The organism is Hylemonella sp. GW821-FHT10B10 (assembly GCF_059415585.1).
Map to the genome: position 1 here is coordinate 1 of NZ_JBWKNN010000001.1, position 115,343 is coordinate 115,343.

Genomic DNA, 115,343 nt, shown 5'->3' on the forward strand with positions numbered 1-115,343 from the left:
GCAACAACCAGGCCATCAACTCGGTAGCCGCCATGAGCATGGCCGCCACCGGCGCGGCCTGGGGCGCCAACGGCATCACGGCCGAGACGGTCACCATCAACGGTGCGGCCGGCAGCGCAGCAATTGCCATCGCAGCCAATGACACGGCCAAGACGGTCGTGACCGCCATCAACCAGCAAGCCACCGTCACGGGCGTGACCGCCGATGCCCAGACCGATGTGCAGCTGACTTTCAGCGCCACCGGCGCCTACACCCTGAACCTGCGCTCGGACAACAGCACGGCCGAAGCCATCACCTTCAGCCTGACCTCGGCCAACACCCCCGGTGGCCTTTCCAGCGCGATCTCGGCCTTCAACGACAAGGCGGCCAAGACCGGTGTGGTGGCCAGCATGAACTCCGCGGGCACGGGCGTGATCCTGACCAACAGCTCGGGCGAGGACATCCTGGTGTCCGACACGGCGGTGCAGAACGGCGGTAACGTGACGGTGAACAAGATGAAGGCGGACAGCGCCGGTGCGCTGGCTTCGGTGGGCGCAGTCACGCTGACGGCCAACACCACGGCAGAAAATGCCCTGATGAGCGGTTACATCACCTTGGATTCGAACAAGTCCTTCGTGCTGAGCCACGCCACCACCGTGGCGGCTTCGTCCGCGTACTTCGGTATCGACACCTCCTCGACCCTGCACAAGGTGGCGGACCTGGACGTGACGACGGTGATCAAGGCCAACGATGCGATCAAGACGGTGGACTCGGCACTGGCCTTTGTCAGCGGCGAACGCGCCAAGCTGGGTGCCCTGCAGTCGCGGTTTGAGTCGACCATCAACAACCTGAACATCTCGTCCGAGAACCTGACCTCTTCGCGCAGCCGCATCATGGATGCCGACTTCGCGGCCGAAACCGCCGCCCTGTCGCGCGCCCAGATCCTGCAGCAGGCCGGCACCGCGATGATCGCCCAGGCCAACCAGCTGCCCCAGGGTGTGCTGCGTCTGTTGCAGTAATAAAAGAAGAGCAAGGGCTCACGTAGGAACAGACGCAAGAGCCCCGCCCTTCCAGGCTGGCGCCGAATTCGGCGCCAGCCTTTTCTTTTGGGCGATAGGTCTCAAGTTCCACCATTTCCCGCCGATAACCGAGAGAAGCGGAAATATGGTCTTTTCTCCCCCTTGATCAAGCTGACAGGGAGGGGGTAGAGGCCGATAATTCCGGAGTACTGCCGGTCAAACCGGCTAGGAGTCAATATGGCTACGATTTCATCGCTTGGCATCGGCACCAATGGACTGGATGTCCGAAGCATTGTCTCGCAGCTCGTCGAGCTGGAGAAGAAGCCGCTTGACAAGCTCAAGGTCGACGCCGCGGCCACCCAGACCAAGATCACCACCTTTGGCCAGATCAAGTCCATGGTCTCGTCCCTGCAGGACGCGGTGGGCAAGCTCACCAGCGTGACGGGCTGGAATGCGGTGACCGCAACCTCTTCGGCCAAGGATTACGTGAGCGCCAGCGCGATCGGGGGCACCCAGTCCACGAGCTTCAGCGTGGAAGTGCAGAGTCTGGCCCAGGCGCGGGCCACGGCCTCCCAGTCCCTGACCGCCGGCGCGGCGCTGGGGGAAGGCACGCTGACCCTGACGGTGGACGGTACGGCCGTGGACATCGAGGTCAGCGCAACCGACACGATGTCGGACATCGCCAGCAAGATCAATGGTTCCAGCGCGGGCGTGACGGCCACCATCCTGACCGATAGCACGGGTGAGCGCCTGCTGCTGAGCAGCAAGGCGACCGGCCTGGACGGTGCCTTCACACTGGGCGTGAGCGATATCGATGGCAATGATGCCGATGACCTGGGTCTGTCGCGTCTGCTCTTCGGCACCACGGAAACCAAGGCGGCGGCCGATGCGGAGGCCACGATCAACGGCATACCGGTGACCTCTTCGACCAACACCTTCGCCAATGTGGTCTCGGGTGTGACGCTCACCGTGAGCAAGGAGACGGAGGTGGGCAAGCCGGTGACGATCACCGTGGCCCCTGACAACTCGGCGGTTGAAACCAATATCAAAGCCTTTGTGAAGGCTTACAACGACATCAACGGCGTGCTCAACGAGGCGACCAAGTACGACGAGGCCAAGGGCGTGGGCGCCCTGTTGCAAGGCGACAGCACCACGCTGTCCTTGCAAAGTGCCCTGCGCGCGGCGGTGCAGTCATTGACCAGCGGCGGGACCTACAGCCGCCTGAGCGACATCGGCATCAGCGCGCAGCGCGGGGGTGATCTGGAGATCAATTCGACCAAGCTTTCCGCCGCCCTGGCGAAGCCGGACGCCCTCAAGACCCTGTTCAGCAGCACGGGCACGGGAGACGCCCAGGGCATAGCCGTGCGCATCAAGAGCCTGACGACGGCCCTGCTGGCGAGTGATGGCTTCTTCTCGCGCAAGGACGACAGCCTGAACCGCATGCTGGACGAAAACGCCAAGGACCAGGACCGCGTGAACGACAAGGCCAGCCGTATCGAGACGCAGCTGAACCGCAAGTACAGCGCCCTGGATACGCAGATGGCCAGCCTGAATGCGCTGAACACCTACATCACGCAGCAAATTAGCCAGTGGAACAAGTCTTCCAATTGAGATCGGTGGACTTCACTTTTCACCCCATCGGGCCGATATAGAGTCAGGACGAAAAAAACTGACCGAGGACGGATACCCCATGTACCAGACTGCCAGCCGCCCCCGTGCCGATGCCTACCGCCGCATTGGTGTCGAGACCAGCATGCATACCATCGATCAGCACCAGATCATCGTGCTGCTGTACGAAGGGCTGCTACAGGAAATCACACGCGCACGTGGCGCCCTGGCGCGCCAGGACGTGCCGGGCAAATGCGATGCCATCACGCGCTCGCTGCGCATCCTGGAGGAAGGCCTGATGACCGGGCTGAATCTGGAGGAAGGCGGCGAGATTGCCCAGAATCTGAATGCGCTCTACGACTACTGCGTGCACCAGCTGGTGCTGGCCAATGCCAAGAACGATGACGCTTTGCTGCAAGAGGTACACACGCTGATCGAGTCTGTGGCCGAGGGCTGGAAGGCCATCAAGCAGCAGAGCGGCGGAGCCGGGAGCTGACCATGCCACAGATGCTGATCGACTACTACAAGGCCATCGAGGACAGCAGCTCCAAGATGCTGGAGGCGGCCCGGGTCAAGGACCTGGAATCCGTGATGCGCTACGAAGGTGTGTGCGCCGTGCTGATCGAGCAGCTGCGCTACCGCTCACGCGAGGAAGAGCTGCGACCCGAAGAGCGCAGCGAGAAGACGCGCATCATGCAGCGCATCCTGCGCAACGACGCCGAGATCCGCAACCTGACCGAACCCTGGCTCACCCATCTGGAGGAGATCCTGGACGGCGGCGGCAAGCGCGTGCTGCACTGAGGGCGTGCCAGACCAGGACGGCAAGTCTTCAGACTTGCATGTTCATGATGTCCGTATAGGCCTGAACCATGCGGTTGCGCACGTGTAGCGTGGCCTGGAAGCCGATCTGGGCTTTCTGGATGGCCACCATGGTCTCTTCCAGGCTGACCTTGGGGTTTTCCATCTGGACTTGCTTCTGCAGGGTGGTGGCGAAGTTCTGCGCTTCGCTGACGGATTTCAGCGCCGACTGCATCTCGGCCTGAAAGCCCTTGGCGGCCACACCGGCTTGCGCGGCGCCGGCTTTGGCGGCCATGCCGGGGCGCACCGTGACCGGCATGGTGGTTGGGGTCAGACGTAAATCCATAAGGCAGTCCCGAAGGAATGATGTTGGGACTGATGCTAGTCCTGCTGCCGACCGCCATTATTTTGAAATGGCGGGCAAATCAGTGCCTTTTCCCCCTAATGTTTTGGGGGGCAGCCAGAATAATCCGATGCACAGGCGCTGAAAACCGCGCCAGGATGCACCGGAAAACACCATGGCTGAAGTTGCTGCGATCCCCCTGAACCCCTCCCTGGGCCAACGCTTTGCGGCGCTGGACCAGGGGCAGATCATCCGTCTGGCCATGGGCGTGGTCCTGTTCGTGGTCATCGCCATCGTCGGCCTCATGATGGGGCGCCAGGCCGAATGGCGGGTGCTCTACGCCAATCTGTCGGACAAGGACGGCGGCGCCATCATTGCCCAGCTCTCGCAGCTGAACATTCCCTACAAGCATGCCGAGGGCGGTCACGCCATCCTGGTGCCGGCCGATAAGGTGCACGATACCCGTCTGCGCCTGGCCTCCCAGGGCCTGCCCAAGGGTTCGGTGGCCGGCTTCGAACTGATGGAGGCCAACCGTTTCGGTGTCACCCAGTTCCAGGAGCGCGTCAGTTTCCAGCGCGGGCTCGAGGGCGAGCTCACGCGCTCCATCCAGGCCCTGTCCTCGGTGCAGTCAGCGCGTGTGCACCTGGCCCTGCCCAACCAGAACGGCTTCTTCCGCGAGCAGCAGAAGCCTTCGGCCTCCGTGCTGCTCAGCCTGAATCCCGGCCGCCCGCTGGACCGCAGCCAGATCGCCGGCATCGTGCACCTCGTGTCGTCCAGCGTGCCCGAGATGAAACCCGAGGCGGTCAGCGTGCTGGACGATACTGGCAAGTTGCTGTCCCAGCCGACCAATGGCCCCGATGGCGCCGCCGGCGGCGTCGACGCGCAGCAACTGCAATATGTGCAGCAGCTCGAAACCCTCTATCGTCAGCGCATCCTCGATATCCTGGAGCCCGTGGTGGGCCGCCAGAACGTCAAGGCCCAGGTCACGGCCGAGGTGGATTTCTCGCAGACCGAGCAGACCTCGGAGACGCACAAGCCCAACCAGACCCCCGATTCCGGCAGCATCCGCAGCCAGCAGTTGCTGGAGAGCAGCAGCCCCGGCCCGGCCGGCCCGGCCGGTGTGCCCGGTGCCACCAGCAACCAGCCCCCGGCGCCTTCCACTGCGCCCATCAACGGGCCGGCACAGGCGCTCGCGCCTGGCGCCCCGGGTGCCGCTGCGGCCGCGACGCCGCCCGCCACACGGCGTGAATCCATCATCAACTACGAGGTCGACAAGACCGTGCGCGTGGTGCGAGCCGGCAGCGGCATGGTCAAGCGCCTGAGCGCCGCGGTCGTGGTCAACCACAAGACCGAGACCGATGCCAAGGGCAAGACGACGACAACGCCCCTGACCGAGCAGCAGATCGAAAGAATGACGGCGCTGGTGCGTGAGACAATCGGTTTCAGCCAGGAAAGAGGTGACTCCGTGAACCTCATGAACGCCCCGTTTGCCCAGGAAAAGATCGCCATTCCGGATCTGCCCCTGTGGAAGCAGCCTGAACTGCAGGAGCTGGCGCGCAGCTTTGCGTGGCCGCTGGGCACCCTGTTGCTGGCCGTGCTGGTGCTCTTTGGTGTCATCCGTCCCGCCCTCAAGTCCCTGAGCAAACCCTCCGAGCAGCGCCGTCCGCAGCTCGACGCCATGCTGTCGGAAGAGCCGGACCGTCCGCAACTTGCTGCGCCGACCCGGGAAGAAGTGGGCCCCACACCGGGCGAACTGGCCCTGGAGGATGCACGCAAGCTCACCCGCGACAACCCGGCCGCCGTGGCCGGCATCGTCAAGGGGTGGATCAACGGTGAAGGTCAGGGCGGCGCCCTGACGGCGGGATAACCATGGCGACACCGGACGACGGTCTGCAGGACGCCGCGGTCCTCCTCATGTCCCTGGGGGAGGAGGAGGCGGCCGAGGTCTTCAAGCATCTGTCACCGAAAGAGGTGCAGAAGCTGGGTGAGGCCATTGCCAAGACCAAGTCCATCACGCGCGAGCGCGTCGACGATGTGGTGACCAAGTTCACCAACATCGCAGCTGCGCAAAGCCTGCTGGTGTCCGATTCCGGTGACTATGTGCGCTCGGTGCTCAAGCGCGCTCTGGGCGACGACAAGGCGGCCCTGCTGATCGATCGCATCCTGCAGGGCGGCGACGTCTCGGGCATCGAAAGCCTGAAGTGGATGGACCCGATGTCGGTGGCCGAGCTGCTGCGCAACGAACACCCGCAGATCGTGGCGGCCATCCTGGTGCACCTGGACTACGACCAGTCGGCGGACATCCTCAAGCACCTGACCGAACGCCAGCGCAACGAGGTCATGCTGCGCATCGCCACCATGGAGGGCATCCAGCCCAACGCGCTCAAGGACCTCAACGAGGTGCTGTTCAAGGTGCTGGCCGGCGGCGACAAGATCCGCAAGGCCTCGCTGGGCGGCATCAAGACCGCAGCCGAGATGATCAACCTGATGGGCACGGTCATCGAAGGCACGGTGCTCGAATCGATCCGCGGCCACGACCCGGAACTGGCGCAGAAGATCATGGACAAGATGTTCGTGTTCGACGACGTGATGAAACTCGACGACAAGGCCATCCAGATGCTGCTCAAAGAAGTGGCGTCCGAGTCGCTCATCGTCGCGCTCAAGGGGGCCCAGCCCGAGCTCAAGGAGAAGTTCCTCTCCAACATGTCCTCGCGTGCAGCCGAAACGCTGCGCGAAGACCTGGAGTCGCGCGGGCCGATGCGCCTGTCCGAGGTGGAGGGACAGCAGAAGGAAATCCTCAAGATCGTGCGGCGCCTGGCCGACGAAGGCCAGATCGTCATCGGCGGCGGCGCCGACGATGCCATGGTCTGAAACCGCCCATCCGAGACCGAGCCATGCGCCCCATCACCCGTTTCATCCCCGGCGAAGACATCGATGCCGTGTCGCGCTGGAATTTCAACGATATCGATGCCGCTGCCATGCTGCTGGAGCAGCAGAGCCGCGAGCGGGAGCTCAACGAACAGATCGCCTCCGTGCGCCAGCAGTTCCACGCCGAAGGTTATGCCGACGGTTTCAAGCAGGGCCGTGCGCAGACCCTGTTGGAAGCGCAGAAACAGATCAGCGACTACATCGCCCAGCAGGGCCGCGAGACCGCCGAGCAGTTTGGCAGCCTGATCGAGTCCGCCAGGACCCAGCTGGAGGGCGCCGAGCAGATGGCCGGCCAGGCCGTGCTGGAGCTGGCGTGTGAGTTGGCGCGCCAGGTGTTGCGCCACGAGATTGCGAGCAACCCCAATGTGTTGCTGCCGGTGATCCGCGAGGCGCTGGGCATGCTGTTCTCCGACAGCCGGGCGGTGCAGATCAAGCTCCATCCGCTAGACCTGGACGTGCTGCAGGACATCCTGAGCGAGGAATACCCTAACCTGCCGCTGACGCTGCAGCCCGATGCGTCCATCACACGCGGCGGCTGCCTGGTCGAATCCGGCGGTACCGTGATCGATGGCCGACTGGAAAAACGCTGGGCCCGCGCTGTTGGCCGGCTGGGACAGAACCTGGTCTGGGAGGAGGTTCCCGGTGACGATGCCTGAACCCGGCGCACGCTGGCAACAATTTCTGGACAGTGCCCGCCAGCAAGCCGCTGCGCCACAGAGCACGCTGGAAGCCGGCGGTACGCTCACGCGCCTGGCCGGGCTTGTGCTGGAAGCTGTGGGCATACGCGCGCCGGTGGGTTCGCAGTGCTTGATCAGCCAGGGGGCACAGCCGCCCGTGCTGGCCGAGGTGGTGGGTTTTTCCGGCGACCGCGCCTTCCTGATGCCCGCGGGTGATGTACAGGGGTTGTCCAGCGGGGCCAGCGTGGTGCCCACGGCGCCTTATGTGGCCACGCCCCGCCTGGGCGATGCCACGCAGGTGCAGGTCGCGAGTTATGCCCAGGGCCAGCTGCGCCTGCCGTTGGGCCCGGGCCTGCTGGGCCGTGTGGTTGACGCCCACGGCGAACCGCTGGACCGGCGCGGGCCTGTCGTGAACGTGGTGTCACGTCCGTTGGACCGTACACCCATCAACGCCATGGACCGCGCACCGATACGCGAATCGCTGGATACCGGGGTGCGTTCCATCAACGCCCTGCTCAGCGTGGGCCGTGGCCAGCGCCTGGGCCTGTTCGCTGGCGCAGGTGTGGGCAAGAGTGTGTTGCTGGGCATGATGGCCCGCTATACCAAGGCCGACGTCATCGTGGTCGGCCTGATCGGCGAACGGGGCCGCGAAGTCAAGGAATTCATCGAGGACATCCTGGGCGAAGAGGGGCGTGCCCGCTCCGTCGTGGTGGCCGCACCGGCCGATTCGCCGCCCTTGCTGCGCATGCAGGCGGCCTCCTATGCCACCGGTGTGGCCGAATACTTCCGCGACCAGGGGCAGCACGTGCTGCTTCTCATGGATTCCCTCACGCGGTACGCCATGGCGCAGCGCGAGATCGCGCTGGCCGTGGGCGAGCCGCCCGCGACCAAAGGCTATCCGCCGTCCTGTTTCGCTCGCCTGCCGCAGCTGGTGGAGCGCAGCGGCAATGGTCTCAACGGCGTGGGCTCGATCACCGCTTTTTATACCGTGCTGACCGAAGGCGACGACCAGCAGGATCCGATCGCCGACGCGGCGCGCGCCATCCTGGACGGCCACATCGTGCTGACCCGTGCACTGGCCGAGGCAGGTCATTACCCGGCCATCGACATCGCGCAGTCGGCCTCGCGCGTGATGCACAACGTGGTCTCGCGCGAACATTTCGAACTGGCGCGCCAGTTCCGCGCTATCGCCTCGCGTTACGAGCGCGGTCGCGACCTGGTGCAGATCGGTGCCTATGTGCACGGTTCCGATCCGGCGCTGGACGAGGCCATCCGCCTGCATGAGCCCATGAGCGACTTCCTGCGTCAGGACATGTATGCCGGCGCCGGCTTCGAGGAAAGCCTCAAAGCCATGGCATCCACCATCCAGCGTGAAGAGGCCTTCCCATGAAGGCCCGCACTGAAGCATACGGGAGCCAGCCATGTCAGCGCTGAAGAGTCTGGCCCTGGCCATCGAAGTGGCCACGCGTGCGCGTGACCAGGCCGACCAAGCCCTGATGCAGATACGCCGCGCCGCGCAGCAGGCGCAGGCCCAGATGGACCAGCTCGAGAGCTACGCCGCCGATACCGAATCACGCTGGGCGACCGCGAATGCGGTCACCGTGAGCGCCGAATTGATGCAGCACCAGCAGCATTTTCTGCAGCGCTTGCACCAGGCCATGGGTCTGCAGAGTGGTGTGATGGCCGATCTGCAGCTCCAGGTCGAGTCCGCCCGGCAGCGCCGTGTGAAGGAAGAGGTGCGCCTGGCTGCCCTGCAGCAACTGGTGAAGAAAAAGCTCAGCGCGCGCGCGCAGCTCGAAGCCAAGCGCGAGCAGAAGCAGATGGATGAACTGGCCATCCTCAAATACGCCCGCGGCGCCGGCGGTGCCGGTGGCCTCTTGAATGGAGAACGATCATGAGCATAGAACACGGTGTGACGGCTGGCGCCCCCAAGTCGGCGGCCAAGACGACCCAGACCGGGGCCCACGGGCATGGTGCCGGCAAGGCCCAGGCCTCGACCCCGGGGGACTTCGCCTCGCTGCTGCTGAGTCTGGGTGCCGAAGAACTGGTGTTGCAGGAGCCGGGGTCCGATGCGACGATCGTCGCGACCGAGCTGGCCGTCGATCCGGCGGCGCTGCCGGTGGATGCGAGCCTGGCGGTTCCGGTCCCGCTGCCGACGGTGCCTGCCGTCGTGGCGGAAGCGCCGTCCCAGGAGCCCACCAGTCCGGACCTCAAGCTTCCCATGGTTGGCGAAGCGACCGCGACCCTGCCGTCCGTAGCGGCGGCGCGTACCGAACCGCGCACGTCTCAGACAGAGGAGCAGCCGGCGGTGGCCGAGGTGCTCTCTCGGCCCGCCGACGCGGCCGCCATTGCAGCTGTGCCGGCCGATGAGGTGCAGCCCCTGTTGCATCAGGCTGCATTGGCTCAGCGCATGGCGCAGCACAGGAGCCACGCGGCGGAGCTGGCAGTGCAAACCGGCAAGAAACAAGGTGGTGAAGACCTGGCGGCACGGCTCGGCTGGCGCATCAGCGAGCAGCTCGCGCCCGTGAGCGCCCCGCTGCTGGCCGCAGGGCTGGGCGAATCGGGCCTGCGACCTTTCGAGCGTCGGGGTGAGAAAAATGGCCCGCGCATTGGGGGTGGGGGCGAGGCTGGGAGCTGGAGCGGCGTCGCCCAGCCGGATGGCGCTCGTCTGGACGTTCCGGCCGTGGCGCCTGATGGCGGGCTGACGACGGAGATGCGTGTGGCCGAACAGGTCAGCTACTGGATAGGCCGTGGGGCACAGAACGCCGAGCTCGAGGTGGAGGGGCTGGGCGAAGGCCCGGTCAAGGTCAGCATCGAGATGCAAGGCCAGGAGGCGCGAGTCGAATTCCGCGCCGACCAGGCGCAGACACGTCAGGTGCTGCAGGATTCCATGCCGCATCTGCGTGAACTGCTGGAGCGAGAAGGTTTGGTGCTCTCGGGCATGTCGATTGGAAGTTCGGGTGCCGGTGGTGGCCAGGGCCAGTCCTCCGAGGACCGGCCGGGCCAACGCCAGGGCCGGGCCGCCCTGTCTGAATTGCCGGTGGCAGCGCGGGCGTCAGCCAATCGCGCGGCGCCGCTGTCGGGTCGGTCCGTGGACCTGTTTGTGTAGTGTGTTCCGCCATCGAGCCCAGCCGGCCGGATTGGCATGGTTTTTTACCCTTAATCGGGGTATCGTAGACAGAGATGTCGAGAATAATTTGACGAACGTGCGGGTCCATGTGCCCGCGCGGTGTGCGGTGTCATGCCGTTATGAAACAAGCAATGTTGTAGAGGACTAGATCGTGGCCACGAAAACCCCCGATGCCGAAGCCGAAGCCGCACCGCCGTCCAAGAGCAAGAAGACGCTCTTGCTGGTGGTGGTGGCCTTGGTTGTGCTGGCGCTGGCCGGGGCAGGGGGCTGGATGTTCCTCAGCAAGAAGCACGCCGCCGAGCTGGACGACGAGGAGGAGGAAGAGGTTGTCGCGGTGGTCGAATCCACCGGGCCTCCGACCTATCTGCCCCTGGACAACATGGTGGTCAACCTGGCCGACCCCGGTGGCGAGCGCGTGGCACAGATCGGTATCACCCTGGAGTTGACGGGTGTCCTGGAAGTTGAAAAGGTCAAGGCCTACCTGCCCACCATCCGCAGCGATGTGCTTCTGCTGGTGTCGCAGCGCACGGCGGACGAGCTGCTGAGCCGCGAAGGCAAGGAAAAGCTGGCAGAGGATGTCCTGGCCGCGTCCTCCCGGCACTTCAACAAGGCCGCCACGCCGGCAGCCAAGAAGGACAAGAAAGCGGCCAAGGGCAGTGGTAATGGCAACCCCGTGCGGGGCGTGCTGTTCTCGAGTTTTATCGTGCAATGAGCAGGCAAGGATGCGAACGCCATGAGTGAATCGTTTCTTTCGCAGGAAGAAGTCGATGCCCTTCTGGAAGGGGTCACCGGCGAGAGCCAGAAGGCGGTTGAGGAAGTTGCCGAGGCCGGGGAGATCCGCTCGTACAACATGTCGAGCCAGGAGCGGATCGTCCGCGGCCGCATGCCGACGATGGAAATCGTCAACGAGCGTTTCGCCCGCAATCTGCGCATCGGCTTGTTCAACTTCATCCGCCGCAGCCCCGAGATCTCGGTGGGCCCGGTGCAGGTGCAGCGTTACAGTGCCTTCCTGCGCGAGCTGGCCGTGCCGACCAACTTCAACATCATGGCCATCCGCCCGCTGCGCGGCAGCGGCCTGATCGTCTGCGAGCCGGCGCTGGTGTTCGGCGTGATCGACACCCTTTACGGCGGCATTGGCAAGTTCCAGACCCGCATCGAGGGGCGCGATTTCTCCGCCACCGAGCAGCGTGTGATCAACCGCCTGATCGACGTGATCAGCGAGGAGTACAAGAAGGCCTGGCGGGGCATCTACCCGCTGGAGCTGGAGTACCAGCGCAGCGAGATGCAGCCGCAGTTCGCCAACATCGCCACACCCAGCGAGATCGTGATTTCCACCTCTTTCCAGCTGGAAATCGCCGAGATCACCGGCTCCATCCATTTCTGCATGCCGTACGCGACGATGGAGCCCATCCGCGACGTGCTGTATTCATCCACCCAGGGCGACTCGATCGAAGTCGACCGTCGCTGGGTCACTGTGCTGACGCGCGAAATCCAGGCCGCCGAGGTGACCCTGGTGGCCGAGCTGGCCCGGGCTGACGCGACGGTGGAGGAGCTGCTGGCCATGAAGCCCGGCGACTTCATCGAGCTGGAGCGCCAGCCCAGGATCGAGGCCTCGGTCGACGGTGTACCAGTGTTCGAATGCCAGTACGGCACGCACAATGCCAAGTACGCCATCCGCGTTGACAAATGCCTGCGCGGCAATGACACCAATTGGTTAGGGGAACGCTATGGCAGTTGACGACAAACCGGATCAGAAGCCCGAAGACGACGGCATGGCCGATTGGGCCGAGGCTCTGCAGGAACAGAAGAGCACCGACAAGGGCCCGGAAGTCGAGCCTGGCGGTGTGCTCAGCGGTGGGGCCGCGCGCCCCTTCTCCGCTGGCGATGCCCCGGCGTCCGACATCAACATGGTCCTGGACATCCCGGTCCAGCTGTCGGTGGAACTCGGTCGTACCAAGGTGCCAATCAAACACATCCTGCAACTGGGCCAGGGTTCGGTGGTCGAGCTCGACGCCATGGCGGGCGAGCCGATGGATGTGCTGGTCAACGGCTACCTGATTGCCCAGGGCGAGGTGGTGGTGGTCAACGACAAGTTCGGTATCCGCCTCACTGACGTGGTCACTCCTTCCGAGCGTTTGCGCCGTATCAGCCGGGGTTGAGAGGCCGCGAGCAGGCTCTGAGGCTCGGCAGCAACTGTTCCGGGTTCAGGCCGCTTTTTTCCGCGATCATCCGGCGGCCTTGACTTAAACTGCGGGCATGACGCAAACCATCGTCTCGGTCGTTCTTTTCCTGATCGTTCTGGCCTTGCTGCCTCTGGCCATACGCTGGTACCAGCAACGCGCTGCCGGCATCACTTCCCCCGCCACCGCGTCCCGCATCGTCTCGACCCTGGTCGTCGGCCCACAGCAAAGGGTGCTCACGGTCGAGGTCGGCCCTGAAGGCGCGCGCGTCTGGCTGGTGCTGGGTGTGACGGCGCAGAACATCAGCTGCCTGCACAGCATGCCGGTGGGTACGGCTGCACCGCGCGCCGCCGCTTTCGCCTCTGCTGGCGGCAAGCCCGATACCGGGGGATCGCCCTGATGCGCTGGACCGCCTTCAGCGGCTCACTGCGCACAGTGACCAGCCTGATTGCCCCGCTGCTCCTGCTCCTGGCGCTACCGGTGCTGGCCCAGGAGAACGCGCCCCTGGCAGCGGCCCAGGTCAACACCACCCAGCTGCCCCTGATCGTGGGCAGTGATGCGTCGGGCACGAGTTACTCCGTGCCGATCCAGACCCTGCTGTTTTTCACGGCCCTGTCCTTCCTGCCGGCCATCCTGCTGATGATGACGGGTTTCACACGCATCGTGATCGTGCTGTCCCTGCTGCGCCAGGCCCTGGGCACACAATCGGCACCACCCAACCAGGTTGTGGTCGGCCTGTCGCTGTTCCTGACCTTTTTTGTCATGGGGCCGACCTTCGACCGCATCTATGCGGACGCCTACCAGCCCTATGTGCAGAACGTCATCAGCTTCGATCAGGCCCTGCAGCGAGGGGAGGCGCCGATACGTCAGTTCATGTCCAAGCAGACACGCCAGTCCGACTTCGCGCTGTTCGTCAAGCTGGGCAAGCTCGATCCCTCGACCAAGATCGAGACGGCGCCCATGCGTGTGCTGATCCCGGCCTTCGTCACCAGCGAGCTCAAAACCGCCTTCCAGATCGGCTTCCTGATCTTCATTCCCTTCCTGGTGATCGACCTCGTGGTGGCCAGTGTGCTGATGTCGCTGGGCATGATGATGCTGTCGCCCGTATTGGTGGCCCTGCCGTTCAAGCTCATGCTGTTCGTGCTGGCTGACGGCTGGAACCTGTTGATCGGCTCGCTGGCGGCCAGTTTTGTTCCCTAGGAGGCGCCCATGAATGCACAAATGGTCTTGACCATCGGGCAGGAAGCGCTCATCACCATGCTGATGGTGTCAGCGCCTCTGCTGGGGGTCGTGTTGCTGGTGGGCCTGCTGGTCAGCCTGTTCCAGGCCATCACGCAAATCCACGAGGCCACGCTGGCCTTCGTGCCCAAGCTGATCGCGGCCATGGCCGTGTTCGCCTGGGCTGGCCCCTGGATGCTCAACATCCTTGTCGAGTACATCCGACGCACCATCGAGGCGATACCCAGCATCGCGCTCTGAGTGGATCTGGGCTGCGCGACATGATCACCTTCAGCGAAGCCCAGATCATGGCCTGGCTCTCGCCGTTCCTGTGGCCTTTTCTGCGCGTGCTGGCGGTCTTCACCTCGGCCCCGATCTTCTCTACGCGAGCCTTCCCGGTACGCGCCCGTATCGGCCTGGCCCTGCTGGTCACCCTGGCCTGCCAGGCCTCCCTGCCGCCTATGCCGGTGATCGACCTCAACAGCCCGGTGGCCCTGGGGGTGGTGATCCAGCAGGTGGGCATCGGCCTGGCCATCGGCTTCGTCGTGCGCCTGGTGTTTGCCGCCTTCGAATTGGCTGGCGAGGTGGTGGGTTTCCAGATGGGCCTGAACTTCGCAGCCTTTTTCGACCCGGCACTCAACACCCAGGCCAGTGCCGTGGCACGCTTTTTCGGCTACATGGCCTCGCTGCTCTTCGTGGTGCTCAACGGCCACCTGATGGTGCTGATGGCCGTGACGCGCAGTTTCGAGGTGTTCCCGGTGACGCAGAACTTCCTGGAGGCCCTGCGCCTGATGCAGCTGTACACCCTGGGCGGCGAATTGTTTGCCAATGCCCTGTGGATCGCGCTGCCCATGCTGGCCCTGCTGCTGTTCACCAATCTGGCGTTGGGCATCATCTCGCGCGTAGCGCCGCAGATGAACATCTATGCGGTCGGTTTTCCGATCACGCTGAGCGTGGGGCTGGTAGGCATGGCGGCCACCCTGCCCATGCTGGACCGGCCCTTTCAGTCCCTGCTGGAGCGGGCCATCGAGATTTTCACCGGGCGCTAGCGCACTGTCTCATACCAGTCCGTTGCGGATGGCGTAGACGGTGAGTTCGGCGTTGTTCGAGAGCTTGAGTTTTTCCAGTACGCGCGAACGGTAGACACTCACCGTCTTGGGGCTGAGCATCAGTTCCTCGGCAATATCGGACAGGCGCTTGCCCGAGGCGATCTTGAGCAGGGTCTGCAACTCGCGTTCAGAGAGCGCATCATGCAGCGCCTCGCTGGTTGGCGTGGACAGGTTGTCCACCAGCATCTGCGCCACGCTGGGGGTAACGTACTTGCGGCCCTGGGCGATGGTGCGCACCGCCTCGATCAGCTCGGCCGGATTGCCGGCCTTGTTCAGATAACCCTGGGCGCCGGCGCGCAGGCAGCGTATGGCGTACTGGTCTTCGGGGAACATGGACACCACCAGCACCTTGGTGGGAGAGTCCGCTTCGCGCAGCGAAGCCAGCACTTCCAGACCGCCGCGGCCTGGCAGGTTCAGATCCAGGACCAGGATGTCACAGGGGGTCGAGCGCAGCAGCTCGCGCACTTCCGAATAGCTGCCCGCTTCACCGACGACCTTGATGTCGACCGCTTCGGACAGGGTGTCGCGGATGCCACGCCTCACGACAGCATGGTCATCACAAAGTATCACTCGAATCATCGCACCTGGCCTTTTGCATCTTTTGTCAGGGGGACCGACAGCGTTATGGACGTGCCGGCGCCTTCGCGGCTGCTCACGTCCAGCCAGCCACCCACGGTGCGCGCCCGCTCCTGCAGACCCTTGAGCCCGAAGGCCTTGGGCTTGTTGCGCTCCGGCGGCTGGATACCCTGCCCATTGTCGGTGATCTCCAGAGTCAATACACCTTCGGCGTCAGACAGCTCGAGCCGTACCTCGCTGCAGCGTGCATGTTTGGAGATATTGGTCAGGGCTTCCTGGGCCGTCCGGTAGGCGGTGAGCTGGATGGACTTGGAGAGCGCAGGCTGCTGGCGCACGGTGGCGCGTACCTGGGTGCGGATGCCCGTGCGGCGCTCGAACTCGCCGGCGAGCCAGTCGACGGCCGCTTCCAGTCCCTGGTCCAGGATGGCTGGGCGCAGGTTCATCATGATGCGCTGGCTGGCGCCGACCGCGTGCTGCAACATGCCGGTGGCTGCCTGTACATGGGCCAGGGTATCGGCGTCGGCATGGTGGCGGCTGATCCAGGACAGGTCGAACTGGATCGCGGCAAGCGAGCCGCCGATGTCGTCATGGATCTCGCGCGCAATCGCCGCGCGCTCCTGCTCGATCGACATCTGCAGATGCTCGGCAAAACGCGCCAGGCGCTGTTCCGAAGCTGCCAGTTCCTCGACGGCATGCTCGCGCTCGCGCTTGGCCTGCTGCACTTCGATGGCACGCTGGATCACGTGCGCCAGCTTGCCCAGGTCGTCCTTGAGCAGGTAGTCGCTCATGCCCAGCTTGATGGCGTCCACCGCGGCGGTTTCGCCGATCGCACCTGATAGCAGGATGAAAGGCGGAGGGGCAGGAACCGTCAGCAGGGCCTGCCAGGCATCCAGGGCGGTGAAGCCGGGCAGGCGATAGTCGGCCAGTACGGCATCGAAACGGCTGTCTTGCAGTCTGCGCACGAAGTCGTCCAGGCTCTCGACGCGCTCGAGCGCGCAGGGCATGCCGGCGCGGCGCAAGGTCTGCCGCACGATTTCGTGATCCAGTTCCGAATCCTCGAGGTGCAGGATGCGTAGGGGGGCTGGGTTGGCTTCTGGCTGCATGCGATAGACGATATGATGAAAAACGCCCGGCGGGGGTGCCGGGGAGGTGGCCTGAACGCCCCAAATATTGACGAATTCCCTCCCATTTCTGCGGAATCCTGCTACTCTATATCCAGGAAAATTCTAATGCTGGACTTACTGGAGCGGTGAATCATCTAGCGTCCTGATGTCTGACCGGAATGACCATGCAAGCCCCCAACACCCTGCCTGCGGAACAGCCCGCCGTGCAACTGCCGGTCATGCTGGTGGCCGAGGTCCAGGACTCGCTCCTGGTGGTGGTGCACGACTTGGCCCGGCTCGATGGTCTGCTGGCCCACACCATGGACAACCTGATGCAGCGCTTCACCAAGGCCATCAGCGGGCTGGACGACCCGTCCACTGCCGATCTGGCCATGCTCGAAGACGTGCGCAATGTGCTGCGTTCGGCTGTGACCGAACTGCAATTCCAGGACATGGCCTCGCAACTCATAGTACATACTTCCAAGGTGCTGCAGGGCTGCGCCTATCGCCTGGCTTCCGAGTCCATGGGGCAGGAAGACGGTGAGGCCGTGCCTTTTGTCGAGGAAGTGCCCGAGCGCCCCAATCCGGTGACGCAGGACGAGATGGACGCCGGCTCGATCGAACTGTTTTGAATTGTTGAACGTGAATACCCACAGACCCCATTTCTCCGGAGCTCCGACATGCCACTGATACTTGCTGTTGACGATTCGCCCTCGATGCGCAAGATGGTCTCATTCACCCTGGCAGGAGCAGGCTACCAGGTGGTCGAGGCCGTCGACGGCCAGGACGCCTATGAAAAAGCCCAGGCCCAGACCTTCGACCTGGTGCTGACCGACCAGAACATGCCGCGCATGGACGGCCTGGGGCTGACGCGCAAGCTGCGCGAGCACCCCAATTTCAAGACCACGCCCATCCTGATGCTCACCACCGAGTCGAGCGACCTGATGAAGCAGGCCGGCCGTGCTGCCGGTGCTACCGGCTGGCTGGTCAAGCCCTTCGATCCGGCGCGCCTGCTCGAGGTCATCAAGAAAGTCATCAAGTAATAAACGATTCCGCCAGTGCTCAGGCGGAATCACAACAGGAGATAGGCATGACCGAGGGACATCAGGACAGTGGCGGCGGTGATTCGCTGGATCTGAGCCAGTTCTATCAGATCTTCTTCGAGGAAGCGGGTGAGAACCTGGATCTCATGGAGCAGATGCTGCTCAATCTGAATCTGGAAACCGCAGACGACGAGGAGCTCAACGGCATCTTCCGCTGCGCGCATTCCGTCAAGGGTGGCGCTGCCACCTTCGGTTTCAGCGATGTGGCCGAGCTGACGCACCAGATGGAGTCCCTGCTGGACAAGCTGCGCCGTCACGAATTGCAGCCCAATCCCATGATGGTGGACGTGCTGCTCGAATCCGCCGACGCCTCGCGCGTGCTGCTTGCTCGACACCAGACGGGCGAGACGGGTGAGCCGCCTTCCAATGCCGACCTGGTGCGCCGCATCAGCGAACTGGCGGCGGGTGGCATGCCGGCAGCCCCGGCACCCGCCCCGGTCGTGGCTGCGCCGGTGCCGGCCCCTGTCGCTGCGGCGCCCGCAGCCGCTCCCGCCCCGGCGGGCTCCCGTCAGCTGGAAATCCGCATGGGCCCGCTGGACCGACTGGACCAGGTGGATGGCATCAAGGACCTGTTCCGTGACATCGTCGGCTTGGGCTCGGTCACCGAGGTGAGCAGCGACCGCGCGGACACCCGGGTGTTCCACGCCACGACGTCGTCCAGCAACGAGGATCTGCTCGATCTCTTCGCTTTCCATGTATCGCGCGAGCAGGTCAAGATCAGTGAGATGGCCGCCCCCGCCGCGGCGAGCTGGACGGACCGTCCCGATCCGCCGCCCGGAGCCCCGGTCGCACCCGCGCCTGGTTTCGGCTTTTTCGAAGGATCGCCAGGCCTGCCCCAGGGCCATCCTGCGGCCGCTGCCACCGAGGTGGCGGAGGCCAAGCCGGGCGCCAGCAAGACCGGCGCGGCCAAGCCAGCGGCCAGCCAAGTGACGGCCCAACCCGAAGCGGCCACCATCCGCGTTGCCATCAACAAGGTGGACCAACTGATCAATCTGGTGGGAGAGCTGGTCATTACCCAGGCCATGCTGGCCCAGAACAGCCGCGCGCTGGATCCGTCGGCCAACCAGCAGTTGCTGGCGGGGCTGGCTGACTTGGACCGCAACACGCGAGACTTGCAGGAATCGGTGATGTCGATCCGGATGATCCCGATGTCCATCGTGTTCAGCCGCTTCCCGCGCATGCTGCGCGATCTCGCCACCAAGCTGGGCAAGAAGGTCGAATTCGTGACCCAGGGCGAGGCCACCGAGCTCGACAAGGGCTTGGTCGAGAAGATCACCGACCCGTTGACTCACCTGGTGCGCAACAGTTGTGACCACGGCATCGAGATGCCGGCCGACCGGATCGCCGCGGGCAAACCCGAGACCGGCACCATCACTTTGTCGGCCGCCCACCAGGGGGGCTCCATCGTGATCGAGGTGCGCGACGACGGCCGCGGCCTCAACCGCGAGAAGATCCTGAAGAAAGCGCGCGAGCGCGGGCTGGATGTTTCCGACCAGATGACCGACGGAGATGTCTGGCAACTGATCTTCGCACCGGGGTTCTCGACAGCTGAGGTCGTGACCGACGTTTCCGGCCGCGGTGTCGGCATGGACGTGGTCAAGAAAAACATCGCCGCGCTGAACGGCACGGTCGAAATCGACTCTTCCGAAGGGTATGGCATGCGGGTCTCGGTCCGTCTGCCCTTAACGCTGGCCATCATGGACGGCATGTCGGTGGGTGTGGGCGACGAGGTCTACATCCTCCCGCTGTCATCCGTCGTCGAATCCTTCCAGGTCAAGGATGACGCGGTCAACACCGTGGCCCAGGGCTCGCGCCTGGTCAAGGTGCGTGACGAATATATGCCCGTGATCGAGCTGGAGAAGGTGTTCCAGGTGCCGCGTTATGACGGCGGCAAGTCGAGCGACATCATGGTGGTCGTGGAGGCCGAAGGCAGCCGCGTGGCGCTGCTGGTGGACGAGCTTCTGGGCCAACAGCAGGTGGTGGTGAAAAACCTCGAGAGTAACTATCGCAAGGTTCCGAACGTTTCGGGCGCCACCATCCTGGGTGATGGCAAGGTGGCCCTGATCCTGGATACCAGCGCCCTGGTGCGGCGCTCGCGTCATTGAGTCATCGCAAGGAGTAGTCGATATGAATCAGGTGGCAGAAGATGGGAATGTGGTGGCGAGGCCGCGCGAATACCTGACGTTCAGGCTGGATCAGGAAGAGTACGGCATCGATATCCTGAAAGTGCAGGAAATTCGCGGCTACGAAAAGCCGACGCGCATCGCCAATGCGCCCGACTTCATCAAGGGCGTAGTCAATCTGCGCGGCACCATCGTGCCCATCATTGACATGCGCCTGAAGTTCAACTGCGCCAAGGCGGAGTACAACAGCTTCACTGTGGTCATCATCCTGAACCTTCACAACCGCATTGTCGGTATCGTGGTGGATTCCGTCAGTGATGTGATGGAGCTTGCGCCTGAGAATCTCAAGGCTGCGCCGGAAATTGACAGTTCGATCGACAGCTCGGCGGTGGTCGGTCTCGGCTCGGTCGGGGATCGCATGCTGATCCTGCTTGATATCGAGAAGCTGATGTCCAGCGTGGACATGGGCTTGGTCTCGGTCGAGGCCTGATTTTCGTCGCTTTCCTGCGACCTTTGAGCCCAAGTCATCCAATCTATGCTGTCAACGGACAAAGCGGCCAGGACTTCAAAGGCGGGCGCGGACAGGGATGGGTCGGCAGAAATTGCCGGGGGTGATGTGCAGGCCAGGGAGTTCAGCTGGACCCAGGCCGACTTCGCCCGTGTCCAGTCCCTGATTTACCAGCGTGCCGGCATCAGCCTGCACGACGGCAAACACGCCATGGTCTACAGCCGCTTGTCGCGCCGATTGCGTGATACCGGTTATCAGAGTTTCCGCGACTATCTGGGCTGGCTCGAATCCCATGACGGGCCCGAATGGCAGGAGTTCGTCAATGCCTTGACGACCAACCTCACGTCTTTTTTCCGCGAGCAGCATCACTTCGAAATCCTGGCCGAGCACCTGAAATCCCGTCCATCCACCACGGCCTGGCGCGTCTGGTGCAATGCGGCCTCGACCGGCGAAGAGCCCTACTCCCTCATCATGACCGCGCTGGATGCGTTGGGCCCCCAGGCCAACTTCAAGCTGTGGGCCAGCGACATCGACTCCAAGGTGCTGGCGACTGCCGCGCGGGGCGTTTACCGGCAGGATTCCATCAAAGGTGTCGACGTGGCCAAGCTGCAGCGTTTTTTCCTGCGCGGCAAGGGCAGCAATGAAGGGTTTCTGCGCATCAAGCCGGAGTTGCAGCGTCTGGTCGAATTTCTGAGTGTCAACCTGATCCGCGACGACTGGCCCTTCCGTGAACCTTTTGACGTCGTGTTTTGTCGCAACGTCATGATCTATTTCGATGGACCGACCCAGCGCAGTGTCCTGGAACGCATCCATCGCGTGATGAAGCCGGGCGGGCTGCTGTTCGTGGGCCATTCCGAAAACTTCAACGAGTCGCGCGATCTTTTTGTATTGCGTGGAAAGACGGTGTATGAACGCCGCTGACCGATGCTCTCCCCGACTTCGGGCCGCGCGCCTGCCTCGTCCCTGGCTGGAGCGGCATGAATCCCTCTGAGTCCTCTGTGTGGGCTGCGCCCCTGCGCCCGGTCACATCCGCTACCAAGGTGCTGGCAGGAGGGCGCGTTTCCCGGGTTGACGAATTGCGGGCGCAGGCGCGCAAGCCGGGTGAGGCTTCCTTCTTCTATGCCGATCATCATTTTCAGTACGACGCCGTCAAAGTGCTGCCCGGGGAATATTTCGTGTCCACTGATGATGTGCTCATCATGACCGTGCTGGGTTCGTGCATCGCAGCCTGCGTCTGGGATGGCAAGGCGCGCGTCGGAGGCATGAACCATTTCATGCTGCCCGAGGGGGAGGATGGTTCGGGGCGTTATGGTTCGTACGCCATGGAACTGCTGCTCAATGAGATGCTCAAGATGGGCGCCCGACGTGAAACCATGCAGGCCAAGGTGTTCGGGGGCGGGGCCGTTATGGCCGGCTTCACCACCATGAACGTGGGGGAGCGCAATACCAAGTTCGTGCTGGACTATCTGGCCACGGAACGTATCCCGGTGGTGTCGCAGGATGTGATGGATATCCATCCGCGCAAGGTGTGTTTTTTTCCGGTCACCGGCAAGGCCCTGGTCAAGCGCCTGGCCCATGCGCATCCCGAGGCCCTGGCGGTGGAGGAGCGCAAGGGCAACGCGGCGGCTGTGGCCAAGTCCACGGCGGGCGGCTCGGTGGATCTGTTCTAGGGGGGTGAGCTTGAGCAAGATTCGTGTGGTTGTGGTCGACGATTCTGCGCTGGTGCGCAGCCTGCTGGCCGAGATCATCAACCGTCAGCGTGATATGGAGTGCGTGGGCACTGCCAACGATCCCCTGATCGCGCGCGAAATGATTCGCGAACTCAATCCGGACGTGATCACGCTTGACGTGGAGATGCCGCGCATGGATGGCATTGAGTTCCTGGGGCGCCTGATGCGGCTGCGTCCCATGCCCGTGCTCATGATCTCCACGTTGACCGAGCGGGGCGCCGAGGTCACCATGCGCGCCCTGGAACTCGGCGCGGTCGACTTTGTTGCCAAGCCCCGCATCGGCTTGGCCGATGGCATCAAGGACTTGTCCGACCAGATCGTCGAAAAAATCCGGATTGCGGCTTCAGCGCATATTCGGCGCGCACCCAATCCCACGGTCAGCGTGACTGCCGCTACGGGTGCTGCCGGTACGCCCGCGAGCACGCTGCCCAGGCTCCTGGGACGTGTCTCCACCGAAAAACTGATTTGTATCGGATCCTCGACCGGAGGCACCGAGGCGGTCAAGGAAGTCCTGATCCGTATGCCCGCGGATTCGCCGGGCATCGTCATCACCCAGCACATGCCGCCCGGGTTCACGACCAGCTTTGCGGCCCGCCTGGATGGCTTGTGCCAGATCACGGTCAAAGAGGCTGTGAACGGCGAGCGTATCCTGCCTGGCCATGCCTACATCGCCCCCGGAGGGCGGCAGTTCCGGATCGATCGCAGCGGTGCCAACTATGTGGCGGTGGTCGAGGATGGCGAGCCGGTCAATCGGCACAAGCCTTCGGTCGAGGTGCTGTTCCATTCCTGCGCACAAGTGGTGGGCCCGAATGCCTTCGGCATCATGCTCACAGGCATGGGCAACGATGGTGCCAAAGCCATGCGCGAGATGAAGGATGCCGGCAGCTACAACTATGTGCAGGACGAAGCCAGTTGCGTCGTGTTCGGCATGCCGCGCGAGGCCATCGCCCATGGTGCGGCCGACGAAGTATTGCCGTTGACGGCCATCGCGCCAGCTTTGCTGGCGCGCTTGAGCAGCACTGGGAGTGACCGCTACCGCGTTTGATCTTCCGCGCGCTCAGGCGCGCGCCGACAAGGCTTCCCAGCGGGCCAGGGCAGCCATCAGTTCTGCTTCGATGGAGCCGTCTCGTTGGTACAGGGTGGCAGCTTGTTGCGGATCTCGGGTGTACAGGGTGCCGTCCGCCAGTTCCTGGCGCAGCTGTCCCTGCTCTCGTTCCAGGGCGTCAATCAGGTCCGGCAAGGCCTCCAGTTCCCGCTGCTCCTTGTAGGTCAGCTTGGCGCCACCTGGCGTGCGCGCCGCCGGGCTGGGCGGGGCGATCGGCGTTTCCTGTGGGGCGGCCGGCTCTGCGGCCGCGAGGATGGCCTGACTGCGCTTGGCCTGTATCAGCCAGTCGTCAACGCCGCCTTCATACTCACGCCATCGCCCATCGCCTTCATGCGCGATGATGCTGGTCACCACATTGTTCAGGAAGGTCCGATCGTGGCTGACGAGGAACACGGTCCCGGGATAGTCCTGCAGCAGCTCTTCGAGCAGGTCCAGCGTGTCGATGTCCAGGTCATTGGTTGGTTCGTCCAGCACCAGCACATTGGCGGGCCGGGCAAACAGGCGAGCCAGCAGCAGACGGTTGCGTTCTCCGCCGGAGAGGGAGCGCACGGGCGAGTTGGCCCGTGCCGGTGAAAACAGGAAATCGCCGAGATAGCTCTTCACGTGCTGGCGTTTGTTCCCGATTTCTATCCATTCGCTGCCGGGGCTGATGAAGTCTTCCAGCGTCGCGTCCAGATTGAGGGCGTTGCGCATCTGGTCAAAGTAGGCCACCTGCAGGTTCGCGCCTTGGCGCACCTGGCCGCTGTCGGCCTGCAGCTCGCCCAAGATCAATTTCAGCAAGGTGGTCTTGCCCGCGCCGTTTGCGCCGATGAGGCCGATCTTGTCGCCGCGCAGGATGGTGGCGCTGAAATCCCTGACCACGGTCCGGTCGCCAAAGGTTTTGCCCACCTCCGTCAGCTCGGCCACGAGCTTGCCGCTGCGTGCGCCGGCGGCAATGTCCATCTTGACGCTGCCCAGGGTATCGCGACGCGCGGCGTGCTGGGCGCGCAGTTGCTGCAGGCGGGTGATGCGGCTCTGGCTGCGAGTCCGGCGCGCCTCAACGCCCTTGCGCACCCAGACTTCCTCCTGTGCCAGCAGTTTGTCGGCCTTGGCGTTGACGATGGCCTCCTGTGCGAGCTGCTCTTCCTTCTGCACCAGGTAGGCGGCAAAGTTGCCTGGATAGGAGTTCAGATGACCGCGATCGAGTTCCACAATGCGCGTGGCCACGCGGTCGAGGAAGGTGCGATCGTGGGTGATCGTGACGATGCTGCCCTTGAACTCCAGCAGCAAATTTTCGAGCCACAGGATCGAGTCCAAATCGAGGTGGTTGGTGGGCTCGTCCAGCAACAGGACCTGAGGCTGTGCCACCAGCGCTTGTGCCAATGCCACCCGTTTACGGGTGCCCCCGGAGAGCGTCTTGATGAGAGCATCGGGCGCCAGATGCAGGCGATGCAAGGTTTCATTGACCCGTTGTTCCCAATTCCAGCCGTCCTGTGATTCGATGGCGTCTTGCAACTGATCCAGATCGCCCTCGCCACTGGTGTAGCGCTCGATCAATTCGATGACGTTATCCAGGCCGCTGCGCACGGCTGTGAATACCGATGCTTCGGGTTCCAGAACGGGTTCCTGGGCCACGTAGGTCAGTCGCAGCTTCTGCTGCAGTTGCAGGGTGCCGTCGTCGGCCTTCTCGAGGCCGGCGAGGATCTTGAGCAGCGAGGATTTGCCGGTGCCGTTGCGGCCAATCAGCCCCACTCGTTCGCCGGATTCGAGTGCAAAGTCTGCGTGATCGAGCAGGGCGACGTGGCCATAGGCCAATTGGGCATTGAGTAGGGTGAGCAGGGCCATAAGTGAGGGGGATTATCCCCGCTCGCATCGCGCTGGCGCCGTGCATCACCCCGGTCGGTCGGTCGATTGCCGAGCCTGAAAAAAGTTGTGCTATAGTTGCGGGCTTCGCTCTTGAAAAGAACGAAACGAGTGACAGCACTGGCCAATGGCCCCGCCTCGGTAACGTGGCGAATCACTCAAAAAATTCTGTCAATGTGTTGACGGGGTGGAAAAAATAGTGCTAGAATTCAAGGCTCAGCTGATCGCAGCTAAGCAAGCGCAGGACGGTAAAAGTTTTGCGGTGGTTCATTAAAAATATACAGCCGATAAGCGTGGGCGTTTGAAGGCGATTGCCAAGTTCTTCGGAACTAAGTGCAAGTCACTTAAAACGCTCATGAGAATAGAAGTGAAGTTCACTTCAATTCCGTTTTTATGAGTTGCTCGAAAGAGCGAAAAATTCAAGATCGAACTATAGAGTTTGATCCTGGCTCAGATTGAACGCTGGCGGCATGCCTTACACATGCAAGTCGAACGGCAGCACGGGAGCAATCCTGGTGGCGAGTGGCGAACGGGTGAGTAATATATCGGAACGTGCCCAGTCGTGGGGGATAACGTAGCGAAAGCTACGCTAATACCGCATACGATCTATGGATGAAAGCGGGGGATCGCAAGACCTCGCGCGATTGGAGCGGCCGATATCAGATTAGGTAGTTGGTGAGGTAAAGGCTCACCAAGCCGACGATCTGTAGCTGGTCTGAGAGGACGACCAGCCACACTGGGACTGAGACACGGCCCAGACTCCTACGGGAGGCAGCAGTGGGGAATTTTGGACAATGGGCGCAAGCCTGATCCAGCAATGCCGCGTGCAGGATGAAGGCCTTCGGGTTGTAAACTGCTTTTGTACGGAGCGAAAAGGCTTCCACTAATACTGGGGGCTCATGACGGTACCGTAAGAATAAGCACCGGCTAACTACGTGCCAGCAGCCGCGGTAATACGTAGGGTGCAAGCGTTAATCGGAATTACTGGGCGTAAAGCGTGCGCAGGCGGTTATGTAAGACAGATGTGAAATCCCCGGGCTTAACCTGGGAACTGCATTTGTGACTGCATAGCTAGAGTACGGTAGAGGGGGATGGAATTCCGCGTGTAGCAGTGAAATGCGTAGATATGCGGAGGAACACCGATGGCGAAGGCAATCCCCTGGACCTGTACTGACGCTCATGCACGAAAGCGTGGGGAGCAAACAGGATTAGATACCCTGGTAGTCCACGCCCTAAACGATGTCAACTGGTTGTTGGGTCTTCACTGACTCAGTAACGAAGCTAACGCGTGAAGTTGACCGCCTGGGGAGTACGGCCGCAAGGTTGAAACTCAAAGGAATTGACGGGGACCCGCACAAGCGGTGGATGATGTGGTTTAATTCGATGCAACGCGAAAAACCTTACCCACCTTTGACATGTACGGAAGTTGCCAGAGATGGCTTCGTGCTCGAAAGAGAACCGTAACACAGGTGCTGCATGGCTGTCGTCAGCTCGTGTCGTGAGATGTTGGGTTAAGTCCCGCAACGAGCGCAACCCTTGTCATTAGTTGCTACGAAAGGGCACTCTAATGAGACTGCCGGTGACAAACCGGAGGAAGGTGGGGATGACGTCAAGTCCTCATGGCCCTTATAGGTGGGGCTACACACGTCATACAATGGCTGGTACAAAGGGTTGCCAACCCGCGAGGGGGAGCTAATCCCATAAAGCCAGTCGTAGTCCGGATCGCAGTCTGCAACTCGACTGCGTGAAGTCGGAATCGCTAGTAATCGTGGATCAGAATGTCACGGTGAATACGTTCCCGGGTCTTGTACACACCGCCCGTCACACCATGGGAGCGGGTTCTGCCAGAAGTAGTTAGCCTAACCGCAAGGAGGGCGATTACCACGGCAGGGTTCGTGACTGGGGTGAAGTCGTAACAAGGTAGCCGTATCGGAAGGTGCGGCTGGATCACCTCCTTTCTGGAAACTGCAATCTAATTTGAACGCTCACACTTATCGGTTGTTGGAAGGTTGTCGCTAACGACTAAGCCCTGTGCCTGGTCCTAAGTGACCGGCTTGGGTCTGTAGCTCAGTTGGTTAGAGCACCGTCTTGATAAGGCGGGGGTCGTTGGTTCGAGACCAACCAGACCCACCATCCCGTTCCATCGAACTGGGGGATTAGCTCAGCTGGGAGAGCACCTGCTTTGCAAGCAGGGGGTCGTCGGTTCGATCCCGTCATCCTCCACCAATAACAATCAACATCAAAGCGGCTTCGTGCAGATACTGTTCGAGGCCTCTTTGATGTTGATCGATATAAATCGATCAACAACGAGTCGCAAGGCTCACGGCTGTTCTTTAACAATTTATAGAGTCGAATCAGCGTTGTCAGAGGAAACTGCACATTCGTAAAGGTTTAGTGCAGACCGTGCCTCTGATGACAATTTTTTGATTGCGTCAAAACGAAATTCAAACTTTGTTTGTATTTCAAGTAATGACGAATCGTTCTCTGGTAGCAATACCAAAGAATCATTCACATTACGGCATAACGCGCCAGGTGAAAGACCTGGCAAGTCCTTGAAACGCTTTGGATCTCGCAAGAGAAATCAAAGTTATAGGGTCAAGTGACTAAGAGCATGTGGTGGATGCCTTGGCAATGATAGGCGACGAAGGACGTGAAAGCCTGCGATAAGCTTCGGGGAGCTGGCAAATAAGCTTTGATCCGGAGATTTCCGAATGGGGAAACCCACCTGCAAAGGTATCGCATACTGAATACATAGGTATGCGAGGCGAACCGGGTGAACTGAAACATCTCAGTAGCTCGAGGAAAAGACATCAACCGAGATTCCGAAAGTAGTGGCGAGCGAAATCGGAAGAGCCTGTTAGTGATAGCACGATTCTTAGCAAAACAGTCTGGAAAGGCTGGCCATAGCAGGTGATAGCCCTGTATGCGAAAAGAAACGTGTGGTACTGAGCTAACGACAAGTAGGGCGGGACACGTGTAATCCTGTCTGAATATGGGGGGACCATCCTCCAAGGCTAAATACTCATCATTGACCGATAGTGAACTAGTACCGTGAGGGAAAGGCGAAAAGAACCCCGGGAGGGGAGTGAAATAGATCCTGAAACCGCATGCTTACAAAAAGTCGGAGCCCGCAAGGGTGACGGCGTACCTTTTGTATAATGGGTCAGCGACTTACATTCAGTGGCAAGGTTAACCGAATAGGGAAGCCGTAGAGAAATCGAGTCCGAATAGGGCGTTCAGTCGCTGGGTGTAGACCCGAAACCAAGTGATCTATCCATGGCCAGGATGAAGGTGCCGTAACAGGTACTGGAGGTCCGAACCGACTAGTGTTGCAAAACTAGCGGATGAGCTGTGGATAGGGGTGAAAGGCTAAACAAACTTGGAAATAGCTGGTTCTCTCCGAAAACTATTTAGGTAGTGCCTCAAGTATTACCGTCGGGGGTAGAGCACTGTTTAGGCTAGGGGGTCATGGCGACTTACCAAACCTATGCAAACTCCGAATACCGACGAGTACAGCTTGGGAGACAGAGCACCGGGTGCTAACGTCCGGACTCAAGAGGGAAACAACCCAGACCGCCAGCTAAGGTCCCTAAAATTGGCTAAGTGGGAAACGAAGTGGGAAGGCTAAAACAGTCAGGATGTTGGCTTAGAAGCAGCCATCATTTAAAGAAAGCGTAATAGCTCACTGATCGAGTCGTCCTGCGCGGAAGATGTAACGGGGCTAAGCCAGTTACCGAAGCTGCGGATTTGCACGCAAGTGCAAGTGGTAGGAGAGCGTTCTGTAAGCCTGTGAAGGTGGCTTGTAAAGGCTGCTGGAGGTATCAGAAGTGCGAATGCTGACATGAGTAGCGTTAAAGGGGGTGAAAAGCCCCCTCGCCGTAAGCGCAAGGTTTTCTACGCAACGTTCATCGGCGTAGAGTGAGTCGGCCCCTAAGGCGAGGCAGAGATGCGTAGCTGATGGGAAACAGGTCAATATTCCTGTACCGATGTGTAGTGCGATGTGGGGACGGAGAAGGTTAGCTCAGCCAACTGTTGGATATGTTGGTTCAAGCCTGTAGTCGTGCCTGGTAGGCAAATCCGCCGGGCTTAGATGAGGGGTGATAACGAGGCAGCTTGCTGCCGAAGTGAGTGATACCCTGCTTCCAGGAAAAGCCACTAAGCTTCAGCTACACACGACCGTACCGCAAACCGACACTGGTGCGCGAGATGAGTATTCTAAGGCGCTTGAGAGAACTCAGGAGAAGGAACTCGGCAAATTGACACCGTAACTTCGGAAGAAGGTGTGCCTTTAGTAGGTGAACCATTTACTTGGGGAGCCCAATGAGGTTGCAAAGAATCGGTGGCTGCGACTGTTTATTAAAAACACAGCACTCTGCAAACACGAAAGTGGACGTATAGGGTGTGACGCCTGCCCGGTGCTGGAAGATTAAATGATGGGGTGCAAGCTCTTGATTGAAGTCCCAGTAAACGGCGGCCGTAACTATAACGGTCCTAAGGTAGCGAAATTCCTTGTCGGGTAAGTTCCGACCTGCACGAATGGCGTAACGATGGCCACACTGTCTCCTCCTGAGACTCAGCGAAGTTGAAATGTTTGTGATGATGCAATCTCCCCGCGGAAAGACGGAAAGACCCCATGAACCTTTACTGTAGCTTTGTATTGGACTTTGAACAGATCTGTGTAGGATAGGTGGGAGGCTTTGAAGCGGTGCCGCTAGGTATCGTGGAGCCAACGTTGAAATACCACCCTGGTGTGTTTGAGGTTCTAACCTGGATCCCTTATCGGGATTGGGGACAGTGCATGGTAGGCAGTTTGACTGGGGCGGTCTCCTCCCAAAGCGTAACGGAGGAGTTCGAAGGTACGCTAGTTACGGTCGGACATCGTGACGATAGTGCAATGGCATAAGCGTGCTTAACTGCGAGACTGACAAGTCGAGCAGATGCGAAAGCAGGACATAGTGATCCGGTGGTTCTGTATGGAAGGGCCATCGCTCAACGGATAAAAGGTACTCTGGGGATAACAGGCTGATACCGCCCAAGAGTTCATATCGACGGCTGTGTTTGGCACCTCGATGTCGGCTCATCTCATCCTGGGGCTGTAGCCGGTCCCAAGGGTATGGCTGTTCGCCATTTAAAGAGGTACGTGAGCTGGGTTTAAAACGTCGTGAGACAGTTTGGTCCCTATCTTCCGTGGGCGCTGCAGATTTGAGGAAGCCTGCTCCTAGTACGAGAGGACCGGAGTGGACACACCTCTGGTGTACCGGTTGTCACGCCAGTGGCATTGCCGGGTAGCTATGTGTGGAAGAGATAACCGCTGAAAGCATCTAAGCGGGAAACTCGTTTCAAGATGAGATCTGCCGGGGCCTTGAGCCCCCTAAAGAGTCGTTCAAGACCAGGACGTTGATAGGTCAGGTGTGGAAGCGCAGTAATGCGTTAAGCTAACTGATACTAATTGCTCGTGCGACTTGACCCTATAACTTTGATTCAGTGAATCAAGGTGTTATGCCAAGTGACGCATTCAAAATAAGCTGATTCAAGCTCTATAAATTGGTCGTCCTGACCCAGTCAGGATGGCAAAAAGTTATGCCTGATGACCATAGCGAGGTGGTCCCACTCCTTCCCATCCCGAACAGGACAGTGAAACGCCTCAGCGCCGATGATAGTGCGGATTCCCGTGTGAAAGTAGGACATCGTCAGGCTCTTACAGCAGAAAACGCCCCGTCAATTGACGGGGCGTTTTTATCAGGGCTTCAAAACAAGTCTTGATAAAAACGCGAAAAACGTGTTATAATTTTTGGCTCAGCTGATCGCAGCTAAGCAAGCGCAGGACGGTAAAAGTTTTGCGGTGGTTCATTAAAAATATACAGCCGATAAGCGTGGGCGTTTGAAGGCGATTGCCAAGTTCTTCGGAACTAAGTGCAAGTCACTTAAAACGCTCATGAGAATAGAAGTGAAGTTCACTTCAATTCCGTTTTTATGAGTTGCTCGAAAGAGCGAAAAATTCAAGATCGAACTATAGAGTTTGATCCTGGCTCAGATTGAACGCTGGCGGCATGCCTTACACATGCAAGTCGAACGGCAGCACGGGAGCAATCCTGGTGGCGAGTGGCGAACGGGTGAGTAATATATCGGAACGTGCCCAGTCGTGGGGGATAACGTAGCGAAAGCTACGCTAATACCGCATACGATCTATGGATGAAAGCGGGGGATCGCAAGACCTCGCGCGATTGGAGCGGCCGATATCAGATTAGGTAGTTGGTGAGGTAAAGGCTCACCAAGCCGACGATCTGTAGCTGGTCTGAGAGGACGACCAGCCACACTGGGACTGAGACACGGCCCAGACTCCTACGGGAGGCAGCAGTGGGGAATTTTGGACAATGGGCGCAAGCCTGATCCAGCAATGCCGCGTGCAGGATGAAGGCCTTCGGGTTGTAAACTGCTTTTGTACGGAGCGAAAAGGCTTCCACTAATACTGGGGGCTCATGACGGTACCGTAAGAATAAGCACCGGCTAACTACGTGCCAGCAGCCGCGGTAAGACGTAGGGTGCAAGCGTTAATCGGAATTACTGGGCGTAAAGCGTGCGCAGGCGGTTATGTAAGACAGATGTGAAATCCCCGGGCTTAACCTGGGAACTGCATTTGTGACTGCATAGCTAGAGTACGGTAGAGGGGGATGGAATTCCGCGTGTAGCAGTGAAATGCGTAGATATGCGGAGGAACACCGATGGCGAAGGCAATCCCCTGGACCTGTACTGACGCTCATGCACGAAAGCGTGGGGAGCAAACAGGATTAGATACCCTGGTAGTCCACGCCCTAAACGATGTCAACTGGTTGTTGGGTCTTCACTGACTCAGTAACGAAGCTAACGCGTGAAGTTGACCGCCTGGGGAGTACGGCCGCAAGGTTGAAACTCAAAGGAATTGACGGGGACCCGCACAAGCGGTGGATGATGTGGTTTAATTCGATGCAACGCGAAAAACCTTACCCACCTTTGACATGTACGGAAGTTGCCAGAGATGGCTTCGTGCTCGAAAGAGAACCGTAACACAGGTGCTGCATGGCTGTCGTCAGCTCGTGTCGTGAGATGTTGGGTTAAGTCCCGCAACGAGCGCAACCCTTGTCATTAGTTGCTACGAAAGGGCACTCTAATGAGACTGCCGGTGACAAACCGGAGGAAGGTGGGGATGACGTCAAGTCCTCATGGCCCTTATAGGTGGGGCTACACACGTCATACAATGGCTGGTACAAAGGGTTGCCAACCCGCGAGGGGGAGCTAATCCCATAAAGCCAGTCGTAGTCCGGATCGCAGTCTGCAACTCGACTGCGTGAAGTCGGAATCGCTAGTAATCGTGGATCAGAATGTCACGGTGAATACGTTCCCGGGTCTTGTACACACCGCCCGTCACACCATGGGAGCGGGTTCTGCCAGAAGTAGTTAGCCTAACCGCAAGGAGGGCGATTACCACGGCAGGGTTCGTGACTGGGGTGAAGTCGTAACAAGGTAGCCGTATCGGAAGGTGCGGCTGGATCACCTCCTTTCTGGAAACTGCAATCTAATTTGAACGCTCACACTTATCGGTTGTTGGAAGGTTGTCGCTAACGACTAAGCCCTGTGCCTGGTCCTAAGTGACCGGCTTGGGTCTGTAGCTCAGTTGGTTAGAGCACCGTCTTGATAAGGCGGGGGTCGTTGGTTCGAGACCAACCAGACCCACCATCCCGTTCCATCGAACTGGGGGATTAGCTCAGCTGGGAGAGCACCTGCTTTGCAAGCAGGGGGTCGTCGGTTCGATCCCGTCATCCTCCACCAATAACAATCAACATCAAAGCGGCTTCGTGCAGATACTGTTCGAGGCCTCTTTGATGTTGATCGATATAAATCGATCAACAACGAGTCGCAAGGCTCACGGCTGTTCTTTAACAATTTATAGAGTCGAATCAGCGTTGTCAGAGGAAACTGCACATTCGTAAAGGTTTAGTGCAGACCGTGCCTCTGATGACAATTTTTTGATTGCGTCAAAACGAAATTCAAACTTTGTTTGTATTTCAAGTAATGACGAATCGTTCTCTGGTAGCAATACCAAAGAATCATTCACATTACGGCATAACGCGCCAGGTGAAAGACCTGGCAAGTCCTTGAAACGCTTTGGATCTCGCAAGAGAAATCAAAGTTATAGGGTCAAGTGACTAAGAGCATGTGGTGGATGCCTTGGCAATGATAGGCGACGAAGGACGTGAAAGCCTGCGATAAGCTTCGGGGAGCTGGCAAATAAGCTTTGATCCGGAGATTTCCGAATGGGGAAACCCACCTGCAAAGGTATCGCATACTGAATACATAGGTATGCGAGGCGAACCGGGTGAACTGAAACATCTCAGTAGCTCGAGGAAAAGACATCAACCGAGATTCCGAAAGTAGTGGCGAGCGAAATCGGAAGAGCCTGTTAGTGATAGCACGATTCTTAGCAAAACAGTCTGGAAAGGCTGGCCATAGCAGGTGATAGCCCTGTATGCGAAAAGAAACGTGTGGTACTGAGCTAACGACAAGTAGGGCGGGACACGTGTAATCCTGTCTGAATATGGGGGGACCATCCTCCAAGGCTAAATACTCATCATTGACCGATAGTGAACTAGTACCGTGAGGGAAAGGCGAAAAGAACCCCGGGAGGGGAGTGAAATAGATCCTGAAACCGCATGCTTACAAAAAGTCGGAGCCCGCAAGGGTGACGGCGTACCTTTTGTATAATGGGTCAGCGACTTACATTCAGTGGCAAGGTTAACCGAATAGGGAAGCCGTAGAGAAATCGAGTCCGAATAGGGCGTTCAGTCGCTGGGTGTAGACCCGAAACCAAGTGATCTATCCATGGCCAGGATGAAGGTGCCGTAACAGGTACTGGAGGTCCGAACCGACTAGTGTTGCAAAACTAGCGGATGAGCTGTGGATAGGGGTGAAAGGCTAAACAAACTTGGAAATAGCTGGTTCTCTCCGAAAACTATTTAGGTAGTGCCTCAAGTATTACCGTCGGGGGTAGAGCACTGTTTAGGCTAGGGGGTCATGGCGACTTACCAAACCTATGCAAACTCCGAATACCGACGAGTACAGCTTGGGAGACAGAGCACCGGGTGCTAACGTCCGGACTCAAGAGGGAAACAACCCAGACCGCCAGCTAAGGTCCCTAAAATTGGCTAAGTGGGAAACGAAGTGGGAAGGCTAAAACAGTCAGGATGTTGGCTTAGAAGCAGCCATCATTTAAAGAAAGCGTAATAGCTCACTGATCGAGTCGTCCTGCGCGGAAGATGTAACGGGGCTAAGCCAGTTACCGAAGCTGCGGATTTGCACGCAAGTGCAAGTGGTAGGAGAGCGTTCTGTAAGCCTGTGAAGGTGGCTTGTAAAGGCTGCTGGAGGTATCAGAAGTGCGAATGCTGACATGAGTAGCGTTAAAGGGGGTGAAAAGCCCCCTCGCCGTAAGCGCAAGGTTTTCTACGCAACGTTCATCGGCGTAGAGTGAGTCGGCCCCTAAGGCGAGGCAGAGATGCGTAGCTGATGGGAAACAGGTCAATATTCCTGTACCGATGTGTAGTGCGATGTGGGGACGGAGAAGGTTAGCTCAGCCAACTGTTGGATATGTTGGTTCAAGCCTGTAGTCGTGCCTGGTAGGCAAATCCGCCGGGCTTAGATGAGGGGTGATAACGAGGCAGCTTGCTGCCGAAGTGAGTGATACCCTGCTTCCAGGAAAAGCCACTAAGCTTCAGCTACACACGACCGTACCGCAAACCGACACTGGTGCGCGAGATGAGTATTCTAAGGCGCTTGAGAGAACTCAGGAGAAGGAACTCGGCAAATTGACACCGTAACTTCGGAAGAAGGTGTGCCTTTAGTAGGTGAACCATTTACTTGGGGAGCCCAATGAGGTTGCAAAGAATCGGTGGCTGCGACTGTTTATTAAAAACACAGCACTCTGCAAACACGAAAGTGGACGTATAGGGTGTGACGCCTGCCCGGTGCTGGAAGATTAAATGATGGGGTGCAAGCTCTTGATTGAAGTCCCAGTAAACGGCGGCCGTAACTATAACGGTCCTAAGGTAGCGAAATTCCTTGTCGGGTAAGTTCCGACCTGCACGAATGGCGTAACGATGGCCACACTGTCTCCTCCTGAGACTCAGCGAAGTTGAAATGTTTGTGATGATGCAATCTCCCCGCGGAAAGACGGAAAGACCCCATGAACCTTTACTGTAGCTTTGTATTGGACTTTGAACAGATCTGTGTAGGATAGGTGGGAGGCTTTGAAGCGGTGCCGCTAGGTATCGTGGAGCCAACGTTGAAATACCACCCTGGTGTGTTTGAGGTTCTAACCTGGATCCCTTATCGGGATTGGGGACAGTGCATGGTAGGCAGTTTGACTGGGGCGGTCTCCTCCCAAAGCGTAACGGAGGAGTTCGAAGGTACGCTAGTTACGGTCGGACATCGTGACGATAGTGCAATGGCATAAGCGTGCTTAACTGCGAGACTGACAAGTCGAGCAGATGCGAAAGCAGGACATAGTGATCCGGTGGTTCTGTATGGAAGGGCCATCGCTCAACGGATAAAAGGTACTCTGGGGATAACAGGCTGATACCGCCCAAGAGTTCATATCGACGGCGGTGTTTGGCACCTCGATGTCGGCTCATCTCATCCTGGGGCTGTAGCCGGTCCCAAGGGTATGGCTGTTCGCCATTTAAAGAGGTACGTGAGCTGGGTTTAAAACGTCGTGAGACAGTTTGGTCCCTATCTTCCGTGGGCGCTGCAGATTTGAGGAAGCCTGCTCCTAGTACGAGAGGACCGGAGTGGACACACCTCTGGTGTACCGGTTGTCACGCCAGTGGCATTGCCGGGTAGCTATGTGTGGAAGAGATAACCGCTGAAAGCATCTAAGCGGGAAACTCGTTTCAAGATGAGATCTGCCGGGGCCTTGAGCCCCCTAAAGAGTCGTTCAAGACCAGGACGTTGATAGGTCAGGTGTGGAAGCGCAGTAATGCGTTAAGCTAACTGATACTAATTGCTCGTGCGACTTGACCCTATAACTTTGATTCAGTGAATCAAGGTGTTATGCCAAGTGACGCATTCAAAATAAGCTGATTCAAGCTCTATAAATTGGTCGTCCTGACCCAGTCAGGATGGCAAAAAGTTATGCCTGATGACCATAGCGAGGTGGTCCCACTCCTTCCCATCCCGAACAGGACAGTGAAACGCCTCAGCGCCGATGATAGTGCGGATTCCCGTGTGAAAGTAGGACATCGTCAGGCTCTTACAGCAGAAAACGCCCCGTCAATTGACGGGGCGTTTTTATTTGTGCGCCCGAATCTTCTATTGATTCCGAAGGCCAGGTTCACCAGCGACGTCGGTGGCCAGCGCTGCGCCCGAGCGCAGCAGGTCTTGGATCAAGTTGTCTATCCAGCTGTCGAAGTTCATGCCGGCGAAGTGGCGTGCCTGTAGCAGATGGAAGTAGCTCGTTGCATCTGCCCAGTGCAGCAAATCCTCGCGTGTCATTTGCTGCAACTCCAGCAGCTTGAACTTCAGCAGTACCTTGGCGGCGTATTGCGCATGACGCAGGGGTTCCGCCGTGAACTGGGCCAGGCGACGCCGCGCGTAATCCAGCGCGTCCGGGATATCCTGCAGGACCGATCCGTGCCCAGGGATGACAAGTCGTGGGCGCAATGACTCGATCAGATCGAGGGTCTGCCCAACTTCCTTGAAGGCTGACACCCCCTCGATCTCGGGAAAAACCACGCCAAAACCTCTGGCCCAGAGCGCATCGGCTGATATCAGGATGCGCAGTTCAGGCTGGAAAAGGATGACAGAGTCCGGATCGTGCCCGGGAGCGGCGTGAACCTCCCAGTTGCGTGCGCCCAAGCGGATCGAATCACCCGCAGTCAGCAAGCGATCGTAGGAGAAGCGTGGGCAAAACTGCCCGGTAGGTGCGTAGCTCAGCATCTTGTCGTCCCAGGTGCTCACAGCCGCCGCCTGGCCGGGAGGGATGTACGTCCTCAACGCGGGGTAAGCGGCTTGCAGTGCGGCATTGCCTCCGCAGTGGTCGCTGTGCAGATGCGTGTTGACGACCAGATCCAAGGGACGAGTGGCCAGGTGGGCGCGAACGAGCGCCAGCGTCTGTTCCGCATGGGTGCCATAACCGCTGTCCACCAGGGCGCATTGATCGTGGCCCAGCAAGAGGATGTTGTTGGAGGACAGCCAGCCCCGCTCAAGAACGATGATGTCCGGTGGCAGGGCAGCAGGGCTCACTTACCGGCTCGCAACTCTCGACGCAGGATCTTGCCGACGTTGGACTTGGGCAGCTCGTCGCGGAACTCGATGTATTTGGGGTGTTTGTAGCCCGTCAGGTTCTGGGCGCAATACTTGGCAACATCGTCCTCACTGAGGGTTGGATCGCTGCGTACCACGTAGACCTTGATGGCCTCGCCCTGCTTGGTGTCCGGGACGCCGATGACGGCACATTCCAGCACGCCGTCGCAGAGGGAAATCACGTTTTCGAGTTCACTGGGGAAGACGTTGAAGCCGCTAACCAGGATCATGTCCTTCTTGCGGTCAACGATACGGGTGTAGCCCTGGGCATCCATGATGCCGATGTCGCCCGTGCGCATGAAGCCATCGGGGGTGAAGGCATTGGCTGTTTCGGTGGCCTGCTGGTAATAACCGGTCATCACATTGGCGCCCTTGATGCAGATCTCACCCGATTCGCCTACGGGCAGGGACTTGCCAGCGTCGTCCTTGATGGCGATCTCGACACCAGGCAAGGGCAGGCCGATGGTGCCGCTGAACTTCTCCGTCAGCACCGGGTTGTTGGTGCCGATGGCGCAGGTCTCGCTCATACCCCAGCCTTCCACCATGGGGCAGCCGGTCACCTCTCGCCAGTGCCGGGCCGTGCCCTCGGAGGCGGCCATGCCACCGGCCTGAGAGATGCAGAGGTGCGAAAAATCGACCGTACGGAATTGAGGATGCTGCAACAGGGCGTTGAACAGGGTGTTGACCGCCGGCAGCATATGGAAGGGGCGGCGCTTGAGCGTCTCGACAAACTTGCCGATGTCGCGTGGGTTGGGGATCAGCGTGATGTGCGAGCCCCAGCGTATGGCCAGGAAACTGAGGGTGAGCGCAAAGATGTGGTACAGCGGCAGCGCAGCGATGCTGTTGGTCTCGCGTACGTTGCCGACGCGGCCGAGCGCCGGCGTGAACCAGGCCTCAGCCTGCAGGATGGCTGCGACCACATTGCGGTGGGTCAGCACGGCTCCTTTGCTCAAGCCTGTGGTGCCGCCCGTGTATTGCAGGAAGGCGACGGAGTCCAGATTCGTGGCCGCAGGCTTGAGCGAAAGATGGGCGCCTTCAGCCAATGCCTTGCGAAAGGGGGTGACCGTGCTGCCCTCGCCCATGGGCAAGCGGAAAGGCGGCACCATCTTGGCCAGATGGCGGACGGCAAAAGTCAGCCAGCGGCCGTACCAGGGCCCCAGCAGGTCACCGAAGGCTGTGAGCACCACGTGCTTGACCGGGGTGCGGGCGATGACTTCTTCCAGAGTGTGGGCGAAATTCTCCAGCACGACAATGGCCGTGGCACCGGAATCCTTGAGCTGGTGCTCCAGTTCGCGGGCCGTGTACAGGGGGTTGACGTTGACGCAGGTGTAGCCCGCACGCAGGATGGCTGCCATGGTGACGGCAAACTGGGGAATGTTGGGCAGCATGATGGCCACCCGTGCCCCCGGCTCCAGGCCCAGCCGCTGTAGCCAGGCGCCCAGCGCGGCAGACAGTTCGTCCAGCCGGCGGTAGCTCATCCAGCGTTCCATGCAGACGGAGAAGGGCTGGGTGGCGTTCTTGCGGAAAGATTCTTCCAGCAACTGGACCAGGGAGCTGTATTGGCCCGGGTCGATATCGTGAGGGACCCCGGCGGGGTAGCTGCGCAACCAGAATTTTTCCATCAGTGACTCCATGATCCGGCTATTGGAACGCAGTGGCGGCTGATCTGACATCGGGCTTGTCCTAGGTTGGAGGGAGAAACTGTCACGCACGCGTCAAGGTCGGCGTCCGGGGTAGACTGGATGAAAAAGGGGAATGCCCTTACATTCGCGCCATGAACGCAAACGACGAAACCAGCGACGCCGAGCGCAGCAGCGAGTTGCTGCGCGTGCTGCCCGCCGAGCAAAGTGCTTCGGCGCGGGCGCCGTGGGTGGCCGTGATCCGCCGCCTGGGATCCCGCCACCGGGGCCGCATCGCGCGGCATCTGCAGGCCCTGGACGAGCGCGATCGTTATCTGCGTTTTGGTTACCTGGCCAACGATGCGCAGATCCAGGCCTACGTTGACACCCTGGATTTCGAGCGCGACGCCATCTTCGGCATCTATAACCGCAAGCTGGAACTGGTGGCCATGGCGCACCTGGCGCACTCCGTGGACAAGAGCTTTGATGCCTGCGCGGAATTCGGTGTTTCGGTGCTCCCCTCGGTGCGTGGTCATGGTTACGGCAGCAAGCTCTTCGGGCGTGCCGTGCGGCATGCCCGCAACGAGGGTGTGCACCTGATGTTCATCCACGCCTTGAGCGAAAACAAGGCCATGCTCAATATCGCGCGCAAGGCCGGTGCATCGGTGGAATACGATGGCTCGGAGGCGAGTGCCTACTTGCGGCTTCCGCCAGCCACCTTCGAGAGCCAGGTGACGGAAATGGTCGAGGAGCAATTGGCCCAGACCGACTACCGGCTCAAGGTGCAGGCCAAGCAGTTCTGGGAATTCCTGACCGGACTGCAGGACGTACGCCGCGGCGTACGGGATGCGCGGCACAAATCTGGTGCCTGAGGGCCGCGGAGGGCTTGTCATCGCGAGGACCCGGTGATCCGCTATCCTATGGGGATCGCAACAACTGCACCTCTGTGCTGACGTCAGTGCCTGACCCTCACCCTGCGCGTGTCCCTGAAAAAGAGGACAAGCGCACCTTTCTGAAGAAGCTCGCAGAGTTCATCCACCCGGGACCGGACTCCACCGCCGAGTTGCTCGAAACCCTGGCCGAGGCCGAAGACAACCAGATCATCGGCGCCGAATCGCGCTACATGCTCGAAGGTGTGTTGCGTATGGCCGAAATGACGGCCGGCGACGTCATGGTGCCCGCGCCACGCATGGACCTGGTCGACATCGGCGCCCCCTTCGATGAGCTGCTCAATGTCGTGATCGACACCGCGCATTCGCGTTTCCCGGTCTACGAGAACGAGCGCGAAAACATCATCGGTATCCTGCTCGCCAAGGACCTGCTCAAGCTGCAGCGCGCGCCCGAGCTGAATATCCGGGCCCTGTTGCGCCCGGCGGTCTTTGTGCCCGAAAGCAAGGGCCTGAACGACCTGTTGCACGAATTCCGCGGCAACCGCAACCATCTGGCCATCGTCATCGACGAGTTTGGCCGTGTCGCCGGCCTCATCACCATCGAGGATGTGCTCGAACAGATCGTGGGCGAGATCGAGGACGAGTTCGATATCTCCGAGGACGAGGGCGATATCTTCGGCCTGGCTGACCAGACCTACCGCGTCAGTGGCCGTGCCGCCGTGGAGCGTGTCAACGAAGCCTTTGATGTCAAGATCACCGGCAGCGCCCCTGAAGAAAGCTTCGATACCATTGGCGGGCTGATCGCCCATGAAATGGGGCACGTGCCCAAGCGTGGTGAACAGCACGTGATCGGTGGCTTGAAATTCGTGGTGCTGCATACCAAGGGCGGCGCTGTGAAATGGTTCAAGGTCTCGCCTGTGGTGCCACCCAAGGCCACGCTCAATGCGTGAGCGCTGGGCGCGCGTCGGCGCCTGGGCCCTGAGCGTCGCGGCCGGTCTGGCCCAGGCGCTGTCCATGGCCGCACCCTGGGACGGCCAGCCTCGCTGGTGGCTGCAGCTCCTCGCCCTGGGCTTGCTGGCCTGGCAGCTTGAACGCAGCACCCATTGGAAGCAGGCTGCCCTGGCCGGCTGGCTCTTTGCCACGGCCTGGCTGGCGGCCACTTTCTGGTGGCTTTACATCTCCATGCATACCTATGGTGGCCTGCCTGCCCCATTGGCGCTGCTTGCGGTCCTGGCGCTGGCGGGGGCCTTGGCACTTTGCTACGCCGGTGCCGGCGGCCTGTTCCGTCGTTGGGCCTCCGGGGGGGCGTGGGCGCGCGCGCTGCTGTTTGCCGCGCTGTGGCTGCTGGCCGAGCTGGCGCGCGGCCGCTGGCTCACCGGTTTTGGTTGGGGTGCGGCGGGTTATGCCCATGTGGACGGCCCCTTGGCCGGCTATGCCCCCTGGCTGGGGGTCTATGGCATCACGGCCTTGGCGGCCTGGCTGGCCATGACGATCCCGCAACTCTGGTCCTGCGGCCATGGCCAACGCCTGATGGCCCTGCTTGTGTTGGCCCTGCCTGCGGTGCTGGGTGGCACAGACACCACGAACTCCGCCGGTCGCTTGTCCGTCGCCCTGTTGCAGGGGAATATTCCCCAGGACGAGAAATTCCAGCCCGGCTCCGGCGTTCCCATGGCCTTGCGCTGGTATGGCGAACAACTGCAACAAGAGCTTGCGGCCCTGGTTGTGACCCCTGAAACGGCCCTGCCCCTGTTGCCGCATCAGCTGCCCCAGGGGTATTGGGACGCCCTGCGTCAGCGTTATGCGGGCGGCCAGCAGGCGGCGCTGATCGGCATGCCCCAGGGCAGCTACCGCGAGGGCTATACCAACTCGACGGTGGGCCTGGCACCCGGACAGGCGCCCTGGCGCTACGACAAGCACCATCTGGTGCCTTTCGGGGAGTTCATCCCAACGGGTTTCAAATGGTTCACCGCCATGATGAACATTCCCCTGGGCGACTTCAACCGCGGGGATGTGGGCCAGCTCTCTTTCGACTGGCAGGGCCAGCGCCTGGCGCCCAATATCTGCTACGAGGATCTGTTCGGCGAAGAGCTGGGCGTGCGCTTCCGTGACCCGTCGTTGGCGCCCACAGTCTTCGTCAACCTGAGCAACATCGCCTGGTTTGGCAACACGGTTGCGATCGACCAACATCTGCAGATCTCGCGCATGCGCGCGCTGGAGTTCGAGCGGCCCTTTGTGCGGGCTACCAACACCGGCGCCACGGCCATCATCGACCACCGCGGCCAGGTCATCGCCGAACTGCCCCGCCATACCCGGGGCGTGCTGCGGGGTGAGGTGGTGGGGCGAACTGGCCTGACCCCCTACGCCCGCTGGGTGGCGCACACCGGGCTGTGGCCCCTGTGGCTGGCCGGCCTGGGCGGGCTGCTGTGGGCCGTCTGGCGCAAAAGAGCCTGACCGACCCCGAAGCCCCGTAAAATCAAGGGCTTACGCGGAAATCCGTCCATTTCGGCGCACCGGTGCGCGATGCTCGCTGGCCGGGCGGATGCGCTTGCACCAGACCCAATCATGTTGACCTTCCAACAAATCATTCTGAAACTGCAGTCCTACTGGGACGCCCAGGGTTGCGCGCTGCTGCAGCCCTACGACATGGAAGTCGGTGCCGGCACCTCGCACACCGCCACTTTCCTGCGCGCCATCGGCCCCGAGCCCTGGAAGGCCGCCTACGTGCAGCCCAGCCGTCGTCCCAAGGACGGCCGTTATGGCGAGAATCCCAATCGCCTGCAGCACTACTACCAGTACCAGGTCGTGCTCAAGCCCGCACCGAGCAACATCCTCGAGCTCTACCTGGGCTCGCTCGAAGCCCTGGGCTTCGACCTCAGGAAAAATGATATCCGCTTCGTCGAGGACGACTGGGAGAACCCAACACTCGGCGCCTGGGGCCTGGGCTGGGAAGTCTGGCTCAATGGCATGGAGGTGACACAGTTCACCTACTTCCAGCAGGTCGGCGGCATCGATTGCAAACCGATCACGGGTGAGATCACCTATGGCCTGGAACGTCTGGCCATGTACCTGCAGGGCGTGGACAACGTCTACAACCTCAAGTGGACCGAGACCATGAGCTATGGCGACGTCTACCTGCAGAATGAAAAAGAGCAATCGGCCTACAACTTCGAGCACAGCGACGCCGATTTCCTGTTCACGGCCTTCACGGCGCATGAAAAACAGGCCAAGCACCTGATGGAGCAGCAGCTTGCGCTGCCGGCCTACGAGCAGGTGCTCAAGTGCGCGCACAGCTTCAATCTGCTGGACGCACGCGGCGCCATTTCGGTGACCGAGCGCGCTGCCTACATCGGCCGTATCCGCAATCTGGCGCGTGCCGTCGCGCAGAGTTATTACGAGAGCCGCGAGCGCCTGGGTTTCCCCATGGCGCCGCGCGCGTGGGTTGAGCAAATGACGAAGAAGGCTGCCTGAGACCATGACGACCCAAAACCTTCTCGTTGAACTGTTTGTCGAAGAGCTGCCACCCAAGGCGCTCAAGAAGCTGGGCGAAGCCTTTGCAGGCGCGCTGTTCGAGCAGCTCAAGGCCCAGGGCCTGACCGGGGCCGATTCGGTGGTGACGCCGTTTGCCTCTCCGCGCCGACTGGCCACGCATATCAGCCATATTGCCCTCAAGGCCGCCGACAAGGCGGTACAGCAAAAGCTCATGCCCGTGGCCGTGGGCCTGGACCCCGCTGGCAATCCCACGCAGGCGCTGATCAAGAAGTTGTCCGCGCTGGGCGCCGATGTGTCCGACCCGGCCAAGGCCGTGGCTGCGCTCAAGCGCGCGCCCGACGGCAAGGCCGAAGCCCTGTACTACGACAGCCTGGTCACCGGTGCAACGCTCGATACCGGCTTGCAAAAAGCACTGGACGAGGCGCTGGCCAAGCTGCCCATCCCCAAGGTCATGAGCTACCAGCTCGAGACCGATTGCGAACTGCCGGGCTGGAGCAGCGTGAACTTCGTGCGTCCGGCGCACGGCCTGGTCGCCCTGCACGGCAGCACCGTGGTGCCCGTCAAGGCCCTGGGCCTGACGGCCGGCAACAGCACCAAGGGCCACCGCTTCGAGGCGAAGAAGGATACCGTGGTACTCAAGGATGCCGACAGCTACGCCAGTGCTTTATTGAGCGACGGCGCTGTGATCGCCTCTTTCGCAGAGCGTCGCGCCGAGATCGTGCGCCAGCTGGCTGCTGCCGCCACCAAGGTGGGCGGCGGTGTGCGCCCCATCGAGGACGATGCGCTGCTGGACGAGGTGACGGCCCTGGTCGAGCGCCCCAATGTGCTGGTCTGTGCCTTCGAAAAGGAATTCCTGGCCGTACCGCAGGAGTGCCTGATTCTCACGATGAAGGCCAACCAGAAGTACTTTCCCTTGCTCGATACCGCCGGCAAGCTCACGAACAAATTCCTCGTGGTCAGCAACATCAGCCCGGCCGACGCCAGCGCGGTGATCGGCGGCAACGAGCGCGTGGTGCGCCCGCGCCTGGCCGACGCCAAGTTCTTCTTCGACCAGGATCGAAAGAAGACACTGGAGTCACGCGTCGACGGTTTGGGCAAGGTCGTCTATCACAACAAGCTGGGCACGCAGGGCGAACGCAGCGAGAAGGTCAAGATGATCGCCGTGCAGATCGCGGTATCGCTGGGGATCAAATCTCTTGAGAGCAGCGTTGAAACGGCAGCAAAGCTGGCGAAGACTGACCTGCTGACCGACATGGTGGGCGAGTTCCCCGAGCTGCAGGGCATCATGGGCGGCTACTACGCACGCCACGACGGCCTGGGCGAGGAGATTGCCAATGCCATCGAAGACCATTACAAGCCGCGCTTCGCGGGTGATGAACTGCCGCGCAATACAGCGGGCCTGGTTGTAGCTCTGGCCGATAAGCTGGAGACGTTGGTCGGTATGTTTGGTATCGGCAACCTGCCGACTGGCGACAAGGACCCTTTTGCGTTGCGTCGTCATGCCTTAGGGGTGATTCGCATACTGATGGAGCGAGATCTGCCGCTTCATCTTGACTCTTTATTGTTTGTCGCAGCAGGTGTACGTGGGTTCTCCGAGGAGGTCACGAGGCAAGTCGCTGGATTCATCTATGACCGTCTCGCCGGTAGCCTGCGCGAGCAGGGTTACAGCGCGCAGGAAGTTGATGCCGTGCTGGCCCTGCGTCCGCAACGCCTGGGCGAGGTGGCCCAGCGCCTGGCCGCCGTGCGCGCTTTTGCCGCCCTGCCCGAGGCGGCGGCGCTGGCCGCGGCCAACAAGCGCATCAGCAACATCCTCAAGAAGGCGCAGGAGGTTGACGCCCACGCCAGCGAAGTGCTGCTCAAGGAAGAGGCCGAGAAGAAGTTATATGCCGCACTCAAGGATGTGGTGCCACAGGCGAACAAGCAGTTCGAGACCGGCGACTACACCGCCTCGCTCAAGACTCTGGCCGCCCTGCGCACCCCGGTGGACGCCTTCTTCGACGGCGTGATGGTGAACGCCGAAGAGCTGGACCTGCGCCTGAACCGCCAGGGCCTGCTCAAGAGCCTGCATGAGGCCATGAACCGCGTGGCCGACCTGTCGCGTCTCGCTGCCTGACAGGCCTTCACGCATGCACACCATGAAGCTGGTCATCCTCGACCGCGACGGAACCATCAACGAGGACAGTGCCGAATTCGTCAAGTCCGCGGCAGAGTGGAAACTGCTGCCCGGCGTGCTGGAGGCGATCGCCAAGCTGAACCATGCGGGCTGGCACGTGGTGGTGGCGTCCAACCAGTCGGGGCTGGGGCGTGGCCTGTTCGATGTGGCCGCGCTCAACGCCATGCACGCCAAGATGCACAAGCTGTTGGCCGCAGCCGGCGGCCGTGTCGAAGCCATCTTCTACTGCCCGCACGCGCCCGACCAGACCTGCCGTTGCCGCAAGCCGCTGCCGGGGCTGTTCGAGCAGATCGGCGAGCGTTACGGTGTTTCGCTCAAGGGCGTGCCCACCGTGGGCGATTCGGCACGTGACCTCATCGCCGGTACGGCCGTGGGCTGTGAGCCGCATCTGGTGCTGACCGGCAAGGGCGAGGCCTTGCGCGGCAAGCCTCTGCCCGACAATTTCCCGGCCGGCACGCGCGTGCACGAGAACCTGCTGGCCTTTGCCGATTACCTGGTCGCGCGCGACCCCGCTTGAGGACCACCGTATGGTTTCTTTCCTGCGCTCTGTGTTGCACATGCTCTGGATGTCGATCACGGTCATCCCGGTGGCCATCGTCCTGCTGACGGCGTCCATCTTTGTGCGCGGTGACCCGCTTTACTGGATCGCCGTGTTCTGGCTGCGCCTGGCCATCGTGGGCGCGCGCTACATCCTGGGCATACGCGTGCGCACCAGCGGCATGGAGCACCTGCCCGTGGGCGAGACCAGTTCGGCCATCCTGCTGGTCAAGCACCAGTCCACCTTCGAGACCTTTCTCATGCCCACGCTGATGCCGCACCCGCTGGCCTATGTGTTCAAGAAGGAGCTGCTGTACGTGCCCTTCTTTGGCTGGGCCATGGGCCGGCTGGACATGATCCATATCGACCGTTCGCAGCGCAACGAGGCTTTTGCCAAGGTGGTGGCACAGGGCAAGCAGCTGCTGGCGCGTGGCGTCTGGATCATCATGTTCCCCGAAGGCACGCGCATCCCGCGTGGTCAGGCCGGCACCTACAAGACGGGTGGTACGCGCCTGGCCGTGGAGACCGGTGCCTCCGTGATCCCGATCGCCGTGAGTTCGGCCAAGTGCTGGCCGCGCAAGGCCTTCATCAAGCGACCTGGGCTGGTGGACGTGTCTATCGGCGCCCCCATCTCCAGCGTGGGCCGTGAACCCGCCGAACTGATGCGCGAGGTCGAGGCTTGGATCGAAGCCGAGATGCGGCGGCTGGACCCGGAAGCCTATCAGTGAAGCGCCACTAAGATCAAGGCATGCGCAGCTTCCTCCAGCTCGCTCTCGACCTCTTTGATGTGCCGGCGACGGTGCAGGCCTCGCCGCAGCCTGTCGCAGAGCCCAGACCCGAAATGCAAGGGCCGCAGCAGCCGGCCCAGACCATCGCCAGCGTGATGGCGCCCGCACAATTCAGCCACCCCCGCGCCACCCGGCAGACACGCCTGTGCGACGCCCAGGTGGCCTACGAATTCAAGCGCGGCAAGCGCCGCACCATCGGCATGCAGGTAGGCCCGGACGGCCTGGTGGTCAGCGCGCCGCGCTGGGTGCCTCTGTACGAGGTGGAGGCCGCGCTGCAGGAAAAGGCCGCCTGGATCGTGCGCAAGCTCGGCGAGATGCGCGAGCGCCAGCAGCGACTGGACTCGACACACATCGAGTGGCGCGACGGGACCAGCTTCCCTTTCCTGGGCGAGACGGTGATCGTGGTGCTGGACCCGACCCATGCCTACAGCGCGGTGGGTGGCAGCCTCAAGGCCGACGACGTGGAAGTGGTGCTGCACACCGATGCGCAGGCAACCAATCTGACGCTGGACGGCGTACCGCGCCTGACCCTGCACATCGGTCTGCCACAGCACGCCAGCACCCAGCAGATCCGCGACACCGTGCAGGCCTGGCTGATGCGCCAGGCGCATCGCGTTTTCACCGAGCGCCTGCAGCACTATGCCCCCTTGCTGGGTGTGCAGTGGCGCAAGCTCTCGCTGAGCAGCGCGGGCACACGCTGGGGCAGCGCCAGCAGCGACGGCGCCATACGCCTGAACTGGCGTCTCATCCATTTCCGCCAGAATGTGATCGACTACGTGGTGGCTCACGAACTCAGCCATCTGCGCGTGATGGACCACAGCCCGCGCTTCTGGGACACGGTGCGCTCGGTCGTGCCCGACTTCCAGAGTCTGCGCGGTGAGCTGCGCGACGAAGCCCTGCCGCGCTGGCATTGAGAAAAAAGCCCGCATGCAGCGGGCTTTTTTGCAGAGGGAGCGGAAGCTTACTTCTTGGCTTCAGCCTTCTTCTCGGTTTTCTTGGCGGCCTTCTTCTCGGCCTTCTTTTCCATCTTGGCTTCAGCCTTTGCAGCCGGCTTGGCGGCTACAGCCGGGGTGGCAGGGGCAGCAGGTGTTGCGGGCGTGGCAGGTGCGGCTGCCTGGGCAAAGACATTGGCAGCAAACAGGCCGGCGATCAGGGTAGCGAGGATCTTGCTCATTTCATTTGCCTTTCAGTGGTGTTGTGACTTCAGTGGATCTGAAGACATTCACACAACGGGGTGCGTGACGATCGCGTTGACCGGGCAGGTGTATCGAGACGTATCCGCAGGTGTGCCGCCATCGCGAGTGCAAGAGAAGAGGCAGGACTATACTGGCCCACACCCACTTCATACGAAGCCATTCACGCCGGCTTCACGCTTCAGCGATGTCCGGCTACCAGACCAAGCAGCAATGCGTTTCCATCACGGGGGCGGCTGATCTTCTGATCCGCTCCCTGCTGGACCGGCAACAGTTCAGCGATCCCCTGGGTGCGGCGCTGCGCCAGGGCATTTCTTCCGCCGCCTGGCCGCTGTTCGGTCTGCTCTGGCCTTCGGGCGAACAGCTGGCAGCACGCATGGTGTTGCGTCCGGTGCTGGCGGGCGAGCGCATCCTGGAACTGGGCTGCGGCCTGGCGCTGCCCAGCATGGTGTGCCATCGCCGCGGTGCTGATATCACCGCCAGCGACTGCCACCCGCTGACGCAGGATTTTCTGCAGACCAATCTGGGGCTGAACCAGATGATCCCCATGAAGTATCGGCACGGGCACTGGAGCAAGCCCGGCTCGCTGAAGCAGGAAGGCGCCGCACCGGCCATCGACATGGTACGCGGCCGCTTCGACCTGATCATCGGCAGCGATCTGCTTTACGACCCCGACGCCAGCGTCGCGCTGGCGGGTTATATCGGCCGACATGCCAAGCTCAGCGCCGAGGTGTGGATCGTCGACCCGGACCGCGGCAACCGTCCGGCTTTCAACCGGCACATGCTGGCCTTGGGCTTCGACCTGAACGAGGAGCGTCTGGACCGCATCGCGACGCTGGACACGCTGGCTTACAAAGGTCGACTGCTCACCTACCGCCGTTCGCCACGCGCGCCGGGTGCTGCCGTGGCCTGAACCAGGCGGAACGTGCCGGGGCCGGGGCGCAGTCGGTATGATGAAAATCTGACTTGCGCCAACATTCCCAGAAGGAGACAGCATGCACCCCACCCTGAAGACTGTGCTGGGCGTTCTCCTGCTGGGCTTGTCCGTCGCGGTGGCTGCGCAATCCGCTGAGGGCTATCCGAGTCGTCCCGTCAAACTGGTCATTCCCTTCCCGCCTGGTGGCAGCAACGATGTGGTGGGGCGCATGATCGCCACGCAACTGGCTCTGCGTCTGGGCCAAGCCGTGGTGGTGGACAACAAGGGCGGGGCGGGCGGACTGATCGGCACCGAGCAGGTTGCCAAAGCCGAAGCCGATGGCTACACCCTGCTCTTCGTCTCCTCGGCCTACACGGCCAATGGTTCGCTCTACAAACTGCCTTACGACCCCATCAAGGCTTTTGCGCCGGTGGCCATGCTGGCGGCCGGCCCCAATGTGCTGGCGGTGCCGCCCTCGCTGCCGGTCAACTCGGTGCGCGAACTCATCGCGATGGCCAAAGCGAATCCGGGCAAGTTGAACTATGCATCGGCCGGCATCGGCAGCTTCCAGCATCTGGGCGGCGCGCTGTTCGTGAACATGGCCCAGGTGGACATCGTTCATGTGCCCTACAAGGGGGGCGGGCCCGCCATGCTGGATGTGATGGCCGGCAACCCACAGCTCATCCTCGGCGCTCTGGTGCAGACCCTGCCACAGATCAAGGCCGGCAAGTTCAAGGCGCTGGCCGTTGGCGGCCCCAAACGCTCACCGACCCTGCCCGATGTTCCCACGCTGTCCGAAGCCGGTGTGCCCGGTTACGAGGCCGTCAATTGGTGGGGCATCGTGGTGCCGGCGGGCACGCCCAAGCCTGTCATTGACAGACTGCACCGGGAGCTGACGGTGATCCAGAAGCTGCCCGAGATGGTCAAGCGTTTCGAGGCCGAGGCGGTCGAGCCGGTGGCCATGACGCAGGCCGAGTTCGGACGCTACATCGAACAGGACACAGCCAAGTGGGCGCGGCTGATCAAAGAAGCCAACATCACCCCGCAGTAAACAACGAGGAACAAAAACGATGGATTCAAGTCTGGTCACCGCCTTCACCCCGACAGGTCGCCTGCGCGCCTCGATCAATCTCGGCAACCCCATCCTGGCCAACCGGGATGCGCGCACCGGCGACGCCGTGGGCGTGTCGGTGGACCTGGCCCAGGCCTTTGCGGACCGCCTGGGGGTGGCTCTGGAGCTGGTGGTGCTGGACACGGCGGGCAAGTCCGTCGATGCCGTGCGACAAGAGCAGGCGGATATCGGCTTTTTTGCGATCGACCCGCTGCGTGGCCAGGAGATTGCCTTCACCGGGCCCTATGTGTTGATCGAGGGCTGTTACCTGGTGCGCGCTGACTCCCCCCTGCAGCGTAACGAAGAAGTCGACCGTCCCGGCCTGCGCGTGACGGTGGGGGGCGGCAGCGCCTATGACCTCTACCTCAGCCGTGAGATCAAGCAGGCGCAGCTGGTGCGCGCACCCAGTTCGCCGGCAGTGGTGGAGACTTTCCTGGCGCAGGGACACGACGTGGCTGCCGGTGTGCGGCAGCAACTGGAGGCCGATGCGCAAAGATTTCCGGGCTTGCGTTTGCTGCCCGAGCGTTTCATGGTCATCCGCCAGGCCATGGGTTGTCCCAAGAGCCGGGGGCGGGCGGCGAGCGATTGCCTGAGTGCCTTCGTGGAGGAGATGAAGGCCTCCGGCTTCGTGGCGGATGCGCTCCAGCGGCATGCCATCCAGGGCGCCGCAGTGGCGCCTGCGGGCGCCTGACCCGGCGTTCTACGCGCCGGTCTTGAAGAGCGCGGCCACCACGTCCGACTGCGTGATCATGCCCACCACGTGCAGCTGTTCGTCCACCACCGGCATGTGGTGCAGACCGCCATCGGAGAACAGTGCCACCAAGTCCACCATCAGCTGCTCGGGTCGTGCGACGCGCACCTTGCGCGTCATGATGTCGGCCACGTAGCGCGCCGTGCTCATCACGGGCATCTTGCGCGGGTCGGGTGCACTGTGCCCGACGAAGAAGTCATGCAGGGACACGATGCCGGCCAGTGTGCCGTCGAGGCGGATCACCGGCAGGGCCTTGACCTTGTGCCGTGCCAGGCGGGCCCAGGCCTCGTCCACCGAGTCGAGCGGCCGGACATGGACCACGTCGCGCGACATGATGTCGCGGCAGTACACATCGCCCCATTTGCGCCGGCTGGCCTGAAGCTGAGCGCGCGTGAGGATCTGTTCCAGGTCGTCGGCGCTGATGTCGAGCAGCTGGCCCTGGCTGGCCAGTGCGGCATCCAGATCCTGCTTGGTGACGCCCAGGCGTGCACTGGGCAGGCGGTCGGCCGTGCGGTGCGGGTGGGGCTGGGGCACGGCCTGGTGCGGGTAGCGCCGCTGCATCAGGTTGTTGAAGAGCAGGGCCAGGGTGAGCAGGAGAGCGGAATTCGCCGCCACCGGCCACAGCACATAGCCATAACCCAGCTGGCTGATGGCCGGCCCGCCCAGCACGGCGGTCAGCGCCACGGCGCCGCCAGGCGGGTGCAGGCAACGCAGCGCGAACATGGCGGCGATGGCGCCGGCACCGGCCACGCCGGCCGCCAGGCCATCATGGCCCAGGGTGTGGGCGCACAGCACGCCGATCAGCGCCGACACCGTGTTGCCGCCCAGGATGGACCAGGGCTGGGCCAGGGGGCTGGCCGGCACCGCGAAGAGCAGTACGGCCGAAGCGCCCATGGGCGCGATGAACCAGGGATTGAGTTCGCCCAGGGCGTGGTGGCTCAGCCATTCGGTGCCAAGCAGGCCCAGGCCGGCGCCCAGGCAACCCAGCCAGATTTCACGGCGGCTGACCGACAGCGGCGCGGGCCAGAAACCGCGCAGCCAGAGAAGAATGGGATGCACATGCGCTCCTACAAGCACCAAAACGGGGCATTGTAGGGCGCGGTGGTTTCACGCTGCGGTGCTGAAGCGGTAAACCCCCAGCTCGTCGCGTTGGCGTTGCAGCTTGCCTTCGAACCACAGGGTGTGCAGGTGAGCCACGGCTTCGCCCATGGCGAAGGTGGTCTGGTGCAGGTCGAGTTTGCGCTTGAAGAGGATGGGCAGCACGTCGGCGGCGCTGCAGGGCTTCAGGGTACAGGCTTCCATTACTTCGGCCAGGCGGTCACGGTGGTGCTCATGCAACTGTTCGATGCGCCGGTGCAGGCCGGTGAAGGGCTTGCCGTGGGAGGGCAGGGTCAGCGTGTCGGCTGGCAGGGCCTTGAACTTGTCGATCGACTGCAGAAAGAGTTTCAAGGCGTCGGCCTCGGGCTCCATGTCGAAGACACTGACATTGGTGGAGATGCGCGGCAGCATCATGTCACCACCGATCAGCAGCTTGAGTTCCTCGCAGTAAAGCGCGATGTGCTCGGGCGCATGACCGTGGCCGCTGATGCAGCGCCACCCACGTCCACCGATGGCCACCATATCGTTTTCCATCAGGCGGCGGAACTGGCGCGGCACGGCCGGCACCAGGGTGGGGTAGTAGCTGGCGCGTTCGCTGATCTTTGCCATCGAGGCCGGATCGCGCAGGCCGTGGGCGGCAAAGAAGAGTGCCGAGCTGTCACCGCCAAAGCCGTTGCTGCCCGACGACCCGACGCGCGCCAGGTTGTAGTCGGTGGCGCTCATCCACAGGCGGCAGGGGTGTTCGGGTGTGCTCCAGCGCGAGCACAGCCAGTCGGCCAGACCGATGTGGTCCGGGTGCATGTGCGTGACGATCACGCGCAGCAGGGGCAGGCCCTCGAAGCTGCCGGCAAACAGCTGCTCCCACTGGGCCTTGGCCTCGTCGCGGCTGATGCAGCAGTCCACCACAGTCCAACCGTTGCGGCCATCGAGCGTGTCGCGCAGCAGCCAGAGGTTGATGTGGTCCAGCGCGAAGGGCAGGGCCATGCGGATCCAGTGCACACCGGGCGCTATCTCCAGGGTGGCGCCGGGTTCGGGCAGGGTCTCGCCCAAGGGGTAGTGCAGCTGGCGTTCGAGTTCGTTCATGGAGCATGTGAATTGCGACATAATTGACGTTTACGTAAACGTCAATGGACAACCGGCATTCTAGGCGCGTCCGTGACGTCGCGTTGTCGCCTTTGTTTTCACTATCAACGACCATGGCAACGACCTACAGCATCAGCGATCTGGCCCGGGAATTCGACCTGACCACGCGCGCCATGCGCTTCTACGAAGACATGGGGCTGTTGCAGCCCGAGCGCAGCGGGCCGGGCGGGCGCATCCGCGTCTACAGCGGACGTGACCGCACCCGCCTCAAGCTCACCCTGCGCGCCAAGCGTCTGGGGTTGAGTCTGAGCGAGGCCAAGGAGATCATCGACATGTACGACAGCCCGCGTGATACCGGGCTGCAGCTCAAGAAATTTCTCGACGTGCTGGCCGCGCACCGCGCCCAGGTCGAGGAGCAGATGGCCGACCTGCAGGCCAACCTGGACGAGATCAAGGCGCACCAGCGCGAAGCCCGCGCCCTGCTGGCCAAGCTCGACAAAAAGAACGGCAAATAAGGCCGGACCCATAAGACGGAGACCCATTCATGAACCTGCCCGGACTCAACTTCCAGCTCGGCGAAGACATCGATGCCCTGCGCGACGCGGTACGAGAATTTGCGCAAGAAGAGATCGCCCCTCGCGCGGCCGAGATCGATCGCAACGACCAGTTTCCCATGGACCTGTGGCGCAAGATGGGCGACTTGGGCGTGCTGGGCATCACCGTGGGCGAGGAGTACGGCGGCGCCAATATGGGCTACCTGGCCCACATGATCGCCATGGAGGAGATCAGCCGCGCCAGCGCCTCGGTGGGTCTGTCCTACGGCGCGCACAGCAACCTCTGCGTGAACCAGATCAAGCGCAACGGCAACGAGGCGCAGCGCAAGAAATACCTGCCCAAGCTGATCAGCGGCGAGCATGTGGGCGCGCTGGCCATGAGCGAGCCCGGCGCCGGCAGCGACGTGCTCAGCATGAAGCTCAAGGCCGAGGACAAGGGCGGCTACTACCTGCTCAACGGCAGCAAGTTCTGGATCACCAACGGCCCCGACGCCGACACCCTGGTGGTCTACGCCAAGACCGAACCCGAACTCGGCGCGCGTGGTGTCACGGCCTTCCTGATCGAAAAGGGCATGAAGGGCTTTTCCATCGCGCAGAAGCTTGACAAGCTGGGCATGCGCGGCTCGCACACCGGCGAGCTGGTGTTTAGAGATGTCGAGGTGCCGGCCGAGAACGTGCTGGGCACGCTCAATGGCGGCGCCAAGGTGCTCATGAGCGGCTTGGATTACGAGCGCGCCGTGCTCACGGGCGGCCCGCTGGGCATCATGCAGGCGGTGATGGACAACGTCATCCCCTACATCCACGACCGTAAGCAGTTCGGCCAGAGCATCGGCGAATTCCAGCTCATCCAGGGCAAGGTGGCCGACATGTACACCGTGCTGCAGGCCGGCCGCTCCTTTGCCTACACCGTGGCCAAAAACCTTGACCTGCTCGGCGCAGAGCACGTGCGCCAGGTGCGCAAGGATTGCGCCTCGGTCATCCTGTGGACGGCCGAAAAGGCCACCTGGATGGCCGGCGAGGGGGTGCAGATCTTCGGTGGCAACGGCTACATCAACGAGTACCCGCTGGGCCGCCTCTGGCGTGACGCCAAGCTCTACGAGATCGGCGCCGGGACCTCCGAAATCCGCCGCATGCTGATCGGCCGGGAACTCTTCGCCGAAACAATGTAGACATTTCCCGCAGGCACAATGCCTCCCTGAAGCAATTCCGGGAAAGCCTGACGATGAAGTTCTCGCTACGCACTTTTGGCCACCACCTGCTGGGTGCGCTGGCCTCGGCCACCCTGCAGGCCTGGGTCATGGTCCTGTGCGTGGCCTGCGTCCTTTCCATGCTGCGCATGGCGCAGATCGCCTGGCATTGGCCCGAGGGTTTCGCGGCGACGCGGGCCGACCTCTGGGCTGTGGTCTACCAGGGGGCGCGCTTCGACCTCAAGGTCTGTGCCGCCGCGGCCATCCTGATCTGGCCCCTGCTCATCATCGTGCCGGCGCGCTGGCACGGCTGGCTGGCCGGTGCGGTGGCCACGCTGTTCGTCACGGCCAGCCTGATCAACCTGCATTACTTCGGCTTTTACAAGACACCCATCGATCCCGTGGTGTTCGGTTTCTTCGAAGACGACACCAAGGCCATCGTCCAGACCATCTGGAGCGACTTCCCGGTCTTCCTCACGCTGGCCGTGCTGCTGGGGGCCAGCTGGGCTGCCATGGCCGCGCGCAAGGCGGCTTACGGCCGCCTGAGCCTGGGCCTGAACCGCGGCGTGGCCGAACGGCGCATCCCGGTCTGGCTCACGCTGCTGGGTGTGCTGTTCGCCTTCCTGCTGCTGGTGATGACGACCAAGGGTACGTTGCGCGCCATGGCCCTGGGGCGGCAGAACGTTTCGGTCACCACCTCGCAGTTCCTCAACGACATGGTGCCCAATGGGGTCATCGCCCTGAAGTTCGCCTGGGATGCGCGGCGTGACTCGCAGAACTTCACCGACCCGCTGGTCGGCCTGCGGCGCCTGGGTTATGGTTCGCCCCTGGAGGCAGCCCGTGCCCTGGGCATGGACGCCAAGGACGAGTCGGCCCTGCGCGATGCCTTGTTTGCGCACGCCTCCGGCGCGCCATCTACCGCTGCCGCGCCGCGCAAGAACCTGCTGTTCTTCCTGATGGAATCCTGGAGCGCCGAGCCGTTCCGTTACCAGGCCAAGGACTTCGATGTCCTGGGCCGTCTGGCGCCGACCCTGCCGGAAGCCTGCCATTTCTCCAATTTCGACTCGGCTCAACCCGGCACGCACCCCTCGCTGGAAGCCATCCTCTTTTCCACCCCGGTGACGCCGTTGACGCTGGGGCCGCAGGGCAAGACGCCCATTCCCTGGTCCGTTCCGCTGCTGCTCAAGAAGGCAGGCTACCGGACTCTGTTTGTCTCGTCCGTGCGCTCGGGCTGGCGCGATCTGGACCGCGTGCTCAAGACCCAGGGCTTCGACGAGGTGATCGACGCCAACAGCCTGCGCCAGGCCTACCCTGAGGCGACGCTGGGCATCTGGGGTGTCTGGGACAGTTATGTGTTCCGCTACCTGTCCGAACGGCTGAAGAAGCCGTCCGAGCAGCCGCTGTTTGTCTTTGTGCTCACCGCCACCAACCACCCGCCCTACGACCTGCCACCGGAGTACCTGCCGGTCAAACGCGATCGAAGCAAGTGGGGGGGCGAGCGCAATTCTGAAGACCTCTGGCCAAATCTCGACACTTGGCACTACGCGACCGATCTGCTCGGGGGGCTGGTGCAGGAGGTGCGCAACGGCCCGCTGCGCCACAACACCGTGATTGCGGCCACCGGCGATCACAATGTGCGCAGCTTCGGCCTGTACGCCATGCCCGAGCGCCGTTACCAGGCACGTCAGGTGCCCTTCGTGATCTGGGGCGATGGCCTGAATTGCGGGCCGCAGCGCCAGCTGCCGGCCGGTCACCGCGACATGTTCCCCACCCTGTTCCCTCTGCTGGGTATCCAGCAGGGTTATGTGAAGACCGGGCGCAATCTGCTGCTGGATCCGGCCAAGCAGGCCGATGCGGCCTGGAATGCACCGTTGAGCTTGAGCTACTTCGGCCCCGCGCGCAGTGCCGAAGGCAGCTGGACCCTGGGCGACCCGGCCTCTTTCATGTGCACGCCCGGAGACGGCAAGGCCGGCAAGGCCTGCCAGTTCGATCCCAAGGTGGATGCGCTGTCACGCGCGCAAATCGGCCTGCTGGACTGGAATGTCCGTACGGCCCTGCGCCGGTAGGGACATGGCAGGCTGTAGGAAAATCAAACCATGAGCAAATCCGTCAACGACCTTTTTTCCCACAACCGCCAATGGGCGGCCCAGATGGAGCGCGAGCGCCCCGGCTTTTTCACGGGCCTGGTCAAGCAGCAGACGCCCAAGTACATGTGGATCGGCTGTTCCGACAGCCGCGTGCCGGCCAACCAGATCACGGGGCTGGAGCCCGGTGAAGTCTTCGTGCACCGCAACGTGGCCAATGTGGTGGTGCATTCGGACCTGAACGCCCTGTCGGCCATCCAGTTCGCGGTGGAGCGCCTCAAGGTGGAGCACATCATGGTGGTGGGCCACTACGGCTGCAGTGGCGTGCAGGCGGCCTTCGAAGGTGCACGCATCGGCCTGGCTGACAACTGGCTGCGTCACATCCAGGATGTGCGCGACCGCCACCGCGATCTGCTGGAGCGCCTGCCCGAGGCGCAGCGTGCCAATGCCCTGTGCGACCTCAACGTCATCGAGCAGGTGGTCAACGTCTGCGTCAGCACTGTCATGGTGGATGCCTGGGCGCGTGGCCAGCAGGTCGCCATCCACGGCTGGGCCTTCGGCGTGCACGACGGCCTGTTGCAGGACCTGCAGATGACCGTGTCCAGCACCGACTCCATCGAGCCCCTGTACCGGGCCGCCATCCAGGGCGTGATCGCAGCCAGGAGTTAGGGTGTTTCCGCAGCGGCTGGACTCGACCGTTGCCTACGACATCGCCCTGGCGATGATGGATGGCTTCAATCGCCATTACCAGCTCTTTCGCACCGAGTCCGCGCGGGCCCAGCGCCGTTTCGAGATGGCCGACTGGCAGGGCCAGCAGCGGGCCCAGCGCGAACGCATCGAGTTTTACGACCAGCGCGTCAAGGAATGCGTGGGCCGGCTGGAGCAGGAATTCCAGGCCGGCACCCAGCCCATGGCCATCTGGCAGCAGGTCAAGCTGCACTACATCGGACTGCTGGTGGACCACCACCAGCCCGAGCTGGCCGAGACATTCTTCAACTCGGTCACCACCAAGATCCTGCACCGCACGCACTTCCACAACGACTTCATTTTCGTGCGGCCGGCGGTCAGCACCGAGTACATCGAGAACGACGAACCCGCCGCCCGGCCGACCTACCGCGCCTACTATCCCACGCGCGAGACCCTGCGCGAGACGATAGAACGCATCATCAGCAATTTCCAGCTGCAGTGCCCTTTCGAGGATCTGGCGCGTGACGTGGACCACGTGCTGGCGGCGGTCCACGACCTGCTGGGTCAGAACAAGCTGCGCACCAATTTCCAGGTACAGGTGCTGTCCAGCCTCTTTTTCCGCAACAAGGGCGCCTATGTGGTGGGAAAGATCATCAACGGCTTTGTCGAGGTGCCTTTTGCCCTGCCTATCCTGCACAGTGAGCCGGGTCGACTGGTGATCGACGCCGCGCTCTTTGGCGAGGACGATCTGCTGATGCTGTTCAGCTTTGCCCGGGCCTATTTCATGGTGGACATGCAGGTGCCTTCGGCCTATGTGCAGTTCCTGCGCGGCATGATGCCGCGCAAACCCCGCGCCGAGCTCTACAACGCCCTGGGTCTGGCCAAGCAGGGCAAGACCCTGTTCTACCGCGACTTTCTTCACCACCTCAAGCATTCGAGCGACCGCTTCCGTATCGCACCTGGCATCAAGGGCATGGTGATGCTGGTGTTCGACCTGCCGTCCTTTCCCTACGTCTTCAAGATCATCAAGGACTGGTACCCGCCGCCTAAGGACACCACACGTGCGCAGGTGCAAGGCAAATACCTGCTGGTCAAGCAGCACGACCGCGTGGGGCGCATGGCCGACACACTGGAATACAGCCTGGTGGCTTTTCCGCTGGAGCGTTTTGACGAGGAGCTGATCGCCGAGATCGGGAAATTCGCGCCCAGCCAGCTCGAGATCAGCGACCGCGACCAGGACGGGCGCAGCGAAGTCATCATCAAGCACCTCTACATCGAACGGCGCATGATCCCGCTCAACATCTACCTGCAGGAGGCCTTCGACGCCGGTGCGGCCGATCCTTCCAACACCTCCGAGGATGCGCGTCGTGCGCGCCGCCAGCTGGAGCGCACCGTCATCGAGTATGGCAATGCCATCAAGGACCTGGTGGCGGCCAACATCTTCCCCGGGGACATGCTGTGGAAGAACTTCGGCGTGACGCGCCAGGGCAAGGTGGTGTTCTACGACTACGACGAGATCGAATACCTCACCGATTGCAACTTCCGTCCGGTGCCAGCGCCGCGTAACGAGGAAGAAGAGATGAGCGGCGAGGTCTGGTACAAGGTCGGCCCCCGTGATGTGTTCCCCGAAACCTTTGCGCCTTTCCTGCTGGGCAACCCGGTTGTGCGCGAGGTGTTCATGACGCATCACCCTGACCTGCTCGACCCGGCCTTCTGGCAGGGCCACAAGGAGCGCATCCAGCAGGGTCACGTTTACGACGTTTTTCCTTACGAGCACAGCCGGCGCTTTTCGATTCAACGGGAAGGCATGTGAGTCTTGCTGGATCTCCGGGTGGCCGTTCACTGAACGTGCCGCGACGTGATCGTCGCACAAGAAATTGACCTGGGTCATGTCTTGATCAGCGCCGAGTCGGCTACATTCCGTCTTGCCCGGGGTGCATGCCTGACATGCTGAGATGGTGATCCGAACCCGCGAACTTGATCCGGTTCATACCGGCGTAAGAAGAGCCTGACCTGCAGTCCGTCTGTTGCGTCTGTATCCCTTGCAGGCCTCGTGCCGTCCCCAGGTTCGCGTTCTGTGAACCTCCTTCGGAGCAAAACTTTTGTTTCAAGGAGATTCCGCATGAACGCACCCGACAAACTGACCCAGTTCATCACCCTCACGCGCGAGCCCCTGCCGGCCTCGCGCAAGGTCCACGTCACGGGGACCCGGCCCGATCTGCGCGTGCCCATGCGCGAGATCACACAGAGCAATGGCGAGGCGGTGCTTGTGTACGACACCTCGGGCCCCTATACCGATCCGCAGGCCGAGATCGACGTGAAGCGCGGCCTTCCCATGCTGCGCCAGGGCTGGATCGAAGCACGGGGAGACACCGAAAGCTACGGCGGCCGTGCGCGGGTGGCGCTGGACGATGGCGTCAAGGGCGCCGAAGCCGAGGCCCTGGCTGCTCTGCGTGCCCAAGCCGCCGGCCTGCAGCGCACACCGCGCCGCGCCAGGGCGGGCGCCAATGTGAGCCAGATGCACTACGCGCGCAAAGGCATCGTCACGCCCGAGATGGAGTACGTGGCTTTGCGCGAGAACCAGCAGCGTGAATGGACGGCGCAGTACCTGAACAGCCCCGAGCGTGAGTTGCGCCTGGCCGGCAACAGCTTCGGTGCCAGCATCCCGAAGGTGGTGACACCCGAGTTCGTGCGTGACGAGGTGGCGCGCGGGCGCGCCATCATACCGGCCAACATCAACCATCCTGAACTCGAGCCCATGGCCATAGGCCGCAACTTCCTGGTCAAGATCAACGCCAACATCGGCAACTCGGCGGTGACATCGAGCATCGAGGAAGAGGTGGAGAAGCTGGTCTGGTCCACGCGCTGGGGTGCCGACACGGTGATGGACCTGTCCACCGGAAAGAACATCCACACCACGCGCGACTGGATCCTGCGCAATTCGCCCGTGCCCATCGGCACCGTGCCCATCTACCAGGCGCTGGAAAAGGTGGGTGGTGTGGCTGAGGACCTGACGTGGGCCATCTTCCGCGACACCCTGATCGAGCAGGCCGAGCAGGGCGTGGACTATTTCACCATCCACGCCGGCGTGCGCCTGCCCTTCATCCACCTCACGGCCAACCGGGTCACGGGCATCGTCTCGCGCGGCGGCTCCATCCTGGCCAAGTGGTGTATCGCGCACCACCAGGAGAACTTTCTCTACACGCACTTCGAGGAGATCTGCGCCATCATGAAGGCCTACGACGTGAGCTTCTCGCTGGGCGATGGCCTGCGCCCTGGCTCGGGCGCCGACGCCAACGACGAAGCCCAGTTCGCCGAACTGCGCACCCTGGGCGAGCTCACGCAGATCGCCTGGAAGCACGATGTGCAGACCATGATCGAAGGACCGGGCCACGTGCCCATGCACATGGTGCAGGCGAACATGACCGAGCAGCTCAAGCACTGCGGCGAAGCGCCGTTCTACACCCTGGGCCCGCTGACCACGGACATCGCCCCCGGTTACGACCACATCACCAGTGGCATCGGCGCGGCCATGATCGGCTGGTTCGGTACGGCCATGCTCTGCTACGTGACGCCCAAGGAGCACCTGGGCCTGCCCGACCGCGAAGACGTGAAGACCGGCATCATCACCTACAAGATCGCCGCGCATGCGGCCGACGTGGCCAAGGGTCATCCCGGGGCGCGGGCGCGGGACGACGCGCTGTCCAAGGCGCGTTTCGAATTCCGCTGGATGGACCAGTTCAACCTTTCGCTGGACCCGGACACTGCGCAGAAATTTCATGACGAGACCCTGCCCAAGGACTCGGCCAAGGTGGCGCACTTCTGTTCCATGTGCGGGCCGAAGTTCTGCTCCATGAAGATCACGCAGGAGGTGCGCGACTATGCGAAAACCCAGGGTGTGAGCGAAGTCCAGGCGCTGGACGCGGGCATGACGCAGAAATCCGCCGAGTTCCGGCGCACCGGCGGCGAGATCTATATCGCCGTCGACCGGGGGAACACCCCTACGTAGTCCTCCTGACCAAGGCCCGCTGGCCTTTGCCGGCGGGCCTTTCGCGGCACAATCCGGACATTCTTCCGTCTGCTTCAGGAGCACACCATGTCCGATCCCATCGTCATCGTCGGCGCCGCCCGTACCCCCATGGGGGCCTTCCAGGGCGACTTCTCTTCCCTCTCGGCCCATGACCTGGGCGGTGCGGCCATCAAGGCCGCCGTCGAGCGCGCTGGCATCGCCCCCGAACTCGTCAACGAGGTGCTGATGGGCAACTGCCTGATGGCTGGCCAGGGCCAGGCCCCGGCGCGCCAGGCCGGCTTCAAGGGCGGCCTGCCCAAGAGCGCGGGCGCGGTGACCCTGTCCAAGATGTGCGGCTCGGGCATGCGCGCGGCCATGTTTGCGCACGACATGCTGGCCGGCGGCAGCGCCGACGTCATCGTCGCGGGTGGCATGGAGAGCATGACCAATGCGCCCTACCTCATGCTCAAGGGGCGCGGCGGCTATCGCATGGGCCACGACAAGATCTACGACCACATGATGCTCGATGGCCTGGAAGACGCCTACGAGGCCGGCCGTTCCATGGGTACTTTCGGTGAGGACTGTGCCGCCAAGTACAAGTTCAGCCGCGAGCAGCAGGACCACTTCGCCAGCAGCAGCGTGCGCCGCGCCCAGGCCGCCACCCAGAACGGCGGTTTCGCGGCCGAGATCACGCCGGTCACCGTGAAGACCCGCGCCGGCGAGACCGTGGTCTCCATCGACGAAGGCCCGGGCAAGGCCAAGCTCGACAAGATTCCCGCGCTCAAACCCGCCTTCAAGAAGGACGGCACCATCACCGCCGCCAGCAGTTCCTCCATCAACGACGGCGCAGCGGCTCTTGTGATGATGCGCGCCTCCACCGCCGCCAAACACGGTCTCAAGCCGCTGGCGAAGATCGTGTCGCACGCCATGCACGCACAGGCCCCGGAGTGGTTCACCACCGCGCCTGTGGGCGCCACGCAACTGGCCCTGGCCCGGGCCGGTTGGAGCGTGAAGGACGTGGACCTGTGGGAAGTCAATGAGGCCTTCGCTGTCGTGCCCATGGCTCTGATGGAAGAGCTCAAGGTCTCGCACGACATCGTCAACGTCAACGGTGGCGCCTGTGCGCTGGGTCACCCCATCGGTGCTTCGGGCGCACGGATCATGGTCACCCTCATGCACGCGCTCAAGGCCCGCGGCCTCAAACGCGGTCTCGCCACGTTGTGCATCGGCGGCGGCGAAGGTACGGCCGTGGCGCTGGAAATGCTCTGAAAAAACGGGGTTGATCGGCGTCTGGAATAGCGCGGGGGGTATCCGCAAACATCCATAAGTGAGTAATGATATGGACCTTACCATCAGGGAGGGTTCGTACATGAAATTCAGCACCAAACTGCTGCTCTGCGCCGTGGTGCCAGCGGCGCTCTTTATCGTCGGGCTGGCCGGCAGCATCGGCGGCCTGGTCTACACCAAGAACCAGTTTGGGCGCTATATCCAAAGTGAGCAGCGCATCAGCACCGGGCTCAACGAGATGTACGCCCAGGGCCTGCAGATGGGCCAGGCCCTGCGCAATATCGTGCTGGACCCGGCCAATCCGCGTGCCGCCGAGAACCTGGAAGCGGCGCGCAAGGCCTATGACAAGGCCTACGCAGACACCGCCAGGATCGCCAAGGGCACGGTGTTCGAGGCCGGGCTGGACAGGCTGCCGCCTCTGCGCACCCTGCACGCCCAGGCTCAGGAAAAGGTGCAGGCCCTGATCAAGGAGCAGTCGCCGGACACGGTGAAGTTCCTCAACAGCAACGAAACGCCGGCCTGGCGCAATCTGCGTGCCGAACTGCTCAAGCAGGTCGAGACGGCCGACAAGGTCTCGGGCGAAGCCCAGGAGAACGTCGATCGCCAGGCCAACCGGGTCGTCTTCTTCTCCCTGTCCCTGGCGGTGCTGGCCGTGGGCGTGGCCACGGGCTTCACGCTCTACCTGCGCAAGACGGTGGGCCAGGAGCTGGGCGGGGACCCGGGGGATGCGCGCCGCGCCCTGTCGGAAATCGCCGAAGGCAATCTGGCCTACCCCGTACCGTCTACTTCGCATCCAGACAGCCTCATGCAGGGGCTGGTGCGCATGCAGGAGTCTTTGCGCCGCCTGGTCGGCGAGGTGCGCCATTCCACCGACAGCATCACCACGGCCAGCAGCGAGATTGCTGCTGGCAGCCAGGACCTGAGCGCGCGCACCGAGAGCCAGGCCAGCGCCTTGCAGGAAACCGCCGCCTCCATGGAAGAACTCTCTTCCACCGTCAAGCAGAACGCCGACAACGCGCGCCAGGCTAACCAGTTGGCGCAGAGTGCATCCACGGTGGCGGTGCAGGGCGGCGAAGTCGTGGCCCAGGTGGTGGACACCATGAAGGGCATCAACGACAGCTCCAGGAAGATCGCCGACATCATCAGCGTGATCGATGGCATCGCCTTCCAGACGAATATCCTGGCGCTGAACGCTGCCGTGGAAGCGGCCCGCGCCGGTGAGCAGGGGCGGGGTTTTGCGGTGGTGGCTTCCGAAGTGCGATCGCTCGCTGGCCGCAGCGCCGAGGCGGCCAAGGAGATCAAGACGCTGATCACCGACAGCGTGGAACGCGTCGGGCAGGGCAGTGCCCAAGTCGACCAGGCCGGGGCCACCATGAGCGAAGTGGTGGCCAGCATCAGGCGGGTGACCGACATCATGGGCGAGATCAGCGCGGCCAGTTCGGAGCAGAGCACCGGCGTGGCCCAGGTCGGCGAAGCGGTCACACAGATGGACCAGGCCACGCAGCAGAACGCGGCCCTGGTGGAGGAGTCCACCGCCGCGGCCATGAGCCTGCGTGAACAGGCCCAACATCTGAACCAGCTGGTCGGTACCTTCCGGCTCTGAGCACGGGCATGCCCACGGTTCTGATCATTGGCGCTTCCCGTGGCATCGGCCTGGAGTTCGTGCGCCAGTACGCTGCCGATGGCGCGCGTGTGATCGCCACGGCACGCGACGAGGCGGGGTTGGCACGCCTGCGCGCGCTGGGCGCGACAGCGCACAAGGTCGATGTGGCCGACCCTGCCAGCATCAGCGGCCTGGCCTGGCTGCTCGACGGTGAGGAGATCGACACCGCGGTCTATGTGGCCGGTGTCTGGTCGACGGAGGGCGCCGGCACTCCGCCGACCCAACCCGATTTCGACCGCGTGATGCACACCAATGTGCTGGGCGCCATGCAGGCCATCCCGCAAGTGGCGCCGCTGGTGGCGGCTTCGCGCCACGGTGGCAGATTCGCCTTCATCACCAGCGGCATGGGGCAGATCGGCACGGTCGAGTCCAGCTACGGCTGGACCTACCGCGTCAGCAAGGCCGCGCTCAATATGGCGGTGGTCGCGGCCCAGCACGACTACCCGAAGGTCATCATGGTGGCCCTGTGCCCGGGCTGGGTCCAGACCGACATGGGCGGCGCGGGGGCACCGCTGACCGTGCAGCAGAGTGTGGCGGCCATGCGCAAGACCCTGTCCGGCTTGCGCCAGGAACACCAGGGGGCCTACTTGCACCACGACGGCCGCCGCTACGACGGCTTCTGAGCGGCATAATTGACGTTTACGTCAACGTCAATTGAAAGCGGGCTCCATGCTGCTGACCTCCGACCAGGAAATGATCCGCGACGCTGTGCGCGGCTTCGCGCGCGCCGAGCTCTGGCCCCACGCCGCGCGCTGGGACCAGGAACGCCAATTCCCGCGTGAGGTGCACCGCGGCCTGGCCGCGCTGGGCGCTTACGGCGTCTGCGTGCCCGAGGAGCTGGGCGGCGCGGGGCTGGACTACCTGAGCCTGTCACTGGTGCTCGAAGAGATCGCCGCGGGGGATGGCGGCACCAGCACGGCCATCAGCGTGACCAACTGCCCGGTCAACGCCATCCTGATGAAACATGGCAACGCGCAGCAGAAGGCCAAGTGGCTGACACCGCTGGCGCGCGGCGAGATGCTGGGCGCCTTCTGCCTGACCGAACCGCACGTGGGCTCGGACGCTTCAGGTTTGCGTACCACCGCCGTACGTGATGGCGAGGGTTATGTGCTCAACGGGGTCAAGCAGTTCATCACCAGCGGCAAGAACGGGCAGGTGGCCATCGTCATCGCGGTGACCGACAGGGGGGCCGGCAAGAAGGGCATGAGCGCCTTTCTTGTGCCCACTGACGCGCCGGGTTATGTGGTGGCCCGCCTGGAAGAGAAGCTCGGGCAGCACAGCAGCGACACCGCGCAGATCAACTTCGAGAATTGCCGCATACCGGCCGAGAACCTGATCGGGGCCGAGGGTGAAGGCTACAAGATTGCCTTGGGTGGCCTGGAGGGGGGGCGCATTGGCATCGCTTCACAAAGCATAGGCATGGCACGCAGCGCGCTGGAGGTGGCCATTCAATACGCCAGGGAGCGCGAGAGTTTCGGCCAGCCCATCTTCAATCACCAGGCCGTGGGTTTCCGCCTGGCCGAGTGCGCGACGAAAGTCGAGGCGGCACGCCAGCTGACCTGGCACGCCGCCGCCCTGCGCGATGCCGGGCGCCCCTGCCTCAAGGAAGCGGCCATGGCCAAGCTTTTTGCGAGCGAGATGGCCGAGCAAGTCTGCAGCGCCGCCATCCAGACGCTCGGGGGATATGGCTACGTGAATGATTTCCCCGTCGAACGCATCTACCGCGACGTGCGTGTCTGCCAGATCTACGAAGGCACCAGCGACGTGCAGAAAATACTGATACAGCGCGCGCTTTGAGCCTCATACTGCCTGACAGTACAAGGAGACTCATGCCCATCATCGACGCCCACCACCACATCTGGCGCCAGCAGGACCTGCCCTGGCTGCAGGGCCCCATGGTGCCGCGCATCTTCGGGCCCTACGAAGCGATCCGCCGCGACTATCCGGTCGAGGAGTTCCTGGCCGACCAGGCGGGTTCGGGCATCACGCAGTCTGTCTACGTGCAGACCAACTGGCCCCCAGCGCAGTTCGAGCAGGAAGCCGCCTGGGTACAGGCCGAAGCGCAGCGCACGGGCTGGCCGCAGGCCATGGTGGCCTATGCCGACATGATGGCCCCCGACGTGCGGCCGCTGCTGGATCGCCTGAAAAAATATGCGCTGGTACGCGGTGTGCGCATGCAGCTGCACTGGCACGAGAACCCGTTGTACCGATTTGCCCCCGGGCCCGAGCAGGTGCGCAGCCCCGTGCTGAGCCGCAATATCGGACACCTGGCCGACTACGGCTACAGCTTCGACCTGCAGGTCTTTTCCGGCCAGATGGCCGATGCGGCCCAGCTGGCAGCGGCCAACCCCACGGTGAGCTTCATCCTGGTCCACGCCGGCATGTTGGCCGATACTTCGCATGTGGGCCTGCGGGCCTGGCGCGAAGGCATGGGCAAGCTGGCCGCGCAGCGCAATGTGCATGCCAAGCTCTCGGGCCTGGGCACCTTCCTGCAACGCAATGACCCGGCCCACATCGCCACGGTGGTGGCGCAGACCGTACGTTTCTTCGGCGCGCAGCGTTGCATGTACGGCTCCAACTTTCCCATCGAGAAGCTCTGGACCGACCACGCCAGCCTGATTGCGGCGCATCGCGCCGCTGTGAAGGACCTGTCACCGGCCGAGCAGGCCGATATATTTGGTGGCACTGCCGCACGGGTGTACCGCCTGGCAGATTGACTGAAGGAGTAGCGCCATGCCCATCACCAAAGGATTTCGTGCCCTCGTCGACGAGGCCATGGCCCAGGTCAAGACCCTCAGCGTGCCCGAGGTGCTGGCCATGCTGGACGACCCCAAGGTGCAGATCGTCGACATCCGCGATGTGCGTGAGCTGAAGGAGGGGACGGTCACTGGCAGCACCCATGCGCCGCGCTGCATGCTGGAGTTCTGGGTAGACCCCGAGTCGCCGTACCACAAGCCCATGTGGGCGGACGAAAGCAAGCACTTCATCCTGTTCTGCGGCGCCGGCTGGCGCAGCGCGTTGGCGGCCAAGACCCTGCAGGACATGGGCATGACGAATGTCTCGCACATCGACGGCGGCTATGCCGAGTGGGTGAAGCTGGGTGGCCCCACCGAGACTCTGGAAGAGCGCAAGGCGAAGAAGGGCGGCTGAGGCGTGCGTGACTGTCCCTGCGGCCGGCGCGATGCGACCGGCCATGACCTGGCGTATGCCGCCTGCTGCGGCCCTTATGTCGAGGCCTTCGATGCCACCCCTGCGCCGGACGCCGAAGCCTTGATGCGTTCGCGTTACAGCGCTTTTGTACTGGAGCGCGCCGACTATTTGCGCGCCACCTGGCACGAGAGCAAGCGGCCTTCGAAGATCGGCTTCGACCCAGGCGTCAAGTGGCTGGGGCTGGAGGTGCGGGATTTCCAGGTGCTCGACGCAGCGCACGCCGAGGTGGAGTTCGTCGCACGCCAGCGAGACAAGTCCGGCCGCGCCGTGCGCCTGCACGAACGCAGCCGTTTCGTAAAGGAAACGGGGCGCTGGTATTACGTGGAGGGGGACTGGAAGTGAAATTTGAAGCCGTGCTGTTCGACTGCGATGGCGTGCTGGTCGACTCCGAGCCCATCGTCAACGGTGTGCTGCGCGACATGCTGGCCGAACGCGGCTGGGTGTTGAGTGCCGAGGAGTGCATGCGCATCTTCATCGGCAAGATGGTGCGCGATGAGAAGGCTCGGATTGAGCAGCATACTGGCCAGCCGCTGACGGAAGCCTGGTTGGCGGATTTCCGTGAGCGGCGCAACGCCGCGCTGGAGAGTGAGTTGCGCATCGTAGCCAATGCGCAGGCTGCGGTGCATGAGGTCCACGAGCGGCTGGACGCGCGTATCGCCTGCGCCTCGGGGGCCGACCGCCACAAGGTCGAACTGCAACTGCGCAAGGTGGGCCTGCACGGCTATTTCGAGGGCCGCATTTTCAGCGGCCATGAGATGCCGCGCTCCAAGCCCCACCCGGATGTCTACCTGGCCGCTGCGGCCGCGCTGCTGGCGCCGCCGCAACGCTGTGCCGTGGTGGAAGACACGCTGATTGGCACCGCTGCCGGTCTGGCTGCCGGCGCCACGGTGTTCGCCTATGTGCCCCAAGGGGATGCCGAGCCTTTCCTGCGAGCCGGGGTGGCTGCGGTGTTCAGCGACATGGCACAGCTGCCCGCGCTCTTGTCCTAGGCCATCGGCGCGAAACCCGAGCTGGCCCGCGCTGAGGCGGGGATGACGCCGCCAGCGTCCAGCAGTCGCGTCATGGCCGCCTGGGGCAGGGGGCGCGAGAGCAGGTAGCCCTGGAATTCGTGGCAGCCCTGGTAACGCAGGAAATCGAACTGTGCCTGGTTTTCCACGCCCTCGGCCACCACGGTCTTGCGCAAGCTCTGGCCCAGCGAGATCACGGCACGCGCGATCATGGCGACCTCTTCCTCGTGCTCGATACCGGTGACCAGGGAGCGGTCGATCTTGATGATGTCCAGCGGGAAGCGACGCAGATAGCTGAGGGCCGAGTAGCCAGTGCCAAAGTCGTCCATGGCCAGTTGTACGCCCAGGTCCTTGAAATGGCCCAGGGTGGCAACGATGTGGTCGCTGTCCCCCATGAAGACGGTTTCGGTGATCTCCAGTTCCACCAGGGCAGGTGCCAGCTGGGCTTCCTGCAGCAGGCCGGCGACATGGGCGACGATGTCTCCGCTCAGAAACAACCGGGGTGAGAGATTCACAGCCACGTGCAGGGGAGCGGGCAGACGCTGGTTCCAGCTGCGCGCGGCGGCGAAGGCGCGACGCAGGATGGCGGTGGTCAGTGGCACGATGAGACCGGTCTCCTCGGCGATGGGGATGAACCGGTCCGGGCTGATGGGGCCATATTCGGGGTGGGTCCAGCGGGCCAGAGCTTCCACGCCGACGATACGACGGCGATGGTCCACCTTGGGCTGGTAGTGCACGTCGAACTCATCGCGCTCGATGGCCTGGCGCAGTGCCGCCTCCAGGTTCAGCCGCTCGTCCGCGACGCGGTTGAGTTCGCTGGTGAAGAACTGGAAGTTGTTGCGTCCGCGGTTCTTGGCGGCGTACATGGCCGTGTCGGCGTGCTTGAGCAGGCTGGCCGGGTCTTCGCCGTCGCCCGGGTACATGGCCACGCCCAGGCTGGCCCCCACGTGGAACTCACGCCCCGAGAGCATGACCGGACGGCCGATCTCGGCCAGCACGCGGCGCAGCTGCGAGATCACGGTGCTGGCGCGGAAATGGTCACCCAGCAGCAGCACGAATTCGTCACCGCCCAGACGTGCCACCGTGTCGGAGGTGCGCACGCAGTGGCGCAGGCGGTTGGCGACTTCCTTGAGCAGCTCGTCACCCGCACCGTGGCCCAGGCTGTCGTTGATGAACTTGAAGTTGTCCAGGTCGATGAAGACCACCGTGAGGTAATACCCCAGGCGTGACGCGCGCGCGATGCCCTGCTCCACACGGTCGCCCAGCAGGATGCGGTTGGGCAGGCCGGTGAGCATGTCGTGGTTGGCCTGGCGCTCCAGTTCCTCCTGGTAGCGCTTGCGCTCGGAGATGTCCTGCACCGTGCCTTCGTAGTAGAGGATCTCGCCCTCCGTGTCACGCACGGCGTGGGCGTTTTCGGAGATCCAGATACGGGTGCCGTCCTGGCAGTAGACCTCGGACTCGAAGTTGAGCACCTCGCCTTGCTGGGCCATGAGCTGGTGGAAGCGTTCGCGCTGGCTGGTTCGCACATACAGTTGGCGGCCGATGTCGTCCAGGCCGGTCATCAGGGCTGCGGGGCTGGCGTAGCCGTAGAGGCGGGCCAGGGCCGGGTTGGCGGCCAGGTAGCGACCATCGATCGAGGTCTGGAAGATGCCTTCGGAGGCGTGTTCGAAGATGTTGCGGTAGCGCAGCTCGGCTTCCTTCTGCGCCTGCACCATTTCGCGCTGGGCCGTCATGTCCTCGATGAAGCCTTCGATCACCAGCTCACCCTGCTCGTCGGGCACGGCGATGCCGCGTTCATGCACCCATTTGATCGACCCGGCCTGGGTGGTGATGCGGTATTCCAGCGTGAAGCGCTGCCCGCTGCGCACGGCGGCGTCGATCTGCGAACGCACGCGGGTGCGGTCCAGCGGGTGGGTGATCTCCTCCCAGCTGATGACCGCGTCCTGCACCAGTTCGGTCGGGGCGTAGCCCGTCAGGCTCAGGCAGCCCTGGCTGACGAAGATCATGCGCCAGCTGGCGTCGTGCAGGCAGCGGTAGGCCATGCCGTCCAGGTTGTTGACCAGGGTGTCGAGCACGCGGGCGCGGTCCAGCTCGCCGGTACTGAGCAGGCTGGTGCGACGGATGCGGGCAGGGTGGACGGTCATGGGGCTGATTTCGACGCGGACCTGTTATGGTTAGCAAGCGCCGTGCCGGATTGGTGCACCGCTGTGGTGCAATTCGCTGGCAAGGCGCGGAAGCGCGCCCCAAATCTGCCACAATTGACGTTTACGTAAACGTCAATCAGACGGGCGCTCCCGTCGCCGTCAGAAAGCACGCCCATGCCCCTTCTGGAAACCCAGCTCAACGCCCGCTCGGCCGACTTCCAGGCCAACGCCGCCGCCATGCGCGCTGTGGTGGTGGATCTCCAAACCCAGGTCGACAAAGTGGCCCAAGGTGGCGGTGAAGCGGCCCGGGCCAAGCACACGGCTCGCGGCAAGCTGCTGCCGCGCGAACGCGTGCAGCGCCTGCTCGACCCCGGCACGCCTTTTCTTGAGCTGTCACCGCTGGCGGCCTACAACATGTACAGCGGAGACGCGCCCTGCGCCGGACTGATCGCCGGCATCGGCCGCGTGAGCGGCGTGGACTGCATGATCGTCTGCAACGACGCCACCGTGAAGGGCGGCACTTATTACCCCATGACGGTGAAGAAGCATCTGCGCGCGCAGGAGATCGCGCAGCAGAACCGTCTGCCCTGCATCTACCTGGTGGACTCGGGTGGCGCCAACCTGCCGAACCAGGACGAGGTCTTCCCCGACCGCGATCACTTCGGCCGCATCTTCTACAACCAGTCCCAGATGAGTGCGCAGGGCATCGCGCAGATCGCCGTGGTCATGGGTTCCTGCACGGCGGGCGGCGCCTATGTGCCTGCCATGAGCGACGAGGCCATCATTGTCAAGAACCAGGGCACCATCTTCCTGGGCGGCCCGCCGCTGGTGAAGGCCGCAACGGGCGAGGTGGTGACGGCCGAGGACCTGGGTGGAGGCGACGTGCACACGCGCCTGTCTGGTGTGGCTGACCACCTGGCGCAGAACGATCTGCACGCCCTGGCGCTGGCGCGTGCCTCGGTGAAGAACCTGAACCTGCGCAAGGAAGCGCAGACCACGCTCACCGAGCCCCAGCCGCCGCGCTACCCTGCCGAAGAACTTTATGGTGTGATCCCGACCGACACACGCAAGCCCTTCGATGTGCGCGAGATCATCGCCCGCATTGTCGATGGCTCCGAGTTCGACGAGTTCAAGGCACGCTACGGCACCACGCTGGTGACGGGCTTTGCGCGCATCGAGGGCATGCCCGTGGGCATCATCGCCAACAACGGCATCCTGTTCAGCGAATCCGCGCTCAAGGGCGCGCACTTCATCGAGCTCTGCTGCCAGCGCAAGATCCCGCTGGTCTTCCTGCAGAACATCACCGGCTTCATGGTGGGCCGCAAGTACGAGAACGAGGGCATCGCGCGCAACGGCGCCAAGATGGTGACGGCGGTTTCTACCGCCAACGTGCCCAAGTTCACCGTCATCATCGGCGGCTCATTTGGCGCCGGCAACTACGGCATGTGCGGCCGCGCTTTCGGCCCGCGTTTTCTCTGGATGTGGCCCAACGCGCGCATCTCCGTGATGGGCGGCGAACAGGCCGCCAGTGTGCTGGCCACCGTCAAGCGCGACGGCATCGAGGGCAAGGGCGGTTCGTGGAGCGCGCAGGAGGAAGAGGCCTTCAAGGCGCCGATCCGCCAGCAGTACGAAGAGCAAGGGCATCCTTATTACGCCACCGCCCGCCTGTGGGACGACGGGGTGATCGACCCGGCCGACACGCGGCGGGTGCTGGCGCTGGGGCTGTCGGCGTCGCTGAATGTGCCGATTCCAGATGCAAAGTTTGGCGTGTTCCGCATGTGAGGCTCTGCGATGAAGACGCACAGCAACCTTGGCTTCATTGCACGGCTTGGGCAGGCAGGACTGCTGGCCGGGCTGTTGCTGGCGTCGGTTGCCGTGCCCGGCCAGACCTTGGCCGAGACGATGCGGGAACAGGTGCTCATGGTGAAAAAAGGCGAGGGGTTTACCTCCGTCGAGCTGGAAACCACCCTCTATCGGCCGCCCGGGCCTGGGCCTTTCCCGGTGATCATCATCAACCACGGCAAAGCACCCGGCAATCCCGCCTTCCAGGAGCGGGCTAGGTACGAGGTGGCGGCCCGGGAGTTTCTGCAAAGGAACTACATGGTGGTCGTTCCCATGCGCCAGGGCTTCTCCAAGTCGTCGGGTTCGTACATAGGTGGCGGGTGCAACGTCGAAAGCAACGGGCGTGTCCAGGCGGAAGATGTGTCGGCGACCCTGAGCTTCCTGAAAACCTTGCCTGAGGCAGATCTGACGCGCATCGTGATCGTCGGGCAGTCACATGGTGGCTTGACGACGATGGCATTTGGCACCGTCAACCACCCGGGCGTGCGGGGCCTGATCAACTTCGCCGGGGGGCTGCGCCAGGACAACTGCACGGCCTGGGAGTTCACGTTGATACGTGCATTCGGCGCCTATGCCCGCGAGACCCGCCTGCCCTCGCTCTGGTTCTATGGCGACAACGACTCCTACTGGCAGCCCTGGCTGTATCGCGAGATGCATCAGAGCTATGTGAATGCTGGCGGCCAGGCCCGGCTGGTGGCTTACGGCAACTTCGGCAGCGACGCGCACGGGCTTTTCAGTTCGCGCAGCGGCACGCCGATCTGGTTGCCGCAGGTCGAGAAGTTCCTGGCTGAACTGGATTTGCCTCACCAGGTCGTCCACAAGATTCCGGTCGCCGTCCATGAATTGCCGGTACCGGCCTCTACGGGTTTTGCGGCAGGAAATGACGAAAAGGCCCTGCCCCATGTCAAGCAGGGGGGGCGCGATGGTTACCTGAAGTACATGAGCAGCGATGCACCCAAGGCCTTTGCCATCTCCCAGACGGGGGCCTGGGCTTTCAGCACTGCGCGGCCCGATGCGATGAAGCGTGCGCTGGACCGTTGCAACCAGACCGCGAAGGATGGCAAGTGTCGCCTGTACGCGGTGGATGACGAGGTCGTATGGGTCAAGGAGTGAGAGGGTGCTCATCCCGGCCACAATGCAGGCCCACAGAACGAATCCTGGAGTTGAATTGAAGTTGAACGAGTCATCCGCCGGGGCCAACGATTGGGTCGCGCGCAGCCTGCGCAGCGTCTGGCACCCCTGCACGCAGATGCAGCACCACGAGACGGTGCCGCTGATCCCGGTCAGCCACGGGCGCGGGCCCTGGCTGGTCGATGTGCAGGGTCGTGAATACCTGGACGCCATCAGTTCCTGGTGGGTCAACCTCTTCGGCCACGCCAACCCGCGCATCAATGCCGCGCTGAAAGACCAGCTCGACAAGCTGGAGCACGCCATGCTGGCGGGGTTCACGCACCAGCCGGTGGTAGACCTGTCCGAGCGCCTGGGGGTGTTGACCGGTGGCGTGCTGGGGCATTGTTTCTACGCATCGGACGGCGCTTCGGCGGTGGAGATCGCGCTCAAGATGAGCTTCCACTACTGGCGTAACAGCGGCCAGACGCAGAAGCAGGAGTTCGTCTGTCTGTCCGGCAGTTACCACGGGGAGACCATCGGCGCACTGGCCGTGACCGACGTGGCGCTGTTTCGTGACGCGTATGGTCCGTTGCTGCAGCGCGCCCATGTGGTGGCGTCGCCCGACGCGCGTTTGGCGCAGGCTGGCGAGAGCGCGGCAGACGTGGCGCGCCGCGCCGCCCATGCCCTGGACGTGCTGCTGCAGGAGCGCAGCGACAAGGTGGCCGCCGTCATCGTCGAGCCCCTGGTGCAGTGCGCCACCGGCATGGCCATGCACGACCCGGAGTACCTGCGGCAGGTGCGTGCCCTCTGCGACCGTCATCAGGTGCACCTGATCGCAGACGAGATTGCCGTGGGCTGTGGCCGCACGGGCAGCTTCTTTGCCTGCGAACAGGCCGGTATCTGGCCGGACTTCGTCTGCCTGTCCAAGGGCATCAGCGGGGGCTACCTGCCGCTCTCGCTGGTGATGACACGTGACAGCATCTACCAGGCCTTCTACGACGCTGACGTCACGCGGGGCTTCCTGCACTCGCATTCCTATACGGGCAACCCCCTGGCCTGCCGCGCGGCGCTGGCCACGCTGGACATCTTCGCGCAGGATGATGTGCTGACGATGAACCGCGCGAAAGCGCAGAAGCTCAGTGCCGCACTGGCGCCGCTGGCCGCCGATGCGCGCGTGCGCCATTTCCGTCAGCGCGGCATGATCTGGGCCTTTGATGCCGTGGTCGACGACCCGGCACAAGCGGCTACGTTTTCACGCCGCTTCTTCAGTGCAGCGCTGCAACGCGGCCTGCTTTTGCGTCCCATCGGCCGCACGGTCTATTTGATGCCGCCCTACATCCTGAGCGATGACGAGATCAACCAGCTGGCGCAGCGTACGCGTGCCACCTTTGACGAGGTGATGGCATGACCTTCACGCTCATCGATAGCTTGCGGGAGCAGATCGAGCAACTCGACGCGCAGGGGCTGCGTCGTCGCCGCCGCACCGCCGAAACCGCCTGCGCACCTGCAGTCCTGGTGGATGGTCGGCGTGTACTGAGCTTCAACAGCAATGACTACCTGGGTCTGGCGGCCGATGCGCGTATCGCTGCGGCGTTGCAGGAAGGCGTGCGCCTTTACGGCACCGGCAGTGGCGCCTCACACCTCGTCAGCGGGCACTCAAAGGCCCATGAAGAACTCGAAGAGCGTCTGGCCGCGTTCGAGGCACCGCACCTGGAGCGGGCCCGCGCGCTCTATTTCAGCACCGGTTACATGGCCAACCTGGCCGTGCTCACCGCGCTGGCCGCCGCCACACCGGGCGAGGCCGAGATCTTTTCCGATGCGCTGAACCACGCTTCCATCATCGACGGCACACGTCTGGCGCGTGCCAAGGTCACGGTCTACGCGCACAACGACCCGGCCGCGCTGGACGCGGCGCTGACCGCCAGCGCGGCAAAGACCAAAATCGTCGTCACCGACAGCGTCTTCAGCATGGATGGCGACATCGCACCCCTGGCGCAGATCCTGGCCCTGTGCGAGCGCCGCGGTGCCTGGCTGGTGGTCGATGATGCCCATGGTTTCGGCGTGCTGGGCGAGAACGGCCGCGGTGCGCTGGAGCATTTCAATCTGCGCTCGCCGCAGCTGGTCTATATGGGCACGCTGGGCAAGGCCGCGGGTGTCAGCGGTGCTTTTGTGGCCGCGCACGAAACCGTGATCGACTGGCTGGTGCAGCGCGCCCGACCGTATATCTACACGACCGCGGCCGCGCCGGCGCTGGCCCACGCCCTGCTGACCAGCATCGCCCTGATCGACAGCCGGGAAGGACAGCAGCGTCGTACGCAGCTCGACCTGCTGCGCCATCAGCTCAGGTCCATGCCGGTGCGACAGGGCTGGTCACACCTCGCCTCCGATACGCCGATCCAGCCGCTGGTGATTGGCGGCAATGCCGAGGTGCTGGCTGCCGCGCAAGCCCTGATGGACCAGGGGCTCTGGGTCTCGGCCATCCGTGCGCCCACTGTGCCGGTGGGCACGGCACGCCTGCGCATCACCCTGTCCGCCGCCCATACCCACGACGACGTGGCTTGCCTGCTCGATGCGCTGCAGACCCTTGCCCAGACCTCTGAGGCGAACGCCGCCTGACACCATGCCCGCTTTTTCCTGTTTCGTCACTGGGACCGACACCGAGATCGGCAAGACCCTCATCAGCAGTGCCCTGTTGTTTGCCCTGGGCCAGTCAGGGGTGCGCGCTGCCGGCATGAAGCCCATCGCCGCGGGCGCCGAATGGCGAGACGGTGTCTGGCACAACGAGGACGTGGACCAGCTCTATGACGCGGCGCCGCTGAAGCTGCCCCGCGAGCTGACCACGCCCTACCTGCTGCGCACGCCGGCCGCCCCCCATATCGCGGCGGCACTGGAATGCGTGCTGATCGAGCCGCGTCACATCATGGCAAGTTACAGAAAAGTCCGCGCACAGGCCGAAGCCGTGGTGGTGGAGGGCGTGGGCGGCTGGCGCGTGCCGCTGACCCATGGCTATGACACGTCGGACCTGGCCCGCCAGCTGGGCCTGCCCGTCATCCTGGTCGTGGGCCTGCGCCTGGGTTGCATCAACCATGCCTTGCTGACCGCCGAGGCCATCGCATCGCGTGGGCTCAAGCTGGCCGGCTGGGTGGCCAATACGGTGGACCCGGCCATGGGCCATGCAGGCGGCAATATCGACGCCATCGCGGCGCGCCTGGACGCACCACTGCTGGGCCATGTGCCGCGACTCGAACATCCCACCGCGGCTGCGGCCTCGGCTTACCTGGACATCGGAAAGGTGAAGCATGTTTAAGAAAATCCTGATTGCCAACAGAGGCGAGATCGCTTGCCGGGTTGCGGCCACGGCCAGACGTCTGGGCATCCAGACCGTGGCCGTCTATTCCGATGCCGATACGAACGCCAAGCACGTGGCTGTTTGTGACGAGGCCGTGCATATCGGTGGCAGCGCACCGGCCGAGAGTTATCTGCGCTGGGAACGCATCATCGAGGCGGCCCAGGCCACGGGCGCGCAGGCCATCCATCCGGGCTACGGTTTCCTCAGCGAGAACGAGGCCTTTGCCCAGGCCTGCGCCCAGGCGGGCCTGGTGTTCATCGGGCCGCCGGCTGCGGCCATCCAGGCCATGGGCCTGAAGGCCGAGTCCAAACGCCTGATGGACAAGGCCGGCGTGCCCCTGGTGCCGGGTTACCACGGTGCCGACCAGGACACGAAGCTGCTGCAGCGCGAGGCCGACCGCATCGGCTACCCCGTGCTGATCAAGGCCAGCGCGGGCGGCGGCGGCAAGGGCATGCGTGTGGTGGAGAAGAGTGCAGACTTCGCGGCCGCGCTGGCCTCGTGCCAGCGCGAAGCCATCAACAGTTTTGGTGACGCGGCCGTGCTGATCGAGAAATACGTGCAGCGCCCGCGCCATATCGAGATCCAGGTCTTCGGCGATACGCAAGGCAACTGTGTCTACCTCTTCGAGCGCGACTGTTCGGTGCAGCGTCGCCACCAGAAGGTGCTGGAAGAAGCCCCGGCCCCCGGCATGACGCCCGAGCTGCGCGCCCAGATGGGACAGGCCGCCGTGGCAGCGGCACGCGCCGTCAACTATGTGGGTGCCGGCACGGTGGAGTTCATCGTAGAGCAGCGCGAGGGGAAGATGAATTTCTTCTTCATGGAGATGAACACGCGCCTGCAGGTGGAGCACCCGGTGACCGAGGCCATCACCGGCCTGGACCTGGTGGAGTGGCAGTTGCGTGTGGCCGCCGGCCAGCCCCTGCCCCTGAAACAGGATCAATTGCAGATCCAGGGCCACGCAATCGAGGCGCGCATCTGCGCCGAGAACCCCGACAAGCAATTCCTGCCGGCCACCGGTACCTTGCAGGTCTATGCACTGCCCGAGTGCTCTACCTTCGAGCGTGGCCTTGTGCGCGTCGACTCCGGCGTGCGCGAGGGGGACGCCATCTCTCCTTTTTATGACTCCATGGTCGCCAAGCTCATCGTGCACGGCGACACGCGTGAACAGGCGCTGTCCCGGCTGGACGCCGCGCTGGCTGCCACGCGCATTGTGGGGTTGCAGACCAATGTGCAGTTCCTGCGCCATGTGGTGGGCAGCCGCTCCTTTGCCCAGGCCGACCTGGATACCGCGCTCATCGTGCGCGAGGCCGCCGTGCTGTTCGAGCAGGAAAAGGTGGGACTGCCCTTGGCCGCGGCTGCCGTGGTGGCGGACACGTTGCTGCAGGAACAATCCGCAAGCCAGGCGGGTGGCTGGGTCGACCCCTGGGCGCAGCGCGATGGCTGGCGCTCGCATGGCCTGACGCAGCGCTATTTCGACTTCGAGTTCCATGGCGAACAGCACACGGCCGTGCTGACCTATCTGCACGACGGCGCCCTGCAGCTGAGGGTGGAGGAGGCGGGGGCCACGCTCCAGTTCAGCCGCAGTGCCGACGGCATCGTCCTGCATTACGCCGGCCTGCGGGTCGCGGCGCAGGTGCTGCGCAGCGGCGAGGTGGCGTATGTCTTTACCCCGCAGGGCGCCACACAGATCACGGTGCTCGACGCGCTGGCCCATGCCGGCGAGGTCCAGGCCGAGGGCGGGCGCCTGACCGCGCCCATGCCGGGCAAGGTCGTGTCCTTCGCGGTCAAGGCGGGTGACACCGTGAGCAAGGGCCAGGTGCTGGCGGTGATGGAGGCCATGAAGATGGAGCACACCATTGCGGCGCCGGCCGAGGGCGTGGTGGCCGAGTTGCTCTATGCGCCGGGGGACCAGGTGGCCGAGGGCGCCGAGTTGCTGAAGCTGTCTGCGGCGTGACCCTGTCCAGGTATTTGTGCCCTTAAGCTCCTTGTCATGAAGATTTATTTTTGCTGCACCGATTTCAAGGCCGAGCCCTGGCTGGCGGCGCTGCGCACGGCTTTGCCGCAGGCCGAGATCGAGATCTGGGCTCCGGGCGCCGGTCCGGCCGATTACGCCGTGGTCTGGGCGCCGCCGCAACAGTTTCTCGATGAGCAGCCGCAGATCAAGGCCCTGTTCAATATCGGCGCGGGCGTGGACGCGCTCACGCAGTTCAAGCTGTCTGCGAAGACGAAGCTGGTGCGCCTGGACGACGCCGGCATGTCGGTGCAGATGGCCGAGTACGTCACCCATGCCTTGATCCGCCATTTCCGCGAGTTCGACATCTACGCGGCCGACGTGGCGCAAGGCAAGTGGTCTTTTCGCAAGCCGCGCCTGCGCGAAGACTTCCCCGTGGGCATCATGGGCCTGGGGGTGCTGGGTCAGCGTGTGGCGCGTGCGGTGCAGGCTTTCGAGTTCCCGGTGCTGGGCTGGAGCCGTTCCCCCAAGGCGCTGCAAGGTGTGCGCTGTTACGCAGGCGAGGCGCAGTTTTCCGAATTCCTGGCCGAGACCCGGGTGCTGGTCTGCCTGCTGCCCCTGACCGAGGAGACCCGCGGCATCATGAACCGCGAGAGTCTGTCCCAATTGCGGCCGGGTGCTTACCTGATCAATGTGGCGCGTGGCGCGCACCTGGTGGAGGAAGACCTGATCCCGCTGATCGACAGTGGCCACCTGGCCGGCGCCACGCTGGATGTGTTCCGTCAGGAGCCGCTGCCCGCCGCCCACCCTTTTTGGCGCCACCCGAAGATCGTGGTCACGCCGCACACCTCGGCGCGCACCCTGCGCGACGAGAGCGTGGCGCAGATCGCCGGCAAGATCCTGCGCCTGGAACGGGGTGAATCCATTGCAGGTATTGTCGATCCCACGAAAGGTTACTGACATGAGCCTACCCACCCGCGTCCAGCTGATCGATGTCGGTCCGCGCGACGGTCTGCAGAACGAAAAGCAGCCCGTGCCCGCGGCGGTGAAGATCGAACTCGTGCAGCGCCTGCAGGATGCGGGCCTCCAGGAGATCGAGGTCACGAGCTTCGTCTCGCCCAGATGGGTGCCGCAGATGAGCGACAACGCCGAGGTCATGGCCGGCATCACGCGAAAACCCGGCGTGCGCTATTCGGTGCTGGTGCCCAATATGAAGGGCTGGCGGGCGGCGCAGCCCACCAGGCCCGACGAGATCGTGGTCTTCGGCTCGGCCAGCGAGGCTTTCAGCCAGAAGAACATCAACTGCTCGATCGCCGAAAGCATCGAGCGCTTCGCGCCCGTGGTGGAAGCCGCGCTGGCGGCGGGCATCCGTGTGCGTGGCGCCATGAGCTGCACCGTGGGCTGTCCCTACGAGGGCGATATCGCGCCCGAGCGTGTGGGCATGCTGGCGAAACGGATGAAGGACATTGGCGTGCAGCGTGTGGACGTGGCCGACACCATCGGCGTGGGCACGCCGCTCAAGGTGCAGCGTGCGATCGAGGCCACGCTGGCGCATTTTGGCGTTGACGACATCTCGGGCCATTTCCACGACACCTACGACCTGGCGCTGGCCAATACCTATGCGGCACTGGAGATGGGGGTCTGGAATTTCCAGTCCTCCACGGCCGGCCTGGGCGGCTGCCCCTATGCCAAGGGCGCGACGGGCAACGTGGCGACCGAGGACGTGGTCCACCTGCTGCAGGGTCTGGGCATCGAGACCGGCATCGACCTGGATCGGCTGGTGGACGCGGGCGTGTACATCAGCGCGGCGCTGGGGCGTACGCCCAACTCGCGCGTAGCCACGGCCCTTCTTAGCAAGCGCGATTGAGTGTGATGGAGTGGCTGCTCAAACAGGCGGTGCGGGCCCAGGCCAAGGCCCGGGACCTGCCTTCGCCCTGCATCTCGGTCTGCCGCATGGAGACGACCACGGGCCTGTGCAAGGGTTGCCTGCGCTCGCTGGACGAAATCGCCGCCTGGTCCGGGCTGGACGACGAAGGCAAACGCGCCATCTGGGCCCGTATCGAGGCACGCGCCACGGCGCAAGGAGTGAACCCGTGAAGCAGATCACCTTCTACCTGGACTTCATCTCGCCCTACAGCCACCTGGCTTTCGAGCAGTTGCCCGAGGCGCTGATGGGGTTGAGTTATTCGGTGACCTACCGGCCCGTGCTGCTGGGCGCCATGCTGCGGCACCACAAGCTGCTCGGCCCGGCCGAGGTGCCGGCCAAGCGCGAGTGGACCTACCGGCATGTCCTGTGGCTGGGGCAGCAGCAGGGTGTGGCGCTGCAGATGCCCGCGGCCCATCCTTTCAACCCCCTGCCCCTGTTGCGCCTGGCCATTGCCGCCGCGCAGGGGGGCGACCCCAACCGCTATGTCTGCGAGACCCTGCTGCGGCACGTCTGGCAGGGGGGGCTGGACGCCAACGATCCGGCCCGCTTGCAGGCCCTGCGCGAGCAGCTGGCCCCGGCCCTGGCGCCGGATGACGAAGTGGTGAAGGCCCGCCTGCGCGCCAATACCGACGAGGCGATCGCCGCAGGGGCCTTCGGCGTCCCGTCCTGTGTGGTCGATGGGCGCCTGTTCTGGGGGCTGGACAGCCTGCCCATGCTGCGTCGTTATCTGGAGGGCGATGCCTGGTTCGACGGGCCCGGTTGGCACGCCGTCATCCCGGATGCTGCGTAGCAACAAAGGTCTTGGTGTGTTGCCAGATGGCGAAACTCAGGGTTATCACCTAAGGCCACTGTAAGAAAGCGGTCAGTGCCAACCCCAAGAATGCACGGCAATCCCCATGTCGGGGAGGGTGTTCATTCTTAGGAGACACAACATGGCAACTACACAGGCTGCAAGGCCGATGACGCCCGAAGAGAAGAAGGTGATCTTCGCCTCTTCCCTCGGCACGGTTTTCGAGTGGTACGACTTCTACCTCTACGGCTCGCTGGCGGCCATCATCGCCAAGCAGTTCTTCAGCGGTCTGGATGCCGGTTCGGCCTTCATCTTCGCGCTGCTGGCCTTCGCCGCCGGTTTCATCGTGCGTCCCTTCGGTGCCATCTTCTTTGGCCGTCTGGGCGACATGATCGGCCGCAAGTACACCTTCCTGGTCACCATCCTGATCATGGGCCTGTCCACCTTCATCGTGGGCATCCTGCCGACCTATGCCAGCATTGGCGTGGCCGCACCGGTCATTCTGATCGCGCTGCGTCTGCTGCAAGGCCTGGCGCTGGGCGGTGAGTACGGTGGCGCCGCCACCTACGTGGCCGAGCACTCGCCGCAAGGCAAGCGCGGTGCCTACACCTCCTGGATCCAGACCACGGCCACCCTGGGCCTGTTCCTGAGCCTGCTCGTGATCCTGGGTACGCGTACCGCCATGGGTGAAGCCGCCTTCGCCGACTGGGGCTGGCGCATTCCCTTCCTGGTGTCCATCTTCCTGCTGGCCATCTCGGTGTGGATCCGTCTGTCCATGAACGAGTCGCCGGCCTTCGCCAAGATGAAGGCGGAGGGCAAGACCTCCAAGGCTCCCCTGTCCGAATCCTTCGGTCAGTGGAAAAACCTGAAGATCGTGATCCTGGCGCTGATCGGCCTGACCGCCGGCCAGGCCGTGGTCTGGTACTCGGGCCAGTTCTATGCCCTGTTCTTCCTGACCCAGGCGCTCAAGGTGGACGGCGCCTCTGCCAACATCTACGTGGCCATCTCACTGCTGATCGGCACGCCCTTCTTCATTATCTTCGGATCCTGGTCTGACAAGATCGGCCGCAAGCCCATCATCATGGCCGGTTGCCTGCTGGCCGTGCTGACCTACTTCCCGGTCTTCGAAGCGCTGACCAAGGCTGCCAACCCCGACCTCTACGCTGCCCAGCAGAAGAGCAAGGTCGTCGTGACGGCCGATCCGAAGGAGTGCTCGTTCCAGTTCAACCCGACCGGCACCGTCAAGTTCACCAGCTCCTGCGATATCGCCAAGCAGGTGCTGGCTGGCGCTTCGGTGAGTTATGACAACGCTGTCGGCGCCGCTGGCGCCCCTGCGACGATCAAGATCGGCGAAACGCTGATCACCGGCTACACCGCCAAGGGCATCCCGGCTGAAGAAGCCAAGGTCAAGGACGCCGAGTTCAAGAAGGCCGTGGCTGACGCGCTCAAGGAGCACGGCTACCCCGCCAAGGCCGACATGGCCAAGGTGGACAAGGTCATGGTCATCGCCATCCTGGCCTATCTGGTGATCCTGGTCACCATGGTCTACGGCCCCATCGCCGCCATGCTGGTGGAGATGTTCCCGACCCGCATCCGCTACACCTCCATGTCCCTGCCGTATCACATCGGCAACGGCTGGTTCGGCGGCCTGCTGCCCACCACGGCCTTCGCCATCGTGGCGCAGACCGGCAATATGTACAACGGCCTCTGGTATCCGATCATCATCGCCGGCATGACCTTCGTGGTCGGCATGCTGTTCGTCAAGGAAACCAAGGACGTGGACATCTACGCCCGCGACTGATGAGCCGCGGTGCCATCTGTGCACCCTGACCCGGCCTGCCGGGTCAGAGCAGGCCCTCTTACCGAGGGCCTTTCTTTTTGTCAATCTGGAAACTGAATCATGTGGAAAATCATTGTCGGCTTTATCCTCTTTGCTGCCCTGGCCCTCTTCGTTATCATCAAAGGCGGTGATAAGCTGGATATGAGTGGCGAAAAACACGGTGCAGAGGCCGTGCATGCGCCCGAGGTGCCCGCATCGGCTCCGGCGGCACCGGCTTCCGCTGTGCCAGCTCCGGCTGCCAGCGCTGCCAAATAGGCGCTGCGCTTGAGAAGACACGGCGGCTTCGGTGCCGCTCAACACCATGAACTATTCAAAGACAGAAGTTGGGCAACAGGCATTCAAGGAGCGCTCGCCGGACCTATCGGCCCGGCAGCGTTCGGCCTTCATCCTGTTTGACGGGGCCAAGTCCCTGCAGCAGGTGCTGGCCGCCACCGCCGGTCTGGGCGTGACACAGGCTGATGTGGACTACCTGCTGGCGCGGGGGTACATTGCGGCGGCCCAGCCGGCCGCTCCAGGCGCGGGGTCTGCAGCGAGCAGCGATCGCACGAACCAGCAGCGTTACGCCGAGGCCTATCCGATTGCCACGAGGCTCACGGCCTCCCTGGGCCTGCGTGGTTTCAAGCTGAACCTGGCGGTCGAAGCAGCCTCCGGCTTCGACGATCTGCTGGTCCTGCTGCCCCGGATCCAGGAAGCCGTGGGCCATGAGGCCTGCCTGCCGCTGGAGCAGGCATTGAAAGGCTAGCGCCGGAAGCGGCCGTCGGCCGTGATGATGGACAGGTCGGCGAAGTCCAGGCCCGTATGGTCCTGGGGGCTGAAGTTCACCTCCAGACCACCGATATCGAACTTGCTGAGACTTTCGAGCGCCGCCTGGATGCGTTCCCGGGTGGGCTTGGGGCCGGCCCGGCGCAGGGCCTCCACCAGCACCTTGGCTGCGGCAAAACCCTCAAGCATGGCCGGGCTGACCTCGCTGAGGCCCTTGGCGCGGGCCAGGTCCTGTGCTTCCTTGACCAGGCCATAGGAGAGCGATTGCGGGAAGACCTGGGTCACGATCACGCCGCGAGCCTGCTCGCCGAGCTGCTTGACGAAACCTCCCGAGGCATTGTTCGACAGCGTGACCACCTGGGCCAGGGAGCCGGCGGCGCGTATGGCCTTGATGCCCGTCACGACGGTATTGCCCGAGGCGATGAAGATCACGGCCTGGGGCTGTTCCTGGACCACACGGGCGGCGAGGCGGTCGATGTCGGGCTTGGCCCGGTCGAGTTTTTCGAGGAACAGGGGCTTGAGTTGGGCCTTTTCCAGACCGCGCAGGGCGCCTTGCACCGAGTCGGCGCCGAAACTGTCGTCAGTCTGCAGGATGCCGATGCGGTTGATGCCAATGGTGGCCAGATGCTGGACGGCTTTTTCGGCCTCGCGCTGGTAGGTGGCGCGCACGTTGAAGACGTGCTTTTTCACGGGCTGATGCAGGATCACGGCGCCTGTGGAGGGGGCGATCAGCGGTATCCCGTGCTGGTCCAGCACCGGGATGATGGCCTCGGTGTGCGGCGTGCCGCGGTTCAGGAAAAGGGCCACCACATTGCGTTCCGTGATGAGCTTCTGCGCGTTCTCCGCGGCGAGCTTGGGGTCAAACTTGTCGTCTACCGAAATCAGCTCGATCTTCTGTCCGGCGATGCCGCCCTTGGCGTTGATGGCATCGATGTACAGCCTGGCCCCGTCGGTGGTTTCGTTCACCCCTGCGGCCACCAGACCGGTGAAGCCTGCGGTCTGCCCGATCAGAATCTGGGCTGTAGAGGCATTCCCCAGCAGTACCCATGCCAGAGCCACACCAACGATTAATCTGCTTTTCATGTCTTGTCTCCTGCGCCCGGGGCGCCACGGCTGGACAGTGTAGGCCCACGCGCCCTTCCTGGCATCATGGAGAACACCAGTTTGCGGTTAATACGTAGCTTGAGCGCGCCGCCTGCGCGGGGACCCGTATGCCGGCAGGGGCATTTCACGTCGGCGGGCGGCCATGCCCCGCAGTCACGCCGGGGTAAGACGAGGTCCCTAGAATGTTTGGGCCTATGCAAAAGACACCAGCCATGACCCAGGGGACGATCCGCATCCGCGGCGCGCGCCAGCACAACCTCAAGAACCTCGACCTGGACATCCGCACCGGCGAGCTCACGGTGGTCACCGGCCCCAGCGGTTCGGGCAAGTCCAGCCTGGTGTTCGACACCCTCTACGCCGAGGGCCAGCGTCGTTACGTCGAGACTTTCAGCGCCTATGCACGCCAGTTCCTGGACCGCATGGACAAGCCAGCGGTAGACAAGGTGGAGGGCGTGCCACCGGCCATCGCCATCGACCAGACCAACCCGGTGCGCTCCTCGCGCTCCACGGTAGGCACGATGACCGAGCTCAACGACCACCTCAAGCTGCTCTATGCGCGTGCGGCCCAGCTGTTCGACCGTCAGACCGCTCAGCCCGTGCGGCACGACAGTGCCGACAGCATCTACACCGAGCTGCAGAAGCGTGCGGTAGCAGGCGGCGATCCGCGCCTGGTGCTCACTTTCCCGGTCGAGCTGCCGGCCAACACCAGCCGAGAGGAGATCGAGCAGTGGCTCTCGGCCAGTGGCTTCACCAAGGTGCAGGCCGAACGCGAGGTGGCCACACCGGCGGGTCCGAGAAAGATGCTGGACGTCGTCGCTGACCGATTCCGTCTCTCCAGCGCAGAAAGCGCGCGCGTGATCGAGGCGATCGAGGTTGCACTCAAGCGCGGCAGTGGCCGGCTCAACGTCTACCGTTTGCAGGATGAAGGGGAACCGGAGATTTGGCGTTTCTCGACCGGATTGCACAACCCGGACAGCGACCTGCGCTACGCCGACCCCATCCCTTCCATGTTCTCCTTCAACTCGGCCGTGGGTGCCTGCGAGGTCTGCCGTGGTTTCGGCCGCGTGATCGGCGTGGACTACGGCCTGGTCATTCCGAACGACAAAGTCACGCTGCGCGCCGGCGCCATCAAGACCATCCAGACTCCCGCCTGGGCCGAGTGCCAGGACGACCTGATGCGCCATGCCGAGGCGGCCGGCATCCCGCGCGACACGCCTTGGTACAAGCTGACCCCCGAGCAGAAGAACTGGGTCATCTACGGCTCGCCCAACTGGAAGGGGAAATGGAACCAGCAGTGGTACGGCATCAAGCGCTTCTTCGAGTACCTGGAGACCAAGTCCTACAAGATGCACATCCGGGTGCTGCTGTCGAAGTACCGCAGCTACACGCCTTGCGAGACCTGCAATGGTGCGCGCCTCAAGACCGAGAGCCTGCTCTGGCGCATCGGGAGCAAGGAGGAGGCCGATGCGGTGCTCGAACCGTCGAAGCGTTTCATGCCGGCCGGTACCCAATGGAGTCGGGGCCAGCTGGAGGCCCTGCCCGGCCTGTGTCTGCACGACCTGATGCTGCTGCCGCTGGACCGGCTGCGTCGTTTCTTTGACAGCATCCAGAAGAACGAGCGCACTGCATCAACCCATGCCGAAGGCGAGGCGCAGGCGCTGAAACTGCTGTTCGAGGAAATCACGACCCGGCTCAGGTACCTCTGTGATGTGGGCATCGGCTACCTTACGCTGGATCGCCAGAGCCGCACGCTGTCGGGCGGCGAGGTGCAGCGCATCAACCTGACGACCGCGCTGGGAACGTCGCTGGTCAACACGCTTTTCGTGCTCGACGAACCCAGCATCGGCCTGCACCCGCGCGACATGCACCGCATCATCGAGGCCATGCACCGCCTGCGTGATGCCGGCAATACCCTGGTGGTGGTTGAGCATGACCCGGCCGTGATGTTCGCAGCCGACCGTATGATCGACATGGGGCCGGGTCCGGGTGAACGCGGCGGCCAGATCGTCTTCGACGGCAGCACCGACGACCTGCGCAACGCCGACACCCTGACCGGCGCCTACCTGGGCGCGCGCAAGCAGGTCGGCATGGGCTTCAAGCGCATGGTGGCCGAGAACACGCCGCGCCTCATCCTCGAAGGCGCGCGCGAGCACAACCTCAAGAACATTTCCATCGATATCCCGCTGGGCCGCCTGGTCTGCGTGACCGGGGTCTCGGGTTCCGGCAAGTCCACGCTCATCCAGGACGTGCTGGCCCCGGCGCTGATGCGCCACTTCGGTCGCGCTACAGAGACGCCGGGTCTGCATGACCGCCTGCTGGGCGCCGAGCAACTGGCCGACGTGGTGTTTGTCGACCAGTCGCCCATCGGCAAGACGGCGCGTTCCAACCCCGTGAGTTATGTGGGCGCCTGGGACGCCATCCGCGAGATCTACGCCAATGCGCCGCTGTCACGCCAGCGCAGCTACACCGCCGCCAAGTTCAGCGCCAACAGCGGTGACGGTCGCTGCCCCACCTGCGGCGGCTCGGGTTTCGAGCACGTGGAGATGCAGTTCCTCAGCGATGTCTACCTGCGCTGCCCGGATTGCGACGGCAAACGTTACCGTCCGGAGATCCTGGAGATCACCGTGGAACGCGGTGGTCGCCTGTTGAATGTGGCCGACGTGCTGGAGCTGACCGTCAGCGAAGCCGCCGGCCTGTTCGCCAACGATCGCGACGTGATCCGCGCCCTGCAACCCATCGTGGACGTGGGCCTGGAGTACGTGCGCCTGGGCCAGCCCGTGCCCACGCTCAGCGGCGGCGAGGCCCAGCGCCTCAAGCTCGCCGGTTTCCTCGCCGAGGCGGCCAAGAGCGCCACGGCCAGCCGGCAGGTGGTGGGCAAGAAGGGCACGCTCTTCCTCTTCGATGAACCCACCACGGGCCTGCACTTCGACGACATCGCCAAGCTCATGCGCGCCTTGCGCAAGCTGCTCGATGCCGGCCATTCCCTGCTCATCATCGAGCACAACCTGGACGTGATGCGCGCCAGCGACTGGCTGATCGACCTCGGCCCCGAAGGTGGCGACGCCGGCGGCGAGCTGGTGGCCGTGGGCACACCCGAGGAGGTGCGCCTGCACCCCAGCAGCCACACGGGCCGTGCCCTGCGCGAATACGCCCTGGCCATGGGCGAGGTGCATGAGGCGCACGAAGGGGCGGCGCGTTTCATCCCGCAGGCTTTCACGCCCGGGCACAAGCCAGTGCGGGTCAAATCGCAAGCGCCGGACGCGATCCAGATCGTCAACGCCAAGGAACACAACCTCAAGAGCCTGAGTGTCAACATCCCGCGCGGCAAGTTCAATGTGGTCACGGGCGTCAGCGGTTCGGGCAAGTCCACCCTGGCCTTCGACATCCTGTTCAACGAGGGCCAGCGCCGTTATCTGGAGTCGCTCAACGCCTATGCGCGCAGCATCGTACAGCCGGCGGGCCGGCCCGAGGTGGACGCGGTCTACGGCATCCCGCCCACGGTCGCCATCGAGCAGCGTCTCTCGCGCGGCGGCCGCAAGTCCACGGTGGGTACCACCACCGAAGTCTGGCACTTCCTGCGCCTGCTGTTCGTGAAGCTTGGTGTGCAGCATTGCATCCATGATGGCGCCGCGGTGGCGCCGCAGACGCCCGACAGCATCCTGGCCCATCTGATGAAACAGTTCCGCGGCCAGGAGGTCGGCCTGCTGGCGCCGCTGGTGCTGAACCGCAAGGGGGTCTATACCGAACTGGCCGACTGGGCCCGTCCGCGCGGCTATACCCACCTGCGGGTGGACGGTAACTTTCTGCCCACCACGGGTTTCCCGCGCATCGATCGCTTCAAGGAGCACACCATCGAGTTGCCGGTGGCCAGCCTCACGGTGCAGCCCGAGAACGAGGCGGCATTGCGCCTGGCGCTGACGACTGCGCTGGAGCATGGCAAGGGCGTGCTGCACGTGCTCAGCAGCCTGGACGGCCTGGCCGAGGCCATGAAGAGCGGTGTGTCCACCGCCGGCATCGGTGCACTGCACGTGCATTCCACCCGGCGTGCTTGCCCGGTCTGCGCAACGTCGTACGCGGAGCTGGATCCGCGCCTCTTTTCCTACAACAGCAAACACGGCTGGTGCCCGGATTGCGTGGGCACCGGCGTCAAGCTCAGCAAGGAGCAGCGCAAGCTGCTCGACGACTCGGTGCGCGACGACAAGGAAAAAGGCCGAGAGCAGACCTTTGCCGAACCCGAGGTGGAAGACGTTGCCGACCAGGCCTGTCCGAGCTGCGAGGGCACACGCCTGAACGCGACGGCCCGCGCCGTGAAATTCAGTGGTGTGGGGATCACCGAGATCGCGCGCCTGAGTGTCAGCGACGTACGGGCCTGGGTCGAAACGCTGCAGGTGATCGGCCGCATGACACAACGCGAGACCGATATTGCGCGCGACCTGATCCCCGAGATCAGGAGCCGGCTGGAGTTCCTCGAGCAGGTCGGTCTGGGGTACCTCACGCTGGACCGCGGCGCGCCCACCTTGTCCGGCGGCGAGGCGCAGCGCATCCGCCTGGCCGCCCAGCTGGGCAGCAATCTGCAGGGCGTGTGTTACGTGCTGGACGAGCCCACCATCGGCCTGCACGCACGCGACAACCAGATTCTGCTGAGCGCCTTGCAGCGCCTGAGCGACCAGGGCAACACCCTGGTGGTGGTGGAGCACGACGAGGACACGATACGCCGGGCGGACCACATCATCGACATCGGTCCCAGCGCCGGCAAGCGCGGCGGCCGACTGGTGGCCGAAGGGTCGGTGAAGAACGTGACCGATGCTGCGGATTCGCAGACGGGTCGTTACCTTCTGCACGCGATGAAACACCCGCTGCAGCCCCGCCGCGACGTGAAGGCGAAGGATCTGAGTTGGCTCACGGTACACGGCGCGCAACTGCACAATCTGCAGCACGTCACGGCCAAGGTGCCGCTCAGGCGCCTGGTGGCCGTGACCGGGGTCAGCGGCTCGGGCAAGTCCACGCTGGCGCGAGATGTGCTGCTGGCCAATGTGGCGACGGTCGTGGCCAAGCGTGCGACCAAGGCCGGGCGCGACGCGCTGGCGCGTGGTGTGGACTGGAGCGGCTGCGAGGGCGTCAGCGGTTTTGAAGCCGTGGATCGCGTGCTCGAAGTGGACCAGACCCCGATTGGCAAGACGCCACGCAGTTGCCCCGCCACCTACATCGGTTTCTGGGACACCATCCGCAAGCTCTTTGCCGAGACGCTGGAAGCCAAGGCGCGGGGTTACGCGGCCGGTCGTTTCAGCTTCAACACCGGCGAGGGCCGTTGTCCGACCTGTGAGGGTCAGGGCGTGCGCACCATCGAGATGAGTTTTCTGCCCGATGTGAAGGTTTTGTGTGAGTCCTGCAAGGGTGCGCGCTTCAATCCGGAGACACTCGCTGTCACCTGGCGCGGCAAGAGCATCGGTGATGTGCTGCAGATGGAGGTGGATGAGGCGGCGGATTTCTTCGCGGCCATGCCCGGCATTGCGCACCCGCTGCAGCTGCTCAAAGACGTGGGCCTGGGTTACCTGACCCTGGGCCAGCCGTCGCCCACCCTTTCCGGTGGCGAGGCGCAGCGCATCAAGCTCGTGACCGAACTCAGCAAGGTGCGCGACGAGGTGGGCCGACGCGGCCAGAAGGCGCCGCACACCCTTTATGTACTGGACGAACCCACCGTGGGCCTGCACATGGCCGACGTGGACAAGCTGATCCGGGTGCTGCACCGTCTGGTCGATGGCGGCCACAGCGTGGTGGTGATCGAACATGACCTCGACGTCATTGCGGAGGCGGACTGGATCCTGGACCTGGGCCCCGAGGGGGGCAAGGAAGGCGGCCGTATCGTGGCCGCAGCGACGCCGGAGGAGGTTGTGCGCCTGGGCACGCACACGGGTCAGGCGCTCGGGCCGGTACTGGCGCGCCGTTGAGGCAGGGGCGAGTACGGAGGCTGGATGCACCATGCAGGGTCCCATATCCGTGGGATGCACAGGGCATTTCTTCCTGATAGGCTCGGAGCGCCTTTCCTTCGAAGAAGCCCCGCATGAAAATCCACCAGATCCTGCCCTTGCATTTGGTTGCGGTCCTCGCAGCCTTGCTGTTCACGAGCTCGGTCCTCGCCCAGGGGCAGGCCTCCGGCGCGGATGCTCCCGAGCTGGTGCCGCATCCCTGGGTGACACTGCCCACCGCGCGCACGGCCGAGTCCTATTTCACCAACCTCAAGGACGGGGATGTGAAGGAGTCGCCGCTGGTGGTGCGCTTCGGCCTGTCCATGCGCGGCATCGTGCCGGCTGGCAAGACGGCAGGGCGTGCCGGGCACCATCACCTGCTGGTCAACCAGCCCCTGCCGCTGGACTTCAACCAGCCGCTGCCTTTCACCGAGAAATACATCCACTTCGGCAAGGGGCAGATGGAGGCGGTGCTGAATCTGCCGCCTGGCAAGTACGAGCTGCGCATGCTGCTGGCCGACCAGGGGCATATTCCCTTCTTCGTCTACAGCAAGCCCGTGCACCTGACCATCAGCAAGCAGAACAAGGATGTGACACCGGCCAGCCTGCAGGGGCCGGCGCGCATCGAGATCATGAGTCCCGCGAACAGCGAGACGGTGCGTCCGCCCTTCCGCGTCCAGTTCCATGCCAGCGGCTACAACGTATCGCACATCGGGGGCAAGGTGCCCGACACCGGCCATTTCCGGCTCAGCCTTGAGCGCGTCGGCCGCAAGCCCGAGGTGATGAATTTCACGGCCGGTCAAACCGAGGTCTGGTTGAATCCGCCCCCCGACGACTACACACTGCGCCTGGAGTTGGTCAGCACGACGGTGCCCGGCAGTGTGATGGCACGCGCCGAAGCGGTAAGCATGAAGGTCGTGCCCCACACCGAGCGGGACAGGCCGGGCGTTGCTCAGGCCGGATCGCCGGGTCGGTAGAACTCGTACCGTCCGCGCCCGCCACGCTTGGCCAGATACATGGCCTGATCGGCATGGCTCATCAGGGTCTGCGGATCCTGGCCGTGCTCGGGGAACACCGCCAGCCCCATGCTGGCAGCCACGTTGACGACCGGGGACTCCGGCCCCTCTCCCAGGCGGTAGGGTTGGGTCACGCTGTCCAGGATCTTCTGCACCAGCGGGGCCAGGTCTTCGCTGTGTTCGACATCGGCGAACAGCAGCACGAACTCGTCACCCGCCAGACGGCACACCGTGTCCGAGGCGCGCAGTGCGGTCAGCAGGCGACGCGACACACGTTTGAGCAGCTGATCACCGGCGGCGTGGCCGTGGCTGTCGTTGACCTGTTTGAAATGGTCCAGGTCCAGAAAACCGACGGCAAAGTGCGTGCCATGCCGTGCGTGCTGCACGCAGCTGCGCTCCAGCCGGTCCTGCAGCAGCACACGGTTGGGCAGGCCGGTCAGGGGATCGTGTGCGGCGTAGTAGCTCAGTTCCTGCAGCCGCTTTTTTTCGGTCACGTCCTGCATCACGGCCAGGCTGTACAGGGGTTGCTGGTCCGGGTCGTAGATCCAGATGGCCGAGAGCAGCATGTCCAGGGCCCGGCCATCGCGCGTCAGCACCTGGAGTTCGATGTTGTCGCAACGCCCTTCGCGCAGGGCACGTGGCACCACGGTATCCCGCACGTGGCGCGCCGAGGCCGGTGTCAGGAAGTCCAGGGCTGAACGGCCCAGGACCTCATGCTCTTCATAACCCAGGGTCTGGAGCCACAGGCTGCTGGCGTTGAGGATTTTTCCTTCCGGGGTGCTCGAATGCATCATGGCTGGCGTGCGCGTGTACAGAGCACGGAAACGTTGTTCGTTGCGGAGCAGCTGGCGCATGGCCTGGGTCTGGCCGTCGATCGAACTCGACAGCAGCAGGCCGGGCAGCAGGCTGGCAATGACGGAGAGCTGGTACAGGCCCGCATCCCACCAGGCGATTGCGGGCGGAGGCTCCAACAGGCCGGTGGCGTGCAGCAGCTCCAGCAGGACGGCATTGAGCAGGGTGGCCAGCGTGGTGACCGTGAAGCTGGTTTGCGCCGCCACCAGCACCAGGCCGATGCTCATCACCACGAAAGGCCGCGGCAGGGTGGTCATGGCCAGCAAAGTGATGGCTGCGCTGAGTGCCAGGTAGCTGAGCGTGCGCGGCCGGTTCAGCGTTCGGCGCAGGGAGGCCGTCCCGTGCAGCCAGATGGCCAGGGCCAGCGGGAGCACGGCAACGCTGCCAATCAGGCTGCTGGCGAACCATTGCGCCCAGGCTTCGGCAAAAGGGCGGGCCGGCGCGATCAGGGCAGCCTCGGCCAGGGCCGTGCAGAAGGTCGGGATGAGCGCGCCCAGCACCAGTGCACGGCCAAAACGGCCGGGCTGACGCAGCGTGTCGGCATTCACGCCCAGGCGGCGCAGCAGGGCGGCGGCCAGCAGCATTTCAGCGGCGTTGCCGGGAACGAAGGCGGCGGCCTGCAGGCAGGTCTGCTGGGTTTCGCCCTGGGGCATGCCCAGCGCGGCCAGCAGATTGGCCAGGCCCAGGGCCAGCAACATGGGCAGCCAGCGTTGCAGCGGCAGCGCCAGCAGGGCGACGGTGCCGATGGCATTGGCAAACCAGGGGACGGTCACCCGCCCCGGCTGGGCCGACAACCAGATCGAGAGCAGGCAGGCCAGCCCGTAGAACACCGCGGCAAGCAGGGCCTGGCGCCCTGTCAGCTGTGTGGTGGCGGGGCCGATGCTCATGGGCGATGTCGGCAGCGCCGGCCCCCGTCCACCGACAGTGCGCAGGCAAGACGATGACACCGTCCATCCGGGCCTGGACAGAAGCTCAAGGCGACTGGCATCGTCGTTCGACCTCCCTGGTCGCGGGGGAGGAAACAGGACGCCTCCCCTTCCCGCAGTTCAGTATACGTAGAGACGCGGTTCGGCGGCAAGCGGGAGGTGCCGGCTCAAGGGCTCCGGGGCCTAACGTCCAGCAGGGCCCGAGCGACTTCGGCAAAACCACCGCCCCGCTCCAGGCGGCTGATGTAGCGTGGCTTGTGGCTGAGCTGCGCTTCGAAGCGCCGGATATTGGCCACCCCCACGCTGTGGGGGAAGTGCTGGAACATCAGCTGATCGTTGGTGGAGTCGCCTACGTAAACCCAGCGATCGATTTCTTCATCAAGCTTGCGGCCCAGCAGCTCACGCACGATCCAGCGCGCACCGGCCAGCTTGTCGTGGCTGCCGATCCAGCCATTGATGTGGATGCTGCTCACCGTGGCGTTCAGGCCCTCGGCGCGCATCAGGGCCACGGCCTGGTCTATGCCTTCCTGCGGCAGATGCATGAACTCGCTGTGGTCGATGGCGATATCGGTCTCGCGCCCCGGGCTGTCCTGTGCCAACGTGGCACCCGGCACCTCGTGCAGCACGCGCCGCGCGACCTGCTGCAGGCGTGTGTAGTTGCTTGCACGGGTGGTGGCGTCCTGCTGGTAGATCTTGCGCGTTCCTCCATCCACCAGGGCCACGGCGCCGTTCTCGGCCACGATGGCATCCACGGCCCAGCTCCGGGCAAAGTGCACGCTCCAGCCCACGGGGCGGCCCGTGATGGGGATAACGTGCAGGCCGGCCGCGCGCAAATCGTTCAAGGCCTGCAGCGCGTCGGGTGTGATGGCGCCCTCGGTGGTCAACGTGTCGTCGATGTCGGTGAGCACGCCGTGGATCGTGCGGCGTTGTTCGGCGGGCCAGTGGGCAAGTGGGAGCATGGGCGGGATGACGGAGAATCGCAGCAACTTTAACTGAGACGCCTGTATGAAAGAGAATGAGTTGCCCGTGCAGGGCACGCAGCACTGGGTGCTGCAGGATGATGTGCGCCTCTTCGTCTGGGAGAAATACCAGGGCGGCCCGCAAGGCAAGCCTGTGCTGGTGCTGGCCCACGGCTCGGCCACAGCCGGCCGCGAGACCTTCGACCTCAAGGTGCCGGGCCATCCCGAGTACAGCCTCATGGACTTCCTGGCACGCCAGGGCTTCGATGTCTTTGCGCCGGACATGCGCGGCTTCGGCAGCTCTACCAGGCCCGAGGACCACATCACGACCGAGCAGGCCGCGGCCGACCTCAACGCCGTGGTGGACTTCATCCGCAAACTGCGCGGTGTGCAGCAGGTGCAGCTGCTGGCCTGGTCCTGGGGCACGCAGTATGGCGGCCAGTTCGTCATGGCGCACCCGGACAAGGTGACGCGCTACGCAGCCTATGCCCAGATGCATGCCCGTAGCCCGGACCTGGAGGCGCGCCGCGCGCGCCTGGCGACCTTTCAGCGCGCACCCTATATCCGCATTTCCGAGCCCGGCTGGAAGCTGCGCTTCAACTCCATGACGCCCGAATCGGTCAACGACCCGGTCGTGATGGACGCCTTCGCGCGCACTGCTGCGCTCGTGGAGACCAAATCGCCGACCGGTCCGCAGGTGGATCTGCTCACGCGCCAGCCGCTGATCGACCCGACGCGCATGGTCGTGCCGGTGATGATGATCCATGGGCAATATGACGACGTGGCCGACCTGGAGGGCCTGCTGCCCTTCTTTTCGGCGCTGCCGAATCCCGACAAACGGTATGTGGTGATTCCGGAAGGTGGGCATATGCTGCATCTGCAGAAGGGCCACGCGCGCTTCCAGCACGCGGTGGCGGCCTGGTTCTCGGCCCCGGCTTGAAGGGGCAGCGCTTCTTCACAGACAAGGAGACGGCCATGCAGCAACGCAGACAGTGGGTAGCGGGTGGTCTGGCGCTGGCGCTGATGTCACTGCTGCCGGTCCAGGCGCAGGAGTCCGGACGTATCGGCGTGGTGCTCTTGCATGGCAAGGGCGGTCGTCCCGAGGGACTGGTGGCCGAGCTCGCGGCCAGTCTGCAGGCGCGCGGCCTGCGTCTGCGCAATCTCGAGATGCCCTGGTCGGGCCGGCGCAATTACGACGTGGGCCCCGATGGCGCCGAGGCCGAGGTGGCGCGGGCGCTGGAGGAACTGCGACGCGAAGGTGCCGCGCGGCTATTCCTGGTGGGTCATAGCCAGGGCGGCCTGTTTGCCCTGCACCTGGGGGCCAGGCTGCCGCTGGCCGGCGTGGTGGCCGTGGCGCCGGGTGGCAATGTGGCGGGACAGGTCTACGAGCAGTACATCGGGCGCGACCGCGCCCGTGCGCGCGAACTCGTGGCCGCAGGCCGGGGTAGCGAGGTGGGGGACTTTGCGGATTACGAGGGCGGCAAGAGCACGACCGAGGTCCGTACCCGCGCCGAGATCTACTGGGCGTGGTTCAACCCGCAGGGGGTGATGCACCAGGAGCGCGCCCTGCGTGCCTTGCCGCCGCAACTGCCTGTGCTCTACATCGCGCCCACTGCAGACTTTCCGGCCTTGCGGCGCGCCAACCCCAGCCTGTACGCGCTGCTCCCGAGCCAGCCGCTGACGCGTTATCTGCAGCCCACGGCCGGCCACACGAATGCGCCGACCGTGGCGCGTGATGCGATTGCGGACTGGCTGATCGAAGTCGCTACCGCGCGTTAGCCTGCGCTTTGCAGCGCCAGGCCCGCGTGTTCACGCAGCGGGTGGAAATGGATCTTGGGAAAGCGTTCCTGCGCCAGCCGCACGTCGTAGGGTGAGGTGCACAAGTAGGCCAGGGTGTCGGCCGCGTCACGCGCCATGCGCGTGGGATAGGCATCGACAAAAGCCTTGAGCTCGGCCGGTGTGTCGGCCGTGATCCAGCGTGCGCCCGTGTACTGGCAGCCTTCCAGGCGCACGTCGGCGTCGTACTCGCCCTTGAGGCGGTGCTGCACCACTTCGAACTGCAGCTGGCCCACAGCGCCCAGCAGCATATTGCCCCCCATCTCGGGGCGGAAGACCTGGATGGCACCTTCCTCACCGAGCTGGGCCAGACCCTGTTGCAGCTGTTTGGTGCGCAGCGGGTTCTTGAGCACCACGGTCATGAAGAGCTCGGGCGCGAAGAAGGGCAGGCCGGTGTACTGCAGGGCGATGGAGCCGTCGGTGATGGTGTCGCCCAGCTGCACGCCGCCGTGGGTGGTAAAGCCCACGATGTCGCCGGCGTAGGCTTCTTCCACCGCTTCGCGGCGCTGGCTCATGAAGGTCACCACGCTGGTGGGGCGCAGCTCCTTGGCCGAGCGCTGCACCTTGAGTTTCATACCTGGCGAGTACTTGCCCGAGCAGACGCGCACGAAGGCGATGCGGTCACGGTGGTTGGCATCCATATTGGCTTGCACTTTGAAGACCACTCCGGAGAAGGCGTTGTCATCGGGCTGCACTTCCTTGACGACCGTTTGTTTGTTGACCACCAGTGAGCTGGTGCGCGGGCCGGGCGACGGCGCCAGGTCCACCAGTGCGTCCAGCACCTCCATGACACCGAAGTTGTTCACGCCGGAGCCGAAGAACACGGGGGTTTGCTTGCCAGCCAGAAAGGCCTCGCGGTCGAAGGCGGGCGAGGCGCCGGTGGCCAGTTCCATGCTTTCTTCGGCGGCCTCGAACTCGGAGCCGAAGCGTTTGAGAAGGTTATCGCGGTCGCTCAGGGGCACGGTGTCGAAGTCCTGCGGGCGGCGTTCGCTACCCGACTCGAACACCGTCATGGCCAGGGTGCGCAGGTTGATGATGCCGCCGAAGCTCTTGCCCTGGCCGACCGGCCAGGTCATGGGCACACAGGGCATGCCGAGTTCGCGCTCCACCTCGTCCAGGATGTCCAGCGGGTCGCGTACCTCGCGGTCCATCTTGTTGACGAAGGTGATGATGGGGGTGTCGCGCTGGCGGCAGACCTCGATCAGGCGGCGGGTCTGCGCCTCCACGCCGTTGGCCGCGTCGATCACCATCAGGGCCGAGTCGACCGCCGTCAGCACACGGTAGGTGTCTTCCGAGAAGTCCTTGTGGCCGGGGGTGTCGAGCAGGTTGATCACGTGCTCGCGGTACTGCATCTGCATCACCGAGCTGGCCACCGAGATGCCGCGCTGTTTCTCGATCTCCATCCAGTCGGAGGTTGCATGGCGGGAGGCCTTGCGCGCCTTGACCGAGCCGGCGATCTGGATCGCACCCGAGAACAGCAGCAGCTTTTCGGTCAACGTGGTCTTGCCCGCATCGGGGTGCGAGATGATGGCAAAAGTACGGCGGCGCCGGGTTTCGGGGGCGTAGGACACAGCGGTTCCAGAAGAGGGGGCGGCCGCAAGGGCAGGCCGCGGGATCGGGGGTGGCACCGACCCGATCCGCGTACAGCGGGGCAGGCAGCGCCGAAGGCCGCAATTTTACCCGGCCGATTCGTTACAGTGCTCACGGGGTCGCCGATGGAGCCATCCCTTGCCGCAAGAAGGAGATTCGCATGACGTTGCAGGACTTGCTGGGTATCGAACTGCCCCTGATCCAGGCCCCTATGGCGGGCGTGCAGGACAGCGCCCTGGCCATTGCCGTTTCCAACGCCGGGGGGCTGGGTTCCCTGCCCTGCGCCATGCTGGCGCCGGAGCCACTGCGTGCCGAGCTCGAAAAAATCCGGGCGCAAACCACCCGACCCTACAACCTCAATTTTTTCTGTCACCGCCCGCCGGTACCGGATGCGAAGCGCGAGGCGGACTGGCGCCAGGCCCTGGCTCCTTATTACGCCGAATTCAGCATCGACCCGGCCACGGTTCCAGCCGGCCCCGGCCGCCTGCCTTTTGACGCGGCGGCGGCCGATCTGCTGGCCGAGTTCAAGCCGCCGGTCGTGAGCTTCCATTTCGGCCTACCCGACGAGGCTCTGCTGGCGCGGGTGCGCAGCTGGGGTGCGAAGATCCTGTCCTCGGCCACGACGGTGGACGAAGCGCGCTGGCTGGAGGCGCACGGGGTGGACATCATCATTGCGCAGGGGCTGGAGGCCGGCGGGCACCGCGGCATCTTCCTGTCCGATGACCTCAGCACCCAGGTCGGTACCTTTGCGCTGCTGCCGCAGATCGTGCGCGCCGTGAAAGTCCCAGTGATTGCCGCTGGGGGCATCGCCGATGCGGCGGGTGTGCGGGCCGCCTTGTCCCTGGGTGCCGTGGCGGCACAGGTGGGCACGGCTTACCTGCTGTGCCCCGAGGCCAAAACCAGCCTGGTGCACCGTGCCGCCTTGCAAAGCGAGGCCGCGCGGCACACGGCCCTGACCAATCTCTATACGGGCCGCCCGGCACGCGGCATCTTGACCCGCCTGATGCGGGAGCAGGGGCCCTTGAACCCGAGAGCGCCTGCTTTCCCTCTGGCCACGTCCGCCGTTGCGCCGTTGCGTGCAAAAGCCGAGGCGGCCGGCAGCGGGGATTTTTCACCCCTGTGGGCTGGGCAAAACACCAGTGGCTGCCGGGCCGTGCCGGCCGCGCAGCTGACGCAGGAACTGGCCGGCCGTTGATCGGAAAGCCTGCGCAAAGGCGGCAAGCTTCGTATAATCACGCCTTTCCGAGGAGCGTTGCGGCTCGTCCCGCCTGTTTCACCAGGCCGACGGGTTAGGCTCGGATCCCAGGGCTCAAGGCCCTGCTTTCCAACTGCGCTCACCCACCGGTTTGCTGTGAGGTGAGTCTGCACACTCTCTGCATCCGGTGGTATTCAACGAGCTTTGAATTGGAGTCCACCATGAGTGCTGTTCTCAAACCTACCCACGATTACGCCGTGCGCGACCTGTCCCTTGCCGCCTGGGGCCGCAAGGAAATCAAGATCGCCGAAACCGAGATGCCCGGTCTGATGGCCATCCGTGAAGAGTTCACCAAGAGCCAGCCGCTCAAGGGTGCACGCATCACCGGCAGCATCCACATGACCATCCAGACCGCCGTGCTGGTGGAAACGCTGCAAGCCCTGGGCGCCAGCGTGCGTTGGGCCTCGTGCAACATCTTCTCCACGCAGGACCATGCCGCCGCCGCGCTGGTCGAGCAGGGCACACCGGTGTTCGCGCACAAGGGCGAGACCCTGACCGAGTACTGGGACTTCACCCACCGCATCTTCGACTTCGGCCCCAAGGGCAGCGCCGGCGAAGGCCCGAACATGATCCTGGACGACGGCGGTGACGCCACGCTGCTGATGATCCTGGGCCAAAAGGCCGAGAAGGACCCGTCTGTCATCAGCAAGCCCACCAGCGAAGAAGAGACTTGCCTGTTTGCCGCCATCAAGGCCAAGCTGGCCGTGGACCCGACCTGGTACACCCGCAAGGCCAGCCAGATCATCGGCGTGACCGAAGAGACCACGACCGGCGTGCACCGCCTGAAGGAAATGGCTGCCAAGGGCACGCTGCCTTTCCGTGCCATCAACGTGAACGACTCGGTGACCAAGAGCAAGTTCGACAACCTCTACGGCTGCCGCGAATCGCTGGTGGACGGCATCAAGCGCGCGACCGACGTGATGATCGCCGGCAAGGTGGCCGTGGTCGCCGGCTACGGTGACGTGGGCAAGGGCTCGGCCCAGGCCCTGCGCGCCCTGTCTGCCCAAGTGTGGGTGACCGAGATCGACCCCATCAACGCCCTGCAGGCCGCGATGGAAGGCTACAAGGTCGTCACCATGGAGTACGCCGCCGACAAGGCCGACATCTTCGTGACGACCACGGGCAACAAGTCCATCATCACGCACGACCACATGAAGGCCATGAAGGATCAGGCCATCGTCTGCAATATCGGCCACTTCGATAACGAGATCGACATCGCCTCGATCGAGAAGTACAAATGGGAAGAGATCAAGCCCCAGGTCGATCACGTGATCTTCCCGGACGGCAAGAAGATCATCATGCTGGCCAAGGGCCGCCTGGTGAACCTGGGTTGCGGCACCGGCCACCCGAGCTTCGTGATGTCGAGTTCCTTTGCGAACCAGACCATTGCGCAGATCGAGCTGTTCTCGCACCCGGACAGCTACGACATCGGCAAGGTCTACGTGCTGCCCAAGCACCTGGACGAGAAGGTTGCACGCCTGCACCTGAAGAAGGTGGGTGCCATGCTGACCGAGTTGACCGACGAGCAGGCTGCCTATATCGGTGTGCCGAAGCAGGGCCCGTACAAGCCCGATACGTATCGTTATTGATGCGTGTTGACCAACTGCTGGTCCAGCGCCAACTCGCCAGCACCCGCTCCCAGGCCCAGCGCCTGATTGCGGGTGGGGTGGAGTGGCTGCAAGGTGAGGTGTGGAAGCGCGTCGCCAAGAACGGTGACGAGGTGCCGGACAGTGCGGAACTGCGCCTGCTGGACGATGCCGAAGCCCGTTATGTCTCGCGCGGTGGCCTCAAGTTGGAGGCCGCGCTCAAGCACATCGGCCTGTCGGTCCAGGGGCTGACTTGCCTCGATGTGGGTCAGTCCACCGGCGGTTTCACCGATTGCCTCCTGCAGGCGGGCGCGGAGCGCGTGGTGGGGCTGGACGTGGGGCAGGCGCAATTGCACCCGCAACTGCGCGACGACCCGCGCGTGCTCTGCATCGAGAAGCTCAATGCCCGTGATGTGCAGGCCGTGAGCGAGGCCCTGGAAGGTGAGGCGCTCGAAGGTGGTTTCGACCTGCTGGTGGGCGACCTGTCCTTCATCTCGCAGACCCTGGTGTTGCCGGCTGTGGTGCCCTGGCTCAAGGGGGGCGGGCATCTGCTGGTGCTGGTCAAGCCGCAGTTCGAGCTGCAGCCAGGCCAGGTGGGCAAGGGGGGCATCGTGCGTGACGCGTCGCTCTATGCTTTCGTTGAACAGCGCCTGCGCGATGCCTGCTCCGCTCTGGATCTGGCGGTGCAGGACTGGTTCGACTCGCCCATCGAAGGGGGAGACGGCAACCACGAATTTTTCATCCACGCGATCAAATGACGAAGAGGCCCCGATGAGCCCGCAACAACTGCCCCTGAGCATCGAATTTTTCCCACCCAAGACACCCGAGGGCGTGGAGAAGCTGCGCACCGTGCGCCAGCAGTTCAAGGCCTTGAAGCCCGAGTTCTGCTCGGTCACCTACGGCGCCGGCGGGTCCACGCAGGAAGGCACCTTTGCCGCGGTGCGCGAGATCCTGGCCGAAGGCATGGACGCCGCTTCGCACATCTCCTGCATCGGCGCCACCCAGGCCACGATGCGCGAGAACCTGGCCACGCTGAAAGTCATGGGTGTCAAGCGCCTGGTGGCGTTGCGCGGGGACTTACCCAGTGGGTATGGTGCCGGCGGCGAGTTCCAGTACGCCAGCGATCTGGTGGCGTTCATCCGCGCCGAAACAGGGGATCACTTTCACATCGAGGTGGCGGCCTATCCGGAAGTGCATCCCCAGGCCAAGTCGCCGGCGGCCGATCTGCAGGCCTTCGTGGCCAAGGCCCGGGCCGGCGCAGACTCGGCCATCACGCAATATTTCTACAACGCCGACGCCTATTTCCGCTTCGTCGAAGAGGTGGATGCGCTGGGCGTCACGTTGCCGGTGGTGCCCGGTATCATGCCCATCACCAGTTCCACGCAGCTGATGCGTTTCAGCGATGCGTGTGGTGCCGAGATCCCGCGCTGGATACGTCTGCGCCTGCAGGCCTATGGCGACGACACGGCATCGATCAAGGCCTTCGGCCTCGACGTGGTGAGCGAGCTGTGCGAGCAGCTGCGCGCGGGGGGTGCTCCGGCCTTGCATTTTTACAGCATGAACCAGAGCGCGGCCACGCTGGAAATCTGCAAACGCCTGGGGCTCTGAGCGGGCCTATCGGCTGCTGCGTGTCACCAGGTAGATGCCGGGCAGCACCAGGGCCATGCCCCAGAGGTGGAAGGCGCTGAGCCCTTCGCCCAGCACCAGCCAGGCCATGAGGGCGGTGTAGATGGGGCTCAGGTACAGCACCACGCTGACCCGTGCCGCGCCAAGTTCGCGCTGCATGTAGGAATGGGCCAGGTAGGCGCCAAAACCCGGAATCACCGCGGCGGTCAGCGCCAGCACGCAACCTTCGAGCGTGAGAGGCGGCCATGGGTGGGCGCTGATTTCCCACAGCGCAAAGGGCAGGTTGATCAGTGCCCCGGCCAGGCTGATGAGGGCCAGCCGTGCCCCCACCCCCAACGGGCTGTGCCATTTCTTGAGCAGCAGGGAGTACAGGGTCCAGGACAGCGTGGCTGCCAGGATCCAGCCGTCGCCGGGCACGAACTGCACCGCCGTCAGCCCATCCCATTGGCCCTTGAGCACCACATGCAGTACACCGGCCAGGGCCAGGGCCACACCCAGGGCCTGGCGCAGTCCGAAGCTTTCGCCCAGCCACAGGGCCGAGGCCAGCACGATCAGCACGGGAGATATCGCGTAGATGAGACCGATATTGGCTGCGCTGGTGGTGTGGCCGCCGATGTAGACCCAGGCGCCGCAGATCCACATACCGAGCGCGCCGAGCACCAGGTAGTGCGGACTGTCGGCCAGCACCTGGCGGCGATGCGTCCAGATCTCGGTGCGGGTGCCGATGGCGAACAAGCCGCAGGCCAGCAACCAGCGCAGCATGGCCAGCAGGTGGGGTTCGATCACGCCACCGGCCTTGCGGGCGATCAGCGCATTGACGGCCCAGAGCGCCGGGGTGATGAAGATCAGCGCCAGGGCGAGGCGATGGCGGGAGGCGGTTTCCATGCCCCGCCGCTCAGCCGCCGCTGTCCAGCGTGAAGCCGGCGTTGCGGTCCTGGCCCAGCCGCTTCACCAGCTGCGGCAGCGCCGGTTGCAGCAAGCCCTTGAGCGTGTGCGGCGGGTTGATCACGAACATGCCGCTGGCCGGCAGGCCGGGGCGCTTGGCTTCGCCCTGGGCGGCGGCTACGCTCAGCTTGCTCGACTTGACCGTCAGCGTGGCGTGCAGCCAGGGCTTGCCGACCTTGGTGGCCAGGGTCTTGAGCTTGCGTGGCAGGTCGTGCGCCTCAGGCCGCGGGATGATGGGGTACCACACGGCATAGGTGCCGGTGGCAAAGCGTTTGAGCGCTTCGGTCGCCATGGCCACCACGCGCGCATAGTCGTTCTTGATTTCGTAGCTGGGGTCACACAGCAGCAGGGCTCGGCGCGAGGGAGGGGGCAGGAATTTGTTGACGCAGCCGAAGCCGTCTTCGCGCAGCACGACCACCTGGCGCCCGGCATGCAGCTGCGCCACATTGGCGTCCAGGGTCTTGGCATCGGTGGGGTGCAGCTCGTAGAGCTTCAGCAGGTCGTTTTCCCGCAGCAGGCGTTGGATGATGAAGGGCGAACCGGGGTAGACGCGCCAGTTGTTCTTGCTGTTGAAACTGGCCACGAGTCCCAGATAATCCTGCAGGGCCGGGGCCAGGGGCTCTTCGCTGTCGGAGGCCAGCAGGCGCTGGAACCCTTCGGCGGCTTCGCCGCTGGTGTCGGCGAACTCGCTGTCGAGCCGGTACAGGCCCGCGCCTGCGTGGGTGTCGAGCACCGTGAGGGCGGCCTCTTTCTGCGTCAGGTGACGCAGCAGGGCAATGAGCACCGTGTGCTTGAGCACATCGGCATGGTTGCCCGCATGGAAGGCATGGCGGTAACTGAACATGGTAAGAGGATGTTAATGACGGGGCGGCCGTGTCCGGGACGCCTGCGTTCCATGCAAGAATCATCCGTTATGGCCCATATTGTCCCCGATCCCGTCCAGTCTGCGCCGCCCAAGCCGGCGCAGCCGGTGTCGCACGTGGATGCCCTGCCGCCGGGCACGCGCCTGGCCGAGTTCGAGATCCAGGGCCTGCTGGGCGTGGGCGGTTTCGGCCTGGTCTACCGTGCCTATGACACTTCGCTGTTGCGGGCTGTGGCCATCAAGGAGTACATGCCGGCGGCGCTGGCCGCGCGGCTGGATGGCACCACTGTGTCGGTGCGTTCCTCGGCCGACCAGGCGACCTACCGGTCCGGCCTGCAGTCCTTCATTGCGGAAGCGCGCCTGCTGGCGCAGTTCGACCATCCCTCCCTGGTCAAGGTCCACCGTTTCTGGGAAGCCAACAACACGGCCTACATGGTCATGCCCCTGTACAGCGGCATGACACTCAAGCAGGCGCGGGCCCAGATGGTCGCCCCGCCGCCAGAGGCCTGGCTGCGCAGCGTGCTCTGGTCCGTGCTGCAGGGCCTGCACGTGCTGCATCGGAGCAATACCCTGCACCGCGACGTTTCGCCTGACAACATCTTCCTGCAGGACATGGGGCCGCCGGTGCTGCTGGACCTGGGCGCGGCGCGGCGCGCCATCACCGACAAGTCGCACAAGTTCACTGCCGTTCTCAAGGTCAACTACGCGCCGATCGAGCAGTACGCGGAGGCCGAGGACCTGAAGCAAGGCCCCTGGACCGACCTCTACTCCCTGGCGGCTGTGGTCTACAGCTGCCTGCGCAACGATCCGCCACTGCCGGCCACGACCCGCGTGGTGCGCGATGCCCAGCCCTCGGTGCGTAGCGTGGTGGCGACGGTGAAGGAGCATTTTGGCCTCGCCTATTCGGACGAATTCGTGCGCACCATCCAGCAGGCCCTGGCCGTGCAGCCGGCGGACCGGCCGCAGACCCTGGCGGCTTTCGTGACCGGGATGAAGCTCAAGGCGTCACCCCGGCTGAGCAAATTCGACTGGCGCGCGGAGCTCGGAACCTCCTTGCGTTCCGAGGAAGAGGAATACAACTCCCGGCAGTTCTGGCATACCCAGCCGCAGACGGTGCTGGATCCGGCGTCGGCGTCCAAGCTGCCGAAGGACGAGCAACGCCGTCGTCGGATCGGGCGCTGGCTCAAGCCTGCCGGGCTGGGGGTGGGCCTGCTGGTGGGGGCCGCCTTGCTCTGGAACTGGCTGGCCGACGGGGAGGGGCTGTTGCGCGCACGACCTGCGATCGCCAGCCCAGAGCCGGCTGTAACGCCGGCACCGGCGACCGCGGAATCGGATACGCCGACAACTTCCGAGCCGGCTCGCGAAGCCGGGACGGCCGCTGTCGGAGCCAGTCCGGCACCGTCGCCCACCGCGCCTGCACCGGTGACGAGTCCGGCACCCAAACCTCCCGCTGCTCTGGGCACGGCCGCGCCCATGCCCAAGCCCCCCCGTGCGGTGGTCAAGGCCGCGCCCAGGGAGGATGAGCGTCCGCCGGTGGTCCGGCCCGCTGCCCCGGAAGCAGCCCCGAAGGCGGCCGTCGTATCCCAGGAACAGGTTCAGGCCCGGGAGAAGGCTTTGTGTGCGGACGCCAATTTCTTTACCCGTCCCATGTGCATCCACAACGAATGCAAGAAGGCTGAAAACACGCAGCTGCCGGTTTGCATCGAGGATCGGCAGCGTTATCCTGACGGCCGCAATTCCTCCCCTCCTTGAGCCGCCATTGTTTGTCTCCCGGCGCTCACGCTGTGCGTCGCGCCCTGCTGAGGGCCGACCGATCGCTCCCGACTTTGTCGTTGCGCCTCAATGGGGCGGTGGCTTTCCATGCAAAAATCGTCCGCTATGGCTGACATGACGCTGGATACCGACCCTCCGGATGTGCCGCAAGCGGCGCAGCCGGTGGTGCATCTGGACGCCTTGCCGCCCGGGACGCATCTGGCCGAGTTCGAGTTGCAGGACCTGCTGGGCGTAGGAGGCTTCGGCCTGGTCTACCGCGCCTACGACCATTCGCTGCACCGCACGGTGGCCATCAAGGAGTACATGCCGTCTTCGCTGGCGGCGCGCCCGAAGGGCCAGGCGCTGTCGGTGCGCTCCTCGGCCGATCAGGCCACTTACCTGTCCGGCCTCAAGTCCTTCATGGCCGAGGCGCGCCTGCTGGCGCAATTCGACCATCCCTCCCTGGTCAAGGTCTATCGCTTCTGGGAGGCCAACAACACGGCCTACATGGTCATGCCCCTGTACAGCGGCATGACACTCAAACAGGCCCGTGCCCAGATGGCTGCGCCGCCGCCCGAAGACTGGTTGCGCACCATGCTGTGGTCCATCCTGCAGGCTTTGCAGGTGCTGCACGACCACAACACGCTGCACCGCGATGTCTCGCCCGACAATATCTTCCTGCAAGACACAGGGCCACCCGTGTTGCTGGACTTGGGCGCGGCGCGGCGCGCCATCAGCGACCAGTCCCGCAAGCTCACCGCCATCCTCAAGGTCAACTACGCGCCGATCGAGCAGTACGCCGAGGCCGAGGATCTGCAACAAGGCCCCTGGACCGATCTCTACTCGCTGGGCTCCGTGGTCTACAGCTGCCTGCGCAACGATCCACCGCTGCCGGCCACGGCCCGCGTGGTCAGGGACAGCATGCCCAGCATGCGCAGCGTGGCCGAAACTGTGCGCGCGCATTTCGGGCAGGCCTACTCGGACGCCTTTGTCCAGGCGATCGGCCATGCGCTGGCAGTGCAACCGGCCGAGCGGTCGCAGAGCGTGCATGAATTCGTGCAGGAAATGGGCTTGTTGGCACCCGCGGGCCTGGGCAAGTTCGACTGGCGTTCCGCGCTGGGTACCGATCTTCTGCCGGTTCGCGAAGACGCCCCAGGCCCGGATGAAGCGACGCTGGCCCAAACCCAGGCCCAGAAGACCGTCGTGGCGGCGACGCCTCCTCAGCCCCCCCGACGTCGGCGGGCATGGGGCTGGGGCTTGACGGGGGTGGGGGCCGCCCTGCTGCTCGCCCTGGGGATCCATTGGGGCCGTATATTGGACGAAGCCCCCTTGGTTGCGGCGCCGGAGCCTGCGCCGCTCGTCATCGCCGCCCCGGCGCCACCGGTACAGGCGGCCGAACCCGCCTCGGCGGAGGCCCCGCCGGTGGCCAGCCCGGCTGTCCCGGTGCCCCGGGTTGTTGCGCGCCCGGCCAAGCCTGCGCTCAAGCCCCTGTGTGCGGATTCCGGGGTTTTTGGCCGGCCCATCTGCCTGTTCCGGGAATGCCTGAAGGCGGAGAACTACAACCGTCCGGTGTGCGTCGAGAGCCGCAAGCCGGCCAACGAGCCTACACCGGCGCCCTGAACTACCCAGGACGGGCCAAAACTCGTATAATGGCAGGCTTCGCAGCGCTTTTGCGGCCCCGCGGCGAAGGCTTTTTCCCCACCTAAGAGATTCCCAGCAGAGGAAAACCGACCGTGGAAAAGGGCTGCCCAAACCCTCTTTACAGAGAAAACTCATGACCAAAACGATCAGCGCAAAACCCGCTGACGTGAAGCACGAGTGGTTTGTGATTGACGCGACCGACAAGGTCCTCGGACGAGTAGCCAGCGAAGTTGCTCTCCGTTTGCGCGGCAAACACAAGGCCATTTACACGCCTCACGTCGATACCGGTGACTTCATCGTCATCATCAACGCAGCCAAGCTGCGTGTGACGGGTACCAAGGAACTCGACAAGGTGTACTACCGCCACTCCGGTTTCCCCGGCGGTATCTACGCTACCAACTTCCGCGACATGCAGGCCAAGCACCCTGGCCGCGCACTCGAGAAGGCCGTCAAGGGCATGCTGCCCAAGGGCCCGCTCGGCTACGCCATGATCAAGAAGCTCAAGGTGTACGGTGGTGCTGAGCACCCGCACACCGCCCAGCAACCCCAAGTGTTGGCAATCTAAGGAGCCTTGAGATGATTGGTGAATGGAACAATGGCACCGGCCGTCGCAAATCCAGCGTCGCCCGCGTGTTTCTGAAAAAAGGCACCGGCAAGATCACGGTCAATGGCAAGGATATCCAGCAATATTTCGGCCGCGAAACCTCGATCATGATTGCCAAGCAGCCGCTCATGCTGACCAACCACGCCGAAACCTTCGACGTGCAGGTCAATGTGCACGGCGGTGGTGAGTCCGGCCAGGCTGGCGCCACCCGTCACGGCATCACGCGCGCCCTGATCGACTACGACGCATCGCTCAAGCCCACGCTGTCGCAAGCCGGCTTCGTGACCCGCGATGCCCGCGAAGTTGAACGTAAGAAGGTCGGCCTGCACTCTGCACGCCGTCGCAAGCAGTTCAGCAAGCGTTAAGCCTGCCTGTTGTCCGCAAGGGCAACAATCTGTTGCAAAACCGAGGCCGCCAGAATGGAGATTCTGGCGGCCTCGGTCTTTGTGGCTGCTAGACTCGTTGGCTTATGCGATTGCGACTGTTCCTTCGCCGCCTGACGGTCAGCGCCCCGCGCATGTCGGTGCGCAGCGCCTTGCCCTGGCCTTTTCGCTGGATCGTCGCTGCCGTGGTGCTGGGGTTTTGTGCGGCCATCGGCCTTTGGGCCTTCGAGTTCGGCAAGGAGATTGCGGGCATCGATGATGGGCGTGTCGAGTACCTGGCCCGGCTGGAGCGCGATGTGGCCGACCTGCAGCGCGAGCTGGATGCCATGAAGGAGGAGCGCGACAAGGCGCTGGCCCTGGCCAACACCTCGACCACGATGATGACGGCCGAAAAAGCCGCCCAGGAGCGGCTCGGCACGCTCAACAAGCAGCTGGAGGTCGACAACCAGCGCCTGCGTGATGATCTTGGCTTCTTCGAGAAGCTCATCCCCACCGTGGGTACCGAAGCTCTGGCCATCCGCGGTCTGCAGGCCGAGGTGCAGGACGGGCGCCAGGTCAAGTGGCAGGTGCTGGTGATCCAGCCCCTGAAGAATGCACCGGAATTCTCGGGCCGGCTGGAGATCAGTTTTTCCGGCCTGCAGGCCGGCCGGCCCTGGGTGGCGACCTTGCCCGGCGGACCGCAAACGATTAAGCTGCGCCAGTACGCGCGCGCGGAAGGCGTGTTCGATCTGCCGCCCCAGACCCTGCTCAAGGGGGTCAGTGTCAAAGTCATGGACGGCGCCATGGTCAAGGCCGTGCAGTCGATCAAGTTGTAACTCAAGCCTGATGGGGAAATCCACATGTTCAGCCAGAAAAAACAGCCCGCCATACGCAGCCTGATCGCCGATGGCAATCGCATCGAGGGTCATATCCACTTCACCGATGGCCTGCGCGTCGACGGCACGGTGGTGGGTGACGTGCGCTCCAATGAAGACAAGAACAGCATCCTCGTGATTTCCGAAACCGCCTCGGTCACGGGCGAGGTGCACGCCGACCACGTCATCGTCAACGGTGCGGTCAAGGGGCCGGTATATGCCCGTCGCATGCTGGAACTGCAGCCGAAGGCGCGTATTGAAGGCGATGTCTATTACACGGCCCTGGAAATGCACCAGGGCGCCATCATTGCCGGCCTGCTGCGCCCTACGCCGGCCATGATGGAAGAAAAGCCCACACTGAAACTGGCGGCAAATAACTAAGCTCGGGAATTCCCGAGCGAGCTGGTGTACTATTAGCTCAGCTTATTTCCCCCTTGGAGTCTTCCATGAGCGCCGTTGCCGAATCCATCCAGACCGAAATGCCCGCCCCCATCCTGTTCACCGACAGTGCGGCTGCCAAGGTGGCCGACCTGATTGCTGAAGAGGGCAACCCCGACCTCAAGCTGCGCGTCTTCGTGCAGGGTGGTGGCTGCTCGGGCTTCCAGTATGGCTTCACCTTCGACGAGGTGGCCAACGAGGACGACACCACCATGACCAAGAACGGCGTGTCCCTGCTGATCGATGCCATGAGCTACCAGTACCTGCTGGGCGCCGAGATCGACTACAAGGAAGATTTGCAGGGCGCTCAGTTCGTGATCAAGAACCCGAACGCCAGCACCACCTGCGGCTGCGGTTCTTCCTTCTCCGTCTAAGCGCGCTTCCCGGCTCAGGCCGGGTAGATCGCACCCAGCACACGGGCGCCTCGGGCGCCCGTGACGCTTTGCAGGCTGCCCGTTTCCCGATGCAGGGTCTTGCGGGCCAGCCAGGCGAAAGCGGCGGCTTCCACCTGCAGCGGGGGCAGGCCCTGCTGCTCCGATGAAGTCACTTCCAGCGCGGGCAGGTGCGCCTGCAGGCTGCGCATGAGCTGGGTGTTGAGGGCCCCGCCGCCACAGACGATCAGGCGCTGGCTGCCGGCGGCATGGCGCAGGACATCAGCGGCGCAGACGCGCGCGGTCAGCTCGGTCAGGGTGGCCTGCACATCCTCGGTGGACAGGGCCTCGAAACCGGCCAGCTTGCCCCCCAGCCAGTCCGGGTTGAACAGATCGCGCCCGCTGCTCTTGGGTGCCGGCAGAGCGAAATAGGGCTCCTGCAGCAGCACTTTGAGCAGTCCGGCATGCACCTGTCCGCTGGCGGCCCAGCGCCCCCCTTCGTCAAAAGCCTGGCCTGTGTGTTGTCGGCACCAGGCGTCCATCAGCGCGTTGCCAGGCCCGCAGTCCCAGCCCAGGACCGCCTCATCGCGCAGCACCGAGAGATTGGCGATGCCGCCGATATTGAGCACGGCCACTGTCTGGCCCTTGCGGCCGAACAGGGCCTGGTGGAAAGCGGGGACCAAGGGGGCGCCCTGGCCGCCTGCGGCGACGTCGCGGCTGCGGAAATCGCCCACCACCGTGATGCCGCTCAGCTCGGCCAACAGGGCGGGACTGTTGAGCTGCAGGGTATAGCCAACGCCATCAAAAGCGCCCGGGCGGTGTCGCACGGTCTGTCCGTGTGCGCCGATCGCCGAGATGGCCGTGGCAGGCAGGTCTGCCCCCGCGAGCAGGTCCTTGACGACCTGGGCGTAGACACGGCTCAAGGCATTGGCGGCCAGGGCCGCGCGGTGCAGTTCATCGTTGCCCGTGCTGTTGAGCGCCAGCAATTCCGCGGCCAGCGCGGCCGGGAAAGGGCGATAGGCGTGGCGCTGGACGCGGGCCGAGGTCGCACTGCAGTCGGCCAGGACGCCATCCACGCCGTCCAGCGAGGTGCCGGACATGAGGCCGATATAGTACTCAGGCATCAGGGGCGCTTCAGCGTGCCGCCAGCAATTGGGCCGCGGCCAGCTGCTGGCGCGCCATGACCGCCAGGCGATTGAAAGCCGGGCGGGCGGCCTGGGAGACCGGGACGGACTCGCTGGTGCGCGCGATGGCCAGCGGGTTCTGGTGCCGGCCGTTGATGCGGAATTCGTAGTGCAGGTGCGGGCCCGTGGCCCAGCCGGTGGCGCCGGTGGCGCCGATGTTCTGTCCCTGCTCGACGCGCTGGCCCTTCTTCACGTTGATGCGGCTCAGGTGAGCGTAGACCGTGATGTGGTTGTTGCGGTGGCGGATGAAGATGGCGTTGCCGTAACCACCCTGCACGCCTGCGAATTCGACCACACCGTCGCCAACGCTGCGTACGGCCGTGCCGATCGGCGCAGCGTAGTCCACGCCCAGGTGGGCGGCCCATTTTTGCAGGATGGGATGGAAACGCATTTTGAAGCCGCTGGTCACGCGCGAGAAAGCCAGGGGCGAGGCCAGGTAGGCGCGCTTGAGGCTGTTGCCTTCGAGCGTGTAGTAGCCGCCACGGCCCTGGGTGGGGCGGCCTTCTTCGGCGGCCGTGTTCTGCACGGCGCTGGCCTCATGGAACCACATGGCCTGGTAGGCCTTGCCAGCGTTGACGAACTCGGCACTCAGCACGCGACCTGCGCGCAGCGGCTCGCCGTCGCCCTCGAGCACTTCGTAAACGACCGAGTAGCGGTCGCCCTTGCGCAATTCGCGGTGGAAATCGATGTCCCCCGAGAAGATCTCGGCGATCTGGATGGCCACGGCGTCGGGGATGCCGGCTTCATCGGCTGAGGCGAACAGCGAACTGTCGATGGTGGCGCTGGCGATCCGGATAGAGGCTGTGAGCGGCATCTTCTCAAGCCGGGACGTGTAGCCCTTGTCCGACTTCTCGATCACCAGACGCTGGTAGCTGCCATCATCGTCGGGGCTCCAGCGTGCGACAAGCTTGAGCAGGGTATTGCGCTCGCTGGCTTCGGCGCTGAGCTGGCGGCCCGTGCGGCCCAGCAGGTGACGGTGGGCAAGCGTGTCGCGGCGCAGGTAGTCGGCAGCCTGCGCGTCGTCGATGCCCAGGCGACGCAGCAGAGCCTCGGCGGTGTCGTTGGGGCGCGAGTAGTCCGAGCGGTAGAGACGGTAGCGATGGACTTCGAGCGCTGCGACCTGGTCCTGCACGGGCAGGGGACTGACGGTTTCACTGACCTCGTGCACGGGCAGCTGCGCCACGTCAGGTGCCAGCGTGATCACGGCGGCGGCCAAGGCATACGCACCACCGCCGAACAGGGCCAGGGACAGCAGTGCCGTGCCGAATCCGCGCGGGTGACGGCCGACCGCCTGACGCAGGGCGTTCAGGGTTGCGGGAAGAGCGGTGGGCAGCGTGATCTTCAAGAATAGGGGTCGAAGGTTCGGAAGCCAGGCCGGCAGGCCAGCCGCGCCACTTAAAATCGTGGCCTCAGGGCTAGACCCAAGTATATCGGCCCGTCTCCGGGCCACAGCGAAAAATCTTTATGAATCAAGCGTCTGTGTCGACTTTCCCCCTCACCGACCGGGTCCGCGAGGCGCTCGCCGTGACCCAGCGCGGCTGCGAGGAACTGATTCCCGAAGCCGACTGGGTGCAAAAGCTCGCCCGTTCTGAAGCCACCGGGACGCCGCTGCGGATCAAGCTGGGCCTGGACCCAACCGCGCCAGACATCCATATCGGCCACACCGTGGTGCTCAACAAGATGCGCCAGCTGCAGGACCTGGGGCACCAGGTGATTTTCCTGATCGGCGACTTCACCAGCCTGATCGGCGACCCATCGGGGCGCAACAGCACACGTCCGCCGCTTACACCCGAGCAGATCAAGGCCAATGCCGAGACCTACTACCGGCAGGCCAGCCTGGTGCTGGACCCGGCCAAGACCGAGATCCGCTACAACAGCGAATGGAGCCTGCCGCTGGGCTCCATGGGCATGATCCAGCTGGCTGCCAAGTACACGGTGGCGCGCATGATGGAGCGCAACGATTTCCACGACCGCTTCAAGGCCGGCACCCCGATCTCGGTGCACGAGTTCCTCTATCCGCTGATGCAGGGTTACGACTCGGTGGCGCTCAAGAGCGACCTGGAGCTCGGCGGTACCGACCAGAAGTTCAACCTGCTCATGGGGCGCCACCTGCAGGCCGAGTACGGCCAGGAGCCGCAGTGCATCCTGACCATGCCGCTGCTCGAAGGGCTGGACGGAGTGGACAAGATGTCCAAGTCCAAGAACAACTACATCGGCATTGCCGAGGACGCCAACACCATGTTCGCCAAGGTGCTGTCCATCAGCGACGAGCTGATGTGGCGCTGGTACACGCTGCTGAGTTTCCGCTCCATGGCCGAGATCGAGGCTATGAAGCAGGAAGTGGCTCAGGGTCGCAATCCCAAGGACGCCAAGGTGCTGCTGGCCAAGGAGATCACGGCGCGTTTCCATTCAGCCGCCGCAGCGGACGCGGCCGAACAGGATTTCATCAATCGCAGCAAGGGCGGCATTCCCGACGAGATCGAGGAACAGACCGTCACGCTGGACGGCGGCCCCATAGGCATTGCGGCCTTGCTCAAACAGGCCGGGCTGGCGGCTTCCAGCGGCGAGGGCAACCGCCTGATCGACGGCGGCGGCGTGCGCGTGGACTCGGTCGTGGTCAGCGACAAGGGCCTCAAGCTCGGCGTTGGCACTTACGTGCTTCAGGTCGGCAAGCGCAAGTTCAAGAAGCTCACCCTGAGCGCCTGAGATGAGCTGCCGCCTTCAGGCGCTCATGCCCCCCAGCCAGGCCCCGACGAGCTCCTTGGCACGCACCGACAGACGCCAGGTGCTGACGCTGCGAGGCAGACTCAGGTTCAACACCTGCAGACGCTTGTCGCGTGCCACCAGGGCTTTGAGCCGGCTCTGCCCGCCGGCGTAGAGCAGCAGATCATCGAGCTTGTGCAGGCGCCAGCTGCTAGATGACTTGCCACTGCCCACTTCCACGCCCAGCCACTCGTCACCAGCCGCGAAACCAGCCTGCTCGGCGGCAGCGCCGCGCAGCACCGTCTTGATCTGGATCGAACCACCGGATTCGCTCACGCGCAGGCCCAGGCGTTGCGCCAGCTGGGCGGGCTCTTCGTGGATGGCTACACCATGCTGCTCCAGCAGCTCGCGCAGGGGCAGCTCCGCGGTG

The 115,343-nt window shown here is 63.6% G+C and carries 97 protein-coding genes, 4 tRNA genes, 6 rRNA genes and 2 riboswitches (1 of these 109 running past the window's edge); of the genes, 88 read left to right on the forward strand and 19 right to left on the reverse strand.

Going from position 1 to position 115,343, the window contains the following annotated elements:
* The 4 genes from AC07NT_RS00005 to AC07NT_RS00020 form a co-directional block, all read left to right on the forward strand.
* The coding region (locus AC07NT_RS00005; protein ID WP_498642658.1) for a flagellin at nt 1–998 on the forward strand (998 nt) is incomplete at its 5' end.
* Nucleotides 999–1,235: 237 nt separating this feature from the next.
* Nucleotides 1,236–2,609, forward strand: a complete 1,374-nt coding sequence (gene fliD / locus AC07NT_RS00010; protein ID WP_498598468.1) for a flagellar filament capping protein FliD — start codon at nt 1,236–1,238, stop codon at nt 2,607–2,609.
* Nucleotides 2,610–2,688: 79 nt separating this feature from the next.
* Nucleotides 2,689–3,102 (forward strand): flagellar export chaperone FliS, encoded by a 414-nt coding sequence (fliS, locus tag AC07NT_RS00015; RefSeq protein ID WP_498598467.1) that lies wholly within the window; start codon nt 2,689–2,691, stop codon nt 3,100–3,102.
* Nucleotides 3,103–3,104: 2 nt separating this feature from the next.
* Nucleotides 3,105–3,407, forward strand: a complete 303-nt coding sequence (locus tag AC07NT_RS00020) for a flagellar protein FliT (RefSeq protein ID WP_498598466.1) — start codon at nt 3,105–3,107, stop codon at nt 3,405–3,407.
* 28 nt (nt 3,408–3,435) lie between these two features.
* On the opposite strand, the gene fliE is transcribed toward AC07NT_RS00020, so the two are convergent.
* A complete protein-coding gene (gene fliE, locus AC07NT_RS00025) occupies nt 3,436–3,750 on the reverse strand; it encodes a flagellar hook-basal body complex protein FliE (protein ID WP_498598465.1) in 315 nt (104 codons plus the stop codon).
* A gap of 172 nt (nt 3,751–3,922) precedes the next feature.
* On the opposite strand from fliE, the gene fliF reads away from it, so the two are divergent.
* The 13 genes from fliF to fliR all read left to right on the forward strand — a co-directional run bounded on the left by fliF (nt 3,923) and on the right by fliR (nt 14,929).
* Complete coding sequence (fliF, locus tag AC07NT_RS00030) at nt 3,923–5,614, forward strand: flagellar basal-body MS-ring/collar protein FliF (RefSeq protein ID WP_498598464.1); 1,692 nt, start codon at nt 3,923–3,925, stop codon at nt 5,612–5,614.
* Nucleotides 5,615–5,616: 2 nt separating this feature from the next.
* Nucleotides 5,617–6,618, forward strand: a complete 1,002-nt coding sequence (fliG, locus tag AC07NT_RS00035; RefSeq protein ID WP_498598463.1) for a flagellar motor switch protein FliG — start codon at nt 5,617–5,619, stop codon at nt 6,616–6,618.
* A 23-nt stretch (nt 6,619–6,641) separates the two neighbouring features.
* A complete protein-coding gene (locus AC07NT_RS00040; RefSeq protein WP_498598462.1) occupies nt 6,642–7,331 on the forward strand; it encodes a FliH/SctL family protein in 690 nt (229 codons plus the stop codon).
* Nucleotides 7,324–8,742 carry a flagellar protein export ATPase FliI gene (gene fliI / locus AC07NT_RS00045; protein ID WP_498598523.1) on the forward strand — a complete coding sequence of 473 codons (1,419 nt, stop codon included), beginning with the start codon at nt 7,324–7,326 and terminating at the stop codon, nt 8,740–8,742. Before AC07NT_RS00040 ends, fliI begins: the two co-directional genes overlap by 8 nt.
* Nucleotides 8,743–8,773: 31 nt before the next feature.
* Nucleotides 8,774–9,250 (forward strand): flagellar export protein FliJ, encoded by a 477-nt coding sequence (fliJ, locus tag AC07NT_RS00050; protein ID WP_498598461.1) that lies wholly within the window; start codon nt 8,774–8,776, stop codon nt 9,248–9,250.
* Nucleotides 9,247–10,461, forward strand: coding sequence for a flagellar hook-length control protein FliK (locus tag AC07NT_RS00055; RefSeq protein ID WP_498598460.1), 1,215 nt, complete (start codon nt 9,247–9,249; stop codon nt 10,459–10,461). Before fliJ ends, AC07NT_RS00055 begins: the two co-directional genes overlap by 4 nt.
* Before the next feature lie 172 nt (nt 10,462–10,633).
* Nucleotides 10,634–11,194: a flagellar basal body-associated FliL family protein gene (locus AC07NT_RS00060; protein WP_498598459.1), complete on the forward strand. Its 561-nt coding sequence runs from the start codon at nt 10,634–10,636 to the stop codon at nt 11,192–11,194.
* Between the two features lie 21 nt (nt 11,195–11,215).
* Nucleotides 11,216–12,220 carry a flagellar motor switch protein FliM gene (gene fliM, locus AC07NT_RS00065; RefSeq protein ID WP_498598458.1) on the forward strand — a complete coding sequence of 335 codons (1,005 nt, stop codon included), beginning with the start codon at nt 11,216–11,218 and terminating at the stop codon, nt 12,218–12,220.
* The gene (gene fliN, locus AC07NT_RS00070; RefSeq protein ID WP_498598457.1) at nt 12,210–12,641 is read left to right on the forward strand and encodes a flagellar motor switch protein FliN; all 432 of its coding nucleotides are present in this window, start codon (nt 12,210–12,212) and stop codon (nt 12,639–12,641) included. The genes fliM and fliN overlap by 11 nt, the downstream gene beginning before the upstream one ends.
* Nucleotides 12,642–12,738: 97 nt before the next feature.
* Entirely contained in the window at nt 12,739–13,062 is a 324-nt protein-coding gene (locus AC07NT_RS00075) for a FliO/MopB family protein (RefSeq protein WP_498598456.1), read from the forward strand.
* On the forward strand, nt 13,062–13,862 hold the full coding sequence (gene fliP / locus AC07NT_RS00080) for a flagellar type III secretion system pore protein FliP (RefSeq protein ID WP_498598455.1): 801 nt from the start codon (nt 13,062–13,064) through the stop codon (nt 13,860–13,862). The genes AC07NT_RS00075 and fliP overlap by 1 nt, the downstream gene beginning before the upstream one ends.
* Before the next feature lie 9 nt (nt 13,863–13,871).
* Nucleotides 13,872–14,141: a flagellar biosynthesis protein FliQ gene (gene fliQ, locus AC07NT_RS00085; protein WP_498598454.1), complete on the forward strand. Its 270-nt coding sequence runs from the start codon at nt 13,872–13,874 to the stop codon at nt 14,139–14,141.
* Nucleotides 14,142–14,161: 20 nt separating this feature from the next.
* Complete coding sequence (gene fliR, locus AC07NT_RS00090) at nt 14,162–14,929, forward strand: flagellar biosynthetic protein FliR (RefSeq protein WP_498598453.1); 768 nt, start codon at nt 14,162–14,164, stop codon at nt 14,927–14,929.
* Between the two features lie 9 nt (nt 14,930–14,938).
* On the opposite strand, the gene AC07NT_RS00095 is transcribed toward fliR, so the two are convergent.
* A complete protein-coding gene (locus AC07NT_RS00095) occupies nt 14,939–15,568 on the reverse strand; it encodes a response regulator (protein WP_498598452.1) in 630 nt (209 codons plus the stop codon).
* Entirely contained in the window at nt 15,565–16,668 is a 1,104-nt protein-coding gene (locus tag AC07NT_RS00100) for a hybrid sensor histidine kinase/response regulator (RefSeq protein ID WP_498598451.1), read from the reverse strand. Before AC07NT_RS00100 ends, AC07NT_RS00095 begins: the two co-directional genes overlap by 4 nt.
* 185 nt (nt 16,669–16,853) lie before the next feature.
* On the opposite strand from AC07NT_RS00100, the gene AC07NT_RS00105 reads away from it, so the two are divergent.
* The 7 genes from AC07NT_RS00105 to AC07NT_RS00135 are packed head-to-tail and all read left to right on the forward strand — an operon-like array spanning nt 16,854 to nt 23,177.
* A complete protein-coding gene (locus tag AC07NT_RS00105; protein ID WP_498598450.1) occupies nt 16,854–17,300 on the forward strand; it encodes a hypothetical protein in 447 nt (148 codons plus the stop codon).
* A 48-nt stretch (nt 17,301–17,348) separates the two neighbouring features.
* A complete protein-coding gene (locus AC07NT_RS00110; protein ID WP_498598449.1) occupies nt 17,349–17,711 on the forward strand; it encodes a response regulator in 363 nt (120 codons plus the stop codon).
* A gap of 47 nt (nt 17,712–17,758) precedes the next feature.
* Nucleotides 17,759–19,876 carry a chemotaxis protein CheW gene (locus tag AC07NT_RS00115; RefSeq protein ID WP_498598448.1) on the forward strand — a complete coding sequence of 706 codons (2,118 nt, stop codon included), beginning with the start codon at nt 17,759–17,761 and terminating at the stop codon, nt 19,874–19,876.
* A gap of 22 nt (nt 19,877–19,898) precedes the next feature.
* Entirely contained in the window at nt 19,899–20,384 is a 486-nt protein-coding gene (locus AC07NT_RS00120) for a chemotaxis protein CheW (protein ID WP_498598447.1), read from the forward strand.
* Between the two features lie 45 nt (nt 20,385–20,429).
* Complete coding sequence (locus AC07NT_RS00125; protein WP_498598446.1) at nt 20,430–21,323, forward strand: CheR family methyltransferase; 894 nt, start codon at nt 20,430–20,432, stop codon at nt 21,321–21,323.
* A 56-nt stretch (nt 21,324–21,379) separates the two neighbouring features.
* A complete protein-coding gene (cheD, locus tag AC07NT_RS00130; protein ID WP_498598445.1) occupies nt 21,380–22,072 on the forward strand; it encodes a chemoreceptor glutamine deamidase CheD in 693 nt (230 codons plus the stop codon).
* 10 nt (nt 22,073–22,082) lie between these two features.
* On the forward strand, nt 22,083–23,177 hold the full coding sequence (locus tag AC07NT_RS00135; RefSeq protein ID WP_498598444.1) for a protein-glutamate methylesterase/protein-glutamine glutaminase: 1,095 nt from the start codon (nt 22,083–22,085) through the stop codon (nt 23,175–23,177).
* A gap of 12 nt (nt 23,178–23,189) precedes the next feature.
* Here the strand turns inward: AC07NT_RS00135 and AC07NT_RS00140 are convergent, their stop codons facing one another.
* Nucleotides 23,190–25,061 (reverse strand): ATP-binding cassette domain-containing protein, encoded by a 1,872-nt coding sequence (locus AC07NT_RS00140; protein ID WP_498598443.1) that lies wholly within the window; start codon nt 25,059–25,061, stop codon nt 23,190–23,192.
* A 445-nt stretch (nt 25,062–25,506) separates the two neighbouring features.
* Between AC07NT_RS00140 and AC07NT_RS00145 the strand changes: the two genes are divergently transcribed.
* The 10 genes from AC07NT_RS00145 to rrf (AC07NT_RS00190) all read left to right on the forward strand — a co-directional run bounded on the left by AC07NT_RS00145 (nt 25,507) and on the right by rrf (AC07NT_RS00190) (nt 36,355).
* Nucleotides 25,507–27,037: ribosomal RNA gene (locus tag AC07NT_RS00145) — 16S ribosomal RNA — on the forward strand.
* 98 nt (nt 27,038–27,135) lie between these two features.
* Nucleotides 27,136–27,212: transfer RNA gene (locus AC07NT_RS00150), tRNA-Ile, on the forward strand.
* A gap of 17 nt (nt 27,213–27,229) precedes the next feature.
* A tRNA-Ala gene (locus AC07NT_RS00155) sits at nt 27,230–27,305 on the forward strand.
* A 367-nt stretch (nt 27,306–27,672) separates the two neighbouring features.
* Nucleotides 27,673–30,549: ribosomal RNA gene (locus AC07NT_RS00160) — 23S ribosomal RNA — on the forward strand.
* A gap of 113 nt (nt 30,550–30,662) precedes the next feature.
* Nucleotides 30,663–30,775 (forward strand): 5S ribosomal RNA (gene rrf, locus AC07NT_RS00165).
* A 311-nt stretch (nt 30,776–31,086) separates the two neighbouring features.
* Nucleotides 31,087–32,617 (forward strand): 16S ribosomal RNA (locus tag AC07NT_RS00170).
* Nucleotides 32,618–32,715: 98 nt separating this feature from the next.
* Nucleotides 32,716–32,792, forward strand: a tRNA-Ile gene (locus AC07NT_RS00175).
* 17 nt (nt 32,793–32,809) lie between these two features.
* Nucleotides 32,810–32,885 (forward strand) — tRNA-Ala (locus AC07NT_RS00180).
* 367 nt (nt 32,886–33,252) lie between these two features.
* Nucleotides 33,253–36,129, forward strand: a 23S ribosomal RNA gene (locus AC07NT_RS00185).
* Between the two features lie 113 nt (nt 36,130–36,242).
* Nucleotides 36,243–36,355, forward strand: a 5S ribosomal RNA gene (rrf, locus tag AC07NT_RS00190).
* Together the 16S, 23S and 5S rRNA genes with 4 tRNA genes alongside form the textbook arrangement of a ribosomal RNA operon.
* Nucleotides 36,356–36,416: 61 nt before the next feature.
* Here the strand turns inward: rrf (AC07NT_RS00190) and AC07NT_RS00195 are convergent.
* Both AC07NT_RS00195 and AC07NT_RS00200 read right to left on the reverse strand, forming a co-directional pair.
* Complete coding sequence (locus AC07NT_RS00195) at nt 36,417–37,349, reverse strand: MBL fold metallo-hydrolase (protein WP_498598442.1); 933 nt, start codon at nt 37,347–37,349, stop codon at nt 36,417–36,419.
* Nucleotides 37,346–39,031, reverse strand: a complete 1,686-nt coding sequence (locus tag AC07NT_RS00200; RefSeq protein WP_498598441.1) for an AMP-binding protein — start codon at nt 39,029–39,031, stop codon at nt 37,346–37,348. Before AC07NT_RS00200 ends, AC07NT_RS00195 begins: the two co-directional genes overlap by 4 nt.
* A gap of 152 nt (nt 39,032–39,183) precedes the next feature.
* Between AC07NT_RS00200 and AC07NT_RS00205 the strand changes: the two genes are divergently transcribed.
* The 8 genes from AC07NT_RS00205 to AC07NT_RS00240 all read left to right on the forward strand — a co-directional run bounded on the left by AC07NT_RS00205 (nt 39,184) and on the right by AC07NT_RS00240 (nt 47,819).
* The gene (locus AC07NT_RS00205; protein ID WP_498598440.1) at nt 39,184–39,900 is read left to right on the forward strand and encodes a GNAT family N-acetyltransferase; all 717 of its coding nucleotides are present in this window, start codon (nt 39,184–39,186) and stop codon (nt 39,898–39,900) included.
* 86 nt (nt 39,901–39,986) lie between these two features.
* Nucleotides 39,987–40,868 carry a CorC family transporter gene (locus AC07NT_RS00210; RefSeq protein ID WP_498598439.1) on the forward strand — a complete coding sequence of 294 codons (882 nt, stop codon included), beginning with the start codon at nt 39,987–39,989 and terminating at the stop codon, nt 40,866–40,868.
* A complete protein-coding gene (gene lnt / locus AC07NT_RS00215; protein ID WP_498598438.1) occupies nt 40,861–42,369 on the forward strand; it encodes an apolipoprotein N-acyltransferase in 1,509 nt (502 codons plus the stop codon). The genes AC07NT_RS00210 and lnt overlap by 8 nt, the downstream gene beginning before the upstream one ends.
* A gap of 111 nt (nt 42,370–42,480) precedes the next feature.
* Nucleotides 42,481–43,386 carry a glycine--tRNA ligase subunit alpha gene (gene glyQ, locus AC07NT_RS00220; protein WP_498598437.1) on the forward strand — a complete coding sequence of 302 codons (906 nt, stop codon included), beginning with the start codon at nt 42,481–42,483 and terminating at the stop codon, nt 43,384–43,386.
* Nucleotides 43,387–43,390: 4 nt separating this feature from the next.
* The gene (glyS, locus tag AC07NT_RS00225) at nt 43,391–45,520 is read left to right on the forward strand and encodes a glycine--tRNA ligase subunit beta (RefSeq protein WP_498598436.1); all 2,130 of its coding nucleotides are present in this window, start codon (nt 43,391–43,393) and stop codon (nt 45,518–45,520) included.
* Nucleotides 45,521–45,542: 22 nt separating this feature from the next.
* The gene (gene gmhB / locus AC07NT_RS00230; RefSeq protein WP_498598522.1) at nt 45,543–46,097 is read left to right on the forward strand and encodes a D-glycero-beta-D-manno-heptose 1,7-bisphosphate 7-phosphatase; all 555 of its coding nucleotides are present in this window, start codon (nt 45,543–45,545) and stop codon (nt 46,095–46,097) included.
* Nucleotides 46,098–46,107: 10 nt separating this feature from the next.
* Entirely contained in the window at nt 46,108–46,845 is a 738-nt protein-coding gene (locus AC07NT_RS00235; protein WP_498598435.1) for a lysophospholipid acyltransferase family protein, read from the forward strand.
* A 20-nt stretch (nt 46,846–46,865) separates the two neighbouring features.
* Nucleotides 46,866–47,819 (forward strand): M48 family metallopeptidase, encoded by a 954-nt coding sequence (locus tag AC07NT_RS00240; RefSeq protein ID WP_498598434.1) that lies wholly within the window; start codon nt 46,866–46,868, stop codon nt 47,817–47,819.
* A gap of 47 nt (nt 47,820–47,866) precedes the next feature.
* Here the strand turns inward: AC07NT_RS00240 and AC07NT_RS00245 are convergent, their stop codons facing one another.
* Nucleotides 47,867–48,079: a hypothetical protein gene (locus tag AC07NT_RS00245; RefSeq protein WP_498598433.1), complete on the reverse strand. Its 213-nt coding sequence runs from the start codon at nt 48,077–48,079 to the stop codon at nt 47,867–47,869.
* Nucleotides 48,080–48,285: 206 nt separating this feature from the next.
* Here AC07NT_RS00245 and AC07NT_RS00250 point away from each other — a divergent pair, with 206 nt between their 5' ends.
* The 3 genes from AC07NT_RS00250 (at nt 48,286) to AC07NT_RS00260 (ending at nt 50,816) form a co-directional block, all read left to right on the forward strand.
* On the forward strand, nt 48,286–49,011 hold the full coding sequence (locus AC07NT_RS00250) for a class I SAM-dependent methyltransferase (protein WP_498598432.1): 726 nt from the start codon (nt 48,286–48,288) through the stop codon (nt 49,009–49,011).
* An 82-nt stretch (nt 49,012–49,093) separates the two neighbouring features.
* On the forward strand, nt 49,094–50,065 hold the full coding sequence (locus AC07NT_RS00255) for a tripartite tricarboxylate transporter substrate binding protein (protein ID WP_498598431.1): 972 nt from the start codon (nt 49,094–49,096) through the stop codon (nt 50,063–50,065).
* 19 nt (nt 50,066–50,084) lie between these two features.
* On the forward strand, nt 50,085–50,816 hold the full coding sequence (locus tag AC07NT_RS00260; protein WP_498598430.1) for an ABC transporter substrate-binding protein: 732 nt from the start codon (nt 50,085–50,087) through the stop codon (nt 50,814–50,816).
* Nucleotides 50,817–50,825: 9 nt separating this feature from the next.
* Here the strand turns inward: AC07NT_RS00260 and AC07NT_RS00265 are convergent, their stop codons facing one another.
* Together AC07NT_RS00265 and AC07NT_RS00270 are read right to left on the reverse strand one after the other, a co-directional pair.
* Nucleotides 50,826–51,935, reverse strand: coding sequence for an HPP family protein (locus AC07NT_RS00265; RefSeq protein WP_498598429.1), 1,110 nt, complete (start codon nt 51,933–51,935; stop codon nt 50,826–50,828).
* A 48-nt stretch (nt 51,936–51,983) separates the two neighbouring features.
* On the reverse strand, nt 51,984–53,057 hold the full coding sequence (locus AC07NT_RS00270) for an MBL fold metallo-hydrolase (protein ID WP_498598428.1): 1,074 nt from the start codon (nt 53,055–53,057) through the stop codon (nt 51,984–51,986).
* A gap of 113 nt (nt 53,058–53,170) precedes the next feature.
* Here AC07NT_RS00270 and AC07NT_RS00275 point away from each other — a divergent pair, with 113 nt between their 5' ends.
* The 14 genes from AC07NT_RS00275 to AC07NT_RS00340 all read left to right on the forward strand — a co-directional run bounded on the left by AC07NT_RS00275 (nt 53,171) and on the right by AC07NT_RS00340 (nt 68,727).
* A complete protein-coding gene (locus AC07NT_RS00275) occupies nt 53,171–53,572 on the forward strand; it encodes a MerR family transcriptional regulator (protein ID WP_498598427.1) in 402 nt (133 codons plus the stop codon).
* 29 nt (nt 53,573–53,601) lie between these two features.
* Nucleotides 53,602–54,780 carry an isovaleryl-CoA dehydrogenase gene (locus AC07NT_RS00280; RefSeq protein WP_498598426.1) on the forward strand — a complete coding sequence of 393 codons (1,179 nt, stop codon included), beginning with the start codon at nt 53,602–53,604 and terminating at the stop codon, nt 54,778–54,780.
* Nucleotides 54,781–54,833: 53 nt separating this feature from the next.
* Nucleotides 54,834–56,864, forward strand: coding sequence for an LTA synthase family protein (locus AC07NT_RS00285; RefSeq protein WP_498598425.1), 2,031 nt, complete (start codon nt 54,834–54,836; stop codon nt 56,862–56,864).
* Between the two features lie 30 nt (nt 56,865–56,894).
* The gene (gene can / locus AC07NT_RS00290) at nt 56,895–57,551 is read left to right on the forward strand and encodes a carbonate dehydratase (RefSeq protein WP_498598424.1); all 657 of its coding nucleotides are present in this window, start codon (nt 56,895–56,897) and stop codon (nt 57,549–57,551) included.
* Nucleotide 57,552: 1 nt separating this feature from the next.
* On the forward strand, nt 57,553–59,382 hold the full coding sequence (gene aceK, locus AC07NT_RS00295) for a bifunctional isocitrate dehydrogenase kinase/phosphatase (RefSeq protein ID WP_498598423.1): 1,830 nt from the start codon (nt 57,553–57,555) through the stop codon (nt 59,380–59,382).
* Nucleotides 59,383–59,489: 107 nt separating this feature from the next.
* A riboswitch (TPP riboswitch) is annotated at nt 59,490–59,591 on the forward strand.
* A gap of 100 nt (nt 59,592–59,691) precedes the next feature.
* A complete protein-coding gene (gene thiC / locus AC07NT_RS00300) occupies nt 59,692–61,578 on the forward strand; it encodes a phosphomethylpyrimidine synthase ThiC (RefSeq protein WP_498598422.1) in 1,887 nt (628 codons plus the stop codon).
* A gap of 87 nt (nt 61,579–61,665) precedes the next feature.
* Nucleotides 61,666–62,847: an acetyl-CoA C-acyltransferase gene (locus tag AC07NT_RS00305; protein WP_498598421.1), complete on the forward strand. Its 1,182-nt coding sequence runs from the start codon at nt 61,666–61,668 to the stop codon at nt 62,845–62,847.
* Between the two features lie 100 nt (nt 62,848–62,947).
* Nucleotides 62,948–64,468 (forward strand): methyl-accepting chemotaxis protein, encoded by a 1,521-nt coding sequence (locus AC07NT_RS00310; RefSeq protein ID WP_498598420.1) that lies wholly within the window; start codon nt 62,948–62,950, stop codon nt 64,466–64,468.
* Between the two features lie 8 nt (nt 64,469–64,476).
* Nucleotides 64,477–65,151, forward strand: coding sequence for an SDR family oxidoreductase (locus AC07NT_RS00315; protein WP_498598419.1), 675 nt, complete (start codon nt 64,477–64,479; stop codon nt 65,149–65,151).
* A 46-nt stretch (nt 65,152–65,197) separates the two neighbouring features.
* On the forward strand, nt 65,198–66,325 hold the full coding sequence (locus tag AC07NT_RS00320) for an acyl-CoA dehydrogenase family protein (protein WP_498598418.1): 1,128 nt from the start codon (nt 65,198–65,200) through the stop codon (nt 66,323–66,325).
* Nucleotides 66,326–66,357: 32 nt separating this feature from the next.
* A complete protein-coding gene (locus tag AC07NT_RS00325; protein ID WP_498598417.1) occupies nt 66,358–67,245 on the forward strand; it encodes an amidohydrolase family protein in 888 nt (295 codons plus the stop codon).
* A 16-nt stretch (nt 67,246–67,261) separates the two neighbouring features.
* Nucleotides 67,262–67,678: a rhodanese-like domain-containing protein gene (locus AC07NT_RS00330; RefSeq protein ID WP_498598416.1), complete on the forward strand. Its 417-nt coding sequence runs from the start codon at nt 67,262–67,264 to the stop codon at nt 67,676–67,678.
* Between the two features lie 3 nt (nt 67,679–67,681).
* The gene (locus tag AC07NT_RS00335) at nt 67,682–68,080 is read left to right on the forward strand and encodes a YchJ family protein (protein ID WP_498598415.1); all 399 of its coding nucleotides are present in this window, start codon (nt 67,682–67,684) and stop codon (nt 68,078–68,080) included.
* A complete protein-coding gene (locus AC07NT_RS00340; RefSeq protein WP_498598414.1) occupies nt 68,077–68,727 on the forward strand; it encodes an HAD family hydrolase in 651 nt (216 codons plus the stop codon). Before AC07NT_RS00335 ends, AC07NT_RS00340 begins: the two co-directional genes overlap by 4 nt.
* Here the strand turns inward: AC07NT_RS00340 and AC07NT_RS00345 are convergent.
* Nucleotides 68,724–70,889: a putative bifunctional diguanylate cyclase/phosphodiesterase gene (locus AC07NT_RS00345; protein ID WP_498598413.1), complete on the reverse strand. Its 2,166-nt coding sequence runs from the start codon at nt 70,887–70,889 to the stop codon at nt 68,724–68,726. The genes AC07NT_RS00340 and AC07NT_RS00345 overlap by 4 nt on opposite strands.
* A gap of 174 nt (nt 70,890–71,063) precedes the next feature.
* Here AC07NT_RS00345 and AC07NT_RS00350 point away from each other — a divergent pair, with 174 nt between their 5' ends.
* The 13 genes from AC07NT_RS00350 (at nt 71,064) to AC07NT_RS00410 (ending at nt 84,440) form a co-directional block, all read left to right on the forward strand.
* Entirely contained in the window at nt 71,064–72,671 is a 1,608-nt protein-coding gene (locus AC07NT_RS00350; protein WP_498598412.1) for a carboxyl transferase domain-containing protein, read from the forward strand.
* 9 nt (nt 72,672–72,680) lie between these two features.
* Nucleotides 72,681–73,844 (forward strand): dienelactone hydrolase family protein, encoded by a 1,164-nt coding sequence (locus AC07NT_RS00355; protein ID WP_498598411.1) that lies wholly within the window; start codon nt 72,681–72,683, stop codon nt 73,842–73,844.
* Nucleotides 73,845–73,899: 55 nt separating this feature from the next.
* Entirely contained in the window at nt 73,900–75,249 is a 1,350-nt protein-coding gene (gene bioA, locus AC07NT_RS00360) for an adenosylmethionine--8-amino-7-oxononanoate transaminase (RefSeq protein WP_498598410.1), read from the forward strand.
* Nucleotides 75,246–76,457: an 8-amino-7-oxononanoate synthase gene (gene bioF / locus AC07NT_RS00365; protein ID WP_498598409.1), complete on the forward strand. Its 1,212-nt coding sequence runs from the start codon at nt 75,246–75,248 to the stop codon at nt 76,455–76,457. The genes bioA and bioF overlap by 4 nt, the downstream gene beginning before the upstream one ends.
* A gap of 4 nt (nt 76,458–76,461) precedes the next feature.
* Entirely contained in the window at nt 76,462–77,148 is a 687-nt protein-coding gene (gene bioD / locus AC07NT_RS00370; RefSeq protein ID WP_498598408.1) for a dethiobiotin synthase, read from the forward strand.
* On the forward strand, nt 77,141–79,144 hold the full coding sequence (locus tag AC07NT_RS00375) for an acetyl/propionyl/methylcrotonyl-CoA carboxylase subunit alpha (protein ID WP_498598407.1): 2,004 nt from the start codon (nt 77,141–77,143) through the stop codon (nt 79,142–79,144). Before bioD ends, AC07NT_RS00375 begins: the two co-directional genes overlap by 8 nt.
* Nucleotides 79,145–79,180: 36 nt before the next feature.
* Entirely contained in the window at nt 79,181–80,101 is a 921-nt protein-coding gene (locus AC07NT_RS00380; RefSeq protein ID WP_498598406.1) for a 2-hydroxyacid dehydrogenase, read from the forward strand.
* Nucleotide 80,102: 1 nt separating this feature from the next.
* Nucleotides 80,103–81,008 (forward strand): hydroxymethylglutaryl-CoA lyase, encoded by a 906-nt coding sequence (locus tag AC07NT_RS00385; protein ID WP_498598405.1) that lies wholly within the window; start codon nt 80,103–80,105, stop codon nt 81,006–81,008.
* Between the two features lie 5 nt (nt 81,009–81,013).
* Nucleotides 81,014–81,238 carry a DUF1289 domain-containing protein gene (locus AC07NT_RS00390; protein WP_498598404.1) on the forward strand — a complete coding sequence of 75 codons (225 nt, stop codon included), beginning with the start codon at nt 81,014–81,016 and terminating at the stop codon, nt 81,236–81,238.
* The gene (locus AC07NT_RS00395) at nt 81,235–81,858 is read left to right on the forward strand and encodes a 2-hydroxychromene-2-carboxylate isomerase (RefSeq protein ID WP_498598403.1); all 624 of its coding nucleotides are present in this window, start codon (nt 81,235–81,237) and stop codon (nt 81,856–81,858) included. Before AC07NT_RS00390 ends, AC07NT_RS00395 begins: the two co-directional genes overlap by 4 nt.
* 142 nt (nt 81,859–82,000) lie before the next feature.
* A complete protein-coding gene (locus tag AC07NT_RS00400) occupies nt 82,001–83,659 on the forward strand; it encodes an MFS transporter (RefSeq protein WP_498598402.1) in 1,659 nt (552 codons plus the stop codon).
* 99 nt (nt 83,660–83,758) lie between these two features.
* Nucleotides 83,759–83,953, forward strand: coding sequence for a hypothetical protein (locus AC07NT_RS00405; RefSeq protein WP_498598401.1), 195 nt, complete (start codon nt 83,759–83,761; stop codon nt 83,951–83,953).
* A gap of 46 nt (nt 83,954–83,999) precedes the next feature.
* Nucleotides 84,000–84,440: a hypothetical protein gene (locus tag AC07NT_RS00410; protein WP_498598400.1), complete on the forward strand. Its 441-nt coding sequence runs from the start codon at nt 84,000–84,002 to the stop codon at nt 84,438–84,440.
* On the opposite strand, the gene AC07NT_RS00415 is transcribed toward AC07NT_RS00410, so the two are convergent.
* Nucleotides 84,437–85,543 carry an ABC transporter substrate-binding protein gene (locus tag AC07NT_RS00415; protein ID WP_498598399.1) on the reverse strand — a complete coding sequence of 369 codons (1,107 nt, stop codon included), beginning with the start codon at nt 85,541–85,543 and terminating at the stop codon, nt 84,437–84,439. The two genes, AC07NT_RS00410 and AC07NT_RS00415, sit on opposite strands and share 4 nt — an antisense overlap.
* A 233-nt stretch (nt 85,544–85,776) precedes the next feature.
* On the opposite strand from AC07NT_RS00415, the gene uvrA reads away from it, so the two are divergent.
* Both uvrA and AC07NT_RS00425 read left to right on the forward strand, forming a co-directional pair.
* Nucleotides 85,777–91,512 (forward strand): excinuclease ABC subunit UvrA, encoded by a 5,736-nt coding sequence (uvrA, locus tag AC07NT_RS00420; RefSeq protein ID WP_498598521.1) that lies wholly within the window; start codon nt 85,777–85,779, stop codon nt 91,510–91,512.
* 113 nt (nt 91,513–91,625) lie between these two features.
* Nucleotides 91,626–92,507 carry a DUF4399 domain-containing protein gene (locus AC07NT_RS00425; protein ID WP_498598398.1) on the forward strand — a complete coding sequence of 294 codons (882 nt, stop codon included), beginning with the start codon at nt 91,626–91,628 and terminating at the stop codon, nt 92,505–92,507.
* On the opposite strand, the gene AC07NT_RS00430 is transcribed toward AC07NT_RS00425, so the two are convergent.
* The gene (locus AC07NT_RS00430) at nt 92,483–94,285 is read right to left on the reverse strand and encodes a diguanylate cyclase domain-containing protein (protein WP_498598397.1); all 1,803 of its coding nucleotides are present in this window, start codon (nt 94,283–94,285) and stop codon (nt 92,483–92,485) included. The genes AC07NT_RS00425 and AC07NT_RS00430 overlap by 25 nt on opposite strands.
* Nucleotides 94,286–94,491: 206 nt before the next feature.
* Entirely contained in the window at nt 94,492–95,283 is a 792-nt protein-coding gene (locus tag AC07NT_RS00435) for an HAD-IIB family hydrolase (RefSeq protein ID WP_498598396.1), read from the reverse strand.
* Between the two features lie 46 nt (nt 95,284–95,329).
* On the opposite strand from AC07NT_RS00435, the gene AC07NT_RS00440 reads away from it, so the two are divergent.
* Both AC07NT_RS00440 and AC07NT_RS00445 read left to right on the forward strand, forming a co-directional pair.
* Nucleotides 95,330–96,223, forward strand: coding sequence for an alpha/beta hydrolase (locus AC07NT_RS00440; RefSeq protein ID WP_498598395.1), 894 nt, complete (start codon nt 95,330–95,332; stop codon nt 96,221–96,223).
* Between the two features lie 35 nt (nt 96,224–96,258).
* Nucleotides 96,259–97,062, forward strand: a complete 804-nt coding sequence (locus tag AC07NT_RS00445) for an alpha/beta fold hydrolase (protein ID WP_498598394.1) — start codon at nt 96,259–96,261, stop codon at nt 97,060–97,062.
* Here the strand turns inward: AC07NT_RS00445 and AC07NT_RS00450 are convergent.
* A complete protein-coding gene (locus AC07NT_RS00450; protein WP_498598393.1) occupies nt 97,059–98,690 on the reverse strand; it encodes a peptide chain release factor 3 in 1,632 nt (543 codons plus the stop codon). The genes AC07NT_RS00445 and AC07NT_RS00450 overlap by 4 nt on opposite strands.
* Nucleotides 98,691–98,869: 179 nt before the next feature.
* Here AC07NT_RS00450 and AC07NT_RS00455 point away from each other — a divergent pair, with 179 nt between their 5' ends.
* The 4 genes from AC07NT_RS00455 to metF all read left to right on the forward strand — a co-directional run bounded on the left by AC07NT_RS00455 (nt 98,870) and on the right by metF (nt 103,158).
* Nucleotides 98,870–99,904 carry an NAD(P)H-dependent flavin oxidoreductase gene (locus AC07NT_RS00455; protein ID WP_498598392.1) on the forward strand — a complete coding sequence of 345 codons (1,035 nt, stop codon included), beginning with the start codon at nt 98,870–98,872 and terminating at the stop codon, nt 99,902–99,904.
* Nucleotides 99,905–99,947: 43 nt separating this feature from the next.
* Nucleotides 99,948–100,052, forward strand: a riboswitch (S-adenosyl-L-homocysteine riboswitch).
* Nucleotides 100,053–100,125: 73 nt separating this feature from the next.
* On the forward strand, nt 100,126–101,553 hold the full coding sequence (gene ahcY, locus AC07NT_RS00460) for an adenosylhomocysteinase (protein WP_498598391.1): 1,428 nt from the start codon (nt 100,126–100,128) through the stop codon (nt 101,551–101,553).
* A complete protein-coding gene (locus tag AC07NT_RS00465) occupies nt 101,553–102,308 on the forward strand; it encodes a TlyA family RNA methyltransferase (RefSeq protein WP_498598390.1) in 756 nt (251 codons plus the stop codon). Before ahcY ends, AC07NT_RS00465 begins: the two co-directional genes overlap by 1 nt.
* Before the next feature lie 13 nt (nt 102,309–102,321).
* Nucleotides 102,322–103,158 carry a methylenetetrahydrofolate reductase [NAD(P)H] gene (gene metF / locus AC07NT_RS00470; RefSeq protein WP_498598389.1) on the forward strand — a complete coding sequence of 279 codons (837 nt, stop codon included), beginning with the start codon at nt 102,322–102,324 and terminating at the stop codon, nt 103,156–103,158.
* Nucleotides 103,159–103,164: 6 nt separating this feature from the next.
* Here metF and AC07NT_RS00475 read toward each other — a convergent pair whose 3' ends face one another.
* The gene (locus AC07NT_RS00475) at nt 103,165–104,061 is read right to left on the reverse strand and encodes a DMT family transporter (protein ID WP_498598388.1); all 897 of its coding nucleotides are present in this window, start codon (nt 104,059–104,061) and stop codon (nt 103,165–103,167) included.
* 10 nt (nt 104,062–104,071) lie between these two features.
* Nucleotides 104,072–104,965 carry a 23S rRNA (adenine(2030)-N(6))-methyltransferase RlmJ gene (locus AC07NT_RS00480; RefSeq protein WP_498598387.1) on the reverse strand — a complete coding sequence of 298 codons (894 nt, stop codon included), beginning with the start codon at nt 104,963–104,965 and terminating at the stop codon, nt 104,072–104,074.
* Between the two features lie 69 nt (nt 104,966–105,034).
* Between AC07NT_RS00480 and AC07NT_RS00485 the strand changes: the two genes are divergently transcribed.
* From AC07NT_RS00485 to erpA, 7 genes are all read left to right on the forward strand, one after another.
* The gene (locus AC07NT_RS00485; RefSeq protein ID WP_498598386.1) at nt 105,035–106,735 is read left to right on the forward strand and encodes a serine/threonine protein kinase; all 1,701 of its coding nucleotides are present in this window, start codon (nt 105,035–105,037) and stop codon (nt 106,733–106,735) included.
* A 126-nt stretch (nt 106,736–106,861) separates the two neighbouring features.
* Nucleotides 106,862–108,355: a serine/threonine protein kinase gene (locus tag AC07NT_RS00490; protein ID WP_498598385.1), complete on the forward strand. Its 1,494-nt coding sequence runs from the start codon at nt 106,862–106,864 to the stop codon at nt 108,353–108,355.
* Nucleotides 108,356–108,509: 154 nt separating this feature from the next.
* Entirely contained in the window at nt 108,510–108,941 is a 432-nt protein-coding gene (gene rplM / locus AC07NT_RS00495; protein WP_460489493.1) for a 50S ribosomal protein L13, read from the forward strand.
* An 11-nt stretch (nt 108,942–108,952) separates the two neighbouring features.
* The gene (gene rpsI / locus AC07NT_RS00500) at nt 108,953–109,345 is read left to right on the forward strand and encodes a 30S ribosomal protein S9 (RefSeq protein WP_498598384.1); all 393 of its coding nucleotides are present in this window, start codon (nt 108,953–108,955) and stop codon (nt 109,343–109,345) included.
* A gap of 104 nt (nt 109,346–109,449) precedes the next feature.
* Nucleotides 109,450–110,178 (forward strand): DUF6776 family protein, encoded by a 729-nt coding sequence (locus tag AC07NT_RS00505; protein ID WP_498598383.1) that lies wholly within the window; start codon nt 109,450–109,452, stop codon nt 110,176–110,178.
* 24 nt (nt 110,179–110,202) lie between these two features.
* Nucleotides 110,203–110,598: a bactofilin family protein gene (locus AC07NT_RS00510; protein ID WP_498598382.1), complete on the forward strand. Its 396-nt coding sequence runs from the start codon at nt 110,203–110,205 to the stop codon at nt 110,596–110,598.
* 65 nt (nt 110,599–110,663) lie between these two features.
* Nucleotides 110,664–111,029 carry an iron-sulfur cluster insertion protein ErpA gene (erpA, locus tag AC07NT_RS00515; RefSeq protein ID WP_057674712.1) on the forward strand — a complete coding sequence of 122 codons (366 nt, stop codon included), beginning with the start codon at nt 110,664–110,666 and terminating at the stop codon, nt 111,027–111,029.
* Nucleotides 111,030–111,043: 14 nt separating this feature from the next.
* Here erpA and AC07NT_RS00520 read toward each other — a convergent pair whose 3' ends face one another.
* The gene (locus tag AC07NT_RS00520; protein ID WP_498598520.1) at nt 111,044–112,153 is read right to left on the reverse strand and encodes an anhydro-N-acetylmuramic acid kinase; all 1,110 of its coding nucleotides are present in this window, start codon (nt 112,151–112,153) and stop codon (nt 111,044–111,046) included.
* Between the two features lie 7 nt (nt 112,154–112,160).
* Entirely contained in the window at nt 112,161–113,555 is a 1,395-nt protein-coding gene (locus AC07NT_RS00525) for a peptidoglycan DD-metalloendopeptidase family protein (protein WP_498598381.1), read from the reverse strand.
* 119 nt (nt 113,556–113,674) lie between these two features.
* Between AC07NT_RS00525 and tyrS the strand changes: the two genes are divergently transcribed.
* Nucleotides 113,675–114,916: a tyrosine--tRNA ligase gene (gene tyrS, locus AC07NT_RS00530; RefSeq protein ID WP_498598380.1), complete on the forward strand. Its 1,242-nt coding sequence runs from the start codon at nt 113,675–113,677 to the stop codon at nt 114,914–114,916.
* Between the two features lie 15 nt (nt 114,917–114,931).
* Here tyrS and AC07NT_RS00535 read toward each other — a convergent pair whose 3' ends face one another.
* Nucleotides 114,932–115,343: the final stretch of a M61 family metallopeptidase gene (locus tag AC07NT_RS00535; RefSeq protein WP_498598379.1), read on the reverse strand. It continues 1,397 nt past the right edge of the window; only the last 412 of its 1,809 coding nucleotides appear in the window; its start codon lies beyond the right edge, outside the window; its stop codon occupies nt 114,932–114,934.

Coding starts and splice junctions, on each gene's coding strand:
- AC07NT_RS00245 (WP_498598433.1), bottom strand. CDS start 48,079: ATGAGCAAGATCCTCGCTACCCTGATCGCCGGCCTGTTTGCTGCCAAT.
- AC07NT_RS00275 (WP_498598427.1), top strand. CDS start 53,171: ATGGCAACGACCTACAGCATCAGCGATCTGGCCCGGGAATTCGACCTG.
- cheD (WP_498598445.1), top strand. CDS start 21,380: ATGAATCCCTCTGAGTCCTCTGTGTGGGCTGCGCCCCTGCGCCCGGTC.
- AC07NT_RS00235 (WP_498598435.1), top strand. CDS start 46,108: ATGGTTTCTTTCCTGCGCTCTGTGTTGCACATGCTCTGGATGTCGATC.
- AC07NT_RS00465 (WP_498598390.1), top strand. CDS start 101,553: ATGCGTGTTGACCAACTGCTGGTCCAGCGCCAACTCGCCAGCACCCGC.
- glyS (WP_498598436.1), top strand. CDS start 43,391: ATGACGACCCAAAACCTTCTCGTTGAACTGTTTGTCGAAGAGCTGCCA.
- AC07NT_RS00485 (WP_498598386.1), top strand. CDS start 105,035: ATGGCCCATATTGTCCCCGATCCCGTCCAGTCTGCGCCGCCCAAGCCG.
- tyrS (WP_498598380.1), top strand. CDS start 113,675: ATGAATCAAGCGTCTGTGTCGACTTTCCCCCTCACCGACCGGGTCCGC.
- rplM (WP_460489493.1), top strand. CDS start 108,510: ATGACCAAAACGATCAGCGCAAAACCCGCTGACGTGAAGCACGAGTGG.
- AC07NT_RS00285 (WP_498598425.1), top strand. CDS start 54,834: ATGAAGTTCTCGCTACGCACTTTTGGCCACCACCTGCTGGGTGCGCTG.
- erpA (WP_057674712.1), top strand. CDS start 110,664: ATGAGCGCCGTTGCCGAATCCATCCAGACCGAAATGCCCGCCCCCATC.
- AC07NT_RS00140 (WP_498598443.1), bottom strand. CDS start 25,061: ATGGCCCTGCTCACCCTACTCAATGCCCAATTGGCCTATGGCCACGTC.
- fliF (WP_498598464.1), top strand. CDS start 3,923: ATGGCTGAAGTTGCTGCGATCCCCCTGAACCCCTCCCTGGGCCAACGC.
- fliS (WP_498598467.1), top strand. CDS start 2,689: ATGTACCAGACTGCCAGCCGCCCCCGTGCCGATGCCTACCGCCGCATT.
- lnt (WP_498598438.1), top strand. CDS start 40,861: ATGCGTGAGCGCTGGGCGCGCGTCGGCGCCTGGGCCCTGAGCGTCGCG.
- AC07NT_RS00310 (WP_498598420.1), top strand. CDS start 62,948: ATGAAATTCAGCACCAAACTGCTGCTCTGCGCCGTGGTGCCAGCGGCG.
- uvrA (WP_498598521.1), top strand. CDS start 85,777: ATGACCCAGGGGACGATCCGCATCCGCGGCGCGCGCCAGCACAACCTC.
- rpsI (WP_498598384.1), top strand. CDS start 108,953: ATGATTGGTGAATGGAACAATGGCACCGGCCGTCGCAAATCCAGCGTC.
- AC07NT_RS00320 (WP_498598418.1), top strand. CDS start 65,198: ATGCTGCTGACCTCCGACCAGGAAATGATCCGCGACGCTGTGCGCGGC.
- AC07NT_RS00480 (WP_498598387.1), bottom strand. CDS start 104,965: ATGTTCAGTTACCGCCATGCCTTCCATGCGGGCAACCATGCCGATGTG.
- AC07NT_RS00350 (WP_498598412.1), top strand. CDS start 71,064: ATGCCCCTTCTGGAAACCCAGCTCAACGCCCGCTCGGCCGACTTCCAG.
- AC07NT_RS00375 (WP_498598407.1), top strand. CDS start 77,141: ATGTTTAAGAAAATCCTGATTGCCAACAGAGGCGAGATCGCTTGCCGG.
- bioD (WP_498598408.1), top strand. CDS start 76,462: ATGCCCGCTTTTTCCTGTTTCGTCACTGGGACCGACACCGAGATCGGC.
- AC07NT_RS00435 (WP_498598396.1), bottom strand. CDS start 95,283: ATGCTCCCACTTGCCCACTGGCCCGCCGAACAACGCCGCACGATCCAC.
- thiC (WP_498598422.1), top strand. CDS start 59,692: ATGAACGCACCCGACAAACTGACCCAGTTCATCACCCTCACGCGCGAG.
- AC07NT_RS00260 (WP_498598430.1), top strand. CDS start 50,085: ATGGATTCAAGTCTGGTCACCGCCTTCACCCCGACAGGTCGCCTGCGC.
- AC07NT_RS00040 (WP_498598462.1), top strand. CDS start 6,642: ATGCGCCCCATCACCCGTTTCATCCCCGGCGAAGACATCGATGCCGTG.
- bioF (WP_498598409.1), top strand. CDS start 75,246: ATGACCTTCACGCTCATCGATAGCTTGCGGGAGCAGATCGAGCAACTC.
- AC07NT_RS00440 (WP_498598395.1), top strand. CDS start 95,330: ATGAAAGAGAATGAGTTGCCCGTGCAGGGCACGCAGCACTGGGTGCTG.
- AC07NT_RS00475 (WP_498598388.1), bottom strand. CDS start 104,061: ATGGAAACCGCCTCCCGCCATCGCCTCGCCCTGGCGCTGATCTTCATC.
- AC07NT_RS00200 (WP_498598441.1), bottom strand. CDS start 39,031: ATGGAAAAATTCTGGTTGCGCAGCTACCCCGCCGGGGTCCCTCACGAT.
- AC07NT_RS00115 (WP_498598448.1), top strand. CDS start 17,759: ATGACCGAGGGACATCAGGACAGTGGCGGCGGTGATTCGCTGGATCTG.
- AC07NT_RS00385 (WP_498598405.1), top strand. CDS start 80,103: ATGAGCCTACCCACCCGCGTCCAGCTGATCGATGTCGGTCCGCGCGAC.
- AC07NT_RS00280 (WP_498598426.1), top strand. CDS start 53,602: ATGAACCTGCCCGGACTCAACTTCCAGCTCGGCGAAGACATCGATGCC.
- glyQ (WP_498598437.1), top strand. CDS start 42,481: ATGTTGACCTTCCAACAAATCATTCTGAAACTGCAGTCCTACTGGGAC.
- AC07NT_RS00315 (WP_498598419.1), top strand. CDS start 64,477: ATGCCCACGGTTCTGATCATTGGCGCTTCCCGTGGCATCGGCCTGGAG.
- AC07NT_RS00055 (WP_498598460.1), top strand. CDS start 9,247: ATGAGCATAGAACACGGTGTGACGGCTGGCGCCCCCAAGTCGGCGGCC.
- AC07NT_RS00405 (WP_498598401.1), top strand. CDS start 83,759: ATGTGGAAAATCATTGTCGGCTTTATCCTCTTTGCTGCCCTGGCCCTC.
- fliP (WP_498598455.1), top strand. CDS start 13,062: ATGCGCTGGACCGCCTTCAGCGGCTCACTGCGCACAGTGACCAGCCTG.
- fliE (WP_498598465.1), bottom strand. CDS start 3,750: ATGGATTTACGTCTGACCCCAACCACCATGCCGGTCACGGTGCGCCCC.
- fliG (WP_498598463.1), top strand. CDS start 5,617: ATGGCGACACCGGACGACGGTCTGCAGGACGCCGCGGTCCTCCTCATG.
- metF (WP_498598389.1), top strand. CDS start 102,322: ATGAGCCCGCAACAACTGCCCCTGAGCATCGAATTTTTCCCACCCAAG.
- AC07NT_RS00415 (WP_498598399.1), bottom strand. CDS start 85,543: ATGAAAAGCAGATTAATCGTTGGTGTGGCTCTGGCATGGGTACTGCTG.
- AC07NT_RS00120 (WP_498598447.1), top strand. CDS start 19,899: ATGAATCAGGTGGCAGAAGATGGGAATGTGGTGGCGAGGCCGCGCGAA.
- AC07NT_RS00305 (WP_498598421.1), top strand. CDS start 61,666: ATGTCCGATCCCATCGTCATCGTCGGCGCCGCCCGTACCCCCATGGGG.
- fliR (WP_498598453.1), top strand. CDS start 14,162: ATGATCACCTTCAGCGAAGCCCAGATCATGGCCTGGCTCTCGCCGTTC.
- AC07NT_RS00095 (WP_498598452.1), bottom strand. CDS start 15,568: ATGATTCGAGTGATACTTTGTGATGACCATGCTGTCGTGAGGCGTGGC.
- can (WP_498598424.1), top strand. CDS start 56,895: ATGAGCAAATCCGTCAACGACCTTTTTTCCCACAACCGCCAATGGGCG.
- AC07NT_RS00270 (WP_498598428.1), bottom strand. CDS start 53,057: ATGAACGAACTCGAACGCCAGCTGCACTACCCCTTGGGCGAGACCCTG.
- AC07NT_RS00455 (WP_498598392.1), top strand. CDS start 98,870: ATGACGTTGCAGGACTTGCTGGGTATCGAACTGCCCCTGATCCAGGCC.
- AC07NT_RS00250 (WP_498598432.1), top strand. CDS start 48,286: ATGTCCGGCTACCAGACCAAGCAGCAATGCGTTTCCATCACGGGGGCG.
- AC07NT_RS00105 (WP_498598450.1), top strand. CDS start 16,854: ATGCAAGCCCCCAACACCCTGCCTGCGGAACAGCCCGCCGTGCAACTG.
- AC07NT_RS00255 (WP_498598431.1), top strand. CDS start 49,094: ATGCACCCCACCCTGAAGACTGTGCTGGGCGTTCTCCTGCTGGGCTTG.
- AC07NT_RS00430 (WP_498598397.1), bottom strand. CDS start 94,285: ATGAGCATCGGCCCCGCCACCACACAGCTGACAGGGCGCCAGGCCCTG.
- AC07NT_RS00445 (WP_498598394.1), top strand. CDS start 96,259: ATGCAGCAACGCAGACAGTGGGTAGCGGGTGGTCTGGCGCTGGCGCTG.
- AC07NT_RS00400 (WP_498598402.1), top strand. CDS start 82,001: ATGGCAACTACACAGGCTGCAAGGCCGATGACGCCCGAAGAGAAGAAG.
- AC07NT_RS00510 (WP_498598382.1), top strand. CDS start 110,203: ATGTTCAGCCAGAAAAAACAGCCCGCCATACGCAGCCTGATCGCCGAT.
- AC07NT_RS00505 (WP_498598383.1), top strand. CDS start 109,450: ATGCGATTGCGACTGTTCCTTCGCCGCCTGACGGTCAGCGCCCCGCGC.
- AC07NT_RS00345 (WP_498598413.1), bottom strand. CDS start 70,889: ATGACCGTCCACCCTGCCCGCATCCGTCGCACCAGCCTGCTCAGTACC.
- AC07NT_RS00425 (WP_498598398.1), top strand. CDS start 91,626: ATGAAAATCCACCAGATCCTGCCCTTGCATTTGGTTGCGGTCCTCGCA.
- AC07NT_RS00075 (WP_498598456.1), top strand. CDS start 12,739: ATGACGCAAACCATCGTCTCGGTCGTTCTTTTCCTGATCGTTCTGGCC.
- AC07NT_RS00330 (WP_498598416.1), top strand. CDS start 67,262: ATGCCCATCACCAAAGGATTTCGTGCCCTCGTCGACGAGGCCATGGCC.
- fliQ (WP_498598454.1), top strand. CDS start 13,872: ATGAATGCACAAATGGTCTTGACCATCGGGCAGGAAGCGCTCATCACC.
- AC07NT_RS00100 (WP_498598451.1), bottom strand. CDS start 16,668: ATGCAGCCAGAAGCCAACCCAGCCCCCCTACGCATCCTGCACCTCGAG.
- fliM (WP_498598458.1), top strand. CDS start 11,216: ATGAGTGAATCGTTTCTTTCGCAGGAAGAAGTCGATGCCCTTCTGGAA.
- AC07NT_RS00490 (WP_498598385.1), top strand. CDS start 106,862: ATGGCTGACATGACGCTGGATACCGACCCTCCGGATGTGCCGCAAGCG.
- AC07NT_RS00390 (WP_498598404.1), top strand. CDS start 81,014: ATGGAGTGGCTGCTCAAACAGGCGGTGCGGGCCCAGGCCAAGGCCCGG.
- AC07NT_RS00205 (WP_498598440.1), top strand. CDS start 39,184: ATGAACGCAAACGACGAAACCAGCGACGCCGAGCGCAGCAGCGAGTTG.
- AC07NT_RS00325 (WP_498598417.1), top strand. CDS start 66,358: ATGCCCATCATCGACGCCCACCACCACATCTGGCGCCAGCAGGACCTG.
- AC07NT_RS00355 (WP_498598411.1), top strand. CDS start 72,681: ATGAAGACGCACAGCAACCTTGGCTTCATTGCACGGCTTGGGCAGGCA.
- AC07NT_RS00125 (WP_498598446.1), top strand. CDS start 20,430: ATGCTGTCAACGGACAAAGCGGCCAGGACTTCAAAGGCGGGCGCGGAC.
- gmhB (WP_498598522.1), top strand. CDS start 45,543: ATGAAGCTGGTCATCCTCGACCGCGACGGAACCATCAACGAGGACAGT.
- fliJ (WP_498598461.1), top strand. CDS start 8,774: ATGTCAGCGCTGAAGAGTCTGGCCCTGGCCATCGAAGTGGCCACGCGT.
- AC07NT_RS00240 (WP_498598434.1), top strand. CDS start 46,866: ATGCGCAGCTTCCTCCAGCTCGCTCTCGACCTCTTTGATGTGCCGGCG.
- AC07NT_RS00380 (WP_498598406.1), top strand. CDS start 79,181: ATGAAGATTTATTTTTGCTGCACCGATTTCAAGGCCGAGCCCTGGCTG.
- AC07NT_RS00410 (WP_498598400.1), top strand. CDS start 84,000: ATGAACTATTCAAAGACAGAAGTTGGGCAACAGGCATTCAAGGAGCGC.
- AC07NT_RS00020 (WP_498598466.1), top strand. CDS start 3,105: ATGCCACAGATGCTGATCGACTACTACAAGGCCATCGAGGACAGCAGC.
- fliD (WP_498598468.1), top strand. CDS start 1,236: ATGGCTACGATTTCATCGCTTGGCATCGGCACCAATGGACTGGATGTC.
- fliN (WP_498598457.1), top strand. CDS start 12,210: ATGGCAGTTGACGACAAACCGGATCAGAAGCCCGAAGACGACGGCATG.
- AC07NT_RS00110 (WP_498598449.1), top strand. CDS start 17,349: ATGCCACTGATACTTGCTGTTGACGATTCGCCCTCGATGCGCAAGATG.
- fliI (WP_498598523.1), top strand. CDS start 7,324: ATGCCTGAACCCGGCGCACGCTGGCAACAATTTCTGGACAGTGCCCGC.
- ahcY (WP_498598391.1), top strand. CDS start 100,126: ATGAGTGCTGTTCTCAAACCTACCCACGATTACGCCGTGCGCGACCTG.